Raw genomic sequence first — 107,980 nt, forward strand, 5'->3', positions numbered from 1 at the left:
AGGCGTTCGAGGCGTTCGAGGCGTTCGAGGCGTTCGAGGCGTTCGAGGCGTTCGAGGCGTTCGAGGCGTTCGAGGCGTTCGAGGCGATTGATGCGATTGATGCGATTGAGGCGTTTGAGGCGTTTGAGGCGTTTGAGGCGTTTGAGGCGTTTGATGCGAATACCTTGCCATATCAAAAACAGAAACCTGGTAGCTTATGGCTTCCAGGTTTCTGATTCTTGCTCCCGTTTGGGCACGTATTCAACCGCAGTTTGAATCTCCTCTACGGCATCGCGTTGCCGCGCGCTGAGATAAGCAAGTCATACCATTCCTCACGAGTCAGAGATACCTTTTCGGCATCGCGACACGCTTCAATGCGAGCGGGGTTGCGAGTCCCGATAACCGGTTGAATATGTGCCGGGTGACGCATCAGCCAAGCCAGCAAAATCGCTTCCGGAGTGGTGTTTTTCTGCTCCGCATAGTCCGCGATTTTCGCCGCAGTTACGTGAACCGCATGATTCTCCTTGTCTATGGGCCGGCCAGTATATAGTCCCTGCGCTAAAGGACCCCACGCTTGTAACTGAATATCCTCGGTCCGGCAGTATTCAATAGTTCCTTCAGGGAAGTAGTCACGAAGTGAGGTGTCTTGATTGATGTTGACCACAGAATCCGCAAAACTGTGGCGGTATAAACTCATCTCCATTTGATTGACGACAATCGGCATGTCGAGATAGGATTGCAGAAAATCCATTTGGGAGGCGCTCATGTTGGAGACTCCAAAGTGACGAACTTTCCCCTCCGACAGTAAATGGTCGAACGCCTCAGCTACTTCCTCAGGTTCCATGAGAATATCCGGACGGTGGAGCAGCAAAATGTCTAGTGTTTCTATGCCGAGTCGCGAGAGGATACCGTCGACGCAATCGAGAATATAGTCTTTTGAGTAGTCGAAGCGCGTAAAGGGTGCGAGTTCATCAGCAAAACGGATGCCGCATTTCGATTGTAAAATTATTTGGTCGCGCAAGTGCTTGCGTTCTTTGAGCACTTCTCCGAAGACTTGTTCTGCTTTTCCCGATTTATAAATATTGGCATGGTCAAACATATTGATGCCGATGGCGAGTGCCGCTTCGACAGCAGCGTGAGCTTCCTTGACGTCCTCGGCGGTGTACTCGGTGCGATTCGACCAGTCAGCTCCGCCTAAGCCCATGCAGCCGTACACTAATTGACTTGCTTCCAAGTCACGCGTGTTCAACGGTATTTTTGTCAACAGAAAGTCCTCCTTCATTGCGTGTCCATTGCACAACAGGTATGAGTCGTAAGAGAGCTTCACCCGTTGCAATAAATGGGCCATGCCCTGTTCTCTCTTCATTGTACATGAGTTGTAGCGCGAATGTTGTGGAATGGTGGAGCAGTGTGCCCCGAAAGGAGTCAGCAGGATGAACTATCGTGCCATGGTCGGCCTGAGTCGGCGTATGACAACTTTTTCGAAATCGGTCCGGTTTCGGCAAAATAGACGGCCAAGAGCACTCTTCTGGGTGGCTGCGGCGGCTGCTTTCAGTACTGTGAGTGGCTGCGCTACCGTGCCGTCAAGCCATGGTCCCGTTCATACGTACGAGATTCATACCAGTACAGAGGGGAGAGTTTCGAGCAAATCCCAAAGTTCTGCTCCTGCGTTGCTGAAGTCAACCGGTCAAGTTGTCTCCGGTTCGATGGCCGTGACGCGCACTTTAGTTCACTTCAGTCCTGTCTCCGTCTCCTTCTCCAGTCCTGAGTTGGGATGGATGATTGGTCAGGGGGAAGTAAAGGAAAACGGACAACATGTCATGGTCAACCAACTGTTGTTGACGGCGGACGGTGGGCGACATTGGGTGCCACGATACCAGACCGAAGGCACGCTCTCAAGCCTTTTTGCTCTAGGGTTTGAAGCTTGGTTCAGACAACAATTCGTCACCGCGAGCGGCAACGAGACGAGCACATTGGTCCATGCGCAGTTGGTCAGCGGCGTTGGTGGCGGAACGCCGTCGACTGGCGGGGGACAGGATGCCGTGAGCGTTAGCACTCCACCGCTTCCAGAGCAGCCAAGTTTAGCGAGTGCCCCGATGAAGTTTATGACTCTGACGCATGCGTCAGTCAGGGGTCTCGACTTTGTGACATCGCGCGTGGGGTATGCCGATTCATCGCCTCGCGAGTTTCGCAATCGTTTGTTGCGGACCGTAAATGGTGGTCAAACTTGGAGCGAGATCCACATGCCCGCCATGGTCGGCGCGGGGATGATTGTCGGTATTTCGTTTTTGACTTCGCGGGACGGATGGATTTTTGAAGCCGGACAGCCCGGCGCTGGCCAGCAGCAAAAAGCAGTCTATGCAACTACAGATGGTGGCCGCACATGGGCCGCTTTGGATAATGTCGATCTCGGTAGTTCCATGGCTGCTGCCGATGCAGCCGGGGTGAGCGGGGGAGGGGGAGCGGGAAACGCAACGGGGACGACCGTGAGTGGAGACAACTTGGGAGGATTGCCAGGGAGCGGATCGACCGAGAGTCAAGAGAGTACGGTGTCTCTCAGTGGGCTGAACTTAGGTGGGTATGCGAAAGGCATTCAATTTCTCAACCGAAGCGCGGGGTGGCTTTGGGAGAGCCGCGGGTTTTTGATGGAGTCGACGAATGGTGGCCGCACTTGGCATGACAATGCTTTGTCTGCACATTCCTGGTTTGAAGTTATGGATGTCAGTTTTGTCAATGGACAAGATGGATTTGCCTTATGCCGAGACCTACAAGACGTTCAAAATTTGTCGTATGTGCTGGAGGAGACTACGAACAGTGGCCGCACTTGGCGAGTTATTCGGCATTGGCCGCTGGTGTAGTGCCATCGGTGTGAATTCGCCGCGTCCGACCGAGTCAACAAGACTCAGGGCAAAGCGATGGTCTGCCCTGAAGTCCGCTACTTTACTGTGCGTCGAGCGCCGTCCAACTGACGGCAGATACGGATGGGTCGAGGCTGAGGCGGCTCACCAATTGCTCCATCGATACGTCGTCTGCTCCCGTTCGCTCAATATCCGCCTCAACTTGAACGACATCACGTCCATCGGCTAAATCTTCGCTGCGCAGGGCATACAATCGCAAGCCAGGAGTTGAGAGTGCCTCCGCCAGCATGACTCGCACACGTGCTTCTTCGGAGGCCTTGCAAACCGTTCGAAAGCGGTACGAGGTGACAATTTCGGCACTTTCTCCTCCGCGGGGGTGATGGTCGAGCACGTGTGCGACAGGCCGTAGGAATATGTTGCCGACAATGACGAACGCTGTTGCTGCAACGGCTTCGAGGTAGAAGTGGTTTCCAGACAACATACCGACGGCTGCAGAGCACCACATCGTCGCGGCTGTATTGATGCCGCGGATGTTGACGCCGTCACGAAGGATAATTCCAGCTCCGAGAAAACCCATGCCGGAAATGATGTAGGCGTCAATCCGAGTGGGGTCGTAGCCCGGAGGACCGGGAATGCGAACGGCGACTCCGACAAACAGAGCAGCACCGAGTGCAACCAGTGCGTTGGTGCGCAGTCCGGCCGTTCGCTGTCGCCATTGTCGCTCCGCTCCGATGGCTGCACCAAGCACGAGTGCGATGGCGGTTGCGATTAAGAAAGCTGTTAGTGAGGTGTTCGGTGTGTATGGATTCATGGTCCTTGCATAGCCATCCTTTTTTAAAGAGTATCAGTCAATGGGCTATTTGTACCATACTTACGACGGAAAGTACCATGGCTACGATTAAATATCCTCTCATGACGCCAAAGAAGCGCCCCCCTGTACATTCTTCGTCCGGTCGGTGCGTCAAGGAACGAAGGCGAGGAGGGTCTCGCCGTGTCAGCATGGACAGAAATGGACGGGTGAAGCTCTGCGCTCATGGTAACGGCTACTCTATTCGCTGCTCCAATTCGGAAAGAAACTGGTTGACGCGGTCCCGGATGGCATCTCGCACTTCGCGGAACTTGTTGTCGATATCCTGGTCGGTGCCGACGGCCTTTGCAGGGTCTTCAAATCCCCAGTGGAGGCGGCGGACGTGTGGTGGTGTCACGGGACAGCGGTCGTTCGCGTCTCCGCATAAAGTGATGACATAATCTGCTGCGTTGAGAATTTCGGGGTCTATGAGGTCTGACGTGTGTCCGGAAATGTCGACGCCTGCTTCTTTCATGGTGGCCACGGCGCGCGGATTGAGACCGTGCGTCTCGATTCCGGCACTATAAACTGTAACCGTTCCGCCGGACAGTTTCCTTGCCCAACCTTCCGCCATTTGGCTGCGGCACGAATTTCCGGTACAGAGGAAGTACAATAGGGGTTTCTCCGGCATAGTGGGTACCTCCTTAGGGCGTCTCGCATTATAATTCAGTCCATTATAATATAATCATATTATAATTAATAAGGCAATGAAGAACCCACTGTAACAGTAAATTTTATAAAATTACATAATTTACAATAAAACTAACATTGAACAACCTTTCTTAGGGATGATCGGAGTGTTCCACCACCCAATATCCGTAGAAAATGGTTGTCTGTAGAATGGTGTTTTCCCAACCCTGTGCGAAGTGATAGGTAAGCGGGCGTAGCGAAGAGGCTTCTAGTGCGGCAGCTGTTTCATAAAATGTCCAGAAGAACATCTGGATATTTGCCAATCCAGCTGTCGCATCAATACTTCGCGCATCGTGAAAAGGCAACCCGGTTCGGCGCTCGCTGACAGTAAAGTAGAAGCGTCCACCGTCTGCAAGAACGGCCGCTATATTGCCGATGACTTCGGTCAAATCCTCGCAAAAATCAAAGCATCCGCTGGCTAAGACTACGTCGAATTTTCCTAATTCTGTAGGTAGTGGATGGTGAAAGTCATGGACTAAGTACGTACCTGATGGCCGCGATTGGCGTGCCGCATCGATCATCGCCGGCGATAGATCGATGCCGACGACATCTACGTCCATTGGCAGTCCACTGGTAAAGTGTCCTGGGCCACAACCGACATCGAGTACCCGTTTCCCGGCCTGGACGTTCTCTGCGAGAAATTCCTCTAAGTATGGCAAAAAGTGAGCCAAAGGTCTGGAAGCATCAGCGTATATCGAGGCAACTTGATTGAACATTTTTGCCACGCCTTCTTAATCGTTGCGCAATGGATTCACTAGCCTTACTCCCCCGCTCATGATGATACATGTTTTCCCTGTCATGATGTATTATAGAGCAAAGTGTTCTATTCTTTCTATCGGTTCTGTTACTTTCCTTATACAGTTGCGCCTTAGGAGACACTTTGAACATCGCGAGGTGGTCTTGTGCAGAAACTGCGACAAGAACCGAGACAAGCGTATTGGCGGGAATTTCTTACGTTTCCTCACATTGCCGGTATGGTGGGACTGTTTGCACTCAGCTTTGTTTGGACTCTCTGGAATGCCACAAAGTGGTTTGAGTGGATTTCGTTGCTCATCGGCATAGCGACTTATGGCGTCTCTGAGTATGCGACACATCGCTTTTTGTTCCATATGCAGCCGCCCAAGCGTATCTGGATGCGGCGCCTCGTCGAGCGCCTGCATTATCATCATCACGAAGATCCCACGAACCTCCACTTACTCTTTCTGCCGCTGTGGTATACAATTCCGAACTTCTTGATAGCTGGAGCGATTTGTTATGCGGTCACGGGTCGGTTTGTGGAGGTCAACGCGTTTTTGACGGGTGTCATGGGGTACTTACTGGTCTATGAATGGACGCATTACGTCGCACATCGTCCCATTGTGCCGCGAACACCGTGGGGGCGCTGGATGAAAAAAGTGCACTTGTGGCATCACTTCAAGAATGAACACTATTGGTTTGGCGTGACCAATCCAGGGATGGATTTTCTCTTAGGAACGTTTGAAGACGAGCGGTCCGTCCCGAAAAGCACTTCCGTTCGAAAGCTGTACGCGGAGGAAAGCGTTGAAACCGACGGAAGGTAGCGCGGGAGCGGGGCATAGCGGGGGATGACAAGTGCACTTTGACGGGCAGAAAGTGATTCCGGCAGCCCGAACCGTGAAAGACTTCGAAGAATTATTAGCAGCGCGTGAGCAGACGCTCATCTTGTTGAATGCGCATTTGGCTCAAATTCCGCGTTTGGTTCATATGGCGCACCAGAGCCAAAAGAAGGTTTTTCTTCATGCTGACTTTGTTCAGGGACTGAAGCAGGATGAGGCAGGGGCACAATTTCTCTGTCAGGTTGTAAGGCCGGATGGTATCATCTCGACCCACTCCAATGTGGTGGTGACAGCGCGAAAACACCGTGTCACGGCCATTCAGCGCATTTTTCTCCTTGATTCGCATTCCCTAGAAACGAGTTACCGTGTGCTTCAAGCATCACAGCCAGACTATATTGAGGTTTTGCCGGGTCTTTTGCCAGAGGTACTGAGAGAAGTAGCAAAGAGGTCTGGCATTCCTATGATTGCTGGAGGATTTATTAAATCTGCAGAAGATGTGGCCACAGTTTTGAATGCAGGTGCCGTGGCAGTGACCACGTCGACCAAATCCCTGTGGTCATTCGCATAAAAAATAAATGACCGTTGGGCGCATTCGCTCTTCCCAAATCAACATGGGAAGAGCGAATCTGTATGTGTACTCGGCCAACGGAGACATGGTTTAGCGCCCATGTCAAAATTACGCCCGCACCCGCAAGGTTTGCTGCAGTGGCTGACGGAAAGTCGATGGAGTGCCCGCTCCATAATGATAGACCATGGTGCCGCCGAGATGCCCGGTGATGGAGACCATGATGACGGCAATCAGAACGAGGAGTGTGGACAGCCAGGTTGGCCTACCTCTCCCGCGCCCGAACAAGGTCCAACGCTCTTTGTCGCGTTTATTGAAGTCTGGGTACCGTGTGAAGCTCCGGACGAGCACGGCTAGAATGGCGGCGAGAATGGTAATGACCGCGTCGAGCTGGTGTTCTGACAGCACTTTTGCGGCGGCTGGGGTGAAGCGGACATACTGCTCGGAGATGACGCCAGCTGCAGCGGCTGCAATACAGGCAAAGACCGAGAGAAAGACGACCCAGTAGCCAGCGCGATCGTAAAAACGTGTTTCCGACGGAGGCAAAATAATGCGCAAAATTTCAATCAGCAGCGCGAGGAAGAGCAGCGCAATTGGAAAGTGAACAATCATGGGATGAATCGTTGCCGGGAACACATGCAGTCCAAAATGAATCCATGCTCCGAGCAGTGCAGACCAAATGGATTTCAGAAAACTCACGAAAACACCTCGTTTTGTCAAATAGACTTGGACCGAGGACCCGTCAAGATGTGACATACATCACCGCGTCCCGGATAAGTATCTTTACCCACCCCTGTGGAACAACCTCTCGCACTATTGTCTCTATTTCATTTCGCGGTTTCAAGGGATATATTTGGAAGACGACGGAGAGGTGCTCGGGAGAAAGATGGGATGCTCATTCGACTTGTGCAGCGGCATCATGCGGAGTGAGGTGGCCACACTGGCATTCAGGCGCAAGGCAATCATGCGCAGTTGACCATCCATGATGGAAGAAATGTCGCGCTGCTTACCGTCATTCAAGTGTTCGCGCAGTTCGTTCAGAAAATTGCTAGGCATAGCATGAGGTAGAGAATCTGTTGCGGACAATAGGTGCTCCAGAGTTTCCATCTGTCTCGCAGCATCCCGCAAGCAGCGCAAGAAGGTGGCTGAATCGCTGGCAAGCTCAGTCGGTCTTTGAGGTTGCGATATGTATTGGTCCAAAGCCAGCAGTGCGTCGGTCGCGCGATGCTGTGCTGTCAATATCCCGAGGACGGCATGAGCATCGTACCGTTCTGCCTTCGGTTCGCTCTGCGCCTGATGGAGGGTGGCCGCCGCGTTGGTTCGAGTCAATCGAACGCTGCGACGTTTGTCCGCAATTTGTTTCTCGAGGGGGCTGCCTAGGACGGTCGCACTGTCGTTGATGGCATCCACAGCAGACAGCAATATTTCTAGATATCTGCGCTCTGACTGGACGAATTTTGCTAAGGTTCGCGGGATGTTTCGCTCTTGCCAAGTTGGCCAGAGGATGTATGCGACCAAAGCGATGCCGGCGCCAATCAGGGTATTCAGCAATCGGTCCCTGATGGCTATTGCAGGTGTCATGTGTTCAAAGAAGGAGAGGAGTACGACTACCTCACCGGTGACGAAGATACTGAAGACGCCGTAGTTGTACTGAATGAACGCATACATGGCGATGGCAAACGCGACGATGAGTATCATCGGCAAGATAAATCCGTGATGGGGAATGGCCAGCAACAGGGAGGTGGCGATAACCCCGATAACGGTTCCTAAAATGCGGGACAGTCCTCGGCCAATGGTAGAAAAAAAGTCCGGCTTGAGAACGAGCAGGGCAGTCATGGGGACCCAGTAGCCGCGCGGCAGAGGGATGAGTCGATAGAGTACGACAGCAACGCCGAGCGTTATGCCTAGACGCAACGCATGGCGAAACGCAGGTGAATCCAAAGTCGCATTGGCGCGAAGCGTGGTCAGACGAATTTGAATGGGCTGCCAACGTCCGTCCGGTCTAGCACTGGTCGGACGTGGTTCAGAGATGGTGTCTTGCAGATGCTCCAGGACACGCGCAAGAATGTTCAGGAATGCTTTCACGGAGTTTGTAGTATCGGCTAAGTTGGGTGACTCGGATGCGCTGAAACCGTTGGTGGTTGTGACCGAAGACACAGGCACGCCAAGCTCCGCGAGACGCACGATGAGTTGGTCCAAATGCTGGAACCCAGCACTGGAAGCGGTGCTCCAGGCGTCCGAATATTCCAGTTGACGCGCGACCCCATCAAAAATTTGGCCGAGCGTGCGAAACATTGTGTCGTGCGCGGACGCAGGCGCCGCCTCGATACCAACGAATGGTGCCATGTTGGTTCCTTCGGCTGGCGGTTTTGAAGGAAAATTCGCTCCTTTGGTCTGTAGACTGAGAGCGACCAGCGTATTGCGTAACTGTTCTGCTTCGTTCAACAGACGCCGCAGCCGAATCCACAAATGCCCTGGCAACCACGAGTCGGCAAGAGCAGCGTCGGCCAGTTGGAAGGCTTGAGATACAGCGAGATCGGCCTTGCGAGTCCGTTGGCGAGCAAAGGTAGCCATACTGGCATAGACGCGTTCGACGAGAATGCGCTCCTCCGGGCGACGGTCAAACCGGGAAAAGACGAAGAGTAGCAACGTCTGAAACAATCCGCCAGCCAGAACCAATCCCATTTGCTCCAGCGAATGGAGCGGATTGGCGGGGAATGCCGTGAAGATGACCAACGCGACGCTCGCCAATACGCCAATCTGTGCGGCCTCAGGGCTGATACTGACCATCCAACCAGCGAGGAACCCGCTCAGCACGGTCAAGACGATGGCGGCTATGAGGAAATGACCTAAGGAAGTGCCGACAAAGGTTGCAACAGACATCCAAATGCTCGACAAGAGCATGGTTCGAATGCGCTTGCGCGTGGTTCCCGATGTCCCCGAGAAGCCGACGACGAGCGCGCCGACTGCTGGTGCAATCGCCAGCAACTCTTGATGGACGAGGAGCCCGAGAAGGAGCGGGACGGCCACGCCGCAGGCATTTTGCAGGCCTGCCTGAACGTGAATTTGTGACTTGCCCCGTGTCGTGATGGTTGCCAAGATGCGATTGGTTTTGCCGATCATGGCGCAGTCACCGTCCTCGCTGGGTCTTCTCTTAAAAGGGCTTCCAGGAGTGGTGGGAGTGCGTCCGGGGATTGGCAGAGAACGATGGAATCGCTCGTGTCCGCGAGGAGTCCGAAGCGAGCTACCTTTTGCAGCCATGGCGTCAGAAGAGCGTCTCCCTCCTCGCGGAGTGCTTCCGGAAGGTCCTCTGCACAGGCCGCAGCTTCTTCAACGAGTGCGGGATTGGGCGTGGCCACCACGATGCGTTTGACGGTTTCGGATATCGTTCGCAAGCTCGTCACCGTCTGTTGCCAGGCTGATTGACTGAGTTGAAATCCGCCGTCGGTTATGAGCAGAAATACGGTGTTTTGGTCGAAGACTCCGTCGGCAATCATTTCTGCGAGTGCTTCGCCCAGGTTTGTGCCGTACTCCCAAGAAGAAGCAGAGCGCCTCAACCGTTCATATTGATGGCGAAACGATTCGTCTGCGGGCAGTGGCCCGAGGTGCGTGGGCGTATCGGAAAAAACATAGTTGTCGACGTCAGCCACGTCGGTCAGCACATTCAAAAGGAAGAGCACGGTGGCGACGTATTTGCCCATGGACCCGGACACATCGCCGAGACAGACGACGTTTTGGAGGCGGACGGGCTCCTCGGAGAGCGCTTTGCCTGGACGATAGTAGAATCGCTCAAACACTCCGCCGTGCAGGGCCATGGACCGGATGCTACGGCGAGCGTCGACATATTTGCGCCGCGCTCCCTGCGTCGACGGCAGACGTTGGATTTCGCGGCTGGTAAAGTCGCGTATCCACCATTTCAACTCTCGTTTCTGCTGCTCGATTTGTCCGTCTGTCCACCGGTCCATCTCTCGTGCTTTGCCGAAGTTGGACCATGCGTCGCTGCGAGGAGTCTTCGCACGTGGAAGGTCTTGCCCTCGAGCCGTTTCCGCAAGATGCCGCGAAAACATAGTTTCCAGCACGGAGTCGAGCGACGTGACCTCCAGTTCTGCGAGTTCACGGGCAATCTCGGTCCGGACCGGATCGATACTTGCAGGTTTTTCCACACTGGTGCGCGATTCACGAGAGGGTCCCGAGCAGTCGGCGTTTGCGGGGCCTCCTCGCTTTTCGGTCTCTCCCGTGGCTGGAGTCTCATCGCTTCCCGCATTCGCCATGCTGCGCTGGAGGCTCCGGTCTATTTCGTCATCTTCCAAATGATGGTTGGCTTCTCGCTCTGACTCCTTCCATCGCATCCATTCCGATTCGCTCAGTTCAGGCATGTTTGGCTCGCCGTTGTCGGAACGGCGATGAGTGGCGTTTCGCCGGTCCATCGCTATCAGCTTGTCTATGCGGGCATCGAGCGAGCCCCAGAGAAGTCGGCGTCTTGACAACAGCGGTCGCCACATCTGGCGAGAGGTATCGGCGAGGGAGTTCCAGTTTAGTCGAAAGTGAGCCACTCCTGCATCGCCTCCCAACCGTCCTTCTCGTCGCTCTCGTATTTGAGGAGCAGCCCCAGCGTACTTCGAAGCGCCGTCCAGGTCAGATGTCCGTCGGTTTCCAGCATCAATGCGCGCGTCCAGTCCAGCGCCTCGCCAATCGACGGTGGCTTTCGCAAGTCTTCTTGGCGCAGTCGTTGGACCAAATATGCTATCCGATCCGCCATTGCTCGCGGAACTCCTGTTTTGGCCTGCAAAATGGTGGAGACCTCCGACTCCGGAGGAAAGCGTAAGTCCATCCATGCTACGCGGCGCATCATCGCAATATCCAGCGGCCGATACTCGTTGCTCGTGAGAAAAACATAAATTGGCGCTTTGGCAGACAGGACGTTGTCTGCATCAACTAAGTCGTGCACGACCAACTCGCGCTTGTCGAGAAATCGAAGAAAGAAGTTGGAGGTGTTTTCGTTCAATTTGTCCACTTCGTCGACTCGAACCACGACTGGCCTTTCCGAAGTCACGGCGGTCAGCAAGGGTGTCCGATTGAGGTAAGCTGTGGTGAATAAGTCACCATGATTGCGCCCAGTCTGAGCATCGACCATCTGCTTAAATCCGTTCCATGACACACCGATGTCCATCGCCTCTAACTGGCTATGACACTCAATGTCAACGAATTCCGCTTCCAGCACCCGCGCGAGTTGCTCGGGCAATTCGGATTTGCCAACGCCAGGTTCACCGCGCAATCCGACGGGTTTGTTGAGACTGAGGTAGGTGACGAGCTTCCGGCAGGACTCTTCAGGTAAAAAGTATCTGCGTTGTATCAATTCTTTGCGCAAGGTTTCTGCACTGTAGGTCCAACGCGTTCGGACCTCGTCTCGTAGCCGGTCTTTGGCTTCTTGGAATGCGGATGTTTCTGTGCTTTTCGACATGCCTGCACCTCTCACGGAGACGGTCGTTCGTCCTCTGCCCAAGATGTGTCCATGAGCGGAACGCGTTGCCTTCACGTTTTCCTCTCATTATAGCGAAATGCGCACGTCCTTTGGGCTACGAGGACGTAGAAGCTCCACCGTTGACGTGAAGAATTTGTCCCGTCATGTACGAGCTGTCGTCACAAGCGAGATAGACGTAAGCAGGCGCGAGTTCACAGGGTTGTCCAGCGCGCCCAAGGGGTGTATCGCTGCCAAAGGAGGAGACGGTCTTGGCATCAAAAGTCGAGGGGATGAGGGGTGTCCAAATTGGCCCAGGCGCTACCGCGTTGACGCGAATACCTTGCCCCGCTAGTGACTTGGCGAGTGAGCGAGTGAAGGTAACGACCGCACCTTTGGTCGCCGAGTAGTCGATGAGTTCGGGATGTCCTTCATAAGCGGTGACCGAAGTCGTGTTAATCACGCTGGAACCTTGGCTCAAATGCGGCAGTGCGGCCCGACTCAGGTGAAACATCGCAAAAATATTGGTGCGAAACGTCTTTTCTAGTTGATCCGCCGTGATATTCAGCAAACTTTGTTGTGGGTGCTGCTCGGCAGCATTGTTGACGACAATATCGAGTTTGCCGAATTGCTGGAGCGCCGCCTGAACGAGTTCACTGCAAAATGTCGTCTCTCCGACGTCGCCTCGAAGGAGATGGCAACGGCGTCCCAGTGTTTCTACGCCTCGCTTGGTCTCAATGGCATCTTCATCTTCTGTCAGGTACGCAATGCAGACATCGGCACCCTCTGCGGCGAATGCTACTGCGACCGCGCGGCCAATGCCGCTGTCTCCACCCGTGATGATGGCCACTTTGCCGATGAGTTTACCGCCTGGGCGGAAGTTGGCACGAATCGTCACCGGGCGGGGATTCATGGCGGATTCGATGCCGGGTTGCGTTGTTTGATGTTGAGCAGGGAAGGAACTTGGAAAAGCAAGGTCAGTTGTCATCTACGGCACCTCCGGGGGTGGGCATTCTTAAAGAGCGTTTCCTCTTAAGCATGTCCGACTGCTCTGAAATGTTACTCAAACCAAGAGATGAGCGGAGTTATCGTCAGTCCAAAGCGCGGTGCACGAGGTCATGCGGTTGAAGTTTGCACTGTTGTATGAAAGAAGCGTTCGAAATTTGGGGAATTCGCTTTTGGAAATTGTCCGAGTTGAGTACAATGAGAGGCATCGAAGTAGGGAGGTGTTGGCGTCGGGAATGCGTTTTGGTCAACCACAGATGCAGCCACGGAGTTTTCTTCAGTTGTTGCTGTTTTGTATCGGCGCCTCCTTGACGTTCTTTTTAAGTGCGCTGTGGATTGGCATCATGCAGGGAAAGACGCTCCTGACACTGTCCCTGATTGGTGGGTCCATTTTGCTCGAGGCGCAGCCAGCCGCTTTGGCCAGTGTCCCTCTGGGGTTTCACCCAGTTCCAGGCGCCGTTATCAGCATACTGGCGAATTGCATTCCGTTGCCTTTTTTACTCTTAATGTTTCAGCAGATTACTCGGCGGTGGCGGTGGCTTGGTCGCAAGTTAAAAAAAGCAGAAAAATGGTCGGGGAAATTTGGCCGTTACGGTGTCTGGGGGCTCGTGCTCTTGTCTCCTTTTCTTGGAGCATATGCGTCCGTCGCTGTGTCTTATGGTCTTGGATGGAATCCGGTGCGCGCGCTTATCAGCATTCTCATCGGGATGGTAGCTTCCGCATTCATCATTACAACCGGAGGGTATTGGGTTGTGAGTTTGTTCCACCACGCAAATTTTTTAGCACTGCACATTCACTAAAACAGGTGCTAACAGGTCATACTCTCTGGTTCATTTGATTCCGACATTTCGAGTAGTAAAATATAAAGGCATGCAGTCAATGGCTCAGCATGGGCCATCTTTTTTTGCCGCGAAAGGGTGTGTGTCACGTGAACTGGTTATCCCAACGCCTGGAATTCTGGACTTCCCTGCATCCGTCTACGCGGCGGCTGATTGAAACCAGATTTCTGCGCAGTATCGGTCAAGGCGCTCTTGGCGTCGATTTCACCCTGTACCTCGCGGCACGCGGGTGGGACGCAGGTGAAATAGGACTTTTGCTGATGGGTGGGGGACTCGCCAATGCCGCGCTCAGTTTACTCGTGGGCGTCACGAGTGACCGCTTTGGACGCAAGGGATTCTTACTCCTCTATGAACTTGGCCTGATTTTAGCCACCGCAGCCATCGCGGCGTTTCCGCACATTTGGATTCTCATCTTATCAGCCGTTCTCTTTGGATTTGGGCGAGGAGCCAACGGGAATTCAGGACCATTCGCTCCGGCGGAACAAGCCTGGTTAGCCCAACACATCAGTGGAAAAAAGCGAGGCTCCGTGTTTAGCTTTAACGCCGCTCTGCAGTTTTGGGGTATGGCGATTGGATCAGCATTGGCTGGCATTTTGCCCCATTTATTACCTGGGGTCGTTGGCGCAGCCGCGTATCTTCCTCTCTTCCTACTCAATCTCTTCGTCGCCGTTGTCAATTTTGTTCAGATTGTCTTCATTCAAGATGACAAATCAGTGGCTGACGAGGTGCCAGAGAGTGCGACGACGGAGGAGAAAGAGGCTGTGGCTGCACAAGAACAGACGGTCCGCAAGCGAGAAAACAGGGCACTGTTGTTACTGGTTCTGGTGAATCTCGTAAACTCTTTAGGGGTCGGCCTCGTCGCGCCACTACTCCCCTATTGGTTTGATATTCGCTTTGGCGTCGGACCTACGGCCATCGGGTCGATTTACGCTATCACCTTCATTTTAACGGGCATTTCGTCGATTGGAATTGGCAAGCTATCGCAGCGGGTTGGTCTGGTTAGTGCGATTACGTTACCCCGGCTACTGGGTGTCGCCATGCTCATTGCCATGCCGTTTGTCCCGACATTTGGCATCGCCTCAACCCTCTATGTCGTCCGCTCCATCGTCAATCGTGGCTCGATGGGTGCGAGACAGGCTTTCTCCGTTGGTCTGGTCCGCAATCAACGACGGGGCTTCGCGAGTAGTTTAAACAATTTGAGTTGGAGCTTGGCTGCGTCGTTCGGCCCTGCCATTGGGGGTTGGTTGCTCGATATGGGGTCTCTTTTTTGGCCCTTTGTCATCGCTTCTGCTTTGCAACTCGCGTATGTGATTTTGTTCACCAAAGTTATGGGGAAGTATGACCCAACGTCCAACCGAACCGCTTCGGCTGGTTCTAAGGGGTGACGTGTTAGGAAATTTCGCGCAGTCGTTTCGCGATAGTCATGGGACGTTGCGATCACGACTAGAACCACGTTCATCCATGTGTCGACCGATGGAGAGATAACGTCGGATTTTCCCGACAATTGCAGGATAATTGTCATTGCGAATCGAATTGCAAAGAGTAAACGGAGAATCTGAAGTTTGTAAGAACGCGGGGGACCGGGATGAGTGAGCGGCAATCGTCCAATTTGCGACAAACACACTGGCTAGGCATGGCTGGGCTAAGCAGAAATGTTGGGTTTGCCGCGAACAAGGTGTTTGCGGCAAACCTACTGCAAGTGATTTTACCAGCACCTTTTCTCATTGGACTCATTCTCGGATTAGAAGGTTTCTTTGGTTTGGTTCTAAACCCTCTGACGGGGTATTGGAGTGACCGAACGCGTCGGCCATGGCTTCGTCGCAAGGTGTATGTTATGGTCTGTCTCCCCATTGCAGCCGTCGCTTGGTGGACTTTTTGTAGTGTACACCACGTTTTCTTCGCGGTTCTTGCACTGGCTATTTTCTATGCGTTCGAACAGTCCTCGCTCAGTCCGTATCAAGCATGGATGCCGGAAATCACACCGCTCGAGCAGCGGGGAATAGCGTCTGGTTATTTGAATTTTTGGTGGCAAATTGGAAACCTCTTGTCGTTTCTCGTTATTCCGATATTGTGGGAAATGAATCATTCCGTGGCCTATCTGTTGACGGGCGTCCTCATTGCTGCAGGGGGTCTTGTGACGGGACTGTTCGTGATAGAGCGTCCAGAACGCGTAGTTCGTGAGAAACCATCTTTGCGTTCCTATCGTCCGCTGCTATTTGGTAATTTGAGATATTTTTTTCTGTTTCAATGTCTCTCTTGGATTGCTTTCGAAGCGATTGCCTCCTTTTTTACTCTTTTTACAGTCAAAGACTTGCATGGGACGGTTCTCGATTCGGGACTTATCATGTCTGTGTTTACGGCGGTTGTCGTTGTTGTGAGTCTACTGTCTGGAGCGCTGTATCGGAGAGTATCGCCAAAGTGGCTGTTGGTAGTCGCGGCTATCGGATTCGGAATTCTAGTTGTGTTAGGATACTCTGTCCAGACCGTACCGCAAGCTTTCCTGTTGGTCGGGGTAGCTGGTGTCTTTTGGTCCCTTAATATGACTGTGTCTTATGCTTTTGTGTCGGATTTGCTTCGCCGCGCCGTATCGGATGAACTCGCTGCCAATCAACTCAGCGGTGGACTCTACGGAATGTCCAATCTGGTGCAGTCGGTGGCCCTTCTGCTCGCCGCGCCGATAGTCGGTGCATTCATCCGACTCTTTGGTGACGATTATCGCGCCATGTTCGCGACGAGTGCTGTCGCTAGCTTTGCTGCAGCGCTTGTCATTCTCGCTGTGACGGTGCCTCGCGTTTCAGAAAGGGTGGAAGAGAACATTGCCGACGTCATCTAGTCAAAACGTGGCAAATGCTCGAGTGCAGCGGCCGTTTGTGGGTCGGGTTGCGGAAATTCAGACATTTCGCAAGTGGGTTCAGGCTTCAGAACCCCCAACTCAAATGTGGACCGTCTCCGGCATGGGAGGCATCGGGAAGTCCAGCTTGCTGGCAGAATTTATTAAGATGGCGCGTGGCCACGACCAAGTTGCCATTCGCCTTGATGGACGTCTGTCTTCACCCAGCCCGACTGGATTTCTAGAGTACTTGCGAACCTCCTTGGACATGGAGCTGGGGCCCAATCGACCCCACGGGTTTGCTCAGTTACCCTTACTTCTAAGGGGTCGCAAATTTGTTATCGCCATTGATAATTTTGAGGCGTTGCGTGCGATGGAAACATGGTTGATGGAGGACTTTTTCTCGCGGTTGCCGGATGTCAATGTGCTGTTTGTCAGTGCCTCTCGACAGCATATTTCCCACATATGGGAGTCGCATGACTACTGGCAAGAGCGCCTTCAAGTCATGCCCTTAGGCCATTTGTCCCAAGCGGACATGCAGCAATACTTCTTAAGGCACAAGCACATCCTCCCAACGCAGGTCGATCCGCTGATTCACCTGACGGGCGGCCACCCACTTTCGCTTCAACTTGCCGTCGAAGCCGTTCACAGTGGTCTCAAAGGGGATGCATTATTGCAGTTTGTCGCTGCGAAAGTTAGCGGGCATTTGCTGCAAGACCTAGTGGACGAGTCTCTTCACACAGCGGTCGACATTTTGACCATACTCTCTTCGACCAATCATGACGTACTCCGAGATTTACTCGGTCCCACGTTTACACAGAAAAAATACCACCAACTCATGGACATCTCCTTCGTGGTCGGTACTCCTTCGTTGCTTGCGCTGCATGACGTGGCTCGCTCACATCTCTTGTTTGACTTTCGCTCACGCCAACCACAGCGCTTGGCTCGTCTGCGCTTTCGACTGCACGACTACCTCCAGCGCAAGTTGCTGAGTGCCCGACCTGAAGTAAAGATGCTTTACGCTCGGAGTCTCTTGACGCTTGCGCTGGATGCTTTTGAGTATCACAGTGACTATGCAGACGTCACGGTCGATCCGCTGAAGTACGAGGTGGTCTCGGCTCGCCGTGACGACTTGCCGAGACTGCATGCCATTTTAGACGACTGGTGCACGTACAGCGTAGACCCTGGAGAAGAGCAAGCTTATCATGACTTTTTGGAAGAACTATTCTTGTCCTTTCCAGAGTGCTTTCGAGTCATTCGCAATGAACTGGGTCAAGTCGTCGCCATGTTCATCAGTGTGCTCTTACACGAGGGCACTGCTCCACTCGTCCTTCGGCACTTTGCAACCGAAGTTCGCGAGTGTTTTCCCGGTGAGAATGTTGCCTGTCCACTAGAAGAAGCACATTGCTTTCTTGCGGTGCTCGGCGCATTCGCGTTTGATGCCGTTGATTATTCAGGGGCGGAGATGATTGGAGCCTTGGCGAAGGACACCCTTTCTGTGTCCGGGCAGGGCATTCGTTTTGCCCTGGTGGTCACACATCCAGCATTAAAAGAACTCTTAACCCGATTGGGCTTTTCGCGCAGAGAGACGGTCAGTCGCGAGTGCGACACCACGGAGTACACAGCGGAAGTGTTTGAACTGGACCTTCGCGAGGACGGATTTGTTCGCTGGACGAGGAGACTGCTGGAAGCTGCGCAGTCGGCGGCGAAAATGGGAGGGCCAGTGGCGGTGGATGTTTCGTTGCTGCGTGAGGCGTTGTCCGTAGCGAGATCGCCCAAAAAATTGTATGCCACTGAGTTGGCGAAAGGTCTGGAGTTGGATGGTGATACGCTCTATGACTGGTTTCAGAGGTCACTCTCCGAGGAGGTCCCGCCTGCTCCACTGACCGTGTCGTCTCAATCGCTGTTGCGGGTGCTGTATTTGGAGTGTGGTGGAAACGTCAATAAAGCCTATCCGCTCTGCAACGTCAGTCGGCCGACATTTTATCGCTATTTGTCCGTTGCTTTAGAGCAGTTGGGCGAAGCGCTATTGTCCTTTGTCAGCCTGTAATCATGACGTGTTGGCAGCGGCGACTAGTCACTCGGCCGTCCCTGTGGTAGTGTGGGAATCTGAGTTCTGGGACCTGCCGTGGGGTGGTTAGCGTTCGCAGAGCGAAGAGACCGTGTTGACCGGGGGAGGGACCATGTCGGGTGTTGAAAAAATTTCGTCAAGCGACCGCACGCGACCGCTGGTTTTTCTTGTTGTCCGGGGCGGCAGCGGTGATGCCGCTGTTGCTGTTCTGTGGTGTGTTCGCCCTGCTCGTCTCGATGTCCGCGCCCCTCGCTCAGTCGGGAGGCAACCGTGATTGGATAGCATCATGGTCCGTGATTCGATTGTTGTGGACGACGCTTTTGCTGTCTGCAGGAGCCCTCATTGTGGCAGTTCCCGTGTCCATTTCGATTGCGACGATTCTCGCCTACCGGGTGCGAGGGCGAGTGAGTTGGTGGATGTCGCTTCCAATAGAATTTCTCACGACGGTTCCCGGTGTGATGGTCGGGATTTGGGGTCTAGTCGTGCTGGTCCCTCATCTTCAAGCGTTTGTTCAGCCTTCGCTTTGGCGGCTCTCTCAAGCTGTTCCTTGGCTTCAACCGGTATTGGCACAAGGCTATCGGCTGCTGTCTATCTCACTGGTGCTGGCCTTGCTCGCTACACCGCTCATCACGGTTACGGTCCGAGACCTTTTGTTGCAAGTACCTGAGTTGGTCCGAGAAGCGGGTCTCAGTGTGGGCATGACGGATTGGCAGGTCGTGCGATATGTGAGTCTTCCTCACGCGCGGCGCGCGGTGGTTGGATGCATTTTGCTCGGGTGGAGTCGCGCTCTGGGTGAGGCGGTCGCGGTATGGATTGTGGGTGGAGGGATTACGTGGGATAAGGCTTGGTTTCCGTTGCGAGGGGCGCTCTCTGCCGCAACGTCAAGACCACCGGTGAACACGGTTGCGTCGATGCTCTTGGAACGCTTTTTTCACGGTCAATCATGGTCCACAGAGGATATGCAGGGACTGGCGCTGTTGGCGCTTGTCTTGTTCGGCGTGACCGCACTGACGAATGGACTCGCTTTGGGATTCGTTCGGGAGACGCGGTCGTTTAGACCGCCCATCAGGAGGGGAGAGCGGTGAGACGTTCCATCGCAGGGTTTCTGTGGAGCCGCCTTGCTTGGGGCATAGGATGGGTCTGCTTCGTGCTCGTTATGCTCACGCTCGCTGACATCCTCTTGTTTGTCATTCGTCAAGGAGCCATCGCCATGACGGGGCAGATGTTTCTCAGTGCGGAAGGCACTATGAGTCTACTCAGACCACTCTTCATTTCTCTGTTCTTGACAGTCATCGCATGGGTGGTGAGCGTGCCAGTGGGTGTGGCGGGGGGCATTTTTACCGCGGAGTTGGCCACGCTTCGCTTGGGGAACGTGCTTCGGGTGTTTTCTCATCTGCTCTCTGGGATGCCGTCGGTCATCGCCGGCTACGCAGTCTATGTCCTTCTTGTCTGGGATGGAGGAACTGTGTTTTCCCTGTGGGCCGCGGTGGTGGCCTTGGTGGTCATCTTACTCCCGTCAGTGCTTGGATCTACAGATGCGATTCTCTCACGTGTCCCCAAGTCTTCTCGTGAAGCGGCGCTGTCACTTGGACTGACCCGCGTTCAGGTCGTCACGCGTGTCTTGGCGCGCCCTGCACTCGGAAAACTGACCCGAGAACTGCTCATTTTGACGGCCCGCTGCATTGGGGAGACCGCCCCGCTTCTGTTCACAGCTGGGTGGGTCAGCCAGTTGTCTGGCCCCGCTAGTCGCCATGGTGGTATCCCATACTTGACGGAGACTGTGCTCTTGTTCGTGACCACCGCCAACAGCAACAAGAAACATCTGGCGTCGGCGGCGCTACTCCTTTTGCTCGTACTTTTGTTGCTCCTGCACGGGCTGGCTCGAATCGGCCGCAAGCACAGAGAATCTCAACCGAAGCGCCCAGCAATGTAGTCTTCTGTCCGCGCATCTGCGGGTCTGGTGAAGACGGACGAAGTCTCCCCTAGTTCAACAAGTTCGCCTTCGAGAAAAAATGCCGTATTGTCCGCGATTCTTGCCGCTTGCTGCAAGTTGTGGGTAACGATGACGATGGTCAACCTCCCTTTGATTTGATCGATGAGTTCTTCGATGCGCACGGTCGATACGGGGTCGAGTGCGGAGGCTGGTTCATCCATCAACAGGACGTGCGGTTCCATCGCCAAGGCTCGCGCCATGCAGAGTCTTTGTTGTTGTCCGAGAGAGAGCTGTCGGACGTCTTCATTGAGGTGGTCTTTGACCTCATCCCACAAAGCACATTCGCGTAGGCTTTGCTCCACGCGTTCGCGCACGTCTCGCTTGCTCCGCAGACCCGAAAGTTTTAGCCCAATGGCAACGTTATTGTAGATGGAGAAGTGAAAAAACGGATTGGGTTCTTTAAACACCATGCCGATGCGGCGGCGGACGGTGGCTGGAGGTAAGGCGAGAATGTCCTCTTCGCCGAGTACAATAGTTCCTCCTATGCGTGCAGTTGGATTCGTCTCGTGCATCCGATTAAAGCATCGGACCAGAGTTGATTTTCCGCATCCGGAGGGGCCAATCAATGCAGTCACCTGGCCCTTTTCAATCGACATTGAGATGTCTTTGAGCACCTGTTGGCGCCCGAACCATGCATTTAACTGGGTGACCGTCAGTGATTTTGCCACGCGTTTGTTCATCCTTCCACCATTCGATGGGTTGATTATAGCGCATTCGCAGAGACCGTATCGCGAAGGATGAGTCCAAGCCAGTCGGCAGAAGTCTGAGCAGAGCGGTAAGTATCCACCGCGCATCTCCACAGGTTTACCACAAGTGGGACACAGTTCTTTAACCTCCTGTCGCGGATGAACTTCTATACTGCAGGCAACCATGAACATAGCGAACTTTTTAGACCAATAGACGGTTCAACGAAATGGGGCAGTGAAGTCATGTGTGGCATTTGTGGATTTGTCGAACCGATGGGGCGGGTCGTGGATGCAGACATGGTTCTGCGGATGACGCAAGCGATGTTTCATCGAGGTCCGGATGACGAAGGCTTTTTTCTGGATGGAGAAGTAGCCATGGGATTCCGTCGCCTGTCGATTGTCGATTTGGCGCGTGGACATCAACCTATGTCGAATGAACGTGAGACGGTATGGGTTGTGTTCAATGGAGAAATATACAACCATCAGGAATTGCGGGAACAGCTTGTCGCGCGTGGACACGTGTTTGCCACTCAATCCGACACGGAAGTGTTGGTTCACTTATACGAAGAGCACGGCATGGAACTCGTTCACCAGTTGCGCGGAATGTTTGCGTTTGCTATTTGGGACCGGGAGCGGCGGGAGATGTATTTGGCTCGAGACCCATTTGGCATCAAACCGCTTTACTACACGCACACTTCTTCCGAATTTGCTTTTGCCTCTGAGGTGCGGGCATTGCGGGCGACGGGTCGTGTGAGCGCAAAACTCGATGCACAATCAATGTGGGATTATTTCACTTTTCAATACGTGCCGGATCCACAAACGATGTATTCCTCGATTCACAAATTGCCACCTGGACACTACATGCGTTACAAAAAAGGCCAAATTCAAATTACCCGTTATTTCCGGCCGTCCTTTTTGTCGGACACGGAGGGTGGCTTGGAAGTTCATATCGAACGAATTCAGAGTGCCCTGCGCGAGTCTGTACGACTGCACATGAGTGTGGATGTGCCGTATGGGGCGTTTTTGTCGAGTGGTGTGGATTCGACGGCTATCGTTGCGATGATGCGCGAGGTCGATGCAGACGTGAACACATTCTCGGTCGGATTTGATGATGAATATGGAACTCGCAATGAGCTTGAGGCGGCTCGTGCGACCGCCCGTCAACTGCAAACGCGCCATCACGAGGTATCCATTTCCCTTCCTACTTTCCTTGAAACTTTGCCGAAAATGTTGGTGGCTTTGGACGAGCCGATTGCGGACGTCAGCGCCTGTGCTCTGTATTTTGTGGCAGAGTTGGCTGCACGCGAAGTGAAAGTCGTACTGTCCGGAGAAGGCGCGGATGAATTGTTTGCAGGCTATCCCATCTATCATGAGCCGAATTCCTTGCGCGTCTTTGAACATCTCCCGCCAAGTGTTCGCATGCGCATAGGGAAAGTGGCACGCCTTCTTCCGGACGGTATGAAGGGTCGTAGCTTCCTGGAGCGCGGCGCAGTTCCCCTCGAACGCCGGTTTGTGGGCAATGCAAAAATTTTCTCTGAGGACGCAAAATCGGAGCTCTTTGCGAAGCACAGTTATGTGCATTCTTCATTTGCGGTCACGGATGAAGTGTATCAAGACCAGACGAGCGCGGGAGATATTACACGCATGCAGTTGGTAGACTTGCAGACCTGGTTGCCGGGGGATATTTTGATGAAAGCTGACAAGATGACCATGGCCCATTCCTTGGAACTACGGGTGCCGTTTCTCGATAAACGCGTCTTTGCCGCAGCGACAGCTTTGCCGGAGCACCTGCGCATTCATGGGCAGACGACGAAGTATGCTCTCCGTGAGGCAGTTCGTCCGATTGTTCCGGAAGCAGCGGCAAGACGGCCAAAACTAGGCTTTCCGGTACCCGTGTCAAAATGGCTGGAGCACTCTTTGAAGGACCACATTCGCGACGTCATCAGCGCAAGTCCGGTACGTGAATATCTCAACCTCCGTTACGTTGACGAGCTTTTCGTTCACCATGCGAGAGGCCGGCAGGCGGCGTGGCGTGAATTGTGGACGGTCTTCACCTTGGCTATGTGGGCCATGCCTTCGACCGAAAGCGTTGGAGCGGACCAACAGAGATTGTCGGTGCGTCGAGAAGCGTAATCTGTCTATGCACGGTGTGAGGAAATACCATGCCAAGATAGACCATGGTCAATTGAATCCGCACCATGTACACTGGAAACACATCGACTTGACGGAGATTTGGACCAGACAGCGTTCAGCGAGAGGGGGGGCGGAATGTGAATAAACACAGGGGCCGTCGTGGTCGGCGACCCATGGCCAGCAGGCGCCGGAGCGGGCGGCGCACCGCGGCGCTCTTGTTAGGAGCAGCGTTCACCGCGGCGGTGGCTTTCTCTATCGCCTACCTTCCTCACGTTCTCGGCATCTCTGGGCGCAGTGCCAGCCTTCGACGGTCTCCCGCCCGCTCGGCATTGCGCTCACCACAGTCGCAACACCCTTCTACGCATCCAACACAATCTGTTCTAGCAAAACAACGACCAGCGCCACTGCCGCAGAGTGTGCTTTTGAGCGTGCCGGCTCAGTCGCAATTGCCCCAACTCCCCGATGGGTGTGAAATGACCAGCTTGTCAATGATGCTGACAGCCATGCACCATCCCGTCAGCAAAATGTGGTTGGCCGCTCACATGCCCTTGGCCAAGGCGCAGCTCATTGAAGGAGCTAATGGTCTTCCGAAATACTGGGGTGACCCAAATGTAGGGTTTGTTGGAGATGTTTACTCTAGTGCTGATGGGTATGGAATCTATCACGGCCCAGTAGCGCGCTTTTTGGACAGCATTGTCCCAGGGGCTGCTGTGGACTTGACGGATAAGCCTTTTTCGGTCGATCTCGCCAGTGTCGCGGCGGGCCGCCCGGTCATGCTTTGGACCACTGCGACCTTCCAACCAACGGATGACTGGGTCACCTGGGAAAGTCCGCAAGGTCCAATAAGGGCGACGTTCGAAGAGCATGTGGTCTTGCTCGTGGGATATAACGCCACCCAACTGTTTATCAACAATCCGCTGAATGGAGAGAAAGCCGAAGCGGTGAATAAGTCTGATTTTTTGCAGGCATGGCATCAACTGGGCGACCAAGCGGTGACGTATCGGCTTCCAGTCGGGGTCCGCAGGCGGATTCCTGCGAGTTGACCATAGAGCCAATCAGGAAGTAGGTGCAGTCGTGTCTTATCATTTGCTGCTCGTGGACGATGAAACTAAGGTGATGGACTTTATGAAGCCTTTTCTAGAAGGCGAAGGATTTGAAGTGAGCAGTGCGTCGAGCGGGCCAGAAGCGTTGCGGAAAGCTCAGGAATTGTCTCCTCATCTCGTCGTCTTGGATTGGATGTTGCCGGGTATGAGCGGACTGGAGGTCTGCCGTGAATTGCGTAAAACTTCTCGACTCGGCATTATTATGGTCACCGCAAAGGCGGAGGAGACGGATAAAGTCCTGGGGCTAGAAATGGGTGCGGACGACTATTTGGCAAAGCCATTTTCTCTTCGCGAGTTGTCGGCGCGCATCAAATCGGTGTTGCGGCGCATGGGCGAGGAAGTGGATGAGGATCGCGTTTTGGAGCGTGGCAGTCTGCGCATTGATGAAGCGAAAGTGAGGGTCTGGAAAGAGGGTAAAGAGGTGCCCCTCACTCCGACCGAGTTTAAGCTGCTGTTGACATTAGCTGAGCGTCCGGGAGTCGTTTATAGCCGCTTGCAATTGTTGAAGGCCGCGGTTGGAGAAGAATATTTGAATTATGAACGCACCATTGACACGCATATCAGTCACTTGCGGCAAAAGCTCGAGGATACCTCAGCTCATCCTGTCTATATTCAGACTGTGTACGGTATTGGCTACCGTTTTGGAGAGTTAGGGTCGTGAAGCTGAGAACCAAATTGACCGCGATTTTGGTGTTTTTAGTGGTCTCCATGGCGACCATTTTCTATTTGATTGCGCACAGCTACTTTCTATCCCTGTTCGGCCAATATGTGGAGATTGCCGAACACGGGGAAGCAGAGCAGTGGGCGCGGTCCCTTGGATTTTACTACTCCACCCATCATGACTCCTGGTCGGGCGTGGAGTCCTACGCAGACGCTCTGCGGACGCAGTCCGATCTCGCCCATCCGCACAACTATGTCGAGGAAGTGACCATTTTCGCACCCGATGGACGGGTGTTGACCAGTGTCGGGCATCGCGATGTTTCCGGGGCGTCTCGAGACCATTTGGATGATGACGATGGACTCTCGTCGGGAATGCGCTCCGACATCGTCATCAACGGTCGGCTGGTAGGCCGAGTGGTCGTGGAAGACACCGGATCGGACAGTTTACATGACGCTCAAATTCGCGTCTTGCGCTCGATGGACGTGGCGACGATTGGCGGTGGTCTAACCACCACGTTGATGGCGCTCTTCTTGGGACTTTTGTTTGCGAGCCGTTTGACGAGACCATTGGGTGTACTGATGCGCGGCATTGAGAGAGTCGGGCGTGGAGATGTGGGTGTGCGGGTACCTGCGCTGACCAAGGATGAGTTGGGAAGAGTCGCGGCACAGTTCAACCAGATGGCCGAGCGACTGGAGCAGACGGAGGCGGCCCGCCGCCGGCTAGTGGCGGATGTGGCGCATGAACTGCGAACCCCGCTGACGGTGATGGAAGGTCAGTTGGAGTTGATTCAACAAGGCATTGTGGCACCCGATGAGCAGACGTTGCTGCCCATTCTGGACGAGGTTATGCGCCTGACAAGGCTCGTCGATGACTTGCATCAGTTGTCGCTTGCAGATGGTGGCGTGCTTCCTTTGCACCGCCAATGGACGGATATGGTGGCGCTGGTTCGAAGAATTGTCGACAATTTTATTTTTGAAGCCGAGGAACGTCGTGTGCGGCTGTCTTTTTCTACGTCCGCAGAGCACATCTCTGCGTTTGTCGACGCGCATCGATGCACGCAAATCATGGTCAATTTGCTCGGAAATGCCATGCGATACACGCCCGCCGGAGGAAGTATCGATGTGCATCTCGTTCGGCTGTCGACGACCGTCCGTTGCACTGTGACCGATGACGGCCCTGGCATACCAGCGGATCAACTCGCGCACGTATTCGACCGATTTTACCGCGGAGAGACCTCGCGTTCTCGGGAGACCGGGGGTATGGGACTTGGCCTTTCGATTGCTCGCGAATTCGCGAATGCCCACGGCGGCACGCTGACCGCATCCAATCACAGTACTCGTGGTGCCGTGTTTACTCTGACCCTCCCCCTCGGGGACACGGAGGCGACCACCGCCCATTCCTGACGCAATGCGGCATAGCCCCGCTGCGATTCAGTCTCCCAAGCAGGACTGACTGGTACCGAAATTGTCCCACTGCCAGCGGATGCTCTGACCTTTCTTTCGTGTTAGACTGAATAGATGACAATCAATCGGTCAGGAGGGTGGCATTGTGGCAGAACTACGATACAATCCCATACTACGCGACTGGACCATGGTCGCTTCCAATCGGCAGGCGCGACCAGACATGCCGAGCGGCCAGTGTCCATTTTGCCCAGGTTCGAGTAAAGTCCCTGCTGTCTATGATGTATTCGCGTATGACAATGACTTTCCGGTGTTGTCGCCGCACCCCGATAACCCGCAGCCTCCATCTTCGTCCCTTTATCGATCCCGCCACGCTTATGGGAAGTGTGAAATTGTCCTTTACTCTTCTGACCACCATGCGTCCCTCTCGTCTCTGTCTGTTGAACATCTGGGCAGAGTCGTGGAACTGTGGACGGACAGGTATCGAGCTCTGACGGCGGACGAGCGGCACCAATACGTGTTCATCTTCGAGAACCGCGGTCGGGAAGTAGGCGCTACGATTCAACACCCGCACGGACAAATTTACGCGTACCCATTCCTCCCCGTCAAAATTCGTACGGAACTTGAGTCGTGTCAGCACCATCATGATGTCACGGGACACTGTCTGCTGTGTGACATCGTGTGCGCGGAATTGGCGGAAGGCACTCGAGTCATTGCGGAGAACGAAGACTTTGTTGCCTTCATCCCTTACTTCACGGACTTCCCCTACGGGGTGTGGATCTCACCGAAAGTACATAAACCGAATCTGGATGCTCTCACAGAGATGGAGAAACATCACTTCGCGCACATCCTGCATCTTGTGACAGCAGGCATGGACGCATTGTTTGACCGCGAGTTCCCATACATGATGGCGCAGCACCCCACGCCTCCTCACATGCCGAGGGCAGAGTGCTATTACCATTATCACGTAGAGTTTTATCCGCCGCTTCGCAGCGCGGACAAAATCAAGTTTCTGTCGTCTTCAGAGACGGGTGCTGGAGCTGCAGCCAATCCAGCCGCAGTCGAGCAGACGGCGGCTCAGATGCGCGAGGCTATTTTGCGAGTTCAAACGCGCGAGGGGGGACAGTCGTGATATCTTTGATTGCAGAGCACTTGCCAGCGTTTTTGGATTTTTCTCCGGGTCCCGTGGAGGAGATACGCGTCTTCTTTGCGCCAGGTCGCGTCAATTTGATGGGAGAACACACGGATTATAATGGTGGCTATGTGTTGCCAGCAGCGTTGGCGCTCGGCACGTATTTGTTCGTCCGCCCACAGCCTGGCTCACGCGTCCGCTTTGCTTCGAGTTCTTTCTCAAAAGTAGTCGATGGACAATTAGACTCGTTGCAGTATCAGTCGGAACAGGATTTTGCCAATTATCCGCTGGGAATGCTCTCCGAGTTGCAGAATAAAGGGTATGAGTTATCAAAAGGAGCAGCCGGGGACTATTACTTCGTGGGCAATCTACCCCACGGGGCAGGGCTGTCGTCGTCCGCGTCGGTCGAAGTCGTGACGGGTTACGCTGCTTCGCGGTTATTGAACGCACTTATCGACAAGGCGGATATCGCCGTGATGGCGCAAGCTGCGGAAAATCACTTCGTGGGCGTCAATTGCGGCATTATGGATCAGTTCAGCGTGGCTATGGGCAAAGCTCATCATGCGCTGTCTTTGCAATGCGATACGCTGGAGTACGCGTATGTCCCCATCGCCTTGGAAGGCGTGACGCTGGTGTTGGCCAATACCAACAAACCCCATTCACTGGTGGAGTCGAAGTACAATGAGCGGCGCAGTGAGTGCGACCGAGCGCTTGAGGACCTCCACCGTGCCGGGTTGACGTATCCGAATCTGGCGGCCATCTCCGTCGAGGAGTTTGCGCAGGTAGTGCAATGCTTTTCAAGTGAAGTCGTTCGTCGCAGGGCGCGGCACGTCGTCTTTGAAAATCATCGCGCGAAGCATGCGCCAAGATTGCTGGAGCAAGGCGACGCGGCCACGTTTGGACAGTGGATGCACGACTCGCACGTCTCTCTGCGCGATGACTACGAAGTGACCGGCGAGGAACTCGATGCGTTGGCACAAGCCGCTTGGAGTGTACCAGGGTGTCTCGGTAGCCGCATGACTGGCGCTGGCTTTGGCGGATCGACCGTGTCTTTGGTCAGAACCGACTGTGTGTCCGACTTCATGGAGACGGTCGGTCGCGTCTATCGAGAGCGGATAGGCTACGATGCGTCATTTTACCAGACGGATATCGGTGATGGAGTGCGGGAACTGACAAAGGAGGCGTGGTTGTCGTGAGGATTTTGGTGACGGGGGGCGCAGGCTACATCGGTAGCCATACGGTCGCGGAATTGGTGGCCCACGGGCATGAGGTGACGGTGGTCGACAATTTGCGCCAAGGGCATCGCGAAGCACTTCGCCCTTTTCCGAGTGTAGCCTTTCACGAATTGAGCTTGCAGGATGAATCGCAGATGGTCGAATTGATGAGGTCACGAGGTATTGAGGCCGTGGTCCATTTTGCCGCCAGTTCTCTGGTTGGAGAGAGTGTCCAAAAACCGCTCGCGTATTATCGCAACAATCTTTGTGGGACGGAACATCTGCTGTCCGCTATGGTCGCCGCGAAGGTCGACCGCATTGTCTTTTCTTCGACCGCTGCCGTCTACGGTGAGCCGAGTGACATTCCCATTCTCGAGTCGTCGCAAAAACAGCCGACCAATCCTTATGGCGAGACGAAACTTGGGATTGAACGGATGCTGCACTGGTCCAGTGCGGCTTATGGAGTCCGCTCCGCATCGCTCCGCTACTTCAATGCGGCCGGTGCGCATCCGTCGGTGCCTATCGGAGAAGACCACAATCCGGAAACACACCTCATTCCTCTCGTCTTGCAAGCAGCACTCGGCCAGCGCGAAGCCATTTCCGTCTTTGGCACCGACTATGGAACGGCTGATGGCACTTGCATTCGCGACTACATCCATGTCTGTGACCTCGCCACGGCACACCGCTTGGCGTTGGAGTGGTTGGAGACAGCGAGCGGAGCGCATGCATTCAATTTGGGCAATGGTTCCGGATTCTCTGTCAAACAAGTGATTGATGCTTCGCGCAAAGTCACAGGGCGGTCGATTGCGGTACGGGAAGTGGAACGGCGTGCGGGCGATCCGGCCGTGTTGGTGGCCTCTCCGGCGATGGCAGAGCAGACGCTTGGTTGGCGGCGAGACTATACAAATCTGGAGGCCATCCTTGAGACTGCGTGGCGCTGGCACGAAAGCCATCCGCATGGATATTCTGAGAGTTTGTCATAGGCAGGTCGCTTATTCCGGATTTCACCAAGGCCATCTAAAGAAAGCGGTTCTCTCTGAGAGAACCGCTTTTGCCGATGGATTTTTGAAAAAGGCGTTTTAGAACCGTTCGGAGACCACTTTCGCCTGCATGAATTGAAGCAAATAGTCGGGGCCGCCAGCCTTGGAATCTGTTCCAGACATGTGAAATCCCCCGAAAGGATGAACGCCAACGAGGGCACCTGTGCATTTGCGATTGAAGTACAGGTTGCCACAATGCATGCGGTCACGCGCTTGTTCTAAGTGAGCCCGATTGTAGGAGTATACGGAACCAGTCAAACCGTACTCCGTGTCGTTAAAGGTGTCAAGTGCATCCTCAAAGTTGTCGGCGCGATACATCGCCAAAACGGGGCCGAAAATTTCTTCACACATGATTTTCTGACCGCGCTTTGCGTCCGCAAAGACCGTCGGTTGAATGTAATAGCCCTCGCTCGGTCCACGCTCTCCACCAACCAGCAGATTTGCCTCCGACTTGCCAATTTCGATGTAGCGCATGATTTTGTCGACCGACTTCTGCTCGATGACGGGACCGTTGTAGAAATTTTGCTCCGGTGGCCCCATTTTCAGGGCTTTGGTCTTTTCCACCACGCGCTCCACGATTTCGTCGTAGACTTTCTTGTGGAGGATGGCGCGCGAAGCCGCCGAGCATTTTTGACCCTGAAAACCGAAAGCGGACGACACGATGTCTGTCGCAGCCAGTTCAAGGTCCGCGTGTTCATCGACGACGATACCGTCTTTTCCGCCCATTTCGGCAATGACGCGCTTCATCCAACGCTGTCCCGACGCCGTCTTGGCAGCGCGTTCGGAGATACGAAGTCCGACTGCTTTCGATCCGGTAAAGGACACGAACCGCGTCTTTGGATGGTCGACCATAAAGTCGCCAATCTCCTCTGGTGGTCCGGGTACAAAGTTGATGACGCCATCCGGAAGTCCGATATCGTGCATCATTTGGACAAATCTCGCGGCGATGACCGACGTATTGGGAGATGGCTTGAGCAAAACGGTATTGCCTGTGACAATGGCAGACGTGGTCATCCCGACCATAATGGCGAGAGGAAAGTTCCAAGGTGGGATGATGACGCCAACACCGAGAGGTATGTAGAGTTGGCGGTTGTATTCGCCGGGGAGCGGAACGAGTGGTGTACCTTCTCCGTAGCGCAGCATCTCTCGTCCGTAGTATTCGAGAAAGTCAATGGCTTCCGCAACATCTCCGTCCGCTTCTGCCCAATTTTTGCCGGCCTCGTAGACTTGCCAAGCCGCCCATTCTAATTTGTCTCTGCGGATGACAGCTGCAGCTTTGAATAGGTACGTGGCTCGCAGTTCTGCACTTGTATATCGCCAGTCTTCAAAACGTCGAGTCGCTACTTCGAGTGCCTCTTCAATGTGTTGTCTGGTCGCTTGGCAGACAGACCCAATCACTTCGGAGATGCGGGCGGGATTGGTAGAGGGTAGCACAGATTCGGTCGTAACCGCTTTCCCGTTGATTAAGAGCGGATAGGTCTTACCGAACTGGGACTTCACTTTTGCCAATGCGGCCTCCATCGCTGATTTGTTGGCTGGAAGCTGAAAATCTAAAAATGGCTCATTGTGAAAAGGGGTAGTCGTCATCAAGGTTCCTCCCATACTGTGAGTGACATCGCACATCTATCCTATCATGAACCGCCACCTCGGTTCATGTGCCAGAGACAGCCATTGCCCATCATTGGGAAACTAAGGCGACGTTATGCCGCTCTCGTTTTAGGAGGCAATGACGAATTTGTTCATGTATTCCTTTCGTGGATAATTCGCTAAGGGCATGGCAATACTGCGAACACTTCGCCCGACAGACTGTTGCAGACCGTTCCTCTCAAGGGCTCAAAACAGCCACATTGAAAGCGCTTTGAAATTACAATACTTCCATAGGGGTATTTGTGACAATTTGTCGAACTTGTTGTGGTATTTCTGTTAACAGCCTTGATGGGTTTCTTTGAAATGCGGTGATTTTTGCTCTATGAAAAGGGTTGCAAATGGTATTATCTATTCCGGGAGCCATGGGCTTTGCAGGATAGGTCTAGTGTCTGCTGAGTTTTCTACTTTGGGCTTGGAGAGGGGTTGGAAACGTCGATGAGGTCGCCCAAACGCCGCCTGACGAGTCTATTGCTGATGTTCGTGGCGACTGCGCTCTTGGCCACGGGATGTGGTTCCAAGTATGCGGTCATGTCACCAGCAGGTCCGGTGGCACGCAGTGAGTTGCATCTAATTGTGTGGTCATTCGCTATCATGATTTTCGTCGTTATCGTCGTTCTCGTGTTGTTTGTCATGGTGTTGGTGAAGTTTCGCAACAAGCCAGACACCAAATCGGTCTACACTCCGGATTGGGAAGGTAGTCGGAAATTAGAGACCATCTGGACCGTCGTTCCCATCATCTTGGTTGCGGCCATTGCCGTACCCGCGGTTCTCACCACGGGAGATTTGGAAAGTCCGCCAAAGAGCAAGTACGCGGCCGTCACCATTGACGTGATTGCGGCTCGTTGGAAATGGATATTCCAGTACCCAAAACAAGGGATTGAAACGGTCGACTATGTGGTTATCCCAGCTCGTGCTCCCATTGACTTTCAGTTGACTTCCGTGGGTCCCATGAACACACTCTGGATACCTCAACTTGGCGGCATGGAGTTTGCAATGCCCGGTAAGGACTTGAAACTGTGGCTGGAAGCTGGACATACTGGCACATATCTCGGTCGCAGCGGTCAGTTCTCCGGAAAAGGTTTCGTACACATGCAATTTGAAACCTACGCAAAGTCGGAAGCAGACTTTAATGCTTGGGTGCAGCACGTCAAAGCTACACAGCCTGCCCTCAGCGAATCACTCAGTCGCAAGCTCATCAAACAGGCCAGTGTCGTCAAGCCTATGACATTCTCCTCTTACCCGTCTGACCAAGCGCTCTTTGCTCAAACGAATCAACAGTAATTCAGGAGACCATGAGGGAGGGCTATGCACGTGAATCCAGCAGTTCGCCACTTTATTCTCACCTTCTTCCCACATAACGTCCTGGAGTTGGGGGCTGATGGTGCCATCATCATGGCATCGCTGGCCATTGTCTTCGTCCTGACGTACTTTAAGAAGTGGAAGTGGCTATGGCGAGAGTATTTGACAACGGTCGACCATAAAAAGATTGGCATCATGTACATCATTGCTGCCATTACCATGCTTTTCCGCGGTGGCTCAGATGCCATTCTCATGCGGTCGCAGTTGGCATTTCCGAATGAGCATTTCTTATCTGCCAATCACTACGATGAAATTTTCACCACGCATGGTACGGTCATGATTCTGTTCATGGCTATGCCGTTTGTTATCGGTCTGTTCAACGTAGCAGTTCCGCTGCAAATTGGCGCGCGCGATGTGGCTTTTCCGTATTTGAATGCCATTTCGTTCTGGCTGTTTTTCGTCGCGGCTCTCTTGTTCAACCTGTCTTTTGTCGTCGGCGGTTCGCCGAATGCCGGGTGGACATCGTATACACCGCTTGCTGGGGCGCATTTTGACCCTGGTCCAGGAGAGAATTATTACTTAATCGCCCTTCAAATTACAGGTATTGGTACTATCGCTACAGGCGTAAACTTCCTCGTCACCATTTTAAAGATGCGTGCGCCTGGCATGACGTTGATGCGGATGCCGATGTTCACCTGGTCAGTTCTCATCACGTCCATTCTCATCATCTTCGCCTTTCCAGTTTTGGCTGTCGATTTGGCGCTGTTGTTGATTGACCGATTGTTCGGGGCGCACTTCTTCACCATATCGGCAGGTGGTATGCCTATGCAGTGGGTCAACCTGTTCTGGATTTGGGGACATCCCGAGGTGTACATTGTCATCTTGCCGCTGTTTGGAGTATTTTCGGAAGTTGTCGCTACCTTCTCCCGCAAGCGTCTTTTTGGTTACGGTGCCATGGTCGTTTCACTCTTGGCCATCTCGATTCTTTCCTTCGTCGTCTGGGTCCATCACTTCTTCACGATGGGTGCTGGCGTTGGTGTGAATGATTTCTTTGGTGTGTCGACCATGCTCATCGCCGTTCCAACGGGTGTCAAGATGTTCAACTGGCTGTTTACCATGTGGCGAGGGCGGGTTGAATTCGCCATGCCAATGCTGTGGGCGCTGGCGTTCATTCCAACCTTTCTGATTGGCGGACTGTCCGGTGTCATGTTGGCCGTTGCCCCAGCTGACTACCAGTACCACAATAGTTACTTCCTCGTGGCTCACTTCCATTATGTGCTCGTGGGTGGAACAGTGTTCGGGTGCTTCGCAGGAATGTATTACTGGTGGCCCAAAATGTTTGGCGTCAAATTAGACGAACGCACGGGTCGCTGGGCTTTCTGGACTTGGATTGTTTCGTTCAACGTCTGCTTCCTACCGATGTTTGTCGTCGGGTTGATGGGCATGACCCGCCGTATGTACACGTATCCCGCCGGACTCGGTTGGATGCCCTACAACTTCGTTGAGACCATCGGTGCTTACGGGATGGCTATCGGCTTTGTATTGATGGTGTACAACATTGTCTACAGCATACGGAAGGGCGAACGTGATTTGACCGGCGACCCGTGGGATGGGCGCACGTTGGAGTGGTCAACCACTTCCCCAGCACCCGAGTACAATTTTGCGGTAACTCCCGTCGTTCATGACCGCGATGAGTGGTGGTATCAGAAGTACGTAGACAAATCGAAGAAAGAGAAACCGGTGATTCGACCGATTCACATGCCGAACAACTCTGGGAGACCGATTACTCTCGCGGCAGGATTTGGTCTCGCTGGCTTTGGCTTCGTGTTTGCATGGTACGTGCCAGCTATTCTCGGCCTGCTCATCGTTTTAATATGTCTCGGGGCTCGGTCTTTTGAACTCAATACGGACCACTATATTCCGGTGGACGTGATTGAGCGCACCGAAGCTGCAGCAGGGAGGTTGTAAGGTTGGCGTATTCGATGGAAGCGGACATGGAGCACGACCACCACATTGACACGTCCAAACCGATGGAGTACTCCACGGAGGACGGTAGCCTTAAAATCTTCGGTTTTTGGGTGTTTTTGGGTTCTGACTTGGTGCTCTTCTCCTGCCTGTTTACGATGTACATTCTCTTGTTCCGAAACACGGCTGGCAGCTTCACGTCACAGCAGTTGTTCGACTACCCGACGTTTCTATCCGAGACGTTTTTGCTCTTGACCAGTTCGTTCACTTGCGGTTTGGCCACATATTCGATGCGTCGGGGCATGAAAAATGCAACCATTGCCTGGCTGATTGTGACCGTACTGCTCGGACTTGGGTTCATCGGATTCGAAGTCTCGGAGTTTACCAAGTATGTAAGCATGGGTGCCACCATGCACACGAGTGCATTTTTGTCCGCCTTCTTTACTCTGGTTGGCACACATGGTTGCCACGTTTCACTCGGTATCTTGTGGCTGACGTCCATCATCATTCAGGTGGCGATGCGCGGATTAAACCCTGTCACGACTCGAAAAATCTTCATCGCCGGTCTGTACTGGCATTTCCTGGACGTGGCATGGATTTTCATCTTTACCGTTGTGTACTTCATGGGAAAGGTGTTGTAAGCGATGGCGTCCAACGACACGACGAAGCATGGTCAACACCATCAAGAAGCTTTTCCGTGGAAACACATCATTGGTTTTTTGTTGTCGCTGGTGTTGACCTTCGGTTCTCTCTGGTTTGTGCTCGGCTCACACCTGCCGAGCCAAGCCGTCATCTCTGCCATCGTCATCCTGGCAGTGTTCCAGGCGATGATTCAGCTCTTCCTGTTCATGCATTTGACAGAGACTTTCGGACCGAACTACCAGCAGTTCTTGATTTTCTTCGCGTTTTTCATTGCTTTCACTGTTGTGGCAGGTTCCATCTGGATTATGGCGTTTAAGAGTTACGTGGCGTAGGTCTCAGGGTCGAGGCGGCATAACGCGTATAGGCATATGCCGCCAGTGCCCGTCATCGGGCGGACAGATGGTTGGTTGAGTTCTGTTCTCTGTGTTGGCTTCAGGCGTTATTCTGCAGTGTTCTGCATCCATCAGGGAGGAAGGGTACGAACATGTCGATGGTTGAAAGAGAGACTACCCAGTCGCAAATCGTTCGAAACCCATCGTTCATATACAAGTCGTTTCAAATGTTTAGCGCGTATGTGGCAACAACGAAACCCAAAATTCAAATCATGCTTCTTTTTACTGGCTATGCGGCGATGATTGTTGCGATGCACGGTATTCCACGCATCGGTTTAACGATCAACACTCTTTTGGGTCTCGCCCTTGCCACGGGAGGCTCTGCTTCTATTAATATGTGGTATGACCGGGATGTGGATGCTATCATGCACCGGACCGCCAATCGTCCTATTCCCACGGGTCAATTAAAACCGAGAAATGTCATGCTGTTTGGAGTTGCACTGATTGCCATCTCATTTTTCTACTTGATTTGGACGGTCAATCCGCTGACCGCTGGCTTGGCTTTAGGTGGGGCGTTCTACTACGCGGTGATTTATACCATGTGGCTGAAGCGGCGGACACCTCAAAACATTGTCATTGGTGGAGGTGCCGGTGCGTTCCCGCCGCTCGTAGGATGGGCTGCTATCACGGGTCATTTGGCACTCGCACCTATTTTGATGTTCGCGATTATTTTTTTGTGGACACCACCCCACTTTTGGGCGTTGGCTCTCTACAAAAATGAGGACTACACGCGAGCGGGCATTCCGATGATGCCCGTCGTGAAAGGAGCGAGATCGACCAAACGGCAGAGCTTGGTCTATGCGGTGCTGCTGTTGGCGGTTTCACTGCTGTTGGTATTCACGGGTCAGGTGGGCTGGATTTATACGACCGTTGCCGGCGTCATCGGGCTTGTCTTTCTGGGCTTTGTGCTCCGCTCTTTTCTGGAATCGGACGACAGTTTGGTCTGGGCCAAGAGAACCTTCCTTTGCTCACTCATCTATATACCGGCTGTCTTTGTGATGATGGTCGCGAACATTCGCTAGAGGCAGAGGAAAGGGTGAGGGACTGCCGATGAACAACAAACCGTCCGGTGGCAACTTTCAGCCGCGATTGACACTGACTTTTGCGGCGCTCACTGTCTTTTTCTTGTTTGCTGTCAACACGGTGGGTTTTGTTGATACCGAAACAGGGTCTGCTCTTGGATGCGGACATCAGTGGCCTCTTTGTCACGGATACTTGATTCCGCCGCATATGGGTTTGCACACGTTGATTGAGTTCAGCCATCGCGGACTCGTTCCGATTGCTACGATTTTTCTCCTCTTGACTTCGGCTATGGCGCTTAAACTCTATCGTCGTGTCAAAGAGGTCGTCTGGCTGATTGTCATCGCTATCGCTGCAGTTCTGATGCAAGCTGCTCTCGGTGCCATCGGTGTTTTGCATGGAGACCCGCCGTGGTTCTTAGCGTTTCATTTTGGCATTTCGCTGATTGCATTGAATGGTGCCGTGCTGCTCTTTTTGGTCATTCGCCAGTTGCGCCGAAGCAACGCAGATGTGCGTTCGGGGAATTATCAGCTGCGCAAGGATTATAAAGACAAGCGCATTCGGCGCTGGACATGGATTACCGTCATCTACATCTACATCGAGATGTATTTCGGGGCGTATATCTCGAGCACCGGAGCATCGAAATTTTTCAAAGGTTGGCCAGTACCTACAGAGTCGTTCAAAGTCGCGGGTTTTGCGATGGTCGACGATTGGATTCATCGGTCTTTGGCGCTAGGACTCATTATTTTGAGTTTGATGCTTGTGCGGATGGCCTGGCAGGTGCGCTTTGAACGGCCAGACATTCTGCGCATCGGCTGGACTCTCTTTGGACTGGTGATAGCGCAGGCGTTGAGTGGCGCTTATATTGTGCTTGATCACGGTCTAGCTTCGTTTTTGGTTCACGTCTCGTTGGTGTCTGTGTTGTTTGCGACTCTTTGCTACCTTGCGTTGCAAGTCTTGCCCGACTCGAGGAGACCACTGGAGGCGAAACCAAGCCGCAAATCACCGTCCGAAGGGACCGCTGCGAAGGTTTGATAGCGCTTTTGTCTGTCTGTGTAGGCGAGTGGACTGGACATTGGACCGCTCCGGCGTTCTTCGCGGAGCGGTCCTGTCTGTGCTATGCTAGTTCTACGAGCGACACGGATAGACTGAAAAGTGTATGTCAAAAGGGGAACATGCAGGTGCAAGGAGGCAAGGAAAAGCGATGATGAGGTCGAGAATGTCGGTGGTTCGGAGCGTCTTGCTGTTGATTTTGGCGGCGTTGCTGACGTTGTTTTTGCGTATGCTGTCATCCACAGCCGTGGCAGAGCCATTGAAACTGTTGGTACCCGAGAGTCAATTTAACACGCTGCGGGGAGTGGAAGTTTTCTTCAGCGGCCCAGTTCGGGACGTGCGTTGGACATATGACGGCAAGACGGAAGATACACCGCTGACGAAACCAACGGACAAGTTGTGGCTGCCAGTGCAGCTTCCGCAGGGAGACTCTGCGGTTCAGGTCAGGGTGGACAGTGCCATCGCTTGGAATGATGGAGCACAGATGAAGTCCGTGGTGTTGAAGGGATCCACCCCGGCCCCACTGCACGTGACCACGGACCCTGGACCGTGGCAGTTGCAGGTGCCCCGGCATGGCCCGTATACATTTCAATTTAGCGCACCCATTGCGAATCCGCAGCAATTGGTCAAAGAAATACACTTCTCACCCAATGTACCAGGACACGTCAAATGGCTGACGCCTGAGTTGGCGGAATTTATTCCCTCGAAACCTCTTCCAAGCACCACTCGCATGGTGTTGCATTTAGATGGAGGTCCGCACAGTGTGGTTGGAGTTAGTGGTCAGTTCCTGCCCATCCATGAAGTGACACGCCCTTTTGTGACCGCAACATCGCAATACATCATTGTGCGTGAGGGCCAACCCGAGACGTTAACGCTCTATCGCGGCAACAAAATTGAATTTGAGTCCTTGTGCAATACTGGCGTGGATAATGCTACACCGCTGGGCCATTTCTACATTCGTTTCAAAGCGACCCATTTGGATATGAAGGGTACCAATCCCAACGGCAGTCACTACAACGTGCCCGATGTGAAGTGGGTTATGGCGATTGACGGCAACATCGCTATCCATGGATTTCCACGGCAATCTTACGGATTTCCACAAAGTGCGGGGTGTGTGGAATTGCCCGTCCCGCATGCGGCTAAACTGTTCACGATGGTGCACGTAGGTACACCTGTAACGATTGAAGGACCACAAGGCAACACGTCAAACAGTGCGTCCAACAACAACTCTTCGAGCGCTGCGAACGTGTCATCGGGAAGTACAGCGTCGGTGGATTCGTCGGGCAGTACGGCGGGCAATCCGTCCGGCAGCACAGTCACCTCCACCTATCAGGGTGCCAGTGTAGCAAACTCCTGACCACCGCATGGAGCGGATGGATGAGCTTATGTCGTAAAGAGAGATCAGAGAATGGTGCATCAGGGGGCCTACAGACGTTGTCGAAGTCGACGAATTCCAATAGCTTCTCTCGGTATATTCGCTTTAGTCGAGCGGAATGGGCCCACTTGCGGGCCTCGACGGCCATGCCTTTGTCGGAACAAGATTTGGAACAACTGCACGGCATTAATGAGCAAGTGTCCCTGACCGAAGTCGACGAAATTTATCTGCCCCTGTCTCGACTACTCAATCTGTACGTGGATGCCACGCGCAATCTCTATCTCGCGTCCAGCGCCTTTCTCGGACATTTAGCCGAAAAGGTGCCTTACGTCATCGGGATTGCCGGGAGTGTCGCTGTTGGTAAAAGTACGACCGCTCGTATCATACAGGCACTGTTAACGCGCTGGCCTGGCCATCCTAGGGTGGATTTGGTCACCACCGACGGCTTTCTTTTACCCAACGACGTGCTGTCTGAGCGCGGGTTGATGGAGCGCAAGGGTTTTCCTGAGAGTTACGACGTCCGCCGCCTCATTCGCTTTCTGGCGGACGTCAAGTCCGGGCGCAAAGAGGTCAAGGCGCCAGTCTACTCGCACCTCACATACGATATTGTGCCAGGTGAATGGACGGTAGTGCGGCAGCCGGACATCATGATTGTCGAAGGTCTCAATGTTCTGCAGACAGGGCAGTCACTGTCCCAAAGTGGTGCTCCACGACTCTTTGTTTCCGATTTCTTTGACTTCACAATTTATGTCGATGCGGAAGAGCACCTCATCAAACAGTGGTACGTGGAGCGCTTCCACAAACTTCGACAAACGGCGTTTCGCCAGCCGGAATCGTTCTTTCGTCGTTACTCCACGCTGACCGAGGAAGAGGCGAGCGAGACGGCCAGTCGTATTTGGGACACCATCAACGGCCCCAATTTGCGCGCCAACATTTTGCCTACCCGGGCGCGAGCGCACCTCATTTTGACGAAGGGTGAACACCATTCGGTGCAGAGCACTTCGCTCAAAAAATTGTGAGCTTCTAAAATAAACAGCCCTCCATCGGGGCTGTTTATTTGTCCTTGTAGCAGAGGGGAATACCGAAGGCTTTGGCAAACTCATCACCGAGTCCAGCGTCTGCAGAGGTGGCCACGCGGTGCGCGATATGAGGCATTTTTCCTACGCAGAATTCTTCGTGCTGAAACTCGGCATAAAGTTCTTGTGCCGGAATACCTAACTGCAAATTGAGCAACTTAGCCAGTCGCAGCAGGACCGATAGGCGGTGTAGGCGATGGTCGGTTGTGTCGCTTCGCTTGCTTGCACCGTTCTGTTCGGAAGCGTGCTTCTCCATAACGTGCTTTTCCGGGTGTCGCAGCGAAGAGTCGCGGCCCGTGAGCAGTGCAACCACATCATCTAGGCTGTCATAGTCAAGGCCGAACAAGTGTGACGTTTGAGCCAGATATGCCGAGTGTTTTGCCCATTTTTCGGTATTCACGTAGCAACCGCAACTCTCAATCTGTGCGGTCACCCAGAGAAGTGTTCGATCCGTTTCGGAAACCAGCTTGCTCGGTACCAATCTATCGAACAAAATCATCGTTGCAGCAGTCACCGATTGCGCTACACTGCGATTGACTTGAAACGTCTTCTGAAAGTTTTCCACACTATGTTCCAGTACGTTGTCCAAACGGGTCTTGTGGCTGAAACGCAGATAATGCTCGAAAAAAATTCCTTCGCGCAGGCCGCTTCTGCTGACAATCATCCGTTCTGATTGGAGTGTGTCCAATAAGGCAGTGATGGTGGCCAGTCCAGTGATCACAATGTCTGCTCGACTTTCCGACAGACCTTTCACTTTTTTACGCCGTCCGATGGGTAGTGCACTCAGTTCAGCGAACAGGTCTTGAATGGCGTGTGCTTCCAATGGATAGCCGTGGATACGTTCCAGAGACCCGCGCCTTCTTGCCAAGTGCAGCTTCGCAACCGCACGCGCTGTGCCACCCAGTCCGACCAGCGGTAGCCCTTTCGCGCCTGAGAGGAAAGGCACACAGGCCAACTGCTCCAGCATGAAGCGTTGTGCGGCCCGGCCCATCTCCAATTCGGGCAGATGCGAGAAATGCACTCTCAGGTTGAGTGCTCCATAGGGAATTGAACAGACATCGACCAATTCCCGGTCGCGCATAAGCATCAACTCACTGCTTGCCCCCCCGATGTCAAACAGCAAAGCATCGTCAATGGGCAGGGTGTTAACCACGCCGAGATATCCATATCTTCCTTCCGTCTTACCATCAATGACTCGGAACGCTAGTCCCGATTCCTCATGCAATCGCTTCAAGATGTCGGATTGGTTTGAGCTTTGGCGGACAGCCGCCGTCGCCACCGCAATCCAGTCGTCCACTCCGTGCATTTCTCCAGCGCGATAGAACAAGGTGCTGCACGTGATGGCACGTTCTACGCCTTCGTCGGAGATTCTTCCGTCTACCATAGCTTCGGCGAGACGAATGTTCTGCTTCATTTCGAAAGTCGGGCGGTAACTCCCGTTTGGCAGCGTTTCGTAGAGGATGAGGCGGGCCGAGTTAGAACCGAGATCGATAATTCCAAGTGTCGTCACTCTGCAGCACCACGCAATCGCTCGAGGACGGTCTCTTCCATTACCTTTTGTACGTTCTTGCCGATAGCTGGCAGAGTATGCAGGCCGTACACCGACGCCAAATGACGATATTGCGCCAGCAGCCCACCTTGGTACAGTACGAGCGAGTCGAGCACGTCTGGGGAGATGCACAAGTCCATGCCGGATTCCCAGCGAAAGAGTTGTCCATACTGGGACAAACAGCGGTGCGCCAAGGTCTCAGCGTCCGACTCCAAATAAAAGGAAATATCCGGTTGCACAGCGAGATCGTATAAATTTTCTAGCCATTGGGCCGATCCGCCACGTACCAGTTGGCGCGCCATCAGTGTGTAGATGTAGCGGTCGGCAATCACAACCATTCCCGCGCGCAGAGCGGGAAGAATGCCGTTCTCTAATTCAGCCATAAAATCTGTAGCATAAAACAATGCCATGGTTCGAGGGCCAACCATTTGGTCTTCCTTGGCCTCTTCAATTGCTTGGCGCATCAGTTTGGACCGTTTGATACCAGCCGAATAGACCGCATATCCGCGAATTTCTAAAAACTCCTTGAGTGCCTGACTCCTCTGGTAGTGCCCTGAGTAGTCGGAGCCTTCGACTACAATCAACTGTCCTGGCAGTCCGTGCGGTCGAAAGGAATGGGGGGCTAGAGCGTCAGCAGTAGGCTGCGGGGTGAACCGCGCTGCGTGTCCCGTGCCAAGTTCAATGGGATGCAACCCTTCATAATCTTTCAAAATGGACTTGGTAAGGTCCCGAACTTGCCGTTGCTGGACGTCAATCGGCAACGTGGCGTCAATGACTTGCAAATTCTCCTTTGAAGCCATTCCGTCATATTCTTCTTTCACCATGCCTTGAAATATTTTGAAACTCTCCACGGGGTCGTCGGTGAATCCCAAATCCAGTCCGGCCTCGTGGTATTTTAACTCGGGTCGACCTGCTAAGATGCGGTCCACGGCAACGTCAAGCGGGGTTTGAAAGTATAGGGCGAGGGATGGACGTACGACGTCTGCATACGTGTTCTGTACCCACGCTCGCTCGCATCCACGGGCTACATCGCGCGCGAACGCAGTATAGATGTACCTATCTGCCAACACGATGAATCCAGCCCGGAGCAGTGGAAGAATGAGGCGCTCATAGCGGTCATAAAAATCCGCGCCGTGTATCAGATGGAACGTGGTGGGCGACAGTTGCCGCTGTTGTTTTGCTTTTTTGGTCCATGTCTTGACAAGTGTCGAAGAATTCCATTCCGTAAAAACGACGGGATATCCTTCATTCTCTAACCAGGTCTTGAGGAGCGATATTTGCGTACTCTTTCCTGAACCGTCGGTCCCCTCGACGATAATCAACTTCCCAGGGTAACTCATGCACGAACTCCTCTCCACTATCAGGGTGACCATGCCCCTGTTTTCCACTCCTTCATTGTGCCAGATTTTGAACTCCTGACACAATCGGATATAGTAAAGCCTGATGTGTTTATGCCCGTTTGCGGGGCATATGCCGACTGAATGGTATGAATTGGGGCGAAAGAATGGGGTCGAGTGCGATCACTCTGTCTGTCACGGCTGTCTTGTCTCATGTTGTGCAGGGGACAGAAGAGATTCTCTTTGTTCGTGAAGGACGAGGCAAGAAAAAAGGCTGCTGGAATTTGCCGTCCGGCCGCCCTCGACCGGGAGAGTGTTTAGAGGGAGCGGCGGTTCGCGAATTGTTGGAGGAGACGGGTGTCCTCGGCGAAATTGTCGGACTTATCGGCGTTTATACCTATTTGCGTAAACCAGGTCATCGTCTCGTGCGAGTCGTCTTTGCAGCCCATCCAACGGATCGAACCATAAACGGTCTGCAGCGTAAGGTCGACGGAAAAGAAATCTTAGATACGGCTTGGCTATCCGTCTCCGAAGCCGAGCGCCTGATCTCTAAAAAAGAGGCGGACTGGTGGCGTCCTGCGGTGCTTCAACGTATTTTGGCAGACTGTGCGGACAACCAGATAGTGTCAATGCATCACGTTCATGAATGGAAAGAACTGTGGATGGTTTGACCGCGCGTCGATAACGACCAAAGACTTGGCGCAACGGTTTCGGTGTGGTGCGGCTGCCGCCTTTCATTTCAGTGGGCAGACCAGAGTCTGCGAAGGCATTCGAGGGATATCCCGGTCGCCCAACTCCCGTAAAAATCTTGCCGAAGAGTTGCGGGACGGGAACGTGCGGTTTACAATATTGACATACAGCATCTTTGGCCTTATCGGGACTAAATTTGACTACCAGGGACTAAATTCGTCCCATAAGGAGGCGGCGCGTGGATACGAAAGATGAGGCAGCTATGTGGAGCGCCGTTCGCCGACTTGTTCCCGAATTGTCCGAAGAGTTGCGGTGGCGCACGAGGATTCTCGAACGAATTTACGCACTTGGTCCCATTGGACGGCGAGCGCTGGCCCTTGAGATGGGTACGACGGAGCGAATCTTACGGGCAAACCTGGATTTTCTCAGAGAGCAAGGGTTACTGGTCGCCAGTGCCGCAGGCGTATCGCTGTCTGAGGACGGCGAGCGAGCCCTGGAGATGGTGGGCGAGTTCGCATCGAAATTGGATGGCCGTGCCGAACAAGCGGAGACTGTTTCACGACTTCTGCGTATTCCCACGGTCATTGTCGTCGAGGGTGATAGTGATGAAGTGGGCTTTGCGAAGGACAATCTAGGCTATCGAGCAGCGGAATTCCTCAAGAGGGCGCTGACTCCGCTTGATATTCTGGCCGTCACTGGCGGGACGACGATGGCGTCGGTTGCGCGCCGGATGTCCGTAGCGGCACCAGCCGTCACCATCAAAGTTGTCCCAGCCCGTGGGGGCCTAGGTGAAACAGTGGAAATTCAAGCGAACTCAATCGCGTCCAAGTTGGCTGAAAAACTTGGCGGACATTCGGTCATGCTACATGTGCCGGACAGACTCGGAGAAGAAGCTTTGGACCAGCTCCTGGCAGACCCTTATGTGGAACAACGATTGCAGGAGATTCGTCAAGCCACGGTCGTGTTGCATGGTATCGGAAGTGCTTTGGAGATGGCCGAACGGCGCCAGGCATCCCAGTCTGAACTGAAGTTGTTGGAAGAGAACTGCGCCGTGGCAGAGGCATTTGGGTATTATTTCAATGCTTCGGGAGATGTTGTCTATGCCATGCCGACGGTTGGGTTGCGCCTGACTGACTTGCCACAGCTACGCATCGTCATGGCAGTCGCAGGCGGAGGTCGCAAAGCAGATGCAGTGGCAGCAGCTGCAAAAGCGTACCGGATTGACGTACTGGTGACGGACGAAGGTGCAGCAAAGCGGATGATTGAAAAAGAAATGGACAAAAGGAGAGAAATAGAATGACACTAAAAATCGGGATTAATGGATTTGGACGCATTGGCCGGAATGTGTTTCGTGCGGCGATGTCAAAGTCTGATGTTGAAATTGTCGCCGTCAACGACTTGACCGACGCAAAGACGTTGGCAATGCTGCTCAAATATGACTCCGTTCACGGCAGACTCGATGCGGATGTTCATGCCGATGGTGACCAGATTGTCGTCAATGGTCGCTCCATCAAAGTGTTCGCGGAGCGCAACCCGGAAGAGATTCCTTGGGCGAAGGTCGGCGTGGAACTGGTCATTGAGTCGACTGGCCGCTTCACCGACAAAGAGAAGGCAAAGGTTCATATGACCCATGGCGGGGCCAAGAAAGTGATTATCTCAGCACCTGCAAAAAATGAGGATATCACCATTGTGATGGGCGTCAATGAGTCGATGTATGACCCAGAGAAGCATCATGTCGTCTCGAATGCTTCCTGCACCACGAATTGTTTGGCACCAGTCGCTAAAGTAGTGGATGACCATTTTGGCATCGAGCGCGGGCTTATGACCACCGTGCATTCCTACACGAATGACCAACAAATTCTCGACTTGCCGCACTCCGATATGCGCCGTGCTCGGGCCGCTGCGCTGAATATCATTCCTACGTCGACGGGTGCTGCCAAAGCGGTGGGACTGGTGTTGCCCCATCTCAAAGGTCGCTTGAATGGCATGGCCATGCGGGTGCCAACTCCGAATGTGTCCGTGGTTGACCTCGTGGCGGATGTTCGTAAAGACGTCACGGTAGAGTCCGTCAACGCTGCGTTAGAGGAGGCATCGCGTGGCGCATTGAAAGGTATTATGCAATACAGTGCAGAACCGCTCGTGTCTCGCGACTACAATGGAGACGCGCACTCGGCCTCGGTTGACGCATTGTCTACTTTTGTCGTAGACCGCATGGTTAAAGTCGTTGCCTGGTACGATAACGAGTGGGGCTACTCGAATCGGGTGGTCGATCTCGCTGTGTTCATAGGCTCTAAACTGGCGGTCGCGTCAAAGTAACTGCCATTGAGTGGTTCGGGCAACCATCGGACAGACGAGATGGGCCATGGAGTTCGAGAGTTGGTGGGCAAGCAGTTGCCCTCCCGCTCCCGGACACATGGCCCTTACGCCGATTTTAGGCCCTTGGCTTCGCTGGCTGCCTTGACACAAAAATGCGCTGTGCAGGCCCCGACACGGGTGAGGTCTGCACGGCGCCATGTGTGCTTTATGCCTGTCAGATAGACGTCTCGGACTCCATTTTGGCTTCGCTGGCGAATTCCGGAGCGGGGCTGGGCCAGAACGCGAAACGTCCTAAAATGGCCGTGATGGAAGGCACGAGAAATGGACGGACAATGAACGTGTCAATCAGCACGCCAAGTGCTGTCAGCAATCCGAATTGGACAAGAATTTGTATCGGCAATCCGGCAAGAACTGCAAATGTTCCGGCGAGAATGAGTCCGGCTGACGTGATGACGGCGCCAGTCCGATTGACGCCAATGGCAACGGCTTCCCTGAGAGGTTTCCGTCGTGCCTCTTGCCAGATGCGAGAAATCATGAAAATGTTGTAGTCTTCTCCGAGGGCCACTAAGAAGACGAAGGCATAGAGCGGAATGGCTCCTTCCAATGCCGTCGCGTGCATGACGCCATGCAGGAGCAGCCAACCAGTGCCAAGTGCCGCTAAATAGGAAAGACCCACGGTGACAATCAGATAGACCATCGCCACGATGGACCGTAGATAGGTCAGGAGGAGAAGCGCGATGACTGCGATGACAATGGGGATGACGACTTTCGTGTCACGTGTGGTGTAATATCGCGTATCAAACTGCGTTGCTGTCTCGCCGCTGATATAAACGCTCGCTTTCGCATCGGGCACTCCCTCGTGACGTAGACTGTCGACCACCGCTTGACGCAAAGTTGGCAACGTATTCATGGCCGCGTTGGAGTAAGGGTTGCTTTTTTCGACGACTGTGTATTGGTGAACTGTGTTGTTGACTTTTGAAGTCGCCGAACTTACGGTGCCAACGAAAGGCAATTTTTTGAGATCCCGCTCGACTTTCTCAGTCGACGTGCCCTCTGTGGTGACAATCTCGATTGGAGCGAGATCGCCCGCAGCATAGTGGGTTTCAATGAGATGAAAGCCCACTCGAGAGGGCATATTCTTGGGGAAGGAGTCCAGGAGATTGTACGTATAGTGAATTTGTGTGGCAAACGAACCTAGGATGAGCAAGACGACGACGGAGATGCCTGCAATGGTCCACGGACGTCTCGCTACGAGCCGACCCATGCGTCCGCTACGAGCATTCCGGGCCTGTTTCTTCTGAAGTTTCTGCTCATATGGAAGCGCTGCCCGCTCTCCGCGTTTTTGCCGGCGCCGGGCTGTGCGAGCTGCTTCCATCTCTGGAGTGCGCGGCACAAACGGTACGAATGCCCGACGCCCAAGGATAGAGAGCAGAGCAGGCACAAGGGTTAATCCGGCAATGGCCATCATAAAGATGGCGATACTGAAAGGTAAGGCGAAGCGATGGTCAGAACCGTATTTAGCAAACAGTAGCGTCAGTAGCGATACAACTACAGTCAAAGCACTCATCGCGATGGCACCGCCTGCTTGACCGACAGACTGATGCATGGCTCGTTTTGGGTCGGACTCGTTGTGTAAGGCTTCTCGGAAGCGCGCAACAAGAAACAGGCAGTAGTCGGTGCCTGCACCAAAGAGGAGAACCGTCATGATGGACACGCTTTGGGCACCCACTGTCAGCCACCCGAGTTTGGCGAGACCGCCTAAAATTGGAGAGATGACACCATATGCAAATCCCACGGAGATGAGCGGCACGAGAGCTAGCAGTGGTGAACGATAGAGCAAAATGAGCAAAATCAGCACCAGCGAGACCGTCGCTGCGAGCAGAGTGATGTCTGCATTTTTAAACAAGCTCGTGGCATCGGTCGCAATGCCTACGGGGCCAGTGATACGAGCCTCCAATACTTGTCCGTGGCTGGCATCCGACGTCGCCTGAAACGGGTCGTCGCCAAAAATTTGTTCAACATCTTTATGGATGGCAGCAACATCTGTTTCGAGTGTGGCAGTACCTGCTTTGGAGTCGATAGAAATGGGGAACACGAGAGTCGTCTCATCTTTTGATTCGAGTTTGGCGACCACGGCTAGGGGCACATGCTGAAAATCCGGAACGGACGACTGCTCCGGTACGGGGTGGTCATGAAGATATCCAGAAAGTTTTTGGATTTTCTCCAAATCGGTTGTCTGAAGTCCTCCGGCGCGATAAAAGACAATCAGTGCAGGTGTTCCGGAGTTACTCGGAAAATATTTTTTTTGCATCTGTGCAGCGACCACGCTTGCAGCTCTGCTCGGCAATTCCGCAGCGTTGTTGTTTTCCTCTTTGGTGACGCTGGGCAATACGATGGAGAGAACGGCGGTGAGAACAATCCACAGTGCGAGGGTGACAAATCGGCTGCGTCTGCCAGCCACCAAGCGCCCCCAGGCCGCAAAAAATCCAGAGTTCTCCAAAATAAGGTTCCTCCTTGATTGGGGGGCAGAACACAGCCACACCCTAATTATTTATACCGTTAGGTTAATTTAATCAAAAGTTTCATAGGTGTCAAGTGACTTGCCGATTGTCACGAAGTTGAGAATCCAGTGAGAAATGAAAATATTCCCGTTGAAACGGCAGGAGGCTCTATCCAAGGGGAACCGATTTTTATATAATCTACTAGTGTACGGTTCCGGTTGCGGGGTCTTCTAGTCCAATCTCTCTATTATCTTAGGGTTCGCTGGTCGAACTGAGTGTAGTCCAGTCCTTTCCGTACAGAGCGAATATCCTGTTGGTCCGTCTCTTTCGTCAATGGACACCCCCTTGCTCTTGACCACTAACCAATGGCTTTTCGACAAGAATCCGCGATGGAGTGTGAGGCATGTTTCAGGCAAAATGGCGATTATTGAAGAAACGGAATTTTTCTTTGTTTTTTCTTGGTCAAAGCGCCTCTCAGTTTGGGTTGAGTTTCAACGTGTTGGCATTGCTGTGGTTGATGCGAACGCTTACGGGCGGCTTGCTCTCGTCCACACTGTTGATGGGGCTGGTACTGGTTGCAGACGCCATTCCGAGAATTATGTTATCGCCCTTTGCGGGTGTCTTGATTGACCGCTGGAAAAAGCGTGAAGTCATGCGTATTGCCGATGCGGCGCGAATGGTTCTGCTGGTTGTGTTAGCCGCACTCATTTTTGCGCACGTCGTCATGATTTGGGAAGTACTTGCGATTGCTTTGCTCCAGTCGGTCTTCTCGACCTTTTTTAGCCCGTCTGATGCGGTACTTCGGACTCGTTTAGTCGAACAAGACGATTTGCTCGAGGCAAATTCCATCATCCAGACCGGGAAGACGGCCATGGGTGTTGCAGGGCCAGCTGTCGGCGGTCTGCTGATAGGTTTTGCGGGTCTTGGCTACGCATTTTCTGTGGGTGCCATCACATATCTCATTTCCTTCGTCGCTCTGACGATGATGCAGGTGGATGAGCCAGACCTCGTCAAAAGACCTCTTGAAGTGCACAGCTTTTTTCAAGACTTGCGTGGTGGCTTTGAAGTGTTTCAAACAGTTCGCTATGCAAAAATCTTCACACCGTTTCTCATGCTCTTTAACTTTCCAATGGCCGCACTTGACCTTCTGCTCGTCCAGTATGTAGCCATTCATCTTCACTATCAGACATCTACGGGTGCGACCATGGTAGGTCTCATCAATGCTTCGCTGGCGGTTGGGGAAGTGATTGGCGGACTGTTAGTCTCCACAGTGGCGGCCAAGATTCGCCGGGAGTTGTTATTTGTATACTGCACTTCGATTGCGGCTCTGATGATTCTATTCACCGGATTTACTGACAATATTCCACTCATCTGTGTTTGGTTTTTCTTCGGTGGCTTCTTCATGGTGATGGTCAATGTGGCGTTTTTTACAGGCATCCAACAGGCGGTGCCAGGACCGCAACTTGGGCGCACCTTCGCTTTGTTGCAAACGGCCTTTAATGGTATGACACCTGTTTCTCAGTTGGTCTTTGGCGGTCTCGCAGCCGTCATTCCGATTGGATTGTTGTTCAGTCTGCTCGGTGCTATCGGCTTTGTCGCAGGCTTTAGCCCCATCTTCCATCCCTTTGTTCGGCGCGGCGAACTTGCAGAGAAACCCGCAGAACAAGTAGAGTCGGCTTGAGTCTGCGAGAGGAGAGAGCGAATTGGATTTTTCTTATTCTGAAAAAACGAGCATGTGGTTAGACAAATTGAAAGCATTTATGGCGGAAGTCGTCTTGCCGAATGAGTCTACGTATTATCAGCAGCTGAAGTCGGCGGATAGCCGGTTTACCATTCCGCCTATCATGGAGGAAATGAAGGCCCTTGCAAGAGCTGAAGGTTTGTGGAACTTGTTTTTGCCAGATGAGCGGTTTGGTGCAGGATTGACCAATGTTGAATACGCGCCGCTCTGTGAAGAGATGGGGCGTTCCGAAATCGCTCCCGAAGTGTTCAATTGCAGTGCGCCCGATACAGGGAATATGGAAGTACTCGCTCTGTATGGGACACGTGAGCAGCAAGAACAGTGGCTGCGGCCACTTTTGGCTGGGGAGATACGGTCGTGCTTTGCGATGACTGAACCGGGAGTTGCATCTTCGGACGCAACCAATATCGAGGCCAGTATTGTCCGCGATGGCGACGAATACGTCATCAACGCACACAAGTGGTGGTCTTCTGGGGCTTTGGACCCGCGTTGCAAGGTGGCAATTTTGATGGGAAAGACGAATCCAGAGGCTCCTCGCTATGAACAGCAGTCGATGGTTTTGGTGCCCCTCGACGCGCCGGGTGTTCATGTGAAAAGAATGCTGTCGGTCTTCGGCTATGACGATGCTCCACACGGTCATGGGGAGGTGACATTCAACCATGTGCGAGTCCCACTGAATTCGATGATTTGGGCGGAGGGTAAAGGATTTGCTATTGCTCAGGGCAGGCTTGGTCCAGGGCGCATCCATCACTGCATGCGTTTGGTGGGTGCCGCCGAACGTGCGCTGGACTACATGTGTGAACGGGCTAAGGCGCGTGTAGCGTTTGGGCATCCTTTGGCACATCAGGGAGTCATTCAGAGCTATATTGCCGATTCGCGGATGGACATTGAACAGGCTCGCCTGCTTGTTCAAAAGGCTGCCTATCGGATGGATACTGTTGGCAACAAGGGGGCACAGTTAGAGATTGCCATGATTAAAGTCGTGGCGCCGAATATGGCGCTTCGGGTTATTGACCGTGCTATTCAAGTACACGGTGGAGCGGGCGTGAGCGAGGATTTCCCGCTTGCTAAAATGTGGGCTAACGCGCGGACATTGCGTTTGGCAGACGGGCCGGACGAAGTGCATCGCCGTGCGGTAGCGAGGATAGAATTGCAGCGAGAAGTGTAATGTAAGCCCCCGGGTGCAAAACAGGCGACACTGGCCGCACCCCTGTTTGCACCATAGAAGGGCTACCACAATACGTGCTATCGAGTGCATGGTTTATCCGTGCTTACCAAGAATAAGCTTCAGGCGCTGGTTTGCCGGGTCCTGGGAAAATTTCGTGTAGGCGGCCCATGACCTCCTCTGACAAATGAACGTCCAGCACATGAAGCGAGTCCTCCAACTGTTGCAAGGTGCGAGGGCCGATAATCGGGGCCGTTACAGCTGGATGTTTGAGCACGAATGCAAGGGCTACAACATCTTGCGGTTCTCCGAGTTCTTGGCACAGGGCGGCAAAAGCCTCCAACTGCGTACGGTGTTTCTCCAACGACTGAGTCGCGCGCGCACTGCGACTACCGGTCTTCGTCAGCGCATTTCTCCCGAGCAGACCGCCAGCGAGTGGACTCCAGGGAATGACGCCAATGCCGAGAGATTCGGATGCAGGAAGTACTTCCAATTCGGGTTCTCTGCACAGCAGATTGTACATGTGCTGCTCGGATACAAGCCCCAAAAAATGCCGCTCCTTTGCAGCAGCTTGCGCTACGGCGAGATGCCATCCGGCAAAGTTGCTGGAACCCACGTAACCGACTTTACCTTGCTGAACGGCCAGTTCAAAAGCACCCCAAAGCTCGTCCCAGGTGCAATTTCGGTCAATGTGGTGCATTTGATAGAGTTCAACATGGTCCGTCTGAAGTCGCTTCAAAGAACTCTCGAGATGGCGGCGGATTTTATACGCCGAGAGACCGGGGCCCTCATTGGGACCATCGAGCGGATTGTCCATCACATTGTAGACTTTGGTGGCCAAGACAACTCGTTCCCGCCGTCCGCCTCCCTGTGCGAACCAACGACCGATAATTTCTTCGGTCCGGCCGCGATGTCCCTGACCGCCATAGACGTTTGCAGTGTCAAAAAAGTTGATGCCCGCATCGAGTGCCGCGTCCATCATGCGAAAGGACTCTTTTTCGTCGGTTTCAGGGCCAAAGTTCATCGTGCCAAGGCAGAGTCGACTGACTTTGAGCCCAGTTCTCCCCAATTTCGTGAACTCCATTTCGCCACCTCTTTCAAAGTTTCTGCAATCTCTATTCTAGTCCTTTTCTGTCAGACTTACGAATTCATCGGTTGCATGGGCGTTTTGTCCGAGAATCGTAAGCTCATTAAAGGAGCGACGGACGCTGCCCGTGGGCGGCGTCCGTTCGTATCGTGAGCCTGCAGGGCCCGTTGACGTTCGTCTTTGGATTACGAATGGGTGTGGACGATGGTCTGGTCCCGATTCGGACCCACAGACAGGTACGTGATGGCCACACCGACGAGTTGTTCGACGGCCAGAACAAAGTTTTGCGCGGCGATGGGTAATTCTTCGAACGTTCTACAACCGGAGAGGTCGTCAGAAAATCCGGGGAAGTACTCATACACCGGGGTTGCTTGTTCTAAGGCGTAAGTTGGCAGCGGCAAACGGTGCTGTTCTCCGTTCCAGTCGTACGCTGTGCAGACACCAATTTGGTCGAGTCCCGTGAGAATGTCCAACTTCATCATGGCCAACTCCGTATATCCATTTAGCCAAGCACCGTATCGCAACGTAGGGATGTCGAGCCATCCGCACGTACGCTGTCGCCCGGTAGTTGCTCCGAATTCTTCGCCACGTTCTTGGAGATAAGCTCCAATGTCATCGTTTAACAAGGTTGGAAAAGGCCCAGCGCCGACGGCCGTCGCATACGCCTTGGTGATTCCTGTAACACGACCGACAGAAGTGGGTGAGATGCCAGCACCAGCAAAAATACCGCCCGTGATCGGTGACGACGAGGTGACGTACGGATAAACACCCCAGTCGAGGTCACGCATAATACCCAGCTGTCCTTCGAGTAGAACATGTTTGTCCTCTTCGACGGCTTGCATCAGAAGCGGCAAAGTGTCTTGCACGTAGGGAAGAAGAATTTCGCGCGCTTCAAGCAATTCGTCCCAAACATCCGAAAAGGTTCCGTAGGATTGAAGTGCCGGAATGCGCTCCATCTTTGCAGCAAAGGCCGATTCCAAGCGGTCCCGAAAACGTCCCAAATCGACCATTTCTCCAATTTGAATGCCGAAGCGACCGACTTTATCTTGGTAGGCTGGACCAATGCCTTGCAGGGTGGTTCCGACTTTTTTCTGGCGACGTTCTTCTTCGTATGCATCCTGCCATATATGGTACGGAAGCACCAAATGAGCGCGTTCAGAGATGACCAACTGTTTGGTCGATATTCCTTTCTCCTCCAACTGTCGTAGTTCTCGTACGAGGTTAGCGGGATGAATGACCACACCTGTGCCGAGCACGCAGACTGTGTGAGGATGGAAAATGCCCGATGGAACAAGGTGTAAAGCGAATTTTCCGAACTCGTTGACAATCGTGTGCCCTGCGTTGCCGCCGCCTTGGTAGCGGACGACAATATCTGCCTTTGCGGCAAAGTAGTCGACCATTTTTCCTTTGCCTTCATCACCGTATTGTGCGCCGACGACTGCATGAATCAATCCGCGTCCCTCCTTCGTATATCCACGCTCAGTGTATGCAGTTGCGGCCTATGTGTAAAATGAATTTATTGTATAATTACTATACATGAATTGAATAAAGGGTACGCGTCTAGACGATGCGGAACTTGGGGGACAGGCCGTGCTGTCGTTATATCAGGCTTTTGTTCAGACGGTAGAGAGTGAGACGCTCGTCGAAGCAGCTGCCGTGTTGCACACAACGCAACCTACGCTGACGCGTCAAATTCAACAGTTGGAGAGTGTGCTCGGTATGCCGCTCTTCAATCGCATCAGTCGGCGCCTAGTCATCAATCGCGCAGGAGAATTGGTCTATGCCCATGCCAAACGAATTATTCTCACCGAGCAGAGAATGCTCGATGAACTGGCGGCATTTGGAAATCCGGAGCAAGGACTGATCGCTGTAGGCGCGGGCTTGACGCCATCGATTTATATTCTTCCCACAGTTTTCGCCGCTTATCAGGCGGCTCATTCGGGCGTTCGCTTTCAGGTCGTCACAGGTAGTTCTCGCACAGTTCTGCAAGCTCTCGCACAGCGTGAGGTCGATCTCGGTGTGGTCACCAGCCTTGATGCGCAGGATGCGGAACTCGTCGTCACACCGTTGTGGCGCGACGAACTGGTCCTTGTAGCCCCTCCTTTGCATGCTTTGGTAGGGAGAGCGGTTGATTTTCGGGAGTTGGCAGAGCATCCGTTTGTGCTCATGCGCAGAGGTTCTGGCCTGCGCAAAATGATTGCAAGTCTGGCGGACGCACATCACATTGAGTTGGACGTGACGATGGAAACTGACAGCTTGGAAAGCATCAACCGAATTGTGCAGAGTGGTGTTGGCTTGTCTGTGTTGCCTGCGTCCAGTGTGCAGGATGATATTGAGAGTGGTCGGCTGGTCGCTTTGGAACTGGCGGATGGGCCACTCGGTGCGCGTACCATCTCGTTGGTGGTGCGCAAGGATTCGGGCGTTTCCGCAGCAACGCACCAGTTCGTCGAGACCCTGCCGGAGTTGGCACGGTTGCACCATGGCTGGCTGAGGCCAGTGACCGCAGAGGAGGTGCGGCGATGACGGCAGTACAAGAAGTTCTGATTATTGAAGATGAGTTTGGGCTTGTGGAGTTTTTGCGCATTGAGTTAGAGTTGCAAGGCTATGCGGTCGCGGTTGCGACCACGGGGACCGAAGGCTTGGAGCGTTTTCGAGAAGCCCCGAGTGACATCGTCTTGCTCGATTGGATGTTGCCTGATGTCGATGGGATAGAAGTCTGCAAAGTGCTGCGCGCCAGAAGTGAGGTCCCCATCATCTTTTTAACGGCCCGCGGGGCTGTCGTTGACCGTGTGAGCGGATTGGAAGCAGGGGCGGATGACTATCTCGTCAAGCCCTTCGCGATTGAAGAGCTATTGGCGAGGATGCGAGCCCTCATGCGTCGCGGGGAGAGAAGAGTGCAGGTAGAGGAGATACCGGGATCGCAATATCAGTTTGGCGACGTCTCCGTCGATGTCACACATCGGCGCGTCCGTAAGGACGGCGCGCTCGTGGAATTGACAGTTCGCGAATTTGACCTTCTGATGGTTCTTTGGGAACATCGTGGGGAGGTCTTGTCCAGACAACAACTGTTGCATCAGGTATGGGGTTTTGAAACACCAGTGGACACCAATGTGGTGGACGTCTACATTGGATACTTGCGGCACAAACTGGACGAGGAAAAAAAGTACATCCGCACAGTCCGCGGTCTTGGCTACAGCTTGCGAGGAGACCCATCATGACGCTCAGTTTCCGGTTGAAAATCTATACTGTTCTCTGGTTTGCCGCCGTTATGGCCTTGTTCACAGCAGGATTCACCATTTGGATTCGAGAGAGTGCCATCACTGCCTATCGTCAGGAATTGACTGTGGAATTGAATGATGTTTGGCGCAATGCGTCCTTGAAGCCCAATGACGTCATTGACAATAGCAATTGGGAGCAATTTGCGTTAGTGACTGATTCTGCGGTGGCATTTTTCAATGGCGATGGGCAACCCACATCGGTGGCAGAGACCAGTGATTTTCCACAAGAAGCATGGGCTGGTTTGCTCAGCACCTTGGCCAACAAACTACCCGTTCAAGGGGTAGACCATTTCAACAGCATCACGCGGTTGCCCGACTACGTATATGACAATCCGTCCGGAGGACATTCGCTACTCATCTTGAGTCGAGCGTTCGAGTTTCCAACTCATGAGCGCGGTCATTTGGTCGTCATCGGACCGCTCAGCCGCGTCAACCGCGAAATTGCGTCGGAACTGCGTATACTTTACACGGTCGATGGCGTGGCCTTGATTGCCTTTGCCATTGGGGTCAATTGGGTCGTGTTGCGAGGACTGTCGCCGCTGACCGCATTGATTGATGGAATTCGGTCTGTGGAGTGGTTCAAATCGGATCGGCTAGAGAAACCGACCGGGCCTGCAGAAATTCAATCGGTGGCGAATTCCGTGAACAGTCTCCTCGACCGCATTGATCAAGGAGTCGAGTGGCAACGCCGTTTTATTGCCGATGCATCCCATGAACTGCGGACTCCGCTCGCCATCATTGCGGGTCACGCCAATATTCTCAGGCGCTGGGGGAAGACCAATGAGAGTGTTTGGGAGCCCGCCGTGCGAAATATCGTGTCTGAGGTGGGGCGGCTACAAAACTTAGTGGACCGTTTGTTGCTCTTGTCGCGATTAGAGTCCGATTTTCAGCCGGCGACCACACGGTTAAAGCGACAAGATTTGCAGGACTTGCTGCAGCAGCTTCGCGAAGATGCGCGTGTATTGCGCCCGGACTTAACCGTAGAAGCACATGTGCATCTGACAGAGCGTATGCGTTTGGTCATGGGGCGGGACGACTTGCGGCAGATTCTCATCATTCTCTTGGACAACGCGATGCAACACACGGCAGCGGGCGGAAAGGTTCAGCTGATGGTCAATTTGGAAAATGGGCGAATTCGCTTCACCGTCGCCGACACGGGCGAAGGCATTCCCTCGAAAGCGTTACCTCACGTGTTTGACCGCTTCTATCGCGTCGAGGCGGGGCGAACGCGAAGTCGCGGGGGAGCTGGGCTGGGCCTAGCCATTGCGCGGGACTTAGTCGAGGCGTACGGTGGGCAAATCCACATGGTCAGCGAGGAAGGGCACGGAACCACCGTTCATATGCGCTTTCCGCCTGCGACCGAAGAGCAGGGAGACGAGGAGTCATGAGACCTTCAACGGGACTCGAATTGATGCGCGAGCGTGACATCTTACTCTGGCCACAGGAAGTGGAGGTGGCCGTTCTCGAGTTGGACGACGCAGAAGCCAATTTGCAGTTGGATGACGTGTTGGGAGAACAAGTTGGGCGTGGGGAACGGTCTCCACTTCTGCGCATTTGGAGACACGCAAAGGTGGAAGGCTTAGTCGTAAGCCGTCGTGATGTGGCATTGCCTGCCGCCGCTGCTGCGGCCGAGCGCATGAGAGCGTGGGGATACCCAGTTTTCGTCCGCGGGACTGGCGGTACTGCGGTTCCGCATGGTCGGACGGTGCTCAATTTATCGTTGATTTTTCCGCGTATTGCGGAACCCACGCCCACGACGGATGCCTTGTATCGATTGCTCTGCCAACCTTTACTAAATTGGTTGTGGCAGCTTGGTATGGCAGGTGCGGTGGGGCCAGTTCCCGACAGTTATTGCGATGGCAGTTATAACGTGATTGTCCAAGGGAAGAAGTTGGCGGGGACGGCGCAAACTTGGCGGGGGGGGCTGGCTGGGCTCGTGTCGTCGCGCCCAGGCTACATTCTCGCTCACGCTTGCATCCCTATCGACAGTCCGTTGGACCGGTATATACAGGCCATCAATCGCTTTTACGAGCAGTCCGGCAATGCTTATCGAGCGAACCTCGAGACGGCGACCACTCTCGCCATGCTTCAACCCGATACGGACTGGACGAGCGTCAAGGCTCGCGACAGTCTGGTCGCCACCTGTCAGTCTTTTGTGCAGTCGATGAAAGACCGTCTCAAATTGTTGGAAGTTCCACACTGACCGTCGCACCCTGTCCGAGACCAGGACTGCTCATCGTGATTTTGCCCCGGTGCTTTTCGACAATCCATTCTGCGATGGAAAGGCCGAGTCCAGTTCCGCCTATGTCCTCGTCGTCGCGCGTGCGCGAGAGGTCCGCCGTGAAGAAACGGTCAAACACACGCGGCAGGTCTTCGGCGGCGATGCCGCGTCCCGTGTCCGCCACCTGAAGCAGTGCGGTGCTGCGCAGTTTGCTCAAACGGACGGTAATTCGCCCTCCGGACGGCGTGAATTTACGGGCATTGTCCAGCAAGATGAGCAACAGTTGTTGTAGGCGGTCGGCATCTCCGCGAATCTGCAGAGACTCTGCCTCCGGGGAAATCTGGATTTCTAATTCAATGCCCGCCATCTCGACGATGCCTCCGTACAGGTCCTGCACGCGTTCGACCATCTCTGCCAAGGAAAGCACGGTCAGTTGCAGCGGCACCTTTTCGGAGTCGCTGCGTGCCAGTGTAAGCAGGTCCTGAACCAGTTTCGACAGCCGGCGCGTCTCGCTGTGCGCATTGTTAAGCCACTCTAAATTGTCGATCACGCTTTCGTCTGTGTGACCCATGGCGATGTCCAAATTGGATTGGATGACGGCGAGTGGTGTCCGTAGTTCGTGGGATGCGTCGGCGACGAATTCTAACTGTCTCTGCCATGCCGAGCGAATGGGGCGGAGAACACGTTGAGCTAAGTAAAATCCCGCCAGCGTGGAGAGGGCCATGCCGGCAATTCCGACGAAGAAAATGACGGTCTTAAGCCGCCGCAGAACCGAGACCTCGGAGTGGTCGTCGGCGGCAATCATCAAGATGTTGTTTGGATGGCCTTGGCGGCCTTGGAGAATATAGAACACTCGGTAGTGCGAGGTGCTGGTTTTGAGGTCGACATAATGGGTGCCAATCGGCGCATGGTTGGCAATCGACCAAAGTGCGGACTCTAAATTGCTCGGTGCACGCAGGATAAACGCTCCATCCGTAGCGAGGAAGAGGTATGTGCCGTGCGGTAAAAACGCCCCTGTTGCAGCAATGTTGCCCGTTTCGTCGTATTGCTCCACGACGGCGCGGGCGAGGCCGTGCAGACGCGCGTCAATTTGTCGCAATACCACTTGGCGGACAATCGTGTAGATGGCAAAAGACGAGATGGTGTAAATGATGAGGACGAGCGCCAAAGAAAGTAGGGCGATACGCGTGCGAACTTTCTGGAACAAGAGACACTACCGTCCTCTCTCGACTTGAAAGACGTATCCTACGCCACGTACAGTCGCGATATAAGACGGCCCGTCCGACTCGTCAATCTTCTTACGCAAAAAGTGCACGTAATTTTCGACCGCATTGCCAATCACTTCGGCATCCGGTCCCCAAACGCGGTCCAAAATAATTTCTTTGGATAATACTTTCCCATGGTTGCGTAAAAAAAGTTCCATGAGTTGAAACTCTTTAGCGGTCAGGGACAGCACTTCACTGCCTTTCTTAAGTTCCCGGGCGTTGAGGTCGAGAGCGAACGGTCCCACAGACAGCGTCTCTGTCGCTTGCAAATTGCCTGTGCGGCGAGTCAGCGCGCGCACGCGTGCGAGCAGTTCTTTATTGGCAAAAGGTTTGATAAGGTAGTCGTCCGCTCCGGTGTCGAGACCAGTCACGCGGTCTTCCACCGTGTCCTTGGCGGTGAGTAGCAAGATGGGAACTGTCAAATTCTCCTGCCGCACCTGTCGCAAAATGTCCAAGCCACTCAGGCGTGGCAGCATGATGTCTAAAATGAGCGCGTCGTATGAGTTGGTCAGCGCTAAATCGAGACCAGTTTCGCCGTCGAAAGCGGGATCGACCGCATAGTGATTTTCTTTTAACAGTTGGACAAGAGCCGCAGAAAGACGGCGTTCGTCCTCGACCAAGAGGATTCGCATCAAGGCACCTCGCTGTTCAGTTTGTGCATGGTTTACAAAGAGATTTCACGCTCCATTTATTGTACATGAAAAAGCTTGGCAGACTCGTTTTCAAGGTAATTTCAACGGAAATTCAAGCGCTTCTGAAGGCCCTGGCGAGGTGGCGGACGGCGTGGTAAAGTGGATGGGAAAAAGGTGTCCAGGTGGCACCGGGGAGGGAGGCGACGAACCGTGTCTTGGCAGTCAATTCGGCTCACTGAATGGACCGACAAAGCTGGGTGAGGTTGTAAATTGGGTCCGGGGGACCTGCAGAACGTGTTCTCTTTGGTCGATTTGACCATGTCTCATCCAGATTTATTAGTTGGCACCAACACGTTGGATGACGCTGGAGTTTTTCGCCTCACGCCGGAACTGGCCCTGGTTCAGACGGTCGACTACTTCACTCCGATTGTCGATGACCCTTACGCTTATGGCCAAATTGCTGCGGCCAATGCGCTCAGTGACATTTACGCAATGGGCGGGGTGCCGAAGACAGTGCTGAATATTGTCGGCTATCCGATAGCCAAATTACCGCCAGAAATTCTCGCTAAAATTCTTCAAGGCGGAGCGGACAAAGTGCGCGAAGCGGGGGCGGTCGTGGTCGGCGGTCACTCCATAGACGATGTCGATCCGAAGTTTGGCATGGCAGTCACGGGCCTCGTCCATCCCGACCGCATCTGGACAAATAGCGGAGCAGAACCTGGAGATGCGCTCATTTTGACCAAGCCGATTGGAGTCGGAGCGGTCACCACGGCTATCAAGCGCGGCATCGCCTCGGCGGAAGATGCGGCTGAGGCGACTGCGGTGATGGTTACGCTGAACCGCGTTGCCGCAGAAGTCGCGGCTCATTTTACAGTGCACGCCTGTACCGACGTCACCGGCTTCGGCTTGGCTGGTCACTTGCTGGAGATGGTCAGGGGCTCTGGCGTCTGTGCCATACTGTTTGCAGACCAAGTTCCCCTCCTCGCTAATGCTTATCGATATGCTGAGGACGGCGTGGTACCGGGCGGATCGAAGCGCAACGCTCTTCACGTTCAGCCGCATGTCGTCTACGACTCGGCGTTGAATACAGGGCTTGCCGCACTGATGACGGACAGTGTGACATCTGGTGGGCTGTTGCTCGCCGTGCCTGAGCAGGAAGCGCCCGCTTTGGTAAAAGCTTTGCATGCTGCTGGCTTGGAGGCTGCAGCACGGATTGGTCGTATTGAGCCGCTCTCTAAGGGCCCTTCCATATGGATTCGAGCGATGGGCTCAGGTCCCGAAGAGGGTCAGCCCCATACTCGGTAATTCGGGGGAGGGGATGCAGGTAGTTCGCTGGCAAGGAGAGGGGTATCGGTATGAAAGGTTCGCGCGCTCGAGAATTCGGCGTGCGCCATAAGAAAAGAGAAATTCCCGCCGTTTTGTGGATGCTGGCCCTCGCCAGTCTCATCAATGTCGGCGGGCTTTCCTTGCTCTGGCCCGTCAACTCTATCTATATTCACGTACGTCTGCTGCAATCGATGTCGACCGTCGGCTGGGTGCTCATGGTCTATTCCGGGTCTGGGTTTGTCGGGTCACTGATTGGCGGTTGGTTGTACGATCGCGTTGGACCAACCTGGACACTCGCTGGCTCTAGCGTCTTAGCCGCGGCGGTGATTGTCATTCCGGCTTTGGATACTTCGTTTGTGGTTTACATCGGAGTGATGGCTACCTTTGGACTGTTCTGTGCCATTCCGTTTCCGGTGCTCAATGCAATTGCCTCGCACGCCTGGCCAGAAGGAGGCAGACGTGCCTTTAATTTTCTCTATGTCAGTAACAACATCGGTGTTGCGATTGGAACAGCGATTGGTGGATTGGTCGCCGCAGCTTCTTTTCAAGCGGTCTTTTTTGGCATCTGTATCGGCTATTTGGTCTTTGTTGGCCTGACGTTGACGCTGTTTCGAAGGCCATTTTTACAAGCCTACAGGGCTGGCCGCCAGCAGCGCTCGGCGACGACAGACAGCGTTTTGCACATTGGCGATGACGGGGATGTGCAAAACGAATTGCACGCGCCCATTCCCTGGGGCGCCGTTCTCCTCGTTTTGATGGGCTTTCTCTGTGCTTGGTCTGTCTATGTTCAGTGGCAGTCTACTTTGTCTGTTGACATGCAGGCGCTACGCTATCCACTGGCGGCATACAGCATTCTCTGGACGATGAATGGTGCTCTCATTTTTCTCGGTCAGCCAATCATTACGTGGGTTGTCCGCCGATTACCAGTGCTTACGCTACACATGTTAGTGGGCGTATGCCTGTACGTCTTTGCTTTTGGACTGCTCCTCGTCAGTCACGCTTACATCGCGTTCGTTGCAGCGATGATTTTGACGACGTTTGGAGAGATGTTTGCATGGCCGTCTGTTCCGGCAGCCGTTTCTAACCTGGCTCCGCCTAGCAAAGCTGGACTGCTTCAAGGGTTGGTTGGCGGTGCTGCGACGCTCGGGCGCATGATTGGGCCACTCTATGGGGGATACTTGTACGACGCTGGCGGAATTCACTCAGTACTTCTCTTTGCATGCTCGTTTCTCAGCATGCCCTTGTTGCTCTTCATCGTGTTCCACTTTCTCACAAAGCGCATTGTTGTGGTTGTGTGATGTATTCTCACACCGAACAGTCTCAATTCCACTTCAGAAAAGTCGATTTACATTTACAATTTTATCATGAAAACGGATTCAGGATTTTTCTAAGAGAACTCTTAGATACTAAAGCAATTTTGAAAATCGGCGTCAGATAAGGCTTTTTCTGTTCTTAGTTCGTGATTTTCCGAATATTTGCCATCCAAATGAGTGTTACATGTTCTTTACAATAAACCTGACACCAAGTACAATGTCCCCATCACAGAGAACTCATCAATCCTCATTGAAGAGAAGAGACGCGCCATTGGGAACTGACGATTGTAGAATTACGATTGCAGTATGGTATCGATTTCTCTGTACATGGGATGTCTCTTCTCACAAGGCTTTTTTGTCATAGTGTTTGCAGTGTACTTTCCTCCGCGGCAGGACGCCAAGGAACCTATAGGGGTGTGTCCAGTGTCGAACGTTCTGGAAGTGGAGAACTTGAATGTCGAGTTCAACATGGACGGCAAGTACTATCACGCTGTCCGCGACGTCTCCTTTTATATTGAGCCGGGTGAAGTGCTGGGGCTTGTCGGAGAGTCTGGGTGCGGCAAGAGCGTCACATCGCTTGCGTTGGTTCGCCTTTTGACGAAGACAGCACGCATCAGCGGCTCGGTTCGTTACAACGGCAGAGACTTGTTGACTCTGAGTGACAGCCAAATGCGCCAGATTCGCGGCGACGAGATTAGCATGATTTTTCAAGAGCCCATGACGTCGCTCAATCCGGTCTATAAAATTGGCTCACAAATTTCTGAGACGCTGTTGCTTCACCGAAACATCTCAGCGCGCGAAGCGTTTGCTCAGTCGGTCGAAATGCTGAAAAAGGTGGGCATTCCTCGGCCTGACGACATCATGGACGAATACCCGCATCAGTTATCGGGCGGTATGCGCCAGCGCATCATGATTGCTATCGCCATGGCTTGCAACCCACAATTGTTAATTGCGGATGAGCCGACTACGGCTTTGGATGTGACCATTCAGGCACAAATTCTCGAACTGATGAAGGGTATCGGTTCGGAGTTTGGGACATCGACTCTGCTCATTACTCACGACCTCGGCGTGGTGGCAGAGATGTGCAACCGAGTGGCGGTCATGTACGCAGGAGAAGTTGTGGAGCAAGGTAAGGTTGACGATATTTTTTACAACCCGCAGCATCCGTATACACGCGGGCTGCTGAACGCCATTCCGAAGATTGATGCCGAGTCGAAAAGTCGCCTGCAGCCGATTGAAGGAAATGTACCGTCGATTACACGCATGCCCAGAGCGTGCCGCTTCGCACCGCGTTGCGTGCATGTGATGGACCGCTGTAAGGTGGAACCTCCGCCGCTCTTTGAAACGGACGATGAGCACGTGGCTCGCTGCTGGTTGAACGAAGTGAAGGAGGCGTAACGATGAGTGAAGTGTTGCTCGAAGTCAAAGACCTGAAGAAGCACTTCCCAATTCGCCGCGGCTTTCTTCGTCGCCGTGCGGGTGCGGTTCGTGCAGTGGACGGCATTTCTCTGCAAGTGATGGCTGGCGAGACGCTCGGTGTGGTAGGCGAGTCGGGATGCGGCAAGTCGACTATGGGCCGGAGCATTCTGAGGCTTGTGGAACCCACGTCTGGCAGCTTAAAATTTCAAAATCGCGACGTGATGGCGATGAACAAATCCGAGTTGCGCGCCGCGCGCCGAGAAATGCAGATTGTTTTCCAAGACCCATACGCATCGCTCAACCCGCGTTATACCGTCGCTCAGACGCTGTCGGAACCGATGGAAATACACGGTCTGCACGACTCTGCCGCGCGTCGGAAGCGAGTCGAGTCAATCTTGGACCGGGTGGGTCTCGACCCGTCCTACAGCAGGCGCTTCCCACATGAGTTTTCCGGTGGTCAGCGTCAGCGCATTGGAATTGCCAGAGCTCTGATTTTAAACCCCAAACTGATGATTCTGGATGAGCCCGTTGCCGCTTTGGATGTGTCGGTTCAGTCTCAAGTCATCAATCTGCTAGAAGATTTGCAGCAAGACTTCAACTTGACCTACATTTTTGTCGCTCATGACCTGTCTGTCGTGAAACACATCAGCAATCGGGTGCTCGTCATGTATCTGGGTAGGATGGCAGAGTTGGCGTCTTCCTACGACCTATTCTCGAATCCGCTTCATCCATACACGAGAGCGCTCTTGTCGGCAGTTCCAGTGCCGAATCCAAGGGCGAAGCGGGAACGTATCATTCTTCAAGGAGATTTACCGAGTCCCGCCAACCCGCCATCCGGTTGTGTTTTTCATACGCGCTGCCCGCTCGCGCAAGACATCTGCACGCAAAAAGTGCCAGAGTGGCGCGAGGCAGATGCGAATCACTTTGTAGCCTGCCATCTTGCCTAATTGGAGAAAGTGTCAATCCGTGAAAGGGGGGATGCGGTTGCGGTCGGACCATCCGTACTGCTGAGATTTGTGGTATACAGCCACTGAGTGGCCATGTTGCCACTGTTTATGGTTTGTCAGTTCCGGATGATGCGTCGGCGAGCGCTCTGCATTCTAGGTACCCGTTTCACTGGAATTAGACAAAAGGGGGAAATTGTAGTGAAGATTAGGAAGTCGATGACCACTGTATTGGCCATGTCCGCTGGCGCGGCGTTGCTGGTGACGGGTTGCGGCACAAGCAGCAACTCTACGTCCACGGCAAAGACGAATACCACGAATACCACGAACACGACGGCGTCCTCTTCGGCGACACCACAAAAAGGTGGAACCGTAACGGTAGCGCTACCTGAACAAACTCAAATCAACTGGTATTTCCCGCTGGTCAATTCTGGGATGGACAGTTTGTACAATTTCCAGGTCATCAACGAACTTTACAAACCGCTGTTGTGGATTGGCAGTAACTATCAGATTGATTACAAATCGTCAATTGCGAGCAAAATCACCTATAACGCCGATGGGACCGTCTACCATGTGTACATGAATCCAAAATGGACATGGTCGGATGGCAAACCGGTCACTTCAAAAGATGTCCTCTTCACGTGGGATTTGATTAAAGCCACCTCTAGTCCGAAAGCTCCGGCTCCGTGGCCGTACGTGGGTGCTGGCTCTGGTGACATCCCGCAAGGGGTACAAAGTGTCGTGGCAAACGGCAAGTACGAGTTCACAGTGACGCTGAAAAAGCCGGCAAACCAACAGTGGTTTATCTACAACGGTTTGACAGACTTGGTGCCACTGCCAAAGCAGACGTTTGACAAGTATCCGACAAACATGACGAAGGAAATTACGTACTTGGGCAAGAATGCGACCAATCCGAACTTTGATACGGTCGTGGATGGTCCGTTTAAGTTGGCAGACGCGGTTCCCAGTCAGTCTTGGACGCTTGTACCCAATCCGACGTATCCAGGCCATAAAGCGCTGGTGAATAAAGTTGTACTCGTGTACGAAGGTTCCAATGCGGCTGAGTTCTCTGGTCTGAAGACGGGTGCCATCAATGTAGGCTACTTGGATTTCAGCCAGCTCGGTGAGAAGTCTGCGCTGACCTCGATGGGTGACATTGTCTGGCCTGCGTATGGTGTGTCGTTCTTTGATGAGATGCCAGACTTCAACACAGGCACAGAGGCTCCGTTTATGAAGCATCTGTACATTCGTCAAGCGTTGATGATGGGTCAAGACCAGAGTGCGATGAACCAAGCTCTGTATAAAGGTTATGGGATTTCTCAGTACAGTATTTTGCCGCCAAAACCGATGACGTCTTTCTTAGACCCGAAATTGACGAAACCCATCTATCCATTCAACATTGCGAAGGGCAAAGCGCTGCTTGAGAAGCATGGTTGGAAGATGGTCAATGGGGTCATGACGAAAAACGGCCAGCAATTGAAGTTCATCATGCTCTATTCTGGTGGCTCCACAACAACGACAGACCAGATGGAAATTCTCAAGGAAGACTGGGGCAAAGAAGGCTTTGACGTCATCCTCAAGCCGATGCCGTTCTCTACATTGGAGAGTGTCATTTCCAATCCGAAAGACGCGAGCCAGTGGGGTATGGCAGCTGGGCAAGGTATTAACTGGGGCGGTTCCTATCCGAGTGGCGGTTCCATCTTCGGAACTGGTGGCGGCTTGAACAGCGGCGGCTACAGCAATGCTACGATGAATGCGCTTATCAAGAAGACGCATGAACCGGCTCCGACGGCTGCCGATGCTTTGAAGAGACTGTTTGCGTACGAGGACTACGCCGCAGAGCAACTCCCGGTCATCTTCACGGACAACGCTGCTGGCCTCAATGTCACGGCTTCCAACGTGCACGGCACGCAGAAGTACTACAACGGTGTGACGGGCTTCCCGCAGTTCAACTACTGGTGGATGTCTAAGTCCTCGAACTGAGTTCGATAGCGATACTTTGAAAGATAGGGTCCCACAAGGGAAAATGCTCTTCCCTTGTGGGGGAAAGGAGGAAGCGGATGCTCAGCTCGTCATTTGCGCAAGACCAGGCCGAAGAAATCAGTCTCGAAACACTGATTGAACGCCCTAAATTCATGCGCCGTTTTTGGAAAGCGACTACCACGAAAATTGGCGTCATTCTGCTCAGTTTTCTCATCCTGTTCTCTTTCGTCGGTCCACTCATTTATCGGCACAGCGCAATTACGTCTCACCTACTGCACACGTTGCAGCCGCCGTCAGCCCGCTTTCCTTTAGGCACAGACAGCCTGGGCCATAACGTTCTGGCACAAATGATGGTCGGTGGTCAGTCGTCCCTCGAAGTTGGGTTTGCCTCCGCTTTCTGCGCCATGATTATTGGTGTCTTGTACGGCATGACGAGCGGCATCTTCGGTGGTTGGCTAGACATTATCATGATGCGTATTGTCGACGTGATTCTGTCCATCCCAACGATTTTCATCCTCCTCTTTTTGAATGTTGTCTTTCTTCCGAATCTCTGGATTATGATTTTGATTCTCGCGTCGACCTCGTGGCTTGGGGTCAGCCGCCTTGTTCGAGCGGAAGTGCTGGCCATCAAGAATCAAGTCTATGTGGAAGCGGCGAATGCCCTGGGTGCTTCTACGTGGCGCATCATGGTTCGCTACATGTTGCCAAACTTTCTCGGAACCGTCTTGGTTGCGGCTACGCTCGGCATTGCGGACGCCATTCTCGCTATCGCGGGACTGAGCTTCTTGGGCTTAGGGCTACCACCGCCGACTCCTAACTGGGGCGGAATGTTGTCTGACTCGATGAGCTATATGTTCCAAAATGCTTGGTGGCTCATTTATCCTCCCGGCCTTGCGATTTTGATTGCCGAGGTGTCCATCAACCTGATTGGCGATGGCTTGCGGGATGCGATTGAAACTCGCCACCGCTGAGGTTGGCGCCAACTGGTTCGGCATAGATTCGCATAACACAAAGGTGGGAGGCCGTCTGATATGATTGGGTATACAATACGTCGCATCTTGCAGGCCATTCCGACGCTTCTCGGTGTGACGGTCATCTCGTTTTTCCTGATGCACATTGTGCCGGGCAACCCAGTTCGGATTTTGCTCGGCAACCGCTATACGCCTGAGCGTGCAGCGTTACTCTCAAAACAACTCGGACTCAACAAACCCGTTTGGGTACAGTACTTCGTCTGGTTGGGGAACATTTTACACGGAAACTTTGGATACTCGTACGTCTACAATAAACCAGTAGTGTCGCTCATCCTGCAGGCGCTGCCGCATACGCTCATCATCGTCGTCGTGGCGGTCATGTTAGCGCACATCTTTGCCGTATTTCTCGGTTCGGTGCAGGCTTACTTTGAGAATTCTCCCTTTGACCAGATTGTTACTGTCATCAACTACTTCTTCTACGCCATGCCAGCTTTCTGGTTGGGGATTTTGCTGATTATCTTCTTTGCCATCGACATTCCGCTTTTTCCGTCCGGCGGAATTACGAATCCGACCGTCACTCATCCAAGTTTTGGAGATTTTGCGATTCATCTAGTACTCCCCGTGGTTACGTTGATGCTCATTTCTGTCGCTGGGTGGGCGCGATTTATGCGTTCCTCGATGCGCGAGGCGTTGCTGCAAGACTACGTGCGTACGGCACGGATGAAAGGCGCGCGCGAATTCCGCATTATCTTTGTTCACGCGCTGCGAAACTCCATCTTGCCACTTATCACGTTGCTCGGTCTGTCTCTTCCCGGTCTTTTGGCTGGTGCGCTGTTTGTGGAAGAAATTTTCAACTATCCAGGTATGGGGTTGTTGTACTGGAACGCGCTGAATGACCGCGATTTTCCAATCTTGCTTGCGGTGACGGTATTTCTGGGGATTGTCACGGTTATCGGCAACTTGCTTGCCGACCTCATTTACAGCTTGGTCGACCCTCGCATTCAATACCGTTAAGACGTCTTTGCTTCTTTGCAAAAGGAAAAGGGCAGGCTCTCACTGTTTAGAGGAGAGCCTGCCCTTTTTTCAACGCAATGTCGCCACGAGACGCCGGTCACTTCACGTCGTCCCAGTGGATTGTGTTTTCGAGCAGGAGAGAGAGCAGAATACCGAGCAGAAGTCCGTTTCCAAGGAGAACCTGCAAAAAGGCGGGTATCGTTGACAGTACCCCAGCAGGCAAGGCGAAAATGGCGAGTCCAGTCAACACGGGAAGAGCGAGACGAAACGTGTTTCGTGCATCCCATTCTAATTTTGGCAAATTGATCAGTGCCGCTCCGAATATCTGTAAATACGCCACGAAGAGCACTGCATCTCCGACGGAGATGGGCAGCGTCGACATGAGCCCAGAAAGAGTCGGAATGGCACCGAGCAGGATGAAGAGGATGGAGGCTATGATGAAAGGCAGCCGATGGACAATACGCGTGGCTCGCAAAAATCCGATGGCGGACGTGTAGGGGGCGTAGGGAACTAAGGAAAACAGCCCTGACAGTGCTGTGAAGATGCTGGTGAGAACGAATGAAGCTTTGAATTTGCGAGCACTCGTCGCCCGACCGAAAACACTTTCAGCTGCGCGTAGCGTGGCGACCGTATTCGTCATGTTAATCACCGCAGCTACCACAGCTGCAATCAAGAATGCAGGCTGAAACGCCGGACGCCCGAGCACAAACAATTGGCCGATATGTGCATAACTCGGAACCACCTCAGGAGAACCTTTGCCAATCAACAGAACAAAGAGCAGCCAACCCACAGCGAGCCCGAGAAGAATGCTGAGATTGGACAGTAGGCCCTTGCCAAACAAACTGAGTCCTGCCACCAGTACGATGAGCAAAAGTGACAGAAGCGCGATGCCCGGATTAACTTTCGATCCGTTGTCAAGCCCGAGTGCTCCTTTAAAGAAAACATCGATGAGCTGGGCAGAGAGTAAAATTAAGAGTACCGTCATGACCATCGGGGTGAACAGTCGGTTCAACCAGCGGTGGAAGCCAAAGAGAGCAAACACGACCAACATTCCTCCGCCGATGACCATGCCCATCGCCAAACTGCCACCAATGACAGAGAGAGGCGTGCCCGTAGCGCTGCCAAGATTGGCTAGGTTTAAAATAATACCCCACCAAAATCCGCTCTGGCCCTCCATAATAGGCAGTCCGTGGCCAATCCAAGCTTGCAGTAGGCAGGCAATTCCGGTGAAAATGAAACTGCGTGCCATGAGGCCGCTGACGACGGCATGGGAAAGATGAAACGCACCACCGATGGAGAGCGGAATGACCACCGTATTGGCAAAGAGAAACCCTAACCACTGGATGCTCGCCAAAGCAGTGGAAATCCAGTTTGCGGGTTTCCTCGAAGTCATCTGCATCGAAGAGAGTCTCCTTTTGCGGGGCAGAGTGGCCTCTGCACCTCCGTTGTATGATACCTGCACCGTTATATCATGGATTTCAGAGAAAGGGGAAGTCTGAACGCATGCCCGCCAAGCCGAGGCGCCGTTTTGAGGTGATTTTTTTCGATCTCGACCATACTCTCGTGGACACTCATCGCCAATACCTCGTTGGTTTGCAGCAAACGCTTGACGCACTTTATGGTGGACATTTGCCTTCCGATTTTCGAGAACGCTTTTTGGCTAATCATGATCGCCTCTGGGAAGCGTTTGATGCGCGTCAGATAACCATTCAAGAATTGCGACGCCAGCGGTTTTTGCAGACATGGCGGGAGTTTGGCGAGGAAAAGACAGTCTCCGATGCAGAGGCATTTCAACAAGCATTCGATGCAACGTTCAATCAGACTCTGCGCGCTTTTCCGCACACCGACACAATGTTGGCAGAATTGGCCGACACATTTCGGTTGGCGATACTCTCGAACGGATCGGCCGATGTTGTTCGTCGAAAGTTAGACGTGCTCAAGTTGAGCAAATATTTTCCGAACGATTGGATCTTCATTGCAGAGGAAATCGGTCCGTCGAAACCAGACAGGGCGGTCTTTTTGCACGCCTGTCGTGCCGTCGGCCTAGAGCCTTCGCGTTGTTTGATGGTTGGGGACAATTATCGTTGCGATATTCTCGGCGCAAGAGCATCGGGCCTTACGGCACTATGGTACGTGCCAGAAGGGGCAGGCGTGGACGTCTCGCTCGGCCGGCAGTCTGGAGAGGAGCCCGTAGTGACTGCAGCGGAAGTGGTCGCGGCCATCCGAAACATGGAAGATGGCTGAGCAAATGTGGCGTTTTTCGGTCTATAAGCGTCCATCTCCTCATAAGTAGTGGTGAAAAGGAGGGGTGGACATGGCGGAAAAGGTCGCCTGGTGGTTGGTTTTGATTGGGGCGCTCAACTGGCTGCTCATTGGGCTCTTTCAATTTGATGCGGTACAAGCGATGGGTGGCTACGTCTTTGCCAATCATGTGGTTCTGTTCAGCCGCGTCGTCTACACGCTGGTCGGCTTGGCGGGTATCTACTTGCTGCCACAGGCGTTCGGAGTGCGCATGGTGCGCAAGAGCTGAACCCAATTTCTACATCGTATGACTTTCCTTCTGTGTGAGATGTTACCTTCAGGCACATCATCTGCAGGGGGAATTTTTATGTATGGCACAGTTTTTGCTCTGATTCCGTTTCTCGTGGTCATTCCCATCGCGCTGTGGACCAAACAAGTCATTCCTGGACTTGTCGTGGGCTTGTTAGTGGGTTCTTACATGCTTCATCCAAACGTCGTGGGCGGATTACAAGCAAGCCTCACGTATCTCGTCAATCAAGTGAGTGTTCCTAGCAACGCCAATCTGCTGCTCTTTCTGTTTGGGTTTGGAAGCTTTGTTGGGTTGGTCCGGGTCACAGGCGGTGTGGAAGGCTTTGCACAGTGGATGGGCACCCGCATCAAAACGGCGCGCGGTGGATATGGGGTCACTTGGCTGACGTCGGTGTTTACCTTTATGGCTCCGGATTTTCGCATTGTGGCCATTGCGCCCATCATGAAAAATGTCATGACCAGGCTCGGCGTCTCGCTGCGCCAGGCCGCGTTCATGATTGACCTTACCTCCACGCCATTGATTGCCCTCATTCCCATTGGTACGGTTTTCGTAGGATACATGATTGGTCTACTTGGCACCTCTTTGCAACATACCACTTCCCACTATAAGCCCTTCCCGCTGCTGCTCGCTTCGCTCCCTTTCAATATTTTTTCGTGGGTGGCGCTCGCCTATGGGATTTACGTCTCCTTCTTTCATAAAATCCCAAAGAGTCAATCTGCAGCCTCTACGACCGATGGGTCTACTCCTGTCCCCGGTCAATCTGGCCACACGTCTGCGACATCTTCACAAAATCTTCATCCAACGCCTCAGCTTTCGCCGCACTTGTCGCACCGGGTGCGAATTGCCCGTGCTGCCGCAAGCGCTGAGACGGGCGCCATGGGCGTGCACACGGGTCAACCGGACAACAGTTTTCCAGACGCACTGGATGAGGCATCCGGACAAGTTAGGCCAGATGCTTCCAATCTCATTTTTCCACTCATTCTGCTACTTATCTTGACCTTCGTTTTGACCTGGTGGAGCGGACATGCGGGTGCCGCCAATCTCGTCCAAGCCTTCTTGCGCGCGAATGCATCGCGGGCCATGCTCGAAGCGCTGATTGTTACTCTCGTGGTCAGTTCGGTGTACTACCTATTCAAGCGCCAAGGCATTGACCGCATCATGTTCGGATTTCTCTCCGGGGGAAACGAGATGATGTCCGTCAACGTTCTACTCCTGTTTGTTTGGGCGGTGTCTGCCATTTCGGCCGATCTCGGTTTTGCCCAGTTCACTCAGAAAGAAATCACGGCTTTTGTGCCCGTCGCCTTTTTAGTGCCAGCGCTCTTTGTACTCGGGTGTCTCATCTCTTACTTTATCGGATCGTCCTTTGGAGCGTGGGCGATGCTCATGCCCCTTGGCTTTGCGATTGCCAACGCAGGTGTGGGTCACCTGCCCTTGATTGCGGGAGCGGTCTTTGCCAGTGGCACGTTTGGCGGATTTGCATCGCCGCTCAGTGACAATACAGTCGCCATGGCCACGGTCACCAAACTGCCGCTCATGGCTTATGCGAACTACAAGACGAGAGTCGCTATCTGGCTGTGTTTGGTGTCCACCGTACTTTATCTCGGACTGGGTTGGGTGATGTCGCACCACGTCTTTTAGTCCCTGAACACAGACGTCATCACAGACGTCTGGTGAGAGCGAGGCACTGCTGGTCGCGGTGCCCGCGCTCGTAGGGATTCACTGCGGTTGTAATGGTCTGTCTTAAGGGTTGGAAACGGCCCGAACAGAGCGCTTTGTCCACACGAACATGACCGCGAAGGCGACTAGAAAGCCCACATAGAAGGTGAGGTCTGCGCCGTTTAGACGGTATGCAATGGGGCCCTCATAAAGGCTACTCGACATAAAGGGAACAGACACCGCGAGTCCTATGAGAAACGAGGCTAGGCCGCTCCAGCGAACGGTCGAGATAGGCGGTGGAGTGTCACCTATGGAGGCGGATCGACCCACCCATGCGTACGCAAACAGTACTCCGAGCCAAGGCGTCATCCAGTAGCCGAGCAGAAGCAAGAAGTTTTCGTAGTTGTTTTCAAAGCCTCCCGCTCCCGCCCAGGATAAGGCTAAGCCTACAATGCTAGCGAGGATGGTCAGAGCGTACCGAGGCAGACGAATGTCGAGGGCGCCAGCAGACAATCCATTCGAATACAGATTGAGCGCATCCGCTGCAGTTCCGCCGAGAATGACGGCGACTACGGCGAGACCGCCAAAGTTTCCGGCCACCAGGTGAAGCGCTTGAATGCTGTTCCCACCATGGGGTCCGGCTAAAATCGCGACGCCAAGGCCCAACAACTCGAGCCACGTTGCAGACAAAAAGTTGCCGATAAACGCAAACAGACCAATGTTGCGCCGCGATGTGGATGAAGCCAGGTAACGGCTGTAATCGGAGGCGTACGGAGCCCAACTACCGATGTAAGAGAAGGCTGCTGCCACCATGATGCCAAAGAGAGCCCAGGGATGGTCTGCTGTAGGATGATACGCGCTGAGTGATGTTCCGTGCTGGACGACGAGCACACTGATGAAGACAAACAGGATGCCTAAAATGACCGACATCGCCCGTTCGTAAGTGTGAATTAAGTTGTGGCCATAGATAGCGAGCAAAGCTTGAAGAATCACGAGCAGGAGTGACCCTGCGTAAAAAGGGAGGTGCGGAAAAAGAATTTGCAGACCGAACGTGCCTAGGATGTTGTTGACGGCGAACCAACCTGCCGTGGACAAGTAGTTCAGGGCCGCGGGAAGGTAGCCACCACGCCTTCCGAATGCAAAGCGACCTATCATGAGCTGCGGCAAGCCGTAAGTCGGCCCCATCGTGGCGGCTAGTGCGACGACAAGAGACCCGAGCATATTGCCGAGGAGTAGGGCGGCGAGTGTCCAGCCGAAAGGCAGACCTAGTGAAATTGGTAGAAATCCGAGAGCGTAGTCGGCAATCGTCAGATTGCTGCCAAACCAGAGCGTAAATTGACTTCGCGCTGACCCATGCCTGTTTGCGTCGGCAATGGGCTGTACTCCGTACGGCTCCACTTGAAACACTTGTGACGTATACCCTGATGAGGCGTGTGCGTTGTCCGTTCCATTCGCGGTCGATTTCCTGAGCGACATGATTTCTCCTCCTGTGCAGCCAAATGGATTCCACCTAAGTGTATATACACCTGAATGCACAAGAGTGCAACTGCTATTCTAGTTTTCACGTTCGTTTAGAGCACTTCGATGCCTTTGGCTGCTAGTGCGACAAGGGCTTGATTAAGGCGGGCTGAGCTCGGGTAACGGACGCTGTGTAGGTGGTGTCCGTCTGTCAGTGTCAGTAAAAAAGGTGCTTGACACAAGGATGCTTGTCGCAAAAATTCGTCGACATCGCGACGTGACTCCACGCCGAGTTGACCGGTCAATGTGCCGTATAGTGGGTGCTCGACCTGTACGTCGAGGACGGCAATTCCGTGGTCTACGAGAGTGTATAGTTCATCCGCCGTCTGACTGGACCGATGGACGACGGACAACACGGTCACGTTCGCTGGTTTTTTCGAACTTTGGAGGCAATATCCGCGAGCCGTCGAGAGAATCTCATGACCACGCGAGCGGAGCAATGCGATGTCATGGACGACCACCTGACGCGTGACCTGTAACTGATTTGCAAACTCTTGACCGGGGATAGGTTGGCTTGTTTTGCTGAGTGCCTCTAAAATATATTTTTGGCGATGCTGGCGATGGTCCGGTGCTTTTATCATGCTGGTACTCCTTCCGATGGAACTGCGTCTGCCCAGAAGTTGTTTCCAAGGTTCGCTTAGGCCTTGCCACCGAGCGATGAGAGCGGTAGACTAGAATCTATCTGATTTTCGGCATCCGAAACGTTCTTACAGATAGAATAATATATACCACAATATTCAATATCCAACGAAATGCCTGACCGTGTACCATCCGCTTGTCATAACAAGATCTGACCTTCGATGGACCGAACGAATCGCCACACGTCACGGATTTTCTAAGCTCACAGAAGGAAAGGTTTGGTTCCTGTGAACCCGCGCACCTTGCTGAAACAGTTTATGTTGGAACACAAATGGGCTTATATCGTATCGCTATTGTCCATTGTACTCTCTGAATTCGTCACGGTTCAATTTCCAAATTTATTGGGTCAATTCACCGACTTGCTCCAAGCCCACAAGATGACTCCTGCACTCATTTTGCACTACGCCATTCTGCTCGGAGCCGTGGGGGTTCTTTATGTCTTGCTTTACGGCGTGGGCCAGCTTTGGAATGGCACCTTGGGGCGGCGTTTCGAGTATATTTTGCGCCGACGGCTGTTTCACCATTGGGAGTTGCTATCCACGTCTTATTATCGCTATCGCAGCATTGGTGATTTGCTCAATCATGCGATGACGGATGTTCGGCAGGTTCGAGAGGCGTTGTCTGGCGGCTTAAATATTTTGACGAATGCCATCTTTTTGCTTATTGCAACGCTCTATATGACATTGCGGACCGTGCCGATGGAATTGACTCTGTACTCCATCATCCCCCTTCTCTTCGTGCCTGTTTTTGTTGTTTGGTTTGGACCGAAAGTTCGACTTGCGTCCAAACACGTGCAGGAAGGTCTGTCGGATATGGCGGAGTTGACCGAAGAGAGTCTGAGTGCCGTGCGACTCATCAAGGCCACGGGCAACGAAGAGGTGGAAGCTGGCCGATTTCGCTTGCGGGTGGAGGAAATTGTTCGCCGTCAGATGACGATGTTTACTCGGTCTGCGCTCTTTCAGTCGATGATTCCTCTAATGGGCTCCATCGCTTTTGCCATCGCCTTACTGTACGGGGGATATCTCGCTCTGACCGGACGCATTCTGCTCGGCAGTTTCGTCGCTTTTACGCTCTACTTGACGATGCTCATTCAGCCGCTCCAGCAAATTGGTTTCGTCATCAACAACTTCCAACGCGCTTCTGCGTCGTTGGCGCGGCTCGCGGTGCTACTCGGTGAGATGCCAGACATCGAAAGTCCAGAGCATCCCGTTGAGCTGCCAGTCGTTCGAGGAAGAGTAGCCGTGCATTTGCCGACTTTTCAATATGCTGATGCAGAGGAGCCTACTCTCACAGGCGTCGATTTTGAATTGCCAGCGGGGCAGACACTTGGAATTGTCGGACGCACTGGCAGTGGAAAGACGACGTTGGTCAATCTTTTGCCTCGCATGTTTGACCCGCCAACTGGCACGTTTTTCTTGGACGGTGTAGACGTGCGCGACCTTTCGTTGCAGACGTTGCGTGAAGCCATTTCCTACGTACCGCAGGATGGGTTCTTGTTTTCTTCGACCGTTGCCGACAACATTCGTTTTGGAGATGAATTCGCGTCGTCTGACGAAGTTGCCTCGGCAGCTCGAGACGCCTGCATTTACGACGATGTCATGAGTTTTCCAAGTGGTTTTGACACCGTTGTTGGTGAACGTGGTGTCACCTTATCAGGGGGCCAGAAGCAGCGAACGTCCATCGCCAGAGCGCTGCTCAAGAATGCGCCCATCCTCATCCTTGATGACTCGCTGTCAGCCGTCGACATGAACACGGAAAAGCGCATTTTGGCAGCCCTTGAGCGCCGCCGCGCTGATAAAACAAACATCATTATCTCGAATCGTCTTTCCGCCGTCCGTCACGCTCACCTCATCATTGTTTTGGAGGAAGGCCGCGTGGTGGAGCGAGGGACTCATGATGAACTGTTAAGACACGATGGCGTATACGCCAAGATGTATCATCTTCAAGAGGCAGAGGAGGCGGTTGGGTGAGTCAGGCGGAACCGACAATTGGGAAAAAGCGACGATCTCAGTCCTCCGATGTACCGACGAGCGGCATCCACAGTCTTCTGAAGTTGTTGCCTTTCGCGAAGCCGTTTACGTGGAACTTTATCGTGGTCTTGTTTCTTGTCATCATTTATAACGGAACTTCCGTGTTACAGCCATATCTTGTGAAAATTGCGATTGACCGAGATCTTTCGGTGCACCACCCAAACTACCAAGGACTGCTTCACATCACCATTATTTATGTCGTCATTGTTGTCCTGGGTGTGGTGGCTAACTTCGCACAAGTACTCGTGTTGCAATATTCCGGTCAGAGCATCATTCGAGAAATTCGCTTACAGTTGTTTCGCCATATCGAGAAGCAGTCCATGAGTTTTTTTGATACCAACTCGATAGGACGCTTGGTCACCAACGTGAGCAGTGATACAGAGACAGTCAGCCAGTTTTTCACACAGTTTTTTCTGTCGATGATGCGCGATGGACTGTCTGTGGTGATGATTGTTATCGCAATGTTTGAACTGAATGTGAAAATCGCGGCCATCTCCATGATCATTCTCCCGATTCTATTCGGCATATCCTTTGCGTTTCGCAATCGCCTCCGAAACGCGTACCAAGCTACGCGCTCGCGCCTTTCTGCAGTGGTGTCGTTCCTCGCGGAGAATCTGGCAGGAATGCGCATTATTCAAATTTTCCATCAGGAACGTCGCCAAGACGACCGCTTTGGAGAGTTGAACGAAAAACACCGTCGTGCCAACGTTCGCGAGTATCGGACGTCCGTGTTTTTCAACCGCGTCTTGGAGTTGGTTGGCAACTTGGCGGTCGCTGCGGTCGTGTGGTTTGGCGGCGGATCGGTGCTACACGGTGCCATTCTGTTCGGCACGCTCTATGCGTTCATTTCATACATTCGCCAATTTTTTCAGCCCATCAACTCTATGACGCAGCAGTGGAACACGCTGCAGTCGTCGATGGTATCGGCGGATCGCATCGGGAAATTGCTGGAGCGCGAACCATCGATTCAAGATAAACCGGCCGTAGAGCGTATCGCTGACGTGTCGAGAGTGCGTGGACAGGTCGAGTTTCGAGGCGTGACTTTCTCGTATCAACCTGACATGGTGGTTTTAAAAAATATTTCTTTTCGCGTAGAACCGGGAGAGTTCATCGGTGTGGTGGGGCCGACTGGTGCGGGCAAGAGTTCCATCATCAGTCTGCTCGCCCGGTTCTACGAGCCGCAAATGGGTAGCGTGTTGATTGATGGCAAAGATGTTCGCGACTACGCTCAAGACGACCTTCATCAGGTGGTGGGTCTCGTACAGCAGGAAGTCAATTTGTTCACTGGCACGGTCCTCGACAACATTCGGCTGTTTCGGGAAGACATTCCGCGAGAACGTGTGGTCGCCGCTGCGGAGCGTGTGGGGGCACATCATATTATTGAGCGCATGCCTCATGCCTATGACACTCCGCTCGTTGGCAAGGGGCAGAATCTGTCCATGGGTGAGCGGCAGTTGTTGTCGTTTGCGCGAATTATCGCGCTCGACCCGCGCATTCTTATTCTGGACGAAGCGACTGCCAACTTGGATAGTCAGACGGAAGAGTTGGTGCAACAAGGTCTGCAAGCAGTCTCTGCATCGAGGACGACCCTTGTCATCGCTCACCGTCTCGCCACAATTCGCCACGCAGATCAAATTCTGGTGCTCGAAAAAGGCCAGTTGGTGGAGCGGGGAAGGCACGACGAATTGGTGGCGAAAGGCGGATTGTACGCGTTGCTTGCCGAAAAAAGCGGCGTGAATGCTCGTGTCGTGAGTGGAAGCTGAAAGCTTCTGCCCATCTGAGCATAGGGCCTTTCAGAACAATTGCAGACACGGTTCATTCTTTCGCCCGGTGTGTGCCAGACCGTTCAAAACGAGGCAGTTTCGGCAACCAGCGGGGTGGTATGCTATGATGGTCAAAGTTGACGATGCGCACCTTCGGGCATCGGTGTGGTGGTCGCTGGGTCGATTTACAGGAGTGGCCGCACCGCCAATTTCCTATAGGGGGTTGACCGAGACATGAATGCTCCGCGCCTGACGCGTCCGCCGCGAACTGTGTTTCAAATTTTGGGAGAAGCCGTATTGCTTTACATTCGAAACTTCCGCTTCGTCTTTAGCGCTGCTGTTTTCATTTTGGTGCCGTTCAGCATTCTCAGCATTTTTGTGACTTCGCACTATGAGACGACGTCGTTTCTTCACCAGATGAGCGTAGCTTTGCAATCAGTCCTCTCTGGTACCTCTTCCACCTCGTCACAGACCGCAGACCTACTGGCCTCGCGAGGATACACTTGGTTGACGGCTGTCTCGTTCATTTCGACATTTTTGGTCACGCCGTTGCTCGACGGAATTCTTGTCTTTTTTGTTTTGATGTTTGCCGTGAATGGTTCGCGCGCATCGCTCAATGATGCCTCTTCGCACACGTTTCGGCGCTTATTGCCATACATAGGAACGCTGATTGTCCTTGCACTCCTCGGAATTGGCTGTGTTTTTGTCTGCTTTATCGTCATTTCGCTGATTAGCGCTCTGGTTGCTGTCGCGGGTCTTGGCAGTATTGTGTTTGGCATCTTGCTTGCTTTAGTAGTCCTGTTTCTCATCTTCTTGGCAGTTCGCATTGGCTTTGCACTGATTGCTACGCTGGCCGACCGAATTGGCGGGTTCACCGCGGTTCTCCGTTCATGGCAGTTGACTCGTCGCCACTTTTGGCGAACACTCGTCTTTTTCATTATGGTGTTGATTTTTACAAGCGTTCTGCGCACCCTCTTGTCGTATCTATTGGGGGCGATGAACACGAGTGTAGTGGCCGAGTCGATTATTCTCGCGATTTACAATTTGTTTGTGCAGCCTTGGGCGGTCCTTGCCACCACACTCTACTATGTCGACTTGTTGGTGCGCCAAACCACTCGATTTGGTATGTGAAGTCGCCTGGTATAGCACGATGCAAACCGAGCATACGGTCATCCGGTGAACCGAGAGGGCAATGCGTTTGGAGCTTCGGATAAAAGTTCAGGTTCTGACCGGGTGGCGTAAAGGTAGACCGCTCGGCTTCAGAAGAAACCGCAGCGCCAGACCCAGCGCGAAGTGAGCCTACGATGGACCGACACAAACCTAAAGGAGGCGTGCGCGATTTTGCGGCTACAGAAGGTTTTGCAATCGGCTCTCAGCGTGCCGACGGCGATTCTCGTCGTGTGGCTGTGCATCTTCGCGTGGAACGCACTCGCTCCGCTAACCGACCCAGACACTCCTTGGCATTTGGCTACTGGGGCCTATATTTTGGCGCATCACCACATTCCTCATCACGACCCGTTCTCTTGGTCCATGCGCGGCCACCCTTGGATTACGCAAGAGTGGTTTTTCGAGGTGGTTCTAGCGTGGCTTGCGGCAAAACTTGGCTTCTTAGGGGTTTGGTGCTTAATCGTCGTTGTGGAACTCGTCACGTCTCTGCTGGTCTTTCAGTTAGCCATGTGGGCCTCCAAGCGCAATACAGTGGTCGCGGCCCTCGTGACGGTACTCGCTTCCTTGGTTCCGTGGTCGTTCTGGGTGCTGCGACCACAAATCTTCTCCTATGCACTGTTCGCGGCATTTCTGCTCATTCTGGAGATGGTCCGGCGCGACCGTTGGAAAGCACTGTTCTTCGTCCCTCCTTTGATGCTGCTCTGGGCCAATTCGCACGCATCTGTCTCTCTCGGCCCACTCATGCTCTTCTTTGAACTCATCCTCTCCTTTGCGCCTCCCATTGGCAAATTTCAGCCCTTGCGTTTCTCCACAGCGAACCGCTGGCGAATTCTCATCACGGGGCTCGTTGGCGCAGGCATCGGATTCATCAATCCGAATACTTGGCACGAATATGCATATGCGCTCCTCGGCGAGAATCATCTCATGGTGCAGAGTATCGTCGAGTGGCATTCACCCAATTTCCATTGGCATATGTACAAATACGGCGTATTGCCGTTTGTTCTCGTGTTATTTTTTCTCGTTGTCGGGAGAAAGCGCTCGGTTTCGTTGAAATATTTTATCTACGTCTGTGTCACGTTTGCTCTGACCCTCATTTATCAGCGGTTTTTACCCTATATGACCATTGCCGCTGCGCCGCTCCTAGCTGAGGCGATGACCGGATTTGGCCGCTATTTTATCCGATCCCGCTGGTACACCCGCACTCTTTCTGGACTGGCGTCTGTGGTTGCTCTCGTGTTTCTGGCGCAGGCGATGCCAGCCAGTCGCGGCCCGGTTTCCGAGCACTTTTCAACGGGAGCTTTTCCTGCAGGAGCGGTTCAGTACTTACACCGTCATCACGTCACCACCAGTCTTCTCAATGCGTATGATTGGGGCGGCTATCTTATCTATAACCACATTCCAACGTTTGTCGATGGCAGAACGGACATCTTCTTAGAAAATGACACATTTGCAAATTACATGCAGTTGCAAAATCTTGGCTCTGAGGCTCCTGCACTTCTGGACGACTACGACTTTCGATATATCCTCATGCCCCCTAGCTATCCTCTCTCTGTATTCCTCCTTCATGACCCTCATTATCGTGTCGTCTACCAGGGCAATATATCCGACATTTTCGAGAGAATTTCCCCTTCGGTTTGACGGAACTGGCCGTTGTGTCAAGTCCTATCCGACAAGTTATTTGTTCTAATCTTGGTTCCAAGGATGGATTTGGCTTAATCCTCGTGGGTTTTCTCCTGCTTTAATGGGCGGCGCTCGATGGTCTCGAATAAGCACAAATGCCCATGACTGCATAGGATGCTCTAATCCATTCTGGGCAGAGTGCCAGACACAGCGGGTCATTCTGTCCGCAGGGAAGCACTTAAAGGGGGAGAATTCTGTGCGTATCCATACAGTGGTTCGCGGCGATACCCTTCGTCAGATTGCTGCCAACTACGGTACCACCGTTCGCGAGTTGTTGCGCCTAAACGAGTTGGAAAGTGAAAACATCTTAGTTCCAGGGCTGCATCTCATTGTTCCCGGGGGCGACGTCACAGTACAGGAGTACACTGTTCAAACTGGGGACACGTTGGCCTCGATTTCCAAAAAACTTGGGGTGACGGAGCTGGAATTGTCCAATTGGACTGGCGTCAAGAGTCAAGCACAAGCGACCGCGCTGTGGAAACCTGGTCAAAAGTTGTACCTGCCCAAAAAGCTCACGGTGAAGAAGACCATTGAAGTCAATGGGTACATCACCCCGTCTGGGACTCCAGATGACGCGGAAATTCTTCAAATGACACCGGACCTCACGTACGTGTCGATGTTCTCGTATCAAGCCAGGCTGGACGGAAGATTGGTAAAACTGAAAGACACCATCGCTCGGCAGGCGGCAAAGCGAGAAAAGATGGCGCCGCTCATGACGGTCACGAATTTTGACGGCAACAACTTTAGTACCAGTCTCGCTCATACCATTCTGGCCAATGCATCGCTTCGACAGAAACTGTTGGACAACGTGCTCGCCGAACTGAGTGCCGGACAGTTTCGCGGTGTGAACGTCGACTTTGAGCACATGCGGCCAAGCGACCGACCTCTCTACAATCAGTTCATCGAGCAAGTAGGTAAAGCCGTTCGTCCGCGCGGGTATTCTCTCTCCATCGCTATGGGGCCAAAGACGTCGGACGAGCCGAATGCACCGTGGATGGGAGCGTTCGACTACAAGACGCTCGGGTCGTTAGTGGATTTTTTGATGTTGATGACCTACGAGTGGGGATGGGTCGGCGGTCCTCCAATGGCTGTGGCTCCTCTTCAACAGGTTCGATCCGTTCTCGATTATGCGACTTCGGTGATTGTTCCGGATAAGATTCTCATGGGCATGTCTCTGTACGGCTACGACTGGCCCATTCCTTGGCACAAGGGATTGCGGGCGGCGAGTCTCTCCAACAACAGTGCCCAAAACCTTGCTGTCAGTCAGCAAGTGCCGATTCAATTTAACGAGTCGGCTGCGTCTCCGACCTATCGTTATGACGCAGGTCCACAAGAGCACGAAGTCTGGTTTGACGACGCCCTGAGTGCCGCCATTAAATTCTCTTTGGTCTATGAATACGGCTTGCGCGGCATCTCTTGGTGGGTTCTCGGGAATTCATTTCCGCAAGCTTTCTATCTTCAGAAAGATACCTTCGAAATCAAGCGCATCTAGCCTATTTTAGAGCGTGATGGCCGCCATCCAAAGGTGGCCATCGCGTCTCGTTGAGTAGAAGTCGGCAAGTAGCGCGGGATGACGAGTGGATTGACCAAAATACCGACAAGCAAATTGAGCAAAATGTGGGCAAGCCAATTGACCAAAATGTGGACGAGCTATGACCTATATGGGTAGGGTTTTGTGAGCATGCCCTGAAAACGTTCTACAAAAGTCCTCATCTTCGGTGGTGACGGTGGCACTGTCTTGTTTCATCGGGCAAAATAGAGAGAAGGAAACAACAAGGATGTCACCTTTCACTGGAAGCTCAATGGTATGGGGGGAAATTATGAAAAAGAAACTTTGGAGTGGTTTGCGAATTGGCGTTTCGGCGGCGGCTATTCTCGCCGCCGTGACAGGGTGTGGCACGGTGGCTGCCAGCACGGGGGTAGCTTCGGCTGCCACGCGCGGAGATGTAGCCACGGTTACGGTCAATAAAACGGCGCAGGTGTTGGCGGGAACTCTGCACGCTGGGTCGAAACGAGACGAGGCCGTATTTGTTTTGACCGCACGGACGAAGAAAGGGAGTCCGGCAGCGAACCAGCCAGTGACGTTTTACATCGGACCGATGGCGCCACTGAGTGGCGTAGGACCGGCGCATTGGTATGCATCCGGTACTTCGGCAGCGAAAAAGTACGTTGCCAGCTATACCGACACTACCAATAAAAAAGGGGAAGCAACATTAGTACTCTTGGGTCAGCCGACGAACTCCATGGAGATGGTAGGAGTCCGCATCGGTAATCTCAGCAGCTACAATGTCAAGACAAAGAAAGTTGGCGGCGTGCTCGATGCGTGGTGGACGTCTCCAAGCGCGACGCGTACTGCGCCGGTTGGCGATTACGTCACGACCACGCCGTTTCTGACGAGTTCGAAGAAAGGGTCGCAGGTTGGATTTGCTATCGGGGTCTACAGCAGTCAAGGACCGATTCAAGGCGCCCATGTGACCATTGGAGGAGCAGGGATGGGCAGTGGCACTGGCGGATCGACCATGATGGGCTCGTCAAACTCGACGGCGATGCCTATCACACAGCTGACAACGAGCAGCAGTGGCATGGTGACAGATACTATCATGGAACCGAACCAGCGCTCGGTGCAACCAGCGCGCATTGTCGTAACCGCCCCCAAACGCGACGAGCGAATCGCGGGTGGCATGAGCGTGGAGTGGCTGGCCAGCAATTGATGGTGATTCTGCGACAGAGAAGGCCAACGGCCCCATGATGTGTTGTTAGGGTCAACGATGAGGGGCATTTCTAGGTCTCTCGATGGAATTTGAATATAGGCACAATCTGCCTTCAACTATCAATCCAGGGGAATTACGAGTTTTTGCGTCACGTCGAAAAGTGTGCAGAGAGTGCCCGGGCGGCTTCCCGTACGGTGTTTACCGTTCGCGCCAGGGACTCTCTGTCCCACGATATGGATGGTCCATTGACGCCGATGGCGGCAAGCATCTGTTGCCGCTTCCCGAACACGGGGGCGGCAATACCAGTGACGCCAAGAATGGCTTCTTCATGGTCAACATAGACTTGCTCAAGGCGAATTTTGTCCAATCGACTGTTCACGGTCTCTGGTTCTGTCACCGTTCGCTCTGTAAATTTTGGAAACCCTCTCGAAATTACGGACTCTAGGTCGGCAGGCGAAAGGTAAGCCATCGTGACATACCCAAAGGCGCCAAAACATAACGGTCGTCGCGGTCCTTCAAAGACGGACACTTTAAGTCCTTCCGGGCGTTCCCGTCGATATACGTAAACGAGTGTTTCTTCCTCTCGCACGGATAGCAGGACGGTCTGTCCTGTCTCTTCATACAGTCGCAACAAATGGGGCTGCGCTTCTTCACGGACATTGAGCGTAGCCTCGACAATGTTGTTCAATTCCATCACAGCAAATCCGAGCTGGTATTTCCGACTATCTTTGTCAAAACGAATCCAGTGCTTGAGTTCCAGCGTGTAAAGAATTCTGTACGCCGTCGCTTTAGGAAGTTTCGTGAGGGTGACAATTTCGTCGATGGTCAATTGTGGAGCATGTATGGAAAAGGCTTGTAGTACATCGATGGTTCGTTCGAGTACGCGAATCGGCTCAATATGCACATTGCGCAATGAGAGCGCCTCCATTCTCGCTGATACTTATCGCCAGAACCCAATGCAATTCACTGGATGCTCGTCGCAAAGGTCGTTGACAGACGAGACTTGATTCGATACGATTTTATAAGAATAGAATGAATTATGCAATTCACCAGGCGAATTTGCGATGTCCTTTTGCTGGACGACGGGTTTCTTCATTTGAAAGCGGCACATCGCGGCCGCAGTCCTTGTAGTGGAGAGGAGGGAGCATGGTGGTACAGACGGTTGACAAAACAGAATTTCGGAAAGTGTTGGGTCAGTTTGCCACGGGAGTGACAGTTGTCACGATGGAAGCGGACGACGGGATTCATGGAATGACAGCCAATTCTTTTACTTCAGTGTCGCTCGAGCCCCCGCTGGTACTGGTCTGTATTGCAAAAGGGTCGCGCATGGCGAAGCATATTCAGTCCAGTCACAGTTTTTGTATCACGATTCTCGCTGCACAACAGGAGAGTTTGTCGCGCTATTTTGCGGGTGGGCGTGGCTTGGATGTCAAGCCAGACTTTGAATTCGTTCCTTTTTCAGGGACACATCGGGTAGCTGGAGGGTTGGGAGCACTAGCCTGTGAACGAGCTGATGTCTTTTCCGCCGGTGACCACGACATTGTTCTCGGCCGTGTCATCAGTCTTTACCGAGCCGAGGAGGCCATTGAGCCACTTTTATTTTTCGCCGGCGCTTACGCGGAGCGTCGTCGCAACGAATAGTACCTCTGGAAAATATGTTGACGAAAGACGAATCATGGGGAGAGTGGAGAAACCGGATGAAACACGCACGCTATATGCAAAATGGTCGGGTACATTACGGCACGGTCAGCGAAGAAGGAGTACTTCTTGATGAGAAGGGCGCCGCCGTATCGGAACAGGTGGTCACTTGGTTGACCCCCATCGAGCCTCGGAATGTCGTCGGGTTAGCGCTCAATTATGCAGACCACGCGGACGAACTTAAGCTAGACATTCCGAAAGAACCAGTTCTCTTCTTGAAGGCGCCGAATACGTTCATTGGCCATCGACAAGCAGTGGTTGCACCTACTGGCATTGAATACATGCACTATGAGGTCGAATTGGCAGTTATCATCGGTCGAGCTGGAAGAAATATTGACCGACGCAATGCTATGGAGTATGTAAGCGGATACACCATCGCCAATGATGTGACCATTCGTGACTTTGTGGGCAATATGTACCGTCCTCCGATTCGAGCCAAAGGGTTTGACACGTTTGGACCCATGGGTCCGTGGTGGGTAGACCGCGATGACATACCGAATGTTTCCAACGTTGGACTTCGCACCTATGTCAATGGTGAATTGCGGCAAGAAGGAAATACGCGGGACCTCATTTTTGACATTCCGTATCTCATTGAGTTCATAAGTTCGTTTATGACTTTGCAGCCGAATGACATGATTTGGACCGGAACGCCGAAAGGTGTGTCGCACGTATATCCTGGCGATATCATGCGCCTTACGATTGACCACATTGGCTCACTGGAAAATCCCATTGTAACGGAGTCGTGATGGAGATGGTCGGGCGGGTGACGGTCTCCCACCCGCTCTGCAGAGAGCATGCGAGAGACTGAGGATTCGAGGGGGAGGACCAGAGTGATGACGGAAATAGGACGACCGATGCCAATTCAACCGGCTCAACACTTTATCGATGGAGAGTACACTGAGGGCGCGCTGGGTAAGCGCTTTGAAACCATCAACCCGACGACTGGGGAAGTCATCACCACCGTTGCGGAAGGATTCGCGGAGGATATTGAGCGAGCGGTAGAAGCGGCCTATCGCGCTTTCCATGAGGGACCGTGGCAGACCATGACCACGAAAGAACGGGCTGCCGTGATGAACCGCATTGCCGATGGATTGGTGGCGCACGGCGACGAATTGGCGTACCTGGAAACGATTGATACCGGGTTGCCCATCTCGCAAGCACGCGGGCAGGCCGCACGCGCAGCCGAGAATTTTCGTTTCTTTGCACGCAAAGCGGAAGAGATGACGGGGGAGACATATCCTGTTGACGGCGCTTTTCTCAATTACACACTGCGCCGCCCGGTCGGGGTGGCCGGACTCATCACTCCTTGGAACACTCCGCTGATGCTCGCTACCTGGAAAATTGCGCCGTGTCTAGCGACAGGCAATACGGCAGTCCTCAAGCCAGCAGAGTGGTCGCCATTGACTGCGACCAAGTTGGCACAAATTCTTCACGAAGCGGGGGTGCCCAAAGGCGTATTCAACGTGGTTCATGGTTTCGGCGAGACTGCTGGCGCAGCACTCGTTCGCCATCCACTGGTCAATCTCATCTCGTTTACGGGCGAGACGACGACCGGCGAGGAAATTATGCGAAACGGCGCATCGACCTTAAAGCGGTTTTCGATGGAGCTCGGCGGAAAATCGCCGATTCTCGTATTTGCTGACGCAGACTTAGACCGGGCTCTGGATGCCGCCGTATTCGGACTGTTTTCTCTAAACGGAGAGCGCTGTACCGCTTCTTCGCGGCTGTTTGTCGAACGTTCTATTCAGGCCGAGTTTGAAGAACGCCTTGCTGCTCGTGTGGCCAACATTCGAGTGGGCAATCCGCTCGACCCAGAGACTGAAGTAGGGCCTCTGATTCATCGCCAACATTTTGAGCGCGTTCAAGACTATATTCGGCTTGGCACAGAAGAAGGTGCCACTTGCGCTGTGGGGGGTCCGTCACCAGCGAACCAAGTCGGAAATATCGTCCGCCCAACCCTCTTTACGAAGGTAGACAATCAAATGCGCATCGCCCAAGAGGAGATTTTTGGACCCGTGCTTGTGACCATTCCCTTTGATACGGAAGAGGAGGCCATTCGCCTCGCCAACGACATCCGGTACGGACTGGCAGCATACGTTTGGACCAATGACTTGACGCGCGCCCATCGCGTGTCCGCGCAGATTCAATCCGGGATGGTGTGGATTAATTCCCAGAACGTCAGAGATTTGCGGACGCCGTTTGGCGGATCGAAATACAGCGGCATTGGACGAGAAGGGGGCCACTACAGTTTCGAGTTCTACACAGAACTGAAAACCATTCACGTCGCTCTCGGCCATCATCCAATCCCCAAATTTGGCATGAATCCACCGACAGAGGGAGGCAATAACCATGGGCGCTAGAACAGGAGCAGATTATCTCGAGCGGATGGACCGCGAAGGACGGGAAGTTTGGATTGACGGCGAACGGGTGGAAGGTCCGATGTCAAAACACCCGGCGTTTCGCAATGTCATGCAGAGTATGGCGCACCTGTACGACCTGCAGCACGAAGAGCAGAACCGCGATGTAATGACCTTTGATGTGGGTGGATCCCGCTACGGAACGTCGTTTCTGGTGCCCAAAACGAAGGACGACTTGGCGCAGCGGGCCCGCATGATGAAGACCTGGGCGGACGCCACCGGAGGCATGATGGGTCGCTCGCCAGACTATCTCAACAGTGCCCTCATGGCGATGAGCCAAGCGGCAGCGTACTTCGCTGAAAATGCGCCTGCCTATGCTGAGAACATCCGGAATTACTTTGCTTATGTTCGGGAGAATGACTTGGCGCTCACGCACACGCTCATCAATCCACAGGTCAATCGTGCGTTAACCGTGAGTCAACAGGCCAATCCACACGTAGCGGCGCACGTGGTGGAAAAAAACAAGCAGGGCGTCGTCATTCGCGGCGCTCGCCTGCTCGCCACGCAGGGCCCCATCACTGACGAAATTCTAGTCTTCCCTTCCACCCTCCTCAAAGGGACTGAAGAAGATAACCCGTATTCCTTCGCGTTCGCCATCCCCAATTCGACGAAAGGGCTGCGCTATATTTGTCGCGAGACGTTCGACTATGGAAAGTCCCACTTTGACCACCCGCTCGGATCGCGCTTTGAGGAGATGGACGCACTCGTTGTGTTCGATGACGTCCTAGTCCCTTGGGACCGCGTGTTTCTTCTCGAAGATGCCAAACTCTGCAATAACCTTCACATGCAGACACACGCGACCCTGCACATGACACACCAAGTGCTGCAAAAGAACATTGCGAAAGCAGAATTTGTGCTCGGAGTGGCCGAAGAGATGGTGGACGCCATCGGGATTGGCCAATTTCAACATGTGCAGGAGAAAATGAGCGAGATTATCTTGGCTGTCGAGACGATGAAAGCGTTTAATACTGCGGCTATTGCGGATGCCACAGTCGATGAGTGGGGGGTGATGACGCCGGCTTGGAATCCGCTCAATGCTGCGCGCCAGATGTTCCCGAAAACTTATCCGCGGCTGGTTGAAATCATACAATTACTCGGCGCGAGCGGTCTCATGGCCATTCCGTCGGAGTCGGACATGACGAGCGCGATTCGCCCGGACATTGACGCTTATCTGGTGGCGCGCAACGTCCCTGCCGCAGACCGTGTGCGCTTGTTCCGGCTCGCCTGGGATACGGCACTCAGTGCCTTCGGTTCACGCCAAGTGCTCTATGAACGCTATTTCTTTGGCGATCCGGTGCGCATGGCGGGCGTCTACTATCAGTCCTACGACAAATCGGCGGCAGTGGAACGGGTGCGGCGATTGCTCGAAGAAAGCAGTTCGACGGATGCCAAGACGGCGCATCCGATGGGTTGATGCAGGAGGTGAGAGTGACGTGTCGAAGACTAGCGTAGCAAGAGTGGGTGGCATTGACATTCTGCGTGCTGCCCACGCAGAGTTGTGGGTGACAGACTTGGCGCGCTCCCGCGAATTCTATGTGGACTTTTTGGGCTTTGTGGTTTCTGAAGAAAGTCGCAATCAGATTTATTTGCGGGGCGTGGAGGAGCGCGTGCATCACAGCTTAGTGTTGACTCAGGCAGAGCATCCAGCGGTAGCCCATCTCGCCTTTCGCGTTCTGCGTCCGGAAGATTTGGAAGCGCTCTCAGAGCTGTATAGAGCAGCAGGATGCTTGGTTCGTGAGCGGGCGCCAGGAGAGGAGTGTGGCCAAGGCCGTGCGGTCCTCGTGGAGGACCCGAATGGATTTCCTATTGAATACTTTTGCGAGATGGACGCGGTGCCGTCCCACCATCAGTTGTATCATTTGCACCGCGGTGCGGCGGTGCGGCGCATGGACCATTTCAATCTGTTCGTCGCTGATTTTGAGTCGGCATATTCGTTTTGGACAGAGAAATTGGGATTTCGCCTGACCGAGTACGTCGAGACGGATGACGAGCCGCGGCGGATAACAGCAGCCTGGCTGCATCGCAAACCGAGTGTTCACGATGTCGCGTTGATGCAGGGCAGTGGGTCCTCCGTGCATCACTTAGGTTTTTGGATGGATGATATGCAGTCCATCATTCACTGTTGCGATTTGCTCGGAGGCGCACAGCGCCACCTGCACATTGAGCGTGGGCCGGGTCGCCATGGGATATCGAATGCCTTCTTTCTGTATCTGCGCGACCCGGACGGGCATCGCATTGAACTGTATACGAGCGATTACTTGACCATTGACCCAGACCTGGAACCCATTCGCTGGAGTTCTACGGATCCGCGCCGACAGACGTTGTGGGGGCACAAGACTCCCGAAAGCTGGTGGCAGGAGTCCTCACCAGTCGTCGACCTGACCACGATGCAACCGCGTTTGAATCAGCAGGTGGTGTCCGAGCAACTGCGCCCATTCATCAAATAGGAAGGCAGGTAGGCGAATGAATACTTTGCGAGGTTCCATTGTACCGATGGTCACCCCTTTCACAGAGCAAGGAGCTTTTGATGAACCGACGTACCGTGAATTAATCGATTGGCAAGTGGAAAGCGGTAGTCACGGCATCTCTTGCGCGGGGACCACTGGGGAGCCAAGCTCTCTGACCATCGAAGAGCGGGAATATCTCCTCGAAGTCACCGTGGAGCAGGTGCGGGGGCGAGTGCCGACCGTGCTCGGGACCGGATCGACCAATCATACAGAGACCATGCGTCTGACCAAGCATGCGGAGCGTCTGGGTGTGGATGCTGCTTTGGTGATTGTTCCCTATTACAACAAGCCTTCGCAGCAAGGCTTGTACGAACACTTCCGAACAGTTGCCGACAGTGTGGACATTCCCATCATTGTCTACAACATTCCGGGGCGGACGGGCGTCAACATGGAGCCAGCCACTTTGGCTCGATTGCGGCGTGACTGCCCGAACATTGTCGGGGTAAAAGAGTCTAATAAGAACTTCGAGCAAGTAAGCCACGTGCTTCATCACTGCGGCCGCGATTTCAATGTGTACTCGGGGATTGAAGAGTTGTGCTTTCCCATGTTGGCACTGGGGGGAGCTGGGCATATCAGCGCCACGGCGAATTTGATGCCGCGAGAAGTGGCGGAACTGTTCGACCTGTGTGAAGAAGGGCGTTGGGATGCGGCGCGCGATTTGCACTTTCAGTTGTTGGAATTGAATGAGGCGCTGTTCTGGGAGACCAATCCTGGGCCGCTGAAGGCGTGTATGGCTATGGCCGGAAAGATTAAGCCCGTCATTCGCAGTCCGCTGGCTCTGCCGTCGGACGAGATGCAAGGGCGTTTGCGTCAAGTCTTGGCCAAGTACAATCTCGTTTGACGCACGCTAGCTGCACACGTTTTTTTCACGGGAGTTTCCGACGGGACCCGGTTGGCCGACCGGGCCTCCCATCTACCCGTGCTTCCTCTCGACCGGGCTGTGTGTGAAAAAATTATCGGCCTCTACTTTGCAGATGCGAGTAGAAAAACTCTGGTACCAGTCTGAAACCCCCCGCGCTTTCGCCATTCTGTGTCCGGAGTCCTTGCGCCAAGCGTCAACTGCAGAGAGCGACTCCCAATACGAGATGAGAATGCCTCCGTTATTTTGTTCGACGTGTTCTGCGCCCAGGAACCCTGGTTTGGAACTGGCGGCTTGCAACATTTGGCGCTCCATATCGCCATACTCTGGAGTGTCTAGATGGGTGCGTTCATAGCGGAAAATGACGGCGTAGTATGGGGGATTAGGAGTGAGGATGCTCGGATTCAATGGACATAAACCTCCTTAGAAAGTGTGTTTTGGCAAGTCGGATGGCGGCAGGGGGCGCGCTCAAGAGCGCGTCCCCTCTTTTCGGGGCACCGAAGGTCTTTCGTCACCAGAGTGGCGGCCGAGAAAGAGTCGCCACAGCCAGAGGAAGCCTGGAAACAAAATGGCCAGCCCGATGAGTAGGACAATCATGACCGACCGAAACATTTCTGAGTTCGTGAAACTCGCATCAACGGTCAGTGTGGGATACAGGAAGTAAGGCAAGTGCGCTCGGCCGTAACCGATGGTCGCGAGGAAATACTGGGCCACGGACCACACGGCTGCGGCGCGAATGAGCCGACTTTGCCTCCCTACGGCCAATAGCAAGCTGACGAGAGAGCCCGCGTAACAGATGGCGGATCCGATGAACCAAAGTTTTTCTGACCACAGGTTCACGGCGAGCCACGGTGCATGAGCAGAGACGATGGCCAGGCATGCTGCCGCAGCCAACAAGGCTATGGGACTCAGTTGCAGGGCATGGCGACGGTAGATCTGAAAGGCGGTAGCATCTCCCTGAACGTCGGAGAAGTCGGCGAGAATGACCGCTGCCAGAGTTATCTCGCTGAGAATACCGAGCGCGATGTACGACCACGTGACGGGGCTGGTGAAGAGGTGGCCGAGTGCCAAGACAGGATGCCCATTGGAAATGTAGACAAAACCTCCTTCGGCGATGGCGAAGATGGACAGCAACAGAGCGGGAATGAGCAGTCCTGTGACGCCGGAAATGATTCGCAGCAATCGCGCGTGGCGTTCTACTGCGTGCGCGTAAGCCATGAATACGGTCCGCAGTGTCAGTAAGATGAGGATGAGCCCGCCTGGCACGAGCAGGACATCGCCTAGTTGAAATGCTGCCCCCGGAAACAACCCGACGACGGCGACAGCGAACAGGACCAAGAAGACATTGGTCACTTCCCAGAGTGGGGAGAGGTATCGGTTGGCGATGGAGCCTGCTGTCAATTCGCGCTCGTCGGCATACCACATGGACCAAAATCCAGCACCGAAGTCCACGCTTCCAGCCATTGCATAGAGAAACATGAGCAACCAGAGGAGCAGTGCCCCCCACATGGCGTCCGTCATGGTAGCCACACCGTCCGTTTCCAGCCCGAGTTTGGCTCCTGAATGTCTTGAGTCAGAGGATGGCGGCGGAAGTAACCGACCAGAACGAGAATGGTCGCCACTCCGAGGAGAGCATAAAGAGAGATGAAGAGGCCAAACATCAACCCTACATGAGGGGCGTTGGTGACAGCATCCGCAGTTCGCATGAGGCCGTAGATAATCCACGGCTGTCGACTGATGCACCCGTAACACCAACCACATTCGATGGAGACGAGCGCCAGCGGACCTGTCAATACAAACACCCACAAGAGCCACGTTGGGAATGGTTGGTCTGTTTTGCGCCGGAGTGTTTTTATGAGCCATGCCCCCAGTGCCACCACAATCAACAAAGAGCCGCACCCCACCATTGCATCAAACAAGTCGTGGACGAAGAGAGGCGGCCACTCGTCGCGCGGGAATGCGTCAAGGCCTTTTACATATCCATCCCATCGATCCGTTGCCAAGAAACTGAGCGCACTTGGAATTCGAATCCCCCAGATAGTTTGTTGATGCGCTGCATCGACCCAACCGCCCACGACCAAGGGGGCGTGGCGCATGCTGTGAAAGAGCCCTTCGCCAGCCGCTAATTTAAGGGGCTGATACTTGGCTAAGAATTTTCCACTCGCATCGCCGCTGATGGCTGTCATGATGCCGAACAGACCACCCAAAGATAGGCACAGCATCAGGGCTTTTTCTTGATGCTGGCGCTCCCGTTGACTGCGGACGCGGCGGAGTAGTCCGTATGCCGCTACGGTAGCGAGGATGAAGGGAACCGTCATGTACGCCGAGATGAGGACATGCAGGTCGGAGGTGGGCAACGCCGGATTGAAGACTGCTTGCCAAGGGTGGACATCGGTCACGCGGCCGTGGTCGAACCGAAAGCCTTGCGGAGTGTTCATGAAAGCGTTGGCATCTGTAATGAGGAGAGCGGACAAAGCGGCTCCTAGAGCTACTAAGCTGACGCTGAAGATGCGCCAGCGTTGTGGGATTCGATCCGCTGCGTAGACATAGATGGACATAAATACGGCCTCTAAAAAGAAAGCGAATATTTCAATGAGAAAGGGGAGTGCGATGACTTGACCGACGATTCGCATGAAGCGGGGCCAAAGTAAGCTGAGTTGCAGTGCGACGGTTGTTCCAGTGGTAATACTGACTGCTAAAAGTACGGTAAATCCTTTGGTCCAACGGCGTGCCATAATCAAATAATCGTGGTCGTTGGTCAGTGTGTATGACACTTCTGCAATCAACACCATCAGCGGAATTCCCACCCCGAGAGTCGCAAAAATAATGTGGAAGCCCAGAGTTGTGCCGAAGAGGGCGCGAGCCAGTACAACGTGATCCACCATGATCCCCTCGTCCTTCATGTCTTGATGTTGGTCGCTGCCGAAATGGGTTTTCTTTGTGCTTGCGCTAAAAGCATCACCATAAATGGTCGGATTATGCATGACATTCTCGTTTCAGGGGCGGTGCAGACGGGCAGTGACGCGAAAAATGGCGAGATCGGCGACACAGAATTCTCTCGCGGCGTTTTCCGTAGGAATGGTCTATACTTTGAGCAGATGGACTGATAGGTCATGGTTGTGACAGCAGGCCATCAAGGAGGACCTTGGTCGGATGACACGAACGGATGAAGAATTGATGCGAGACATCGCAGAGGGTAGCCGGGCTGCTCTGACGGAACTGTACCGACGGTACGAGCGACCCGTCTACGGTTTTGCTCTGAGAATGGTGCGCGACTCCCAGGCGGCAGAAGAAATCGTCCAGGATGTTTTTACTCGGATTTGGAAAGCGCGTGATTCTTTCAATCCGTCGAGTGCTAGCTTGCGGACATGGATGCTGACTATCGCAAAACGGATTGCGATTGATTATATTCGGTCCCGTCAGCGTCGAGGAACACTTGCTTTGGATAGTGAGGAAAAGACGTATGACGTACCGGATCGGGCAGCGCTTCCTGACGAGATGGCATCGCACGCTGATACGTCGCGACAAATTCGTCAAGCGCTGGATTCTTTGCCGAGTGATCAACGCATTCCTATCGAACGTATGTATTATGAAGGGTTGACGCAACAGGAGATTGCCGAGATACTTTCGGTCCCAATAGGTACTGTGAAGAGTCGGATTCGGTTAGGGATGGAGAAGTTGCGTCGGCAACTCACGTCCGTGGAAATGGAGGAGACGCTGTGATGGACACGCAGGAACTGTGCAGTATGCGTGAAGCGTACGTCCTCGATGGATTGACAGATGAGGAACGCCGTCACTTTGAGGAACATTTGAAGACCTGCAAAGAGTGTCAGCAAGAAGTAACGGCACTGCAGGAAGTCGCGGACTGGATGCTGTACGACTTTGACGAGGTGGAGATACCAGACGGCATGGAGTCTCGAGTGCTGGCGTCTGTGTTTGGAGACGAACTGTTCGAAGAGGGCTCTGTTGCCATTCGTTCAGGGGGTGCGAAAACAGGCTCTGCGATGGATTCTAGACCTGCGGTCGATTCTGGCTCTGCGATGGATTCTGGACACATAGTGCGCATCCCGCAAGCATCTCGCCCCAGCCGGAGAACATCCGTTTTGCGCTGGCTCACACCGATAGCGGCTTCGGTTCTTATTTTGGCGGGAGGATCCGCTTACTTATATAGACAAAGTCTAGGGCTTTCACCACTTCGCGAGTCCGTAGGTACTGTGCAGGCGCAATTGCCTATGACCGCTGTCACCAAGGGCTCTGCTGCCGTCTTGACGGTGGCGGACAGGCTTTCTCAGCAGAGTTTGCTCATTCGATTTTCTGGACTGCCAGAAACCAAAGGGTCGCAAATTTATCAAGTCTGGGCGATTCGACCGGGGCAAGCGCCAAAGTCTCTCGGAGTCTTTTATCCGGGTCGACATGGTCAGGCCCTCTTTGCCTCCGTGTTGCCTAAAGGGTATCCTACGGTCGCGGTCACCCTGGAGCCTCATGCTATTGACAAGCAACCCGAGGGCAAAAAGATGTTTGTTGCCAACTTGACCTAAACGCACGTATCGGGAAATAACGGCCCTCTCTGGGGGGTGGCACATGTAGGTCGTCACTCCAAAGAGCGATTCAGATAAAAATGGAAAGTATGTTTTTGCCTCCGCCGCGCACACTACGCGGCGGTAGGTGGAGGCTGTGTTGAATTGTTTGACGCGGATTATAAATGTCGTTGGCAGATGTCGTAAAGGGTCCATCACACTGCAGGTCTCGGTCTTGTGCAAACCGCTCGTCGCGATGACTGTGGTGCTTCTATTCCTGTGTTTTGCGGTTTCTTCTGTGCAAGCTGCTCCTCGCATATGGTTGTCGGTACCCACGGAGACGAAAGAAATTGCCCTGACCTTTGATGATGGCCCTAGTGCCACTTTCACGCCACAGGTCCTCAAGTTGTTGCGCAAATACCATGCACACGCCACGTTCTTTGTAATTGGCAATCGCATTGTTCCTATGCGAACCCTGATTCTCGACGAACTTAGACAAGGTCATGAAATTGCCAATCACACTTATCATCATGTCGTGCTTCGTGGTCTCGGTGCAGAGTCGATTGCGCGCGAGTTAGAGTTGCCAAAAGATGCTATGGAGAAGGTTGCGGGAGAAGGGCGTATTGCACCGTGGTTTCGTCCGCCTCGTGGACACATGGATAAAGTGGTGATAAAGGTCGCTCGTCTGCACGGTTACCGAATCGTGCTCTGGAGTGTCGATTCCAGAGATTGGGAAAACCCACCGGTCTCGCGGCTGATTCAGCGTGTACTCAAGCATACGAAGCCGGGGGCCATCTTACTCTTTCACGACCAAGGTGGAGACCGTACGGTCACCATTCAAGCTTTGTACCGGTTGCTTCCTTCTTTAGAGGCAGAAGGATATTCGTTTGTCACTGTCAGTCAACTCGTTCATGACAGTACGTCACTAGAATGAATCAATTCATAATCAGCTTTGATATGTATTCTATCAATGAAAATAATTTGTATCTCGTCCTCAATTGACTTGTGACATGTTTCAATGTATTTTGCAATCAAGTCGATCGTATCGAGGAGGTGAAAAAATGACTGAAGAATCAAACAAAAAACGTCGTTCATCTCGTGCTTGGCTTTGGCTGTTGGTCATTCCGCTCGTCGCCACACTGTATCCGCCATTTTACTCGTTCGTGAAGCCGACGTTCTATGGCATCCCGTTCTTCTACTGGTATCAGTTTTTGTGGGTGATTATTGCGGCGATCCTTACGGGAATTGTCTACTATGCCACTCGGGAGAAAGTGTAGATCACTCAGAAGAGGAAGTGAGCAAAGTTGAATTGGACTGCACTGTCGGTCTTCATTGTTCTATTTGCCCTCGTGACCGTCATGGGTTTCATTGCAGCCCGTTGGAGACGGGGAGATTTGACAGAATTAAACGAATGGGGTCTTGGTGGGCGACGTTTCGGGGCCATTGTCACTTGGTTTTTATTGGGCGGAGATCTGTACACTGCATATACGTTTATCGCAGTTCCAGCACTGATGTTTGGGTCCGGGGCACTTGGGTTTTATGCCGTCCCTTATACCATCATTGAGTATCCTCTTGCATTTCTCTTTTTGCCAAGATTGTGGTCGGTAGCGCGCCAGCACGGGTACATTACCGCGTCCGACTTCATTGAAGGTCGGTATGACAGCAAACTTCTGTCTTTGGCGGTTGCGCTTACAGGCATTCTCGCAACCATGCCGTATATTGCTCTACAGCTCGTCGGGATGAAAGCAGTCATTGGAGCCATGGGCTTATCCGGAGATTGGCCGCTCGTCATCGCCTTCCTCATCCTTGCGTTTTACACGTATACAAGCGGTTTGCGCGCTCCCGCGATGATCGCTTTTGTCAAAGACATTCTCATCTATGTCGTCATTTTCGTGGTGGTCATTGCTCTCCCTATCAAATTGGGTGGCTTTGGACACATCTTTCACGCGGCGGGCATAGCACTTTCCACGCATCACCCGAAAGGGTCTTTGGTGCTCCCCAAACCAGCATTTATGCCGTATGCCACCCTTGCGCTGGGCTCTGCAGTCGCACTGTTTCTCTATCCACACGCGGTGACGGGTGCGCTCAGCGCCAACAGCCGTCAAACCGTCAAGCGAAACATGGCTTTTCTACCCATCTATTCGTTCATGCTCGGTATTGTGGCTCTACTCGGTATTGCGGCTTTAGCGGCAGGTGTGCACACGAAAGTGACCAGCAATGTGGTTCCACTCTTGTTCCTCAAAGAATTTCCCTCTTGGTTTTCTGGCGTTGCCTTCGCCGCTATTGCCATTGGTGCATTGGTTCCGGCAGCCATTATGTCCATCGCGGCATCGAATCTCTTTACGCGCAATATCTATAAAGCATATTTCGTAAAAAACCCGTCTCCTCAACATGAATCGAGAGTCGCCAAATTATTTTCATTGCTGGTCAAGCTAGGAGCGCTGTACTTCGTTATCGGCATTCCAACTCAGTACGCCATCAACCTTCAACTCCTTGGTGGTATTTGGATTTTGCAGACGGTACCGGCGATTGTCCTCGGTCTCTATACGCGTTGGTTTGACCGCTATGCGTTACTGATTGGCTGGGCGGTCGGAATGTATTATGGCACCTCTATGGCGGTTGCCAACGGCTTTAAATCGTCTATCTACGCCATTCATTTTGGACATCTGACGATTGCTGCCTATGCAGGACTTACGGCCGGAGTGGTGAACCTTGTGATTGCCTTTGTTTTGACCGTGGTATTCCGGGCACTGCGGTTTCACCAAGGCAAAGACGCAACCGTTCAGGAGGACTACAAGGTGGAGGTCGTCTAAAAGAAACGGTTTTTGAACGAGAAAGAGTCTTAGATATCGCAGGTATGATGTAAATCTTTTGGACCACACTGGAATATCCTCGTGTGCGGCGGCGGACAATGAATTACTATAAGGGTAGTTATGTCCGCCGTCTGTCAAGCCCCAATCGACTATCTATACCACTCATTTCCTTTTGTGATAATCGTGAAACAGACAAGGTGGTGTTCGTACCGTTTGCATATTCACATTCATGCACTGATTCAACATTACGGTTATTTTGGCGTCTTCTTTGTGCTCCTCTTAGAGATGGTCGGAGTTCCGTTTCCTGCGGAGACCACTCTGATTGTTTCTGGCGTGGAGTGGGCGCAAGGGACATTTTCCTTATTGCCACTGTTGGTTATGGCTGTTCTCGGTAATGCCTTTGGCTCAACCTTTGCTTATTGGCTCGGGAGGTTTCTCGGACGCACTATCTTGGTGCGATTTGGTCGCTATGTCGGAATGACCGAGTCGAGGCTCAACGTCGCCGAGCAGCAATTCTCGAGGTGGCGAGGATGGTTGGTCGTGGTTGGGAAATTTATTGCTGGAGTGCGAGTACTGGTGCCTTATCTTGCAGGTATTGACGCGATGCCTTTTTGGCAGTTCTCAGCCCTGAATTTGCTCAGCGCGCTGATGTGGACGGTAACTTTTGTTGTCTTTGGACGCTATGTGGGCGTAGCTTGGAATCACTATCATGTAGTGCTCCTTCACCGTGGACTGCCTATCCTCATCTTGTTTGTCCTTGTCGGCATAGCTGCCGTTGTCTATCGGAGGAGACGGGAGCATCGTCGCGATGCGCATTGAGGTAGCGGCGCCAAACAAATATCCCGCTTTATGGCCCCATCGCGTTCCCTCGGTGCGCAAAATAGCGATGTTTCAGATGGGTTGCAAGGTGGCAGGGAAAGGATGACTTTTTTCTTCACGAACGTGCACAAATTCGCGACCTAGGTTGGTCGCGCTATTCGACAAATTAGGGTACACTAGCCAGGACAGTGAGTAGAAATGGGGGCCCTGGCAAGTTGCAGACACCGATGACGTATATCGATCCCATCGTGATTATTTTGGCGTTGGTCGCTTTGTGGTTTGCGGCGTCTAACTTCACATCGTTTAAGCGCTTTGTAGTTGGTCGACCGATGCGAACGCGGGAACTGAATTCTCGACATAACAAATTGTTTTGGGTCATTGCTTTGCCTGTCTTGGCTGCCGATCTCTATTCATCCGTCGCGTATGGACCAGAAGCAGGGATTACTGAGATTGCCAATTTGGGCCCGGACATAAAATGGTTGATTCTTCCGATTACCGGATCTACCGTGGTACTGCTCATTATTCTTATTACGTCTTACATCATGGGTGTGAGAGCCTATCCGAATGGTGGTGGCGCATATGCCATTGCCAAAGACAACTTCCGTCAACCTTGGGTCCGTTTAATGGCGTCAACGGCTTTGATGATTGACTACATATTGACCGTAGCTGTATCTATCTCCTCTGGTGTGGAGCAAATAGCTTCCGCCTATCCACGTCTGGCACCACATGTGGTCGGTATTTCTGTGCTCTGTCTATTGATTATCCTCTTTGTCAACTTGCGCGGGGTCAGTGAATCGGCCTCCCTATTTGCCTGGCCGACACTGTTCTTCATGGTCTGTATGCTCTTTCTCATCGGCTATGGTTTTATTGATGGTGGTCCGCACGGCGTAGTCAGCGCTTATACGCCTCCGTTTGGCACTTTTCCGCAGTCGCTCACTCTTTTGTTGTTGCTGAAGGCATTCTCTTCGGCGTGTTCGTCGCTCACTGGTATTGAAACCATCTCCAACTCCGTTCCAGTGTTTCGAGAACCCCGCACCAAAGGTGCCATTAAAGCTTACGTCGCACTGGGAGTTGTTACCGGCATCACACTCCTTGGATTTTCGTCATTGCTCTATTTCCAGGGGATTTCAGTAAATCCAAACAATTCGATGCTCTCACAGTTACTTGGCGTCTACTTTGGTCACAGTATCATTTATCAGGTCATCATCTGGGCAACATTCATCGTGCTCATTCTAGCGGCCAATTCCACGTTCACGGGATTCCCCCAGTTGACCGCGCTGGTTGCTGGAGACAGCTTCTTGCCGCGCGCTCTGCTGATGAGGGGTGACCGGCTTGGCTATTCTAATGGGATGCTTGTTTTGTCGGCGCTCGCCACACTGCTGATTGTAGGCTTTCGAGCGAATACGAACGCACTGATACCTCTCTACGCAATTGGCGTTTTCGTGGCTTTTACGATTGCGCAAGCGGGTTTGGTTCGCCGTTGGTTGCGAGTTCGAGGAAAACTATGGAGAACGAAAGTCATTGTTAATGGCTTCGGTGCCATCGTCACAGCCGTGGTCTCGGTTGTCTTCGCAGTCACGAAGTTTACAGGTGGCGCTTGGATTGTATTGGTCGTCCTCCCGCTCATCATGTTCATTGCCACGCTCATTCGCCGACACTACCTCAAGCTTGCTGACGAAATTCGCATCAATCCTACAGATGCCAAGCCAGAGCCGCATCATGTGGTCACGGTCGTTCTTATTTCAGGGGTGCACCGCGTCACGTTGAATTCGGTCTCGTTTGCGCTTTCAATTGGCTCAGATGTCGTTGCTTTGTACATCGGGTTTGATGATGAGTCCATTGAAAAAATGGAGAGAAGATGGGAGGAGTGGGGCAATCCGTGTAGGCTTGTCACCTTGAAGAGTGAATATCGCTCGCTCATCAACCCCATACGTAGATTTTTAAAGTTCCTGGAGACGTATGAAGGTGGGCAGGCAGACCATGTGCATGTCATTCTGTCTCAGTTTTTACCAAGTAGTCCTTGGGCACAGATTTTGCACAATCAGTCTTCGCTGCTGCTACGTACATGGTTTCTGTGGAATAAAGATATCGTCGTGACGACTGTCCCATATCATTTGGGGGATAGTGGAGCCCCTCGGCACTAGAGTCTCAAGCGGTTGCCCCGCTAAGACTCTCGGCGTCGAGTGACTGCCTCTTGTGGACTGAATCATACGGCTTAACTCCCGGACCGACCGTAAGTCGACCATCGGTGAATGAACACGCGTCGATAGAGTTTTGGCATCTCCGTCCTAGATGAGGAAGAATGCAATCGACGATGAAGTTACGAGGGCTGCTCAGTCGATAACAGGTTCATCACCTCGGGCCCCATGCCCATTTGGTGGCGCTGGTCGTCCGAGAGAACCATCATTTTTGCCGTCGCCTCGGCCTTTAATTCCCCTTCTTCATTGTGGAGCGTGGCGTGGACGAGAATGAGTTTCCTTGTTATCCGAAGCGGCTCCGCTTCTATGACCAGTGTTTCGCCGACACGTACGGGGGATTTGAAGAGGACGTTGAGCTCTGCGGTGACAGTGATTTTATCCATGTAGGTGGGGACATAAGCACAAGCTTCATCGAGCAACGTGCTTGTGATGCCCCCGTGCTGGATGGTCGGCCAACCAGCCATCTCCTTCTCCACAAAAAACCGCGCGGTTGCTCCGTATTGACCCTTGCGAGTGAATTGTACGTGCAGACCGCGAGGATTGTCCGGCCCGCAGACAAAGCAATAGTGGTTGCCCATCACAAAAGCGCTCCTTCTGTCGAAGAATCTGAATTTATCATAGCACAAGCTGCTTTCCTCGATGAAGTGCAGTTTCCGCTACAGGCATCGCAAGTTCCACTCCTTCAAGTGCCACTCCTTCAAGTCCCACTATCAAGGTGATCAAAAGAACATTCGCGTCCATCGTGGCATCCACGTCATCCTGGTAGGTGCAAACAAGTCGTCTTCGGGATGCGTTCCGTTCAGAATCGAATCGCGAATGATATGGGCGGCGATGGTATAGTAGACAGTTCCGTTTCCACCGTAACCGAGCGCCACATAGCAACAGGGGTGTTGCGGGTGGCGGCCGATGAGCGGGAGGCCATCGAGCGAGTTTCCGAAGGTAGCTGCCCAGCGATACTCTACTCGGGCATCCTTGTAGCGCGGAAACAGCGAGTTGAGTCGTTGCTTTAATTGATCCGTTTTCTCTAGTAACTTTTTGTCTCGAGCGGGACCGTCTGCCACTGGAATGTCCAATCCGCCGACAATGATGCGATTGTCGGCCGTAGTGCGCAGATACAGATACGGCCTGGCCGTCTCCCAAATCAGACAGCGCCGATGCCAATCGGACAGGTCGGACACGGGTTCGGTAGCGATGGCGTAAGTGCTCTGCAGAGCACTTCCTGGAAAATGGTGTTGCTCTTCCGATTCGTACCCCACGGCAAAGACGACAAAACGCGCTCGGATTTTTCGCTTCTGGGATGTCAACAGAGTCGGACGATGGTGGGATTCACAAACTTGAACAACATTAGTGTCTTCGTAAATTTTCATCCCGTCACTTTCTAAGGCAGAACAAATGGCATGCGTCAATCGAAACGGATTCATTTCTGCGTCGTTGCTTGTCCACAGAGCTGCTGGCTGCTCGAATGGAAAATGCGCCCGTATTTCCACTGGAGATAAATATTGTACTGGAAAACCATAGTGTACCAGTGCTTCATACTCCCGCTCCAGTGCATGTACGTCGTGTTTTGTGGAGGCGAAATAGAGGCTCTCACGGCGACGCCACTCGGTCGTTTCGGGCAATTGAAACGTTATCTGCTCTAATTCGTCGATAGCGCTTTGGCACAGGCGATAGAAACGGACCGCCTTTTCCTCTCCATGCCGTTCGATAAGTTGGCACAAGGAAGTGTCATTGGCATACTGAACGAGTCCTGTGTTCGCAGAACTGCTACCGCACCCGACGGGACGTTTGTCCACGAGGACAACGTTGAGTCCCGCATGGTGGAGATACCAAGAGCAAATAGCGCCAGCCTCTCCAGCGCCCACGACGGCAACATCGCAGTCTAAATCCTCTTCTAAACTAGGATAATGTTTGTGGTTTGGGTACGCATCTAACCAGAGGAGTTTTCCGGTTGTCAAATCCATTTCCGTTGTCCCCGCTTTCTGCGGCGATTGTTGCCAAAGTGGAGTGGGTTGAAACGCAAGTCTCATCCGTCACAGCATGCCTAAGTTTGTGCGGGATATGCGGGTGTGAGGTTGTTCAAATTCTTGACAGGCCTTGGAACTCGGTGTATAACTAGCTAAACTCTTCGGAACGTTCTAGAGAGAGGGAGCAAAGAGCTGTGAATGTGGCCCTTGGTTTGTTAGGTTGTGGCACTGTTGGCGAAGGTGTGGTTGCCCTGACTGTGCGTCGGGCTGATAAAATTAAGGATTTGACTGGATTTTATCCAGTCATTGAACAGATTCTTGTCCGCGATTTGCACAAGACCCGCAATGTAAGTTTAAAGCCTGGCCAGCTGACTGCAAATGCATCAGAGATATTAGAGAATCCCAATATCTCTATTATCGTTGAGACGATGGGTGGTATTGAACCAGCGCGCTCATACATTCTAGAAGCTTTGAGACGCAAGAAACATGTGGTCACTGCCAATAAAGATCTGATTGCACTGCATGGTCCAGAAATTCTCCAAGTTGCAGAAGAGTCTGGGGTTGAAGTTCTGTTTGAAGCTGCCGTGGGTGGAGCCATTCCGCTGGTAGGGCCTCTCAAAGAGAACTTAACTGCGAATGAAGTGACAGATTTAAAAGGGATTATTAACGGAACGACCAATTTCATTTTGACGAAGATGACCGAAAGCGGAGCGGACTTTGATGAGGCACTCGCAGAAGCTCAGGCGTTAGGTTTTGCGGAAGCAGACCCGACGAGCGATGTGGATGGACTGGATGCAGCCAGAAAGCTTGTGATTTTAGCCTCTATTGCGTTCCATACAAAAGTAGAGTTGGGGGACGTGCAGGTAGAGGGGATTCGCCGCGTGACCGCGCGAGACGTTCAATATGCGAAGGAAATTGGGTGTGTTCTCAAACTCATCGCAACGGGTTCTGACCGAGCAGGGAAACTTTCGTTGCGAGTACGGCCCGCGCTCATTCCCGGCAATCATCCGTTAGCGCATGTCAGTGGCAGTTACAACGCACTATTTGTGCGCGGAGATGCTGCTGGTGATTTGATGTTTTTTGGAAGAGGAGCCGGGTCCATGCCCACAGCCAGTGCGGTGCTGGGGGACGTGATTGCTTTGCTGCGCAACATCGGCTTAGGCGTGGCCGGTTCTCCAGCGAGCCGTATCTTGTTAGAGAAGCAAGTCGTCCCGGACGATTTGCCATACCGTCATTATGTGCGATTTTCAGTCGATGACATGCCGGGTGTTTTCGCGCGCATTGCCAATATGTTTGGAGACGCACAAGTCAGTATGGAGACGGTTTTGCAAAAGAGGGTGTCGCATGGAGAGGCCGAGATTGTCATTGTCACTCACGAAATACCGTCGAATCGGATTGACGGTCTCAGAGACGCACTGTTACGCATGACCAATGTCCGAGCGATTCACTGCGTGATGCCAGTAGAACCTCTGTCCGATTGACGCGGTTCAGGTCTGGAAATCTCTTTGACTGGTATGACCAGGTCTTAGTCACGTGAATAAGAGGGGGTTCGTCGGCCTCTCAGCGAGTCACAAATGGCCAGTGCCATCAGGACAATCGCAAAACCAGAGCTCCAAGTATAAGCGGTCAGTGCCGTTTGAGTTCGAACAAACGAGGCGCTGCAGTATATCGAGACACACGCAACGCTTAAAAACAGGATGTATTTCCACCGTATAGACCATGTCCGGTCTTCCGCTAAAGTATATCCTGACAATTGGAGAAACAGGGAAGTCCGAATGAAGGAGCCCATCGCAGCCAAGGCTAAACCGTACGTATCAAATCGGTCAATTAAGATGACTTCCATGGAGCGTAAGGTTTCTTCACTGGGGTATAGAAAATTTTGTGCCATTTCGAGGCCGTAGATGGAAACTGAGCCCATTGCAGGCATGACCATCATGAAGGCATTCAGACAAATTCCAAGACTCCACCAGCGGAAAAGCGTTTTTGTTGAGCTGGGTACGGAACGCAATTGAATGAGTAAAGCGAGCGTTTCAGTCCACATCCCGCCCGTTATAAAAAGTCCCTCGAAGACTGGACTCCATCCGTTCTCCAAAATAGGTAGCCATTCCGACCAGTCTTTGGAGGAGTGGTCAATCATTGAGACGGATAGTCCAGTGAGCATGGCAATAGTCGCCAAGAGACTTCCCATCCAAACCGTCACCTTGATATCCTTGCTAAGGGAATAGGCGATGAGAAGTAGATAAGGGATGTTGACGAGCATCGGGGGCGTGTTGGGAAGAAAGTTAATCCGCACAAAAGACAAGAACAGTGTCGAAGACACGATGGCGTTCAATACGTTGTAGAACACAAACGAAATCTGAAAGAAGCCGCGCCACAGATGCGGGTATGTCCTGAAACGCTGGGATAGTTCCAAACCGGAGCGGGCATGAACCATTTTGGCGAAGACCCAAGTGAGCGGGAGCATGAGACAGAGAGATATGAGAACGGAAATCCAAGTATCTCGCCCCGAGTGCTGCAGGAACATCGAAACCAAAAATAGGTGTCCCATGACAGGGAGAGTAATCAGGGAGAGCAGCATGGCTTCAAAGGGGCGAACTGTGGCCATGGGAACCTCCTTTAAGAGACGGCGGTGCAAGATTCCGGCGAACCAATCCAGGATGTTGAATCGTCACTTGGACGTGGACGCGAATCTCTGCGTTGGAGAACACACTATCCCACAGAGACGCATGCTGATGCCACTGGCTTGGGTCATGCCGATAGACATACAGTCCAACCCTCAACGCGTCGCAGGAGTCCGTTTTTTGTAAGGCGGTAATGGTCTGTTGGCAAATGCGCTGGACCGCATCCTCGGCTTTCCTTTCGAGACTGCTTCGGTGGGCTGTGCTCCAACTGTCGTCCGATGTTCCGTCTTGTGCTATGGTTCCCTGTAAATGCAGGAAGTATTGCACCTGAAGATGTTGACCAACCCAGTGCACCTGAAGTCGTTTGTGTTCCGCGTTTAATTCGGGACTGCTGAATGAACTAAAAACCCTGCTGTAACAAGGATTTCGCGTGCAATTTGTCGAATGAAAGTGTATGGATTTTGAGCGGATTGAGTAAAAAACCGTGCACTTGGGGGAAGGACATTGTACGCGAATCATCAGGATCAACAAATACTTCCAGGAGACTTCTTTT

General features: G+C 53.1%; 93 protein-coding genes. 64 read left to right on the forward strand and 29 right to left on the reverse strand.

Features of this window, described 5'->3' with window-relative positions:
* The coding region (locus tag M4I36_RS16220; protein ID WP_258112805.1) for a hypothetical protein at positions 1 to 215 on the forward strand (215 nt) is incomplete at its 5' end.
* A gap of 47 nt (positions 216 to 262) precedes the next feature.
* On the opposite strand, the gene M4I36_RS16225 is transcribed toward M4I36_RS16220, so the two are convergent.
* Positions 263 to 1,243, reverse strand: coding sequence for an aldo/keto reductase (locus M4I36_RS16225; RefSeq protein ID WP_258112806.1), 981 nt, complete (start codon positions 1,241 to 1,243; stop codon positions 263 to 265).
* A 169-nt stretch (positions 1,244 to 1,412) separates the two neighbouring features.
* Here M4I36_RS16225 and M4I36_RS16230 point away from each other — a divergent pair, with 169 nt between their 5' ends.
* The gene (locus M4I36_RS16230; RefSeq protein WP_258112807.1) at positions 1,413 to 2,837 is read left to right on the forward strand and encodes a WD40/YVTN/BNR-like repeat-containing protein; all 1,425 of its coding nucleotides are present in this window, start codon (positions 1,413 to 1,415) and stop codon (positions 2,835 to 2,837) included.
* Positions 2,838 to 2,919: 82 nt separating this feature from the next.
* Here M4I36_RS16230 and M4I36_RS16235 read toward each other — a convergent pair whose 3' ends face one another.
* The 3 genes from M4I36_RS16235 to M4I36_RS16245 form a co-directional block, all read right to left on the reverse strand.
* Complete coding sequence (locus tag M4I36_RS16235) at positions 2,920 to 3,648, reverse strand: MgtC/SapB family protein (protein WP_258112808.1); 729 nt, start codon at positions 3,646 to 3,648, stop codon at positions 2,920 to 2,922.
* 232 nt (positions 3,649 to 3,880) lie between these two features.
* Entirely contained in the window at positions 3,881 to 4,315 is a 435-nt protein-coding gene (arsC, locus tag M4I36_RS16240; protein WP_258112809.1) for an arsenate reductase (thioredoxin), read from the reverse strand.
* A gap of 151 nt (positions 4,316 to 4,466) precedes the next feature.
* Positions 4,467 to 5,090 carry a class I SAM-dependent methyltransferase gene (locus M4I36_RS16245; protein WP_258112810.1) on the reverse strand — a complete coding sequence of 208 codons (624 nt, stop codon included), beginning with the start codon at positions 5,088 to 5,090 and terminating at the stop codon, positions 4,467 to 4,469.
* Positions 5,091 to 5,348: 258 nt separating this feature from the next.
* Between M4I36_RS16245 and M4I36_RS16250 the strand changes: the two genes are divergently transcribed.
* Both M4I36_RS16250 and M4I36_RS16255 read left to right on the forward strand, forming a co-directional pair.
* Positions 5,349 to 5,933: a sterol desaturase family protein gene (locus M4I36_RS16250; protein WP_258112889.1), complete on the forward strand. Its 585-nt coding sequence runs from the start codon at positions 5,349 to 5,351 to the stop codon at positions 5,931 to 5,933.
* A gap of 31 nt (positions 5,934 to 5,964) precedes the next feature.
* Positions 5,965 to 6,516, forward strand: coding sequence for a glycerol-3-phosphate responsive antiterminator (locus tag M4I36_RS16255; protein ID WP_258112811.1), 552 nt, complete (start codon positions 5,965 to 5,967; stop codon positions 6,514 to 6,516).
* Between the two features lie 108 nt (positions 6,517 to 6,624).
* On the opposite strand, the gene M4I36_RS16260 is transcribed toward M4I36_RS16255, so the two are convergent.
* From M4I36_RS16260 to M4I36_RS16280, 5 genes are all read right to left on the reverse strand, one after another.
* On the reverse strand, positions 6,625 to 7,212 hold the full coding sequence (locus M4I36_RS16260) for a DUF2231 domain-containing protein (protein ID WP_258112812.1): 588 nt from the start codon (positions 7,210 to 7,212) through the stop codon (positions 6,625 to 6,627).
* A 141-nt stretch (positions 7,213 to 7,353) separates the two neighbouring features.
* Positions 7,354 to 9,636: an FUSC family protein gene (locus M4I36_RS16265; protein ID WP_258112813.1), complete on the reverse strand. Its 2,283-nt coding sequence runs from the start codon at positions 9,634 to 9,636 to the stop codon at positions 7,354 to 7,356.
* The gene (locus M4I36_RS16270; protein WP_258112814.1) at positions 9,633 to 11,066 is read right to left on the reverse strand and encodes a VWA domain-containing protein; all 1,434 of its coding nucleotides are present in this window, start codon (positions 11,064 to 11,066) and stop codon (positions 9,633 to 9,635) included. The genes M4I36_RS16265 and M4I36_RS16270 overlap by 4 nt, the downstream gene beginning before the upstream one ends.
* Positions 11,048 to 11,974 (reverse strand): AAA family ATPase, encoded by a 927-nt coding sequence (locus M4I36_RS16275; RefSeq protein WP_258112815.1) that lies wholly within the window; start codon positions 11,972 to 11,974, stop codon positions 11,048 to 11,050. The genes M4I36_RS16270 and M4I36_RS16275 overlap by 19 nt, the downstream gene beginning before the upstream one ends.
* A 115-nt stretch (positions 11,975 to 12,089) precedes the next feature.
* Entirely contained in the window at positions 12,090 to 12,959 is an 870-nt protein-coding gene (locus M4I36_RS16280; RefSeq protein ID WP_258112816.1) for an SDR family oxidoreductase, read from the reverse strand.
* 253 nt (positions 12,960 to 13,212) lie between these two features.
* On the opposite strand from M4I36_RS16280, the gene M4I36_RS16285 reads away from it, so the two are divergent.
* The 6 genes from M4I36_RS16285 (at position 13,213) to M4I36_RS16310 (ending at position 20,649) form a co-directional block, all read left to right on the forward strand.
* A complete protein-coding gene (locus M4I36_RS16285; protein ID WP_258112817.1) occupies positions 13,213 to 13,776 on the forward strand; it encodes a small multi-drug export protein in 564 nt (187 codons plus the stop codon).
* Between the two features lie 128 nt (positions 13,777 to 13,904).
* Entirely contained in the window at positions 13,905 to 15,200 is a 1,296-nt protein-coding gene (locus M4I36_RS16290; protein WP_258112818.1) for an MFS transporter, read from the forward strand.
* A gap of 200 nt (positions 15,201 to 15,400) precedes the next feature.
* Positions 15,401 to 16,648, forward strand: a complete 1,248-nt coding sequence (locus M4I36_RS16295; protein ID WP_258112819.1) for an MFS transporter — start codon at positions 15,401 to 15,403, stop codon at positions 16,646 to 16,648.
* Positions 16,632 to 18,695 carry a hypothetical protein gene (locus M4I36_RS16300; protein WP_258112820.1) on the forward strand — a complete coding sequence of 688 codons (2,064 nt, stop codon included), beginning with the start codon at positions 16,632 to 16,634 and terminating at the stop codon, positions 18,693 to 18,695. Before M4I36_RS16295 ends, M4I36_RS16300 begins: the two co-directional genes overlap by 17 nt.
* Positions 18,696 to 18,835: 140 nt before the next feature.
* Positions 18,836 to 19,801, forward strand: a complete 966-nt coding sequence (locus M4I36_RS16305) for a PstC family ABC transporter permease (protein WP_258112821.1) — start codon at positions 18,836 to 18,838, stop codon at positions 19,799 to 19,801.
* Complete coding sequence (locus M4I36_RS16310) at positions 19,798 to 20,649, forward strand: ABC transporter permease subunit (protein ID WP_258112822.1); 852 nt, start codon at positions 19,798 to 19,800, stop codon at positions 20,647 to 20,649. The genes M4I36_RS16305 and M4I36_RS16310 overlap by 4 nt, the downstream gene beginning before the upstream one ends.
* On the opposite strand, the gene pstB is transcribed toward M4I36_RS16310, so the two are convergent.
* The gene (gene pstB / locus M4I36_RS16315) at positions 20,625 to 21,377 is read right to left on the reverse strand and encodes a phosphate ABC transporter ATP-binding protein PstB (protein WP_258112823.1); all 753 of its coding nucleotides are present in this window, start codon (positions 21,375 to 21,377) and stop codon (positions 20,625 to 20,627) included. The two genes, M4I36_RS16310 and pstB, sit on opposite strands and share 25 nt — an antisense overlap.
* A 261-nt stretch (positions 21,378 to 21,638) precedes the next feature.
* Between pstB and asnB the strand changes: the two genes are divergently transcribed.
* From asnB to galE, 7 genes are all read left to right on the forward strand, one after another.
* Positions 21,639 to 23,528, forward strand: coding sequence for an asparagine synthase (glutamine-hydrolyzing) (gene asnB / locus M4I36_RS16320; protein WP_258112824.1), 1,890 nt, complete (start codon positions 21,639 to 21,641; stop codon positions 23,526 to 23,528).
* 137 nt (positions 23,529 to 23,665) lie between these two features.
* The gene (locus M4I36_RS16325; protein ID WP_258112825.1) at positions 23,666 to 24,571 is read left to right on the forward strand and encodes a C39 family peptidase; all 906 of its coding nucleotides are present in this window, start codon (positions 23,666 to 23,668) and stop codon (positions 24,569 to 24,571) included.
* A gap of 31 nt (positions 24,572 to 24,602) precedes the next feature.
* Entirely contained in the window at positions 24,603 to 25,292 is a 690-nt protein-coding gene (locus M4I36_RS16330; RefSeq protein WP_258112826.1) for a response regulator transcription factor, read from the forward strand.
* Positions 25,289 to 26,695: a sensor histidine kinase gene (locus tag M4I36_RS16335; protein ID WP_258112827.1), complete on the forward strand. Its 1,407-nt coding sequence runs from the start codon at positions 25,289 to 25,291 to the stop codon at positions 26,693 to 26,695. The genes M4I36_RS16330 and M4I36_RS16335 overlap by 4 nt, the downstream gene beginning before the upstream one ends.
* 145 nt (positions 26,696 to 26,840) lie before the next feature.
* The gene (gene galT / locus M4I36_RS16340) at positions 26,841 to 27,824 is read left to right on the forward strand and encodes a galactose-1-phosphate uridylyltransferase (protein WP_258112828.1); all 984 of its coding nucleotides are present in this window, start codon (positions 26,841 to 26,843) and stop codon (positions 27,822 to 27,824) included.
* Positions 27,821 to 29,020: a galactokinase gene (locus M4I36_RS16345; protein ID WP_308661365.1), complete on the forward strand. Its 1,200-nt coding sequence runs from the start codon at positions 27,821 to 27,823 to the stop codon at positions 29,018 to 29,020. The genes galT and M4I36_RS16345 overlap by 4 nt, the downstream gene beginning before the upstream one ends.
* Positions 29,017 to 30,021, forward strand: a complete 1,005-nt coding sequence (galE, locus tag M4I36_RS16350) for a UDP-glucose 4-epimerase GalE (RefSeq protein ID WP_258112829.1) — start codon at positions 29,017 to 29,019, stop codon at positions 30,019 to 30,021. The genes M4I36_RS16345 and galE overlap by 4 nt, the downstream gene beginning before the upstream one ends.
* Before the next feature lie 96 nt (positions 30,022 to 30,117).
* Here galE and pruA read toward each other — a convergent pair whose 3' ends face one another.
* The gene (gene pruA / locus M4I36_RS16355) at positions 30,118 to 31,665 is read right to left on the reverse strand and encodes an L-glutamate gamma-semialdehyde dehydrogenase (protein ID WP_258112830.1); all 1,548 of its coding nucleotides are present in this window, start codon (positions 31,663 to 31,665) and stop codon (positions 30,118 to 30,120) included.
* Between the two features lie 495 nt (positions 31,666 to 32,160).
* On the opposite strand from pruA, the gene M4I36_RS16360 reads away from it, so the two are divergent.
* The 8 genes from M4I36_RS16360 (at position 32,161) to coaA (ending at position 40,490) form a co-directional block, all read left to right on the forward strand.
* Positions 32,161 to 33,006 carry a cytochrome c oxidase subunit II gene (locus M4I36_RS16360; protein WP_258112831.1) on the forward strand — a complete coding sequence of 282 codons (846 nt, stop codon included), beginning with the start codon at positions 32,161 to 32,163 and terminating at the stop codon, positions 33,004 to 33,006.
* 24 nt (positions 33,007 to 33,030) lie between these two features.
* Complete coding sequence (qoxB, locus tag M4I36_RS16365) at positions 33,031 to 34,992, forward strand: cytochrome aa3 quinol oxidase subunit I (RefSeq protein ID WP_258112832.1); 1,962 nt, start codon at positions 33,031 to 33,033, stop codon at positions 34,990 to 34,992.
* Positions 34,993 to 35,018: 26 nt separating this feature from the next.
* Positions 35,019 to 35,630 (forward strand): cytochrome (ubi)quinol oxidase subunit III, encoded by a 612-nt coding sequence (locus tag M4I36_RS16370; RefSeq protein WP_258112891.1) that lies wholly within the window; start codon positions 35,019 to 35,021, stop codon positions 35,628 to 35,630.
* Positions 35,631 to 35,633: 3 nt separating this feature from the next.
* Complete coding sequence (qoxD, locus tag M4I36_RS16375; protein ID WP_258112833.1) at positions 35,634 to 35,963, forward strand: cytochrome aa3 quinol oxidase subunit IV; 330 nt, start codon at positions 35,634 to 35,636, stop codon at positions 35,961 to 35,963.
* 152 nt (positions 35,964 to 36,115) lie between these two features.
* Positions 36,116 to 37,045, forward strand: coding sequence for a heme o synthase (locus M4I36_RS16380; protein ID WP_258112834.1), 930 nt, complete (start codon positions 36,116 to 36,118; stop codon positions 37,043 to 37,045).
* Positions 37,046 to 37,073: 28 nt separating this feature from the next.
* On the forward strand, positions 37,074 to 38,078 hold the full coding sequence (locus M4I36_RS16385) for a COX15/CtaA family protein (RefSeq protein ID WP_258112835.1): 1,005 nt from the start codon (positions 37,074 to 37,076) through the stop codon (positions 38,076 to 38,078).
* A 169-nt stretch (positions 38,079 to 38,247) separates the two neighbouring features.
* On the forward strand, positions 38,248 to 39,453 hold the full coding sequence (locus tag M4I36_RS16390) for a L,D-transpeptidase (protein WP_258112836.1): 1,206 nt from the start codon (positions 38,248 to 38,250) through the stop codon (positions 39,451 to 39,453).
* A gap of 77 nt (positions 39,454 to 39,530) precedes the next feature.
* Complete coding sequence (gene coaA, locus M4I36_RS16395; protein ID WP_258112837.1) at positions 39,531 to 40,490, forward strand: type I pantothenate kinase; 960 nt, start codon at positions 39,531 to 39,533, stop codon at positions 40,488 to 40,490.
* Between the two features lie 34 nt (positions 40,491 to 40,524).
* On the opposite strand, the gene M4I36_RS16400 is transcribed toward coaA, so the two are convergent.
* Together M4I36_RS16400 and M4I36_RS16405 are read right to left on the reverse strand one after the other, a co-directional pair.
* Positions 40,525 to 42,057: a Ppx/GppA family phosphatase gene (locus tag M4I36_RS16400; protein WP_258112838.1), complete on the reverse strand. Its 1,533-nt coding sequence runs from the start codon at positions 42,055 to 42,057 to the stop codon at positions 40,525 to 40,527.
* The gene (locus M4I36_RS16405; RefSeq protein ID WP_258112839.1) at positions 42,054 to 43,436 is read right to left on the reverse strand and encodes a dTMP kinase; all 1,383 of its coding nucleotides are present in this window, start codon (positions 43,434 to 43,436) and stop codon (positions 42,054 to 42,056) included. The genes M4I36_RS16400 and M4I36_RS16405 overlap by 4 nt, the downstream gene beginning before the upstream one ends.
* Positions 43,437 to 43,600: 164 nt before the next feature.
* Here M4I36_RS16405 and M4I36_RS16410 point away from each other — a divergent pair, with 164 nt between their 5' ends.
* The 3 genes from M4I36_RS16410 (at position 43,601) to gap (ending at position 46,439) form a co-directional block, all read left to right on the forward strand.
* Positions 43,601 to 44,104 carry an NUDIX hydrolase gene (locus tag M4I36_RS16410; protein WP_258112840.1) on the forward strand — a complete coding sequence of 168 codons (504 nt, stop codon included), beginning with the start codon at positions 43,601 to 43,603 and terminating at the stop codon, positions 44,102 to 44,104.
* A 257-nt stretch (positions 44,105 to 44,361) separates the two neighbouring features.
* The gene (locus M4I36_RS16415; RefSeq protein ID WP_258112841.1) at positions 44,362 to 45,423 is read left to right on the forward strand and encodes a sugar-binding transcriptional regulator; all 1,062 of its coding nucleotides are present in this window, start codon (positions 44,362 to 44,364) and stop codon (positions 45,421 to 45,423) included.
* Positions 45,420 to 46,439, forward strand: a complete 1,020-nt coding sequence (gene gap, locus M4I36_RS16420; protein WP_258112842.1) for a type I glyceraldehyde-3-phosphate dehydrogenase — start codon at positions 45,420 to 45,422, stop codon at positions 46,437 to 46,439. The genes M4I36_RS16415 and gap overlap by 4 nt, the downstream gene beginning before the upstream one ends.
* Positions 46,440 to 46,653: 214 nt before the next feature.
* Here gap and M4I36_RS16425 read toward each other — a convergent pair whose 3' ends face one another.
* The gene (locus tag M4I36_RS16425; protein ID WP_258112843.1) at positions 46,654 to 48,939 is read right to left on the reverse strand and encodes an MMPL family transporter; all 2,286 of its coding nucleotides are present in this window, start codon (positions 48,937 to 48,939) and stop codon (positions 46,654 to 46,656) included.
* Positions 48,940 to 49,343: 404 nt separating this feature from the next.
* Between M4I36_RS16425 and M4I36_RS16430 the strand changes: the two genes are divergently transcribed.
* Entirely contained in the window at positions 49,344 to 50,621 is a 1,278-nt protein-coding gene (locus M4I36_RS16430; RefSeq protein ID WP_258112844.1) for an MFS transporter, read from the forward strand.
* A gap of 22 nt (positions 50,622 to 50,643) precedes the next feature.
* On the forward strand, positions 50,644 to 51,849 hold the full coding sequence (locus M4I36_RS16435) for an acyl-CoA dehydrogenase family protein (protein WP_258112845.1): 1,206 nt from the start codon (positions 50,644 to 50,646) through the stop codon (positions 51,847 to 51,849).
* Positions 51,850 to 51,952: 103 nt separating this feature from the next.
* Here the strand turns inward: M4I36_RS16435 and M4I36_RS16440 are convergent, their stop codons facing one another.
* Both M4I36_RS16440 and M4I36_RS16445 read right to left on the reverse strand, forming a co-directional pair.
* A complete protein-coding gene (locus M4I36_RS16440; protein ID WP_258112846.1) occupies positions 51,953 to 52,930 on the reverse strand; it encodes an aldo/keto reductase in 978 nt (325 codons plus the stop codon).
* Between the two features lie 188 nt (positions 52,931 to 53,118).
* Positions 53,119 to 54,384: an adenylosuccinate synthase gene (locus tag M4I36_RS16445; protein WP_258112847.1), complete on the reverse strand. Its 1,266-nt coding sequence runs from the start codon at positions 54,382 to 54,384 to the stop codon at positions 53,119 to 53,121.
* 139 nt (positions 54,385 to 54,523) lie between these two features.
* On the opposite strand from M4I36_RS16445, the gene M4I36_RS16450 reads away from it, so the two are divergent.
* Genes M4I36_RS16450 through M4I36_RS16465 form a run of 4 tightly spaced genes read left to right on the forward strand, consistent with a single transcriptional unit; the run spans position 54,524 to position 58,414 of the window.
* Positions 54,524 to 55,456, forward strand: a complete 933-nt coding sequence (locus tag M4I36_RS16450) for a LysR family transcriptional regulator (RefSeq protein WP_258112848.1) — start codon at positions 54,524 to 54,526, stop codon at positions 55,454 to 55,456.
* Positions 55,453 to 56,151: a response regulator transcription factor gene (locus M4I36_RS16455; protein ID WP_258112849.1), complete on the forward strand. Its 699-nt coding sequence runs from the start codon at positions 55,453 to 55,455 to the stop codon at positions 56,149 to 56,151. Before M4I36_RS16450 ends, M4I36_RS16455 begins: the two co-directional genes overlap by 4 nt.
* Positions 56,148 to 57,599, forward strand: coding sequence for a sensor histidine kinase (locus M4I36_RS16460; protein ID WP_258112850.1), 1,452 nt, complete (start codon positions 56,148 to 56,150; stop codon positions 57,597 to 57,599). The genes M4I36_RS16455 and M4I36_RS16460 overlap by 4 nt, the downstream gene beginning before the upstream one ends.
* Complete coding sequence (locus M4I36_RS16465; protein ID WP_258112851.1) at positions 57,596 to 58,414, forward strand: lipoate--protein ligase family protein; 819 nt, start codon at positions 57,596 to 57,598, stop codon at positions 58,412 to 58,414. The genes M4I36_RS16460 and M4I36_RS16465 overlap by 4 nt, the downstream gene beginning before the upstream one ends.
* On the opposite strand, the gene M4I36_RS16470 is transcribed toward M4I36_RS16465, so the two are convergent.
* Together M4I36_RS16470 and M4I36_RS16475 are read right to left on the reverse strand one after the other, a co-directional pair.
* Entirely contained in the window at positions 58,389 to 59,639 is a 1,251-nt protein-coding gene (locus M4I36_RS16470) for a sensor histidine kinase (protein ID WP_258112852.1), read from the reverse strand. The two genes, M4I36_RS16465 and M4I36_RS16470, sit on opposite strands and share 26 nt — an antisense overlap.
* Positions 59,640 to 59,645: 6 nt before the next feature.
* Positions 59,646 to 60,329 (reverse strand): response regulator transcription factor, encoded by a 684-nt coding sequence (locus tag M4I36_RS16475; protein WP_258112853.1) that lies wholly within the window; start codon positions 60,327 to 60,329, stop codon positions 59,646 to 59,648.
* Positions 60,330 to 60,539: 210 nt separating this feature from the next.
* Between M4I36_RS16475 and selD the strand changes: the two genes are divergently transcribed.
* From selD to M4I36_RS16510, 7 genes are all read left to right on the forward strand, one after another.
* Entirely contained in the window at positions 60,540 to 61,634 is a 1,095-nt protein-coding gene (gene selD / locus M4I36_RS16480) for a selenide, water dikinase SelD (RefSeq protein WP_258112854.1), read from the forward strand.
* A 50-nt stretch (positions 61,635 to 61,684) separates the two neighbouring features.
* On the forward strand, positions 61,685 to 62,953 hold the full coding sequence (locus tag M4I36_RS16485; protein ID WP_258112855.1) for an MFS transporter: 1,269 nt from the start codon (positions 61,685 to 61,687) through the stop codon (positions 62,951 to 62,953).
* A 483-nt stretch (positions 62,954 to 63,436) separates the two neighbouring features.
* Positions 63,437 to 64,366: an ABC transporter ATP-binding protein gene (locus tag M4I36_RS16490; protein WP_374986567.1), complete on the forward strand. Its 930-nt coding sequence runs from the start codon at positions 63,437 to 63,439 to the stop codon at positions 64,364 to 64,366.
* 2 nt (positions 64,367 to 64,368) lie between these two features.
* A complete protein-coding gene (locus M4I36_RS16495) occupies positions 64,369 to 65,334 on the forward strand; it encodes an ABC transporter ATP-binding protein (RefSeq protein ID WP_258112857.1) in 966 nt (321 codons plus the stop codon).
* A 198-nt stretch (positions 65,335 to 65,532) separates the two neighbouring features.
* On the forward strand, positions 65,533 to 67,314 hold the full coding sequence (locus M4I36_RS16500) for a peptide ABC transporter substrate-binding protein (protein WP_258112858.1): 1,782 nt from the start codon (positions 65,533 to 65,535) through the stop codon (positions 67,312 to 67,314).
* 77 nt (positions 67,315 to 67,391) lie between these two features.
* Positions 67,392 to 68,285 (forward strand): ABC transporter permease, encoded by an 894-nt coding sequence (locus M4I36_RS16505; RefSeq protein WP_258112859.1) that lies wholly within the window; start codon positions 67,392 to 67,394, stop codon positions 68,283 to 68,285.
* A 60-nt stretch (positions 68,286 to 68,345) separates the two neighbouring features.
* Complete coding sequence (locus M4I36_RS16510) at positions 68,346 to 69,299, forward strand: ABC transporter permease (RefSeq protein ID WP_258112860.1); 954 nt, start codon at positions 68,346 to 68,348, stop codon at positions 69,297 to 69,299.
* A 97-nt stretch (positions 69,300 to 69,396) separates the two neighbouring features.
* Here M4I36_RS16510 and M4I36_RS16515 read toward each other — a convergent pair whose 3' ends face one another.
* The gene (locus M4I36_RS16515; RefSeq protein WP_258112861.1) at positions 69,397 to 70,698 is read right to left on the reverse strand and encodes a uracil/xanthine transporter; all 1,302 of its coding nucleotides are present in this window, start codon (positions 70,696 to 70,698) and stop codon (positions 69,397 to 69,399) included.
* A 104-nt stretch (positions 70,699 to 70,802) separates the two neighbouring features.
* On the opposite strand from M4I36_RS16515, the gene M4I36_RS16520 reads away from it, so the two are divergent.
* The 3 genes from M4I36_RS16520 to M4I36_RS16530 all read left to right on the forward strand — a co-directional run bounded on the left by M4I36_RS16520 (position 70,803) and on the right by M4I36_RS16530 (position 73,488).
* Entirely contained in the window at positions 70,803 to 71,543 is a 741-nt protein-coding gene (locus tag M4I36_RS16520; protein ID WP_258112862.1) for an HAD family hydrolase, read from the forward strand.
* 70 nt (positions 71,544 to 71,613) lie between these two features.
* Positions 71,614 to 71,829 carry a DUF378 domain-containing protein gene (locus M4I36_RS16525; RefSeq protein WP_258112863.1) on the forward strand — a complete coding sequence of 72 codons (216 nt, stop codon included), beginning with the start codon at positions 71,614 to 71,616 and terminating at the stop codon, positions 71,827 to 71,829.
* Positions 71,830 to 71,907: 78 nt separating this feature from the next.
* Positions 71,908 to 73,488, forward strand: a complete 1,581-nt coding sequence (locus tag M4I36_RS16530; protein WP_258112864.1) for a Na+/H+ antiporter NhaC family protein — start codon at positions 71,908 to 71,910, stop codon at positions 73,486 to 73,488.
* Positions 73,489 to 73,590: 102 nt separating this feature from the next.
* On the opposite strand, the gene M4I36_RS16535 is transcribed toward M4I36_RS16530, so the two are convergent.
* Both M4I36_RS16535 and M4I36_RS16540 read right to left on the reverse strand, forming a co-directional pair.
* The gene (locus M4I36_RS16535) at positions 73,591 to 74,982 is read right to left on the reverse strand and encodes a purine-cytosine permease family protein (protein WP_258112865.1); all 1,392 of its coding nucleotides are present in this window, start codon (positions 74,980 to 74,982) and stop codon (positions 73,591 to 73,593) included.
* Positions 74,983 to 75,077: 95 nt separating this feature from the next.
* Entirely contained in the window at positions 75,078 to 75,605 is a 528-nt protein-coding gene (locus tag M4I36_RS16540) for a transcription repressor NadR (RefSeq protein ID WP_258112866.1), read from the reverse strand.
* A 285-nt stretch (positions 75,606 to 75,890) separates the two neighbouring features.
* Between M4I36_RS16540 and M4I36_RS16545 the strand changes: the two genes are divergently transcribed.
* The 6 genes from M4I36_RS16545 (at position 75,891) to M4I36_RS16570 (ending at position 85,014) form a co-directional block, all read left to right on the forward strand.
* Complete coding sequence (locus tag M4I36_RS16545) at positions 75,891 to 77,633, forward strand: ABC transporter ATP-binding protein (protein ID WP_258112892.1); 1,743 nt, start codon at positions 75,891 to 75,893, stop codon at positions 77,631 to 77,633.
* The gene (locus M4I36_RS16550) at positions 77,630 to 79,456 is read left to right on the forward strand and encodes an ABC transporter ATP-binding protein (RefSeq protein WP_258112867.1); all 1,827 of its coding nucleotides are present in this window, start codon (positions 77,630 to 77,632) and stop codon (positions 79,454 to 79,456) included. Before M4I36_RS16545 ends, M4I36_RS16550 begins: the two co-directional genes overlap by 4 nt.
* 234 nt (positions 79,457 to 79,690) lie before the next feature.
* A complete protein-coding gene (locus M4I36_RS16555) occupies positions 79,691 to 80,587 on the forward strand; it encodes a DUF7847 domain-containing protein (protein ID WP_258112868.1) in 897 nt (298 codons plus the stop codon).
* Between the two features lie 210 nt (positions 80,588 to 80,797).
* Entirely contained in the window at positions 80,798 to 82,261 is a 1,464-nt protein-coding gene (locus M4I36_RS16560; protein ID WP_258112869.1) for a hypothetical protein, read from the forward strand.
* Positions 82,262 to 82,499: 238 nt separating this feature from the next.
* Positions 82,500 to 83,795: a glycoside hydrolase family 18 protein gene (locus M4I36_RS16565; protein WP_258112870.1), complete on the forward strand. Its 1,296-nt coding sequence runs from the start codon at positions 82,500 to 82,502 to the stop codon at positions 83,793 to 83,795.
* 328 nt (positions 83,796 to 84,123) lie between these two features.
* Positions 84,124 to 85,014, forward strand: a complete 891-nt coding sequence (locus M4I36_RS16570) for a hypothetical protein (RefSeq protein ID WP_258112871.1) — start codon at positions 84,124 to 84,126, stop codon at positions 85,012 to 85,014.
* 148 nt (positions 85,015 to 85,162) lie between these two features.
* Here M4I36_RS16570 and M4I36_RS16575 read toward each other — a convergent pair whose 3' ends face one another.
* A complete protein-coding gene (locus M4I36_RS16575) occupies positions 85,163 to 85,918 on the reverse strand; it encodes an IclR family transcriptional regulator (protein WP_258112893.1) in 756 nt (251 codons plus the stop codon).
* A 242-nt stretch (positions 85,919 to 86,160) separates the two neighbouring features.
* On the opposite strand from M4I36_RS16575, the gene M4I36_RS16580 reads away from it, so the two are divergent.
* The 6 genes from M4I36_RS16580 (at position 86,161) to hpaI (ending at position 92,477) form a co-directional block, all read left to right on the forward strand.
* A complete protein-coding gene (locus tag M4I36_RS16580) occupies positions 86,161 to 86,655 on the forward strand; it encodes a flavin reductase family protein (RefSeq protein WP_258112872.1) in 495 nt (164 codons plus the stop codon).
* A 56-nt stretch (positions 86,656 to 86,711) separates the two neighbouring features.
* Positions 86,712 to 87,458, forward strand: coding sequence for a fumarylacetoacetate hydrolase family protein (locus tag M4I36_RS16585; protein ID WP_258112873.1), 747 nt, complete (start codon positions 86,712 to 86,714; stop codon positions 87,456 to 87,458).
* Between the two features lie 108 nt (positions 87,459 to 87,566).
* Positions 87,567 to 89,072 carry a 5-carboxymethyl-2-hydroxymuconate semialdehyde dehydrogenase gene (hpaE, locus tag M4I36_RS16590; RefSeq protein ID WP_258112894.1) on the forward strand — a complete coding sequence of 502 codons (1,506 nt, stop codon included), beginning with the start codon at positions 87,567 to 87,569 and terminating at the stop codon, positions 89,070 to 89,072.
* The gene (hpaB, locus tag M4I36_RS16595) at positions 89,062 to 90,543 is read left to right on the forward strand and encodes a 4-hydroxyphenylacetate 3-monooxygenase, oxygenase component (protein WP_258112874.1); all 1,482 of its coding nucleotides are present in this window, start codon (positions 89,062 to 89,064) and stop codon (positions 90,541 to 90,543) included. The genes hpaE and hpaB overlap by 11 nt, the downstream gene beginning before the upstream one ends.
* Positions 90,544 to 90,562: 19 nt before the next feature.
* A complete protein-coding gene (gene hpaD, locus M4I36_RS16600) occupies positions 90,563 to 91,576 on the forward strand; it encodes a 3,4-dihydroxyphenylacetate 2,3-dioxygenase (RefSeq protein ID WP_258112875.1) in 1,014 nt (337 codons plus the stop codon).
* A 16-nt stretch (positions 91,577 to 91,592) separates the two neighbouring features.
* Entirely contained in the window at positions 91,593 to 92,477 is an 885-nt protein-coding gene (gene hpaI, locus M4I36_RS16605; RefSeq protein ID WP_258112876.1) for a 2,4-dihydroxyhept-2-ene-1,7-dioic acid aldolase, read from the forward strand.
* A 72-nt stretch (positions 92,478 to 92,549) separates the two neighbouring features.
* Here hpaI and M4I36_RS16610 read toward each other — a convergent pair whose 3' ends face one another.
* Genes M4I36_RS16610 through M4I36_RS16620 form a run of 3 tightly spaced genes read right to left on the reverse strand, consistent with a single transcriptional unit; the run spans position 92,550 to position 95,377 of the window.
* The gene (locus M4I36_RS16610; RefSeq protein ID WP_258112877.1) at positions 92,550 to 92,903 is read right to left on the reverse strand and encodes an antibiotic biosynthesis monooxygenase family protein; all 354 of its coding nucleotides are present in this window, start codon (positions 92,901 to 92,903) and stop codon (positions 92,550 to 92,552) included.
* 60 nt (positions 92,904 to 92,963) lie between these two features.
* The gene (locus M4I36_RS16615; RefSeq protein WP_258112878.1) at positions 92,964 to 94,016 is read right to left on the reverse strand and encodes a cytochrome d ubiquinol oxidase subunit II; all 1,053 of its coding nucleotides are present in this window, start codon (positions 94,014 to 94,016) and stop codon (positions 92,964 to 92,966) included.
* On the reverse strand, positions 94,013 to 95,377 hold the full coding sequence (locus M4I36_RS16620; protein ID WP_258112895.1) for a cytochrome ubiquinol oxidase subunit I: 1,365 nt from the start codon (positions 95,375 to 95,377) through the stop codon (positions 94,013 to 94,015). The genes M4I36_RS16615 and M4I36_RS16620 overlap by 4 nt, the downstream gene beginning before the upstream one ends.
* A 271-nt stretch (positions 95,378 to 95,648) precedes the next feature.
* Here M4I36_RS16620 and M4I36_RS16625 point away from each other — a divergent pair, with 271 nt between their 5' ends.
* The 7 genes from M4I36_RS16625 (at position 95,649) to M4I36_RS16655 (ending at position 102,788) form a co-directional block, all read left to right on the forward strand.
* Positions 95,649 to 96,218 carry an RNA polymerase sigma factor gene (locus M4I36_RS16625; RefSeq protein WP_258112879.1) on the forward strand — a complete coding sequence of 190 codons (570 nt, stop codon included), beginning with the start codon at positions 95,649 to 95,651 and terminating at the stop codon, positions 96,216 to 96,218.
* Positions 96,218 to 97,033, forward strand: a complete 816-nt coding sequence (locus M4I36_RS16630; RefSeq protein WP_258112896.1) for an anti-sigma factor — start codon at positions 96,218 to 96,220, stop codon at positions 97,031 to 97,033. Before M4I36_RS16625 ends, M4I36_RS16630 begins: the two co-directional genes overlap by 1 nt.
* A 139-nt stretch (positions 97,034 to 97,172) precedes the next feature.
* Positions 97,173 to 97,946 (forward strand): polysaccharide deacetylase family protein, encoded by a 774-nt coding sequence (locus M4I36_RS16635; RefSeq protein WP_258112880.1) that lies wholly within the window; start codon positions 97,173 to 97,175, stop codon positions 97,944 to 97,946.
* A 127-nt stretch (positions 97,947 to 98,073) separates the two neighbouring features.
* The gene (locus M4I36_RS16640) at positions 98,074 to 98,289 is read left to right on the forward strand and encodes a DUF3311 domain-containing protein (protein WP_258112881.1); all 216 of its coding nucleotides are present in this window, start codon (positions 98,074 to 98,076) and stop codon (positions 98,287 to 98,289) included.
* Positions 98,290 to 98,316: 27 nt separating this feature from the next.
* Positions 98,317 to 99,825 carry a monocarboxylate uptake permease MctP gene (mctP, locus tag M4I36_RS16645; RefSeq protein ID WP_258112882.1) on the forward strand — a complete coding sequence of 503 codons (1,509 nt, stop codon included), beginning with the start codon at positions 98,317 to 98,319 and terminating at the stop codon, positions 99,823 to 99,825.
* Positions 99,826 to 100,038: 213 nt separating this feature from the next.
* Positions 100,039 to 100,644: a DedA family protein gene (locus M4I36_RS16650; protein WP_258112883.1), complete on the forward strand. Its 606-nt coding sequence runs from the start codon at positions 100,039 to 100,041 to the stop codon at positions 100,642 to 100,644.
* A 215-nt stretch (positions 100,645 to 100,859) separates the two neighbouring features.
* Positions 100,860 to 102,788, forward strand: coding sequence for an APC family permease (locus M4I36_RS16655; RefSeq protein ID WP_308661384.1), 1,929 nt, complete (start codon positions 100,860 to 100,862; stop codon positions 102,786 to 102,788).
* A gap of 176 nt (positions 102,789 to 102,964) precedes the next feature.
* Here the strand turns inward: M4I36_RS16655 and M4I36_RS16660 are convergent, their stop codons facing one another.
* Positions 102,965 to 103,420, reverse strand: a complete 456-nt coding sequence (locus M4I36_RS16660) for a PaaI family thioesterase (RefSeq protein ID WP_258112884.1) — start codon at positions 103,418 to 103,420, stop codon at positions 102,965 to 102,967.
* 141 nt (positions 103,421 to 103,561) lie between these two features.
* Positions 103,562 to 104,803 (reverse strand): NAD(P)/FAD-dependent oxidoreductase, encoded by a 1,242-nt coding sequence (locus tag M4I36_RS16665; RefSeq protein WP_258112885.1) that lies wholly within the window; start codon positions 104,801 to 104,803, stop codon positions 103,562 to 103,564.
* A gap of 197 nt (positions 104,804 to 105,000) precedes the next feature.
* On the opposite strand from M4I36_RS16665, the gene M4I36_RS16670 reads away from it, so the two are divergent.
* Positions 105,001 to 106,287, forward strand: a complete 1,287-nt coding sequence (locus M4I36_RS16670) for a homoserine dehydrogenase (protein ID WP_258112886.1) — start codon at positions 105,001 to 105,003, stop codon at positions 106,285 to 106,287.
* Between the two features lie 44 nt (positions 106,288 to 106,331).
* On the opposite strand, the gene M4I36_RS16675 is transcribed toward M4I36_RS16670, so the two are convergent.
* Positions 106,332 to 107,411, reverse strand: coding sequence for a GerAB/ArcD/ProY family transporter (locus M4I36_RS16675; protein WP_258112887.1), 1,080 nt, complete (start codon positions 107,409 to 107,411; stop codon positions 106,332 to 106,334).
* The coding region (locus M4I36_RS16680) for a Ger(x)C family spore germination C-terminal domain-containing protein (protein ID WP_258112888.1) at positions 107,389 to 107,980 on the reverse strand (592 nt) is incomplete at its 5' end. The genes M4I36_RS16680 and M4I36_RS16675, both read right to left, overlap by 23 nt.

Origin of the sequence: Alicyclobacillus sp. SP_1, from assembly GCF_024706985.1 — a bacterium.
Lineage (GTDB): Bacteria > Bacillota > Bacilli > Alicyclobacillales > Alicyclobacillaceae > Alicyclobacillus_I.

What these genes read in the sequence shown, in the direction of transcription:
- M4I36_RS16230 (WP_258112807.1), top strand. Translation starts at nt 1,413, where the DNA reads ATGAACTATCGTGCCATGGTCGGCCTGAGTCGGCGTATGACAACTTTT.
- M4I36_RS16235 (WP_258112808.1), bottom strand. Translation starts at nt 3,648, where the DNA reads ATGAATCCATACACACCGAACACCTCACTAACAGCTTTCTTAATCGCA.
- arsC (WP_258112809.1), bottom strand. Translation starts at nt 4,315, where the DNA reads ATGCCGGAGAAACCCCTATTGTACTTCCTCTGTACCGGAAATTCGTGC.
- M4I36_RS16245 (WP_258112810.1), bottom strand. Translation starts at nt 5,090, where the DNA reads ATGTTCAATCAAGTTGCCTCGATATACGCTGATGCTTCCAGACCTTTG.
- M4I36_RS16250 (WP_258112889.1), top strand. Translation starts at nt 5,349, where the DNA reads ATGGTGGGACTGTTTGCACTCAGCTTTGTTTGGACTCTCTGGAATGCC.
- M4I36_RS16265 (WP_258112813.1), bottom strand. Translation starts at nt 9,636, where the DNA reads ATGATCGGCAAAACCAATCGCATCTTGGCAACCATCACGACACGGGGC.
- M4I36_RS16275 (WP_258112815.1), bottom strand. Translation starts at nt 11,974, where the DNA reads ATGTCGAAAAGCACAGAAACATCCGCATTCCAAGAAGCCAAAGACCGG.
- M4I36_RS16280 (WP_258112816.1), bottom strand. Translation starts at nt 12,959, where the DNA reads ATGACAACTGACCTTGCTTTTCCAAGTTCCTTCCCTGCTCAACATCAA.
- M4I36_RS16285 (WP_258112817.1), top strand. Translation starts at nt 13,213, where the DNA reads ATGCGTTTTGGTCAACCACAGATGCAGCCACGGAGTTTTCTTCAGTTG.
- M4I36_RS16295 (WP_258112819.1), top strand. Translation starts at nt 15,401, where the DNA reads ATGAGTGAGCGGCAATCGTCCAATTTGCGACAAACACACTGGCTAGGC.
- asnB (WP_258112824.1), top strand. Translation starts at nt 21,639, where the DNA reads ATGTGTGGCATTTGTGGATTTGTCGAACCGATGGGGCGGGTCGTGGAT.
- pruA (WP_258112830.1), bottom strand. Translation starts at nt 31,665, where the DNA reads ATGACGACTACCCCTTTTCACAATGAGCCATTTTTAGATTTTCAGCTT.
- M4I36_RS16360 (WP_258112831.1), top strand. Translation starts at nt 32,161, where the DNA reads ATGAGGTCGCCCAAACGCCGCCTGACGAGTCTATTGCTGATGTTCGTG.
- qoxB (WP_258112832.1), top strand. Translation starts at nt 33,031, where the DNA reads ATGCACGTGAATCCAGCAGTTCGCCACTTTATTCTCACCTTCTTCCCA.
- M4I36_RS16370 (WP_258112891.1), top strand. Translation starts at nt 35,019, where the DNA reads ATGGAGCACGACCACCACATTGACACGTCCAAACCGATGGAGTACTCC.
- qoxD (WP_258112833.1), top strand. Translation starts at nt 35,634, where the DNA reads ATGGCGTCCAACGACACGACGAAGCATGGTCAACACCATCAAGAAGCT.
- M4I36_RS16380 (WP_258112834.1), top strand. Translation starts at nt 36,116, where the DNA reads ATGTCGATGGTTGAAAGAGAGACTACCCAGTCGCAAATCGTTCGAAAC.
- M4I36_RS16385 (WP_258112835.1), top strand. Translation starts at nt 37,074, where the DNA reads ATGAACAACAAACCGTCCGGTGGCAACTTTCAGCCGCGATTGACACTG.
- M4I36_RS16390 (WP_258112836.1), top strand. Translation starts at nt 38,248, where the DNA reads ATGATGAGGTCGAGAATGTCGGTGGTTCGGAGCGTCTTGCTGTTGATT.
- M4I36_RS16405 (WP_258112839.1), bottom strand. Translation starts at nt 43,436, where the DNA reads ATGAGTTACCCTGGGAAGTTGATTATCGTCGAGGGGACCGACGGTTCA.
- M4I36_RS16410 (WP_258112840.1), top strand. Translation starts at nt 43,601, where the DNA reads ATGGGGTCGAGTGCGATCACTCTGTCTGTCACGGCTGTCTTGTCTCAT.
- gap (WP_258112842.1), top strand. Translation starts at nt 45,420, where the DNA reads ATGACACTAAAAATCGGGATTAATGGATTTGGACGCATTGGCCGGAAT.
- M4I36_RS16430 (WP_258112844.1), top strand. Translation starts at nt 49,344, where the DNA reads ATGTTTCAGGCAAAATGGCGATTATTGAAGAAACGGAATTTTTCTTTG.
- M4I36_RS16440 (WP_258112846.1), bottom strand. Translation starts at nt 52,930, where the DNA reads ATGGAGTTCACGAAATTGGGGAGAACTGGGCTCAAAGTCAGTCGACTC.
- M4I36_RS16455 (WP_258112849.1), top strand. Translation starts at nt 55,453, where the DNA reads ATGACGGCAGTACAAGAAGTTCTGATTATTGAAGATGAGTTTGGGCTT.
- M4I36_RS16460 (WP_258112850.1), top strand. Translation starts at nt 56,148, where the DNA reads ATGACGCTCAGTTTCCGGTTGAAAATCTATACTGTTCTCTGGTTTGCC.
- M4I36_RS16465 (WP_258112851.1), top strand. Translation starts at nt 57,596, where the DNA reads ATGAGACCTTCAACGGGACTCGAATTGATGCGCGAGCGTGACATCTTA.
- M4I36_RS16475 (WP_258112853.1), bottom strand. Translation starts at nt 60,329, where the DNA reads ATGCGAATCCTCTTGGTCGAGGACGAACGCCGTCTTTCTGCGGCTCTT.
- M4I36_RS16485 (WP_258112855.1), top strand. Translation starts at nt 61,685, where the DNA reads ATGAAAGGTTCGCGCGCTCGAGAATTCGGCGTGCGCCATAAGAAAAGA.
- M4I36_RS16490 (WP_374986567.1), top strand. Translation starts at nt 63,437, where the DNA reads ATGGACGGCAAGTACTATCACGCTGTCCGCGACGTCTCCTTTTATATT.
- M4I36_RS16495 (WP_258112857.1), top strand. Translation starts at nt 64,369, where the DNA reads ATGAGTGAAGTGTTGCTCGAAGTCAAAGACCTGAAGAAGCACTTCCCA.
- M4I36_RS16505 (WP_258112859.1), top strand. Translation starts at nt 67,392, where the DNA reads ATGCTCAGCTCGTCATTTGCGCAAGACCAGGCCGAAGAAATCAGTCTC.
- M4I36_RS16510 (WP_258112860.1), top strand. Translation starts at nt 68,346, where the DNA reads ATGATTGGGTATACAATACGTCGCATCTTGCAGGCCATTCCGACGCTT.
- M4I36_RS16515 (WP_258112861.1), bottom strand. Translation starts at nt 70,698, where the DNA reads ATGCAGATGACTTCGAGGAAACCCGCAAACTGGATTTCCACTGCTTTG.
- M4I36_RS16520 (WP_258112862.1), top strand. Translation starts at nt 70,803, where the DNA reads ATGCCCGCCAAGCCGAGGCGCCGTTTTGAGGTGATTTTTTTCGATCTC.
- M4I36_RS16525 (WP_258112863.1), top strand. Translation starts at nt 71,614, where the DNA reads ATGGCGGAAAAGGTCGCCTGGTGGTTGGTTTTGATTGGGGCGCTCAAC.
- M4I36_RS16530 (WP_258112864.1), top strand. Translation starts at nt 71,908, where the DNA reads ATGTATGGCACAGTTTTTGCTCTGATTCCGTTTCTCGTGGTCATTCCC.
- M4I36_RS16535 (WP_258112865.1), bottom strand. Translation starts at nt 74,982, where the DNA reads ATGTCGCTCAGGAAATCGACCGCGAATGGAACGGACAACGCACACGCC.
- M4I36_RS16540 (WP_258112866.1), bottom strand. Translation starts at nt 75,605, where the DNA reads ATGATAAAAGCACCGGACCATCGCCAGCATCGCCAAAAATATATTTTA.
- M4I36_RS16555 (WP_258112868.1), top strand. Translation starts at nt 79,691, where the DNA reads ATGAATGCTCCGCGCCTGACGCGTCCGCCGCGAACTGTGTTTCAAATT.
- M4I36_RS16570 (WP_258112871.1), top strand. Translation starts at nt 84,124, where the DNA reads ATGAAAAAGAAACTTTGGAGTGGTTTGCGAATTGGCGTTTCGGCGGCG.
- M4I36_RS16580 (WP_258112872.1), top strand. Translation starts at nt 86,161, where the DNA reads ATGGTGGTACAGACGGTTGACAAAACAGAATTTCGGAAAGTGTTGGGT.
- M4I36_RS16585 (WP_258112873.1), top strand. Translation starts at nt 86,712, where the DNA reads ATGAAACACGCACGCTATATGCAAAATGGTCGGGTACATTACGGCACG.
- hpaE (WP_258112894.1), top strand. Translation starts at nt 87,567, where the DNA reads ATGCCAATTCAACCGGCTCAACACTTTATCGATGGAGAGTACACTGAG.
- hpaB (WP_258112874.1), top strand. Translation starts at nt 89,062, where the DNA reads ATGGGCGCTAGAACAGGAGCAGATTATCTCGAGCGGATGGACCGCGAA.
- hpaI (WP_258112876.1), top strand. Translation starts at nt 91,593, where the DNA reads ATGAATACTTTGCGAGGTTCCATTGTACCGATGGTCACCCCTTTCACA.
- M4I36_RS16615 (WP_258112878.1), bottom strand. Translation starts at nt 94,016, where the DNA reads ATGACGGACGCCATGTGGGGGGCACTGCTCCTCTGGTTGCTCATGTTT.
- M4I36_RS16625 (WP_258112879.1), top strand. Translation starts at nt 95,649, where the DNA reads ATGACACGAACGGATGAAGAATTGATGCGAGACATCGCAGAGGGTAGC.
- M4I36_RS16630 (WP_258112896.1), top strand. Translation starts at nt 96,218, where the DNA reads ATGGACACGCAGGAACTGTGCAGTATGCGTGAAGCGTACGTCCTCGAT.
- M4I36_RS16640 (WP_258112881.1), top strand. Translation starts at nt 98,074, where the DNA reads ATGACTGAAGAATCAAACAAAAAACGTCGTTCATCTCGTGCTTGGCTT.
- M4I36_RS16660 (WP_258112884.1), bottom strand. Translation starts at nt 103,420, where the DNA reads ATGGGCAACCACTATTGCTTTGTCTGCGGGCCGGACAATCCTCGCGGT.
- M4I36_RS16665 (WP_258112885.1), bottom strand. Translation starts at nt 104,803, where the DNA reads ATGGATTTGACAACCGGAAAACTCCTCTGGTTAGATGCGTACCCAAAC.
- M4I36_RS16675 (WP_258112887.1), bottom strand. Translation starts at nt 107,411, where the DNA reads ATGGCCACAGTTCGCCCCTTTGAAGCCATGCTGCTCTCCCTGATTACT.